This window comes from Streptomyces aquilus, assembly GCF_003955715.1.
GTDB lineage: Bacteria > Actinomycetota > Actinomycetes > Streptomycetales > Streptomycetaceae > Streptomyces > Streptomyces aquilus.
Genome location: NZ_CP034463.1, coordinates 4,731,972 through 4,844,033, shown reverse-complemented (window position 1 = coordinate 4,844,033; position 112,062 = coordinate 4,731,972). Strand labels below are relative to the sequence as shown.

102 protein-coding genes, 1 tRNA gene and 2 pseudogenes (2 of these 105 running past the window's edge) are annotated in these 112,062 nt (G+C 71.7%); 57 read left to right on the top strand and 48 right to left on the bottom strand.

Annotated features, from left to right (window positions below; genetic code table 11):
- The 3 genes from EJC51_RS22255 to EJC51_RS22245 all read right to left on the bottom strand — a co-directional run.
- On the bottom strand, positions 1–309 hold the 5' portion of the coding sequence (locus EJC51_RS22255; RefSeq protein WP_126272708.1) for an acetate--CoA ligase family protein. It extends 1,917 nt beyond the left edge of the window; only the first 309 of its 2,226 coding nucleotides appear in the window; the start codon lies at positions 307–309; the stop codon falls past the left edge of the window.
- Positions 310–465: 156 nt separating this feature from the next.
- Positions 466–1,947 (bottom strand): flavin monoamine oxidase family protein, encoded by a 1,482-nt coding sequence (locus tag EJC51_RS22250; RefSeq protein WP_126272707.1) that lies wholly within the window; start codon positions 1,945–1,947, stop codon positions 466–468.
- Positions 1,948–2,122: 175 nt separating this feature from the next.
- On the bottom strand, positions 2,123–3,334 hold the full coding sequence (locus EJC51_RS22245) for a flavin-containing monooxygenase (protein WP_126272706.1): 1,212 nt from the start codon (positions 3,332–3,334) through the stop codon (positions 2,123–2,125).
- A gap of 193 nt (positions 3,335–3,527) precedes the next feature.
- Here EJC51_RS22245 and EJC51_RS22240 point away from each other — a divergent pair, with 193 nt between their 5' ends.
- From EJC51_RS22240 to EJC51_RS22230, 3 genes are read left to right on the top strand one after another with little or no spacing between them, the layout of a single operon-like run.
- Positions 3,528–3,974, top strand: a complete 447-nt coding sequence (locus EJC51_RS22240; RefSeq protein WP_126272705.1) for a DoxX family membrane protein — start codon at positions 3,528–3,530, stop codon at positions 3,972–3,974.
- Positions 3,974–4,369, top strand: coding sequence for a Zn-ribbon domain-containing OB-fold protein (locus tag EJC51_RS22235; RefSeq protein WP_126272704.1), 396 nt, complete (start codon positions 3,974–3,976; stop codon positions 4,367–4,369). The genes EJC51_RS22240 and EJC51_RS22235 overlap by 1 nt, the downstream gene beginning before the upstream one ends.
- A gap of 43 nt (positions 4,370–4,412) precedes the next feature.
- Complete coding sequence (locus EJC51_RS22230) at positions 4,413–5,021, top strand: GNAT family N-acetyltransferase (RefSeq protein ID WP_126272703.1); 609 nt, start codon at positions 4,413–4,415, stop codon at positions 5,019–5,021.
- A gap of 28 nt (positions 5,022–5,049) precedes the next feature.
- Here the strand turns inward: EJC51_RS22230 and EJC51_RS22225 are convergent, their stop codons facing one another.
- Entirely contained in the window at positions 5,050–5,718 is a 669-nt protein-coding gene (locus tag EJC51_RS22225) for a pyridoxine/pyridoxamine 5'-phosphate oxidase (RefSeq protein ID WP_126272702.1), read from the bottom strand.
- Between the two features lie 84 nt (positions 5,719–5,802).
- On the opposite strand from EJC51_RS22225, the gene EJC51_RS22220 reads away from it, so the two are divergent.
- On the top strand, positions 5,803–7,119 hold the full coding sequence (locus EJC51_RS22220; protein WP_126272701.1) for a COG1361 family protein: 1,317 nt from the start codon (positions 5,803–5,805) through the stop codon (positions 7,117–7,119).
- Between the two features lie 4 nt (positions 7,120–7,123).
- Here EJC51_RS22220 and EJC51_RS22215 read toward each other — a convergent pair whose 3' ends face one another.
- The gene (locus tag EJC51_RS22215; RefSeq protein WP_126272700.1) at positions 7,124–8,290 is read right to left on the bottom strand and encodes a thiolase C-terminal domain-containing protein; all 1,167 of its coding nucleotides are present in this window, start codon (positions 8,288–8,290) and stop codon (positions 7,124–7,126) included.
- Positions 8,291–8,373: 83 nt separating this feature from the next.
- Between EJC51_RS22215 and EJC51_RS22210 the strand changes: the two genes are divergently transcribed.
- Together EJC51_RS22210 and EJC51_RS22205 are read left to right on the top strand one after the other, a co-directional pair.
- Entirely contained in the window at positions 8,374–9,549 is a 1,176-nt protein-coding gene (locus EJC51_RS22210) for an acyl-CoA dehydrogenase family protein (RefSeq protein WP_126277078.1), read from the top strand.
- Positions 9,546–10,013, top strand: coding sequence for a nitroreductase/quinone reductase family protein (locus EJC51_RS22205; protein WP_126272699.1), 468 nt, complete (start codon positions 9,546–9,548; stop codon positions 10,011–10,013). Before EJC51_RS22210 ends, EJC51_RS22205 begins: the two co-directional genes overlap by 4 nt.
- Here the strand turns inward: EJC51_RS22205 and EJC51_RS22200 are convergent, their stop codons facing one another.
- Positions 10,014–10,619, bottom strand: coding sequence for a LysE family translocator (locus tag EJC51_RS22200; RefSeq protein WP_126272698.1), 606 nt, complete (start codon positions 10,617–10,619; stop codon positions 10,014–10,016).
- 82 nt (positions 10,620–10,701) lie between these two features.
- On the opposite strand from EJC51_RS22200, the gene EJC51_RS22195 reads away from it, so the two are divergent.
- Positions 10,702–11,154, top strand: a complete 453-nt coding sequence (locus tag EJC51_RS22195; protein ID WP_126272697.1) for an Lrp/AsnC family transcriptional regulator — start codon at positions 10,702–10,704, stop codon at positions 11,152–11,154.
- A gap of 87 nt (positions 11,155–11,241) precedes the next feature.
- On the opposite strand, the gene EJC51_RS22190 is transcribed toward EJC51_RS22195, so the two are convergent.
- Positions 11,242–11,877, bottom strand: a complete 636-nt coding sequence (locus EJC51_RS22190) for a TetR family transcriptional regulator (RefSeq protein WP_079310070.1) — start codon at positions 11,875–11,877, stop codon at positions 11,242–11,244.
- Between the two features lie 135 nt (positions 11,878–12,012).
- On the opposite strand from EJC51_RS22190, the gene kbpA reads away from it, so the two are divergent.
- Entirely contained in the window at positions 12,013–12,741 is a 729-nt protein-coding gene (gene kbpA, locus EJC51_RS22185) for an AfsK-binding protein KbpA (protein ID WP_126272696.1), read from the top strand.
- Between the two features lie 169 nt (positions 12,742–12,910).
- A complete protein-coding gene (locus EJC51_RS22180) occupies positions 12,911–15,262 on the top strand; it encodes an outer membrane protein assembly factor BamB family protein (RefSeq protein ID WP_126272695.1) in 2,352 nt (783 codons plus the stop codon).
- A gap of 209 nt (positions 15,263–15,471) precedes the next feature.
- Here EJC51_RS22180 and EJC51_RS22175 read toward each other — a convergent pair whose 3' ends face one another.
- The 3 genes from EJC51_RS22175 to EJC51_RS22165 are packed head-to-tail and all read right to left on the bottom strand — an operon-like array spanning position 15,472 to position 17,815.
- Positions 15,472–16,242: an enoyl-CoA hydratase/isomerase family protein gene (locus EJC51_RS22175; protein ID WP_207924844.1), complete on the bottom strand. Its 771-nt coding sequence runs from the start codon at positions 16,240–16,242 to the stop codon at positions 15,472–15,474.
- Positions 16,239–16,658 carry a Zn-ribbon domain-containing OB-fold protein gene (locus EJC51_RS22170; protein ID WP_126272693.1) on the bottom strand — a complete coding sequence of 140 codons (420 nt, stop codon included), beginning with the start codon at positions 16,656–16,658 and terminating at the stop codon, positions 16,239–16,241. Before EJC51_RS22170 ends, EJC51_RS22175 begins: the two co-directional genes overlap by 4 nt.
- A gap of 2 nt (positions 16,659–16,660) precedes the next feature.
- Positions 16,661–17,815, bottom strand: a complete 1,155-nt coding sequence (locus tag EJC51_RS22165; RefSeq protein ID WP_126272692.1) for a lipid-transfer protein — start codon at positions 17,813–17,815, stop codon at positions 16,661–16,663.
- 95 nt (positions 17,816–17,910) lie between these two features.
- Between EJC51_RS22165 and EJC51_RS22160 the strand changes: the two genes are divergently transcribed.
- Positions 17,911–19,476, top strand: coding sequence for a FadD3 family acyl-CoA ligase (locus EJC51_RS22160; protein WP_244362785.1), 1,566 nt, complete (start codon positions 17,911–17,913; stop codon positions 19,474–19,476).
- Positions 19,477–19,565: 89 nt separating this feature from the next.
- Here the strand turns inward: EJC51_RS22160 and EJC51_RS22155 are convergent, their stop codons facing one another.
- On the bottom strand, positions 19,566–19,763 hold the full coding sequence (locus tag EJC51_RS22155) for a hypothetical protein (protein ID WP_126272691.1): 198 nt from the start codon (positions 19,761–19,763) through the stop codon (positions 19,566–19,568).
- 239 nt (positions 19,764–20,002) lie between these two features.
- Entirely contained in the window at positions 20,003–22,960 is a 2,958-nt protein-coding gene (gene afsR, locus EJC51_RS22150; protein WP_126272690.1) for an SARP-family global regulator AfsR, read from the bottom strand.
- A 207-nt stretch (positions 22,961–23,167) separates the two neighbouring features.
- Here afsR and EJC51_RS22145 point away from each other — a divergent pair, with 207 nt between their 5' ends.
- The 6 genes from EJC51_RS22145 (at position 23,168) to EJC51_RS22120 (ending at position 30,569) form a co-directional block, all read left to right on the top strand.
- The gene (locus EJC51_RS22145; RefSeq protein ID WP_126272689.1) at positions 23,168–24,409 is read left to right on the top strand and encodes an amidohydrolase family protein; all 1,242 of its coding nucleotides are present in this window, start codon (positions 23,168–23,170) and stop codon (positions 24,407–24,409) included.
- Positions 24,406–25,323 (top strand): LLM class F420-dependent oxidoreductase, encoded by a 918-nt coding sequence (locus tag EJC51_RS22140; protein ID WP_126272688.1) that lies wholly within the window; start codon positions 24,406–24,408, stop codon positions 25,321–25,323. The genes EJC51_RS22145 and EJC51_RS22140 overlap by 4 nt, the downstream gene beginning before the upstream one ends.
- An 11-nt stretch (positions 25,324–25,334) precedes the next feature.
- Complete coding sequence (locus EJC51_RS22135) at positions 25,335–26,105, top strand: SDR family NAD(P)-dependent oxidoreductase (RefSeq protein ID WP_126272687.1); 771 nt, start codon at positions 25,335–25,337, stop codon at positions 26,103–26,105.
- Positions 26,106–26,192: 87 nt separating this feature from the next.
- Positions 26,193–27,311 carry an LLM class flavin-dependent oxidoreductase gene (locus tag EJC51_RS22130; RefSeq protein WP_126272686.1) on the top strand — a complete coding sequence of 373 codons (1,119 nt, stop codon included), beginning with the start codon at positions 26,193–26,195 and terminating at the stop codon, positions 27,309–27,311.
- Between the two features lie 94 nt (positions 27,312–27,405).
- Positions 27,406–29,127, top strand: coding sequence for an N-acyl-D-amino-acid deacylase family protein (locus EJC51_RS22125; RefSeq protein WP_126272685.1), 1,722 nt, complete (start codon positions 27,406–27,408; stop codon positions 29,125–29,127).
- Positions 29,124–30,569: an aldehyde dehydrogenase family protein gene (locus tag EJC51_RS22120; protein ID WP_244362783.1), complete on the top strand. Its 1,446-nt coding sequence runs from the start codon at positions 29,124–29,126 to the stop codon at positions 30,567–30,569. Before EJC51_RS22125 ends, EJC51_RS22120 begins: the two co-directional genes overlap by 4 nt.
- A 13-nt stretch (positions 30,570–30,582) precedes the next feature.
- On the opposite strand, the gene EJC51_RS22115 is transcribed toward EJC51_RS22120, so the two are convergent.
- From EJC51_RS22115 to EJC51_RS22085, 7 genes are all read right to left on the bottom strand, one after another.
- Positions 30,583–32,193 (bottom strand): FAD-binding oxidoreductase, encoded by a 1,611-nt coding sequence (locus EJC51_RS22115; RefSeq protein ID WP_126272684.1) that lies wholly within the window; start codon positions 32,191–32,193, stop codon positions 30,583–30,585.
- 106 nt (positions 32,194–32,299) lie between these two features.
- On the bottom strand, positions 32,300–33,337 hold the full coding sequence (locus EJC51_RS22110) for an NAD-dependent epimerase/dehydratase family protein (protein WP_126272683.1): 1,038 nt from the start codon (positions 33,335–33,337) through the stop codon (positions 32,300–32,302).
- Positions 33,328–34,359 (bottom strand): ScbA/BarX family gamma-butyrolactone biosynthesis protein, encoded by a 1,032-nt coding sequence (locus EJC51_RS22105; protein WP_244362781.1) that lies wholly within the window; start codon positions 34,357–34,359, stop codon positions 33,328–33,330. The genes EJC51_RS22110 and EJC51_RS22105 overlap by 10 nt, the downstream gene beginning before the upstream one ends.
- A 48-nt stretch (positions 34,360–34,407) precedes the next feature.
- Entirely contained in the window at positions 34,408–36,045 is a 1,638-nt protein-coding gene (locus EJC51_RS22100) for an FAD-dependent monooxygenase (protein WP_126277074.1), read from the bottom strand.
- Between the two features lie 5 nt (positions 36,046–36,050).
- Positions 36,051–36,722, bottom strand: coding sequence for an HAD family hydrolase (locus EJC51_RS22095; RefSeq protein WP_126272682.1), 672 nt, complete (start codon positions 36,720–36,722; stop codon positions 36,051–36,053).
- Positions 36,719–37,078: a cupin domain-containing protein gene (locus EJC51_RS22090; protein WP_126272681.1), complete on the bottom strand. Its 360-nt coding sequence runs from the start codon at positions 37,076–37,078 to the stop codon at positions 36,719–36,721. Before EJC51_RS22090 ends, EJC51_RS22095 begins: the two co-directional genes overlap by 4 nt.
- Positions 37,079–37,103: 25 nt before the next feature.
- The gene (locus EJC51_RS22085; RefSeq protein ID WP_126272680.1) at positions 37,104–38,099 is read right to left on the bottom strand and encodes a phosphotriesterase family protein; all 996 of its coding nucleotides are present in this window, start codon (positions 38,097–38,099) and stop codon (positions 37,104–37,106) included.
- Between the two features lie 210 nt (positions 38,100–38,309).
- Here EJC51_RS22085 and EJC51_RS22080 point away from each other — a divergent pair, with 210 nt between their 5' ends.
- Positions 38,310–39,176 (top strand): SDR family NAD(P)-dependent oxidoreductase, encoded by an 867-nt coding sequence (locus EJC51_RS22080; RefSeq protein WP_166682890.1) that lies wholly within the window; start codon positions 38,310–38,312, stop codon positions 39,174–39,176.
- An 11-nt stretch (positions 39,177–39,187) separates the two neighbouring features.
- Here EJC51_RS22080 and EJC51_RS22075 read toward each other — a convergent pair whose 3' ends face one another.
- Positions 39,188–40,030 carry a helix-turn-helix transcriptional regulator gene (locus EJC51_RS22075; RefSeq protein WP_166682889.1) on the bottom strand — a complete coding sequence of 281 codons (843 nt, stop codon included), beginning with the start codon at positions 40,028–40,030 and terminating at the stop codon, positions 39,188–39,190.
- 131 nt (positions 40,031–40,161) lie between these two features.
- Here EJC51_RS22075 and EJC51_RS22070 point away from each other — a divergent pair, with 131 nt between their 5' ends.
- The 6 genes from EJC51_RS22070 (at position 40,162) to EJC51_RS22040 (ending at position 47,564) form a co-directional block, all read left to right on the top strand.
- Positions 40,162–41,385 (top strand): cytochrome P450, encoded by a 1,224-nt coding sequence (locus EJC51_RS22070; protein WP_126272677.1) that lies wholly within the window; start codon positions 40,162–40,164, stop codon positions 41,383–41,385.
- Between the two features lie 17 nt (positions 41,386–41,402).
- On the top strand, positions 41,403–42,617 hold the full coding sequence (locus EJC51_RS22065) for an MFS transporter (RefSeq protein ID WP_126272676.1): 1,215 nt from the start codon (positions 41,403–41,405) through the stop codon (positions 42,615–42,617).
- A 137-nt stretch (positions 42,618–42,754) separates the two neighbouring features.
- Complete coding sequence (locus tag EJC51_RS22060; protein ID WP_208870731.1) at positions 42,755–43,744, top strand: aldo/keto reductase; 990 nt, start codon at positions 42,755–42,757, stop codon at positions 43,742–43,744.
- Positions 43,745–43,784: 40 nt separating this feature from the next.
- Positions 43,785–44,678 carry an SDR family NAD(P)-dependent oxidoreductase gene (locus EJC51_RS22055; protein WP_126272675.1) on the top strand — a complete coding sequence of 298 codons (894 nt, stop codon included), beginning with the start codon at positions 43,785–43,787 and terminating at the stop codon, positions 44,676–44,678.
- Positions 44,679–45,012: 334 nt separating this feature from the next.
- The gene (locus tag EJC51_RS22045) at positions 45,013–47,265 is read left to right on the top strand and encodes an MMPL family transporter (protein ID WP_126272674.1); all 2,253 of its coding nucleotides are present in this window, start codon (positions 45,013–45,015) and stop codon (positions 47,263–47,265) included.
- Positions 47,262–47,564 carry a ferredoxin gene (locus tag EJC51_RS22040; RefSeq protein ID WP_126272673.1) on the top strand — a complete coding sequence of 101 codons (303 nt, stop codon included), beginning with the start codon at positions 47,262–47,264 and terminating at the stop codon, positions 47,562–47,564. The genes EJC51_RS22045 and EJC51_RS22040 overlap by 4 nt, the downstream gene beginning before the upstream one ends.
- 94 nt (positions 47,565–47,658) lie before the next feature.
- On the opposite strand, the gene EJC51_RS22035 is transcribed toward EJC51_RS22040, so the two are convergent.
- Both EJC51_RS22035 and EJC51_RS22030 read right to left on the bottom strand, forming a co-directional pair.
- Positions 47,659–48,297, bottom strand: coding sequence for an SDR family NAD(P)-dependent oxidoreductase (locus EJC51_RS22035; protein ID WP_126272672.1), 639 nt, complete (start codon positions 48,295–48,297; stop codon positions 47,659–47,661).
- Positions 48,298–48,402: 105 nt separating this feature from the next.
- A complete protein-coding gene (locus EJC51_RS22030; RefSeq protein ID WP_126272671.1) occupies positions 48,403–48,981 on the bottom strand; it encodes a TetR/AcrR family transcriptional regulator in 579 nt (192 codons plus the stop codon).
- A 92-nt stretch (positions 48,982–49,073) separates the two neighbouring features.
- On the opposite strand from EJC51_RS22030, the gene EJC51_RS22025 reads away from it, so the two are divergent.
- A complete protein-coding gene (locus tag EJC51_RS22025) occupies positions 49,074–49,520 on the top strand; it encodes an anthrone oxygenase family protein (protein WP_126272670.1) in 447 nt (148 codons plus the stop codon).
- Positions 49,521–49,577: 57 nt separating this feature from the next.
- Positions 49,578–49,997, top strand: coding sequence for a DUF4267 domain-containing protein (locus EJC51_RS22020; protein WP_126272669.1), 420 nt, complete (start codon positions 49,578–49,580; stop codon positions 49,995–49,997).
- A gap of 17 nt (positions 49,998–50,014) precedes the next feature.
- Here EJC51_RS22020 and EJC51_RS22015 read toward each other — a convergent pair whose 3' ends face one another.
- The gene (locus tag EJC51_RS22015; protein WP_126272668.1) at positions 50,015–50,407 is read right to left on the bottom strand and encodes a nitroreductase/quinone reductase family protein; all 393 of its coding nucleotides are present in this window, start codon (positions 50,405–50,407) and stop codon (positions 50,015–50,017) included.
- A 37-nt stretch (positions 50,408–50,444) separates the two neighbouring features.
- Between EJC51_RS22015 and EJC51_RS22010 the strand changes: the two genes are divergently transcribed.
- Complete coding sequence (locus EJC51_RS22010) at positions 50,445–51,272, top strand: endonuclease/exonuclease/phosphatase family protein (protein WP_208870831.1); 828 nt, start codon at positions 50,445–50,447, stop codon at positions 51,270–51,272.
- Between the two features lie 13 nt (positions 51,273–51,285).
- Here the strand turns inward: EJC51_RS22010 and EJC51_RS22005 are convergent, their stop codons facing one another.
- Positions 51,286–52,149, bottom strand: a complete 864-nt coding sequence (locus tag EJC51_RS22005; RefSeq protein ID WP_126272666.1) for a hypothetical protein — start codon at positions 52,147–52,149, stop codon at positions 51,286–51,288.
- Between the two features lie 44 nt (positions 52,150–52,193).
- Positions 52,194–53,696 (bottom strand): CehA/McbA family metallohydrolase, encoded by a 1,503-nt coding sequence (locus EJC51_RS22000; RefSeq protein ID WP_126272665.1) that lies wholly within the window; start codon positions 53,694–53,696, stop codon positions 52,194–52,196.
- A 132-nt stretch (positions 53,697–53,828) separates the two neighbouring features.
- Here EJC51_RS22000 and EJC51_RS21995 point away from each other — a divergent pair, with 132 nt between their 5' ends.
- The 4 genes from EJC51_RS21995 (at position 53,829) to EJC51_RS21980 (ending at position 58,663) form a co-directional block, all read left to right on the top strand.
- Positions 53,829–54,662 carry an LLM class F420-dependent oxidoreductase gene (locus tag EJC51_RS21995; RefSeq protein WP_126272664.1) on the top strand — a complete coding sequence of 278 codons (834 nt, stop codon included), beginning with the start codon at positions 53,829–53,831 and terminating at the stop codon, positions 54,660–54,662.
- 144 nt (positions 54,663–54,806) lie between these two features.
- Positions 54,807–57,389, top strand: coding sequence for a bifunctional FO biosynthesis protein CofGH (locus EJC51_RS21990; protein ID WP_126272663.1), 2,583 nt, complete (start codon positions 54,807–54,809; stop codon positions 57,387–57,389).
- A 115-nt stretch (positions 57,390–57,504) separates the two neighbouring features.
- Positions 57,505–58,068 carry a hypothetical protein gene (locus tag EJC51_RS21985; protein ID WP_126272662.1) on the top strand — a complete coding sequence of 188 codons (564 nt, stop codon included), beginning with the start codon at positions 57,505–57,507 and terminating at the stop codon, positions 58,066–58,068.
- A 58-nt stretch (positions 58,069–58,126) separates the two neighbouring features.
- On the top strand, positions 58,127–58,663 hold the full coding sequence (locus tag EJC51_RS21980; protein ID WP_126272661.1) for a DUF4760 domain-containing protein: 537 nt from the start codon (positions 58,127–58,129) through the stop codon (positions 58,661–58,663).
- Between the two features lies 1 nt (position 58,664).
- On the opposite strand, the gene EJC51_RS21975 is transcribed toward EJC51_RS21980, so the two are convergent.
- Complete coding sequence (locus EJC51_RS21975; RefSeq protein ID WP_126272660.1) at positions 58,665–59,165, bottom strand: DUF2165 domain-containing protein; 501 nt, start codon at positions 59,163–59,165, stop codon at positions 58,665–58,667.
- A 428-nt stretch (positions 59,166–59,593) separates the two neighbouring features.
- Positions 59,594–60,055, bottom strand: coding sequence for a prevent-host-death family protein (locus EJC51_RS21965; protein ID WP_126272659.1), 462 nt, complete (start codon positions 60,053–60,055; stop codon positions 59,594–59,596).
- Positions 60,056–60,162: 107 nt separating this feature from the next.
- Here EJC51_RS21965 and EJC51_RS21960 point away from each other — a divergent pair.
- A pseudogene (locus EJC51_RS21960) lies at positions 60,163–60,528 on the top strand (BREX system ATP-binding domain-containing protein); the annotation flags it as partial.
- Here EJC51_RS21960 and EJC51_RS21955 read toward each other — a convergent pair.
- Positions 60,515–61,112, bottom strand: a pseudogene (locus tag EJC51_RS21955) (helix-turn-helix domain-containing protein); the annotation flags it as partial. The pseudogenes EJC51_RS21960 and EJC51_RS21955 sit on opposite strands and share 14 nt — an antisense overlap.
- A gap of 148 nt (positions 61,113–61,260) precedes the next feature.
- Here EJC51_RS21955 and EJC51_RS21950 point away from each other — a divergent pair.
- The 3 genes from EJC51_RS21950 (at position 61,261) to EJC51_RS21940 (ending at position 63,711) form a co-directional block, all read left to right on the top strand.
- Positions 61,261–61,440 (top strand): ATP-binding protein, encoded by a 180-nt coding sequence (locus EJC51_RS21950; RefSeq protein ID WP_399582445.1) that lies wholly within the window; start codon positions 61,261–61,263, stop codon positions 61,438–61,440.
- Between the two features lie 226 nt (positions 61,441–61,666).
- Positions 61,667–62,455 (top strand): helix-turn-helix domain-containing protein, encoded by a 789-nt coding sequence (locus tag EJC51_RS21945; RefSeq protein WP_126272658.1) that lies wholly within the window; start codon positions 61,667–61,669, stop codon positions 62,453–62,455.
- Between the two features lie 140 nt (positions 62,456–62,595).
- Complete coding sequence (locus tag EJC51_RS21940; protein ID WP_126272657.1) at positions 62,596–63,711, top strand: ADP-ribosylglycohydrolase family protein; 1,116 nt, start codon at positions 62,596–62,598, stop codon at positions 63,709–63,711.
- A 128-nt stretch (positions 63,712–63,839) separates the two neighbouring features.
- On the opposite strand, the gene EJC51_RS21935 is transcribed toward EJC51_RS21940, so the two are convergent.
- Both EJC51_RS21935 and EJC51_RS21930 read right to left on the bottom strand, forming a co-directional pair.
- Positions 63,840–65,381 (bottom strand): sodium:solute symporter family protein, encoded by a 1,542-nt coding sequence (locus tag EJC51_RS21935; RefSeq protein ID WP_126272656.1) that lies wholly within the window; start codon positions 65,379–65,381, stop codon positions 63,840–63,842.
- A 127-nt stretch (positions 65,382–65,508) separates the two neighbouring features.
- Entirely contained in the window at positions 65,509–66,297 is a 789-nt protein-coding gene (locus EJC51_RS21930; protein WP_126272655.1) for an SDR family oxidoreductase, read from the bottom strand.
- A gap of 78 nt (positions 66,298–66,375) precedes the next feature.
- Between EJC51_RS21930 and EJC51_RS21925 the strand changes: the two genes are divergently transcribed.
- Positions 66,376–67,215: a hypothetical protein gene (locus EJC51_RS21925; RefSeq protein ID WP_126272654.1), complete on the top strand. Its 840-nt coding sequence runs from the start codon at positions 66,376–66,378 to the stop codon at positions 67,213–67,215.
- 129 nt (positions 67,216–67,344) lie between these two features.
- On the opposite strand, the gene EJC51_RS21920 is transcribed toward EJC51_RS21925, so the two are convergent.
- The 3 genes from EJC51_RS21920 to EJC51_RS21910 all read right to left on the bottom strand — a co-directional run bounded on the left by EJC51_RS21920 (position 67,345) and on the right by EJC51_RS21910 (position 69,738).
- Positions 67,345–67,536, bottom strand: a complete 192-nt coding sequence (locus EJC51_RS21920) for a DUF397 domain-containing protein (protein WP_059196003.1) — start codon at positions 67,534–67,536, stop codon at positions 67,345–67,347.
- A 241-nt stretch (positions 67,537–67,777) separates the two neighbouring features.
- A complete protein-coding gene (locus EJC51_RS21915) occupies positions 67,778–68,635 on the bottom strand; it encodes a helix-turn-helix domain-containing protein (RefSeq protein WP_079310908.1) in 858 nt (285 codons plus the stop codon).
- A gap of 344 nt (positions 68,636–68,979) precedes the next feature.
- Positions 68,980–69,738: a GOLPH3/VPS74 family protein gene (locus EJC51_RS21910; protein WP_059196005.1), complete on the bottom strand. Its 759-nt coding sequence runs from the start codon at positions 69,736–69,738 to the stop codon at positions 68,980–68,982.
- Between the two features lie 261 nt (positions 69,739–69,999).
- On the opposite strand from EJC51_RS21910, the gene EJC51_RS21905 reads away from it, so the two are divergent.
- Together EJC51_RS21905 and EJC51_RS21900 are read left to right on the top strand one after the other, a co-directional pair.
- On the top strand, positions 70,000–72,939 hold the full coding sequence (locus EJC51_RS21905) for a D-alanyl-D-alanine carboxypeptidase (RefSeq protein ID WP_126272653.1): 2,940 nt from the start codon (positions 70,000–70,002) through the stop codon (positions 72,937–72,939).
- A gap of 216 nt (positions 72,940–73,155) precedes the next feature.
- Positions 73,156–75,102 carry a DMT family transporter gene (locus tag EJC51_RS21900; RefSeq protein ID WP_126272652.1) on the top strand — a complete coding sequence of 649 codons (1,947 nt, stop codon included), beginning with the start codon at positions 73,156–73,158 and terminating at the stop codon, positions 75,100–75,102.
- Positions 75,103–75,128: 26 nt separating this feature from the next.
- On the opposite strand, the gene EJC51_RS21895 is transcribed toward EJC51_RS21900, so the two are convergent.
- From EJC51_RS21895 to EJC51_RS21885, 3 genes are all read right to left on the bottom strand, one after another.
- Positions 75,129–75,980 (bottom strand): MerR family transcriptional regulator, encoded by an 852-nt coding sequence (locus EJC51_RS21895; RefSeq protein ID WP_244362779.1) that lies wholly within the window; start codon positions 75,978–75,980, stop codon positions 75,129–75,131.
- A gap of 79 nt (positions 75,981–76,059) precedes the next feature.
- Positions 76,060–76,566: a glutathione peroxidase gene (locus tag EJC51_RS21890; RefSeq protein ID WP_126272650.1), complete on the bottom strand. Its 507-nt coding sequence runs from the start codon at positions 76,564–76,566 to the stop codon at positions 76,060–76,062.
- A 9-nt stretch (positions 76,567–76,575) separates the two neighbouring features.
- Positions 76,576–77,634, bottom strand: a complete 1,059-nt coding sequence (locus EJC51_RS21885; protein WP_126272649.1) for an ArsR/SmtB family transcription factor — start codon at positions 77,632–77,634, stop codon at positions 76,576–76,578.
- Positions 77,635–77,700: 66 nt separating this feature from the next.
- Here EJC51_RS21885 and EJC51_RS21880 point away from each other — a divergent pair, with 66 nt between their 5' ends.
- The gene (locus tag EJC51_RS21880) at positions 77,701–78,897 is read left to right on the top strand and encodes an MFS transporter (RefSeq protein ID WP_126272648.1); all 1,197 of its coding nucleotides are present in this window, start codon (positions 77,701–77,703) and stop codon (positions 78,895–78,897) included.
- On the opposite strand, the gene EJC51_RS49395 is transcribed toward EJC51_RS21880, so the two are convergent.
- The 3 genes from EJC51_RS49395 to EJC51_RS21865 all read right to left on the bottom strand — a co-directional run bounded on the left by EJC51_RS49395 (position 78,872) and on the right by EJC51_RS21865 (position 81,606).
- On the bottom strand, positions 78,872–79,063 hold the full coding sequence (locus EJC51_RS49395) for a hypothetical protein (protein WP_341870653.1): 192 nt from the start codon (positions 79,061–79,063) through the stop codon (positions 78,872–78,874). The genes EJC51_RS21880 and EJC51_RS49395 overlap by 26 nt on opposite strands.
- Before the next feature lie 159 nt (positions 79,064–79,222).
- Complete coding sequence (gene fxsT / locus EJC51_RS21870) at positions 79,223–81,193, bottom strand: FxSxx-COOH system tetratricopeptide repeat protein (protein ID WP_126272646.1); 1,971 nt, start codon at positions 81,191–81,193, stop codon at positions 79,223–79,225.
- Positions 81,190–81,606, bottom strand: coding sequence for a hypothetical protein (locus tag EJC51_RS21865; protein WP_126272645.1), 417 nt, complete (start codon positions 81,604–81,606; stop codon positions 81,190–81,192). Before EJC51_RS21865 ends, fxsT begins: the two co-directional genes overlap by 4 nt.
- A 247-nt stretch (positions 81,607–81,853) precedes the next feature.
- Here EJC51_RS21865 and EJC51_RS21860 point away from each other — a divergent pair, with 247 nt between their 5' ends.
- The 5 genes from EJC51_RS21860 (at position 81,854) to EJC51_RS21840 (ending at position 85,604) form a co-directional block, all read left to right on the top strand.
- On the top strand, positions 81,854–82,969 hold the full coding sequence (locus EJC51_RS21860; protein ID WP_126272644.1) for a GNAT family N-acetyltransferase: 1,116 nt from the start codon (positions 81,854–81,856) through the stop codon (positions 82,967–82,969).
- A 60-nt stretch (positions 82,970–83,029) separates the two neighbouring features.
- Positions 83,030–84,268: a DegT/DnrJ/EryC1/StrS family aminotransferase gene (locus tag EJC51_RS21855; RefSeq protein ID WP_126272643.1), complete on the top strand. Its 1,239-nt coding sequence runs from the start codon at positions 83,030–83,032 to the stop codon at positions 84,266–84,268.
- A gap of 103 nt (positions 84,269–84,371) precedes the next feature.
- Positions 84,372–84,740, top strand: a complete 369-nt coding sequence (locus EJC51_RS21850) for a hypothetical protein (protein WP_126272642.1) — start codon at positions 84,372–84,374, stop codon at positions 84,738–84,740.
- The gene (locus EJC51_RS21845; RefSeq protein ID WP_126272641.1) at positions 84,737–85,207 is read left to right on the top strand and encodes a hypothetical protein; all 471 of its coding nucleotides are present in this window, start codon (positions 84,737–84,739) and stop codon (positions 85,205–85,207) included. Before EJC51_RS21850 ends, EJC51_RS21845 begins: the two co-directional genes overlap by 4 nt.
- Positions 85,208–85,220: 13 nt before the next feature.
- Positions 85,221–85,604, top strand: coding sequence for a peptidase inhibitor family I36 protein (locus tag EJC51_RS21840; RefSeq protein WP_126272640.1), 384 nt, complete (start codon positions 85,221–85,223; stop codon positions 85,602–85,604).
- Between the two features lie 57 nt (positions 85,605–85,661).
- Here EJC51_RS21840 and EJC51_RS21835 read toward each other — a convergent pair whose 3' ends face one another.
- Positions 85,662–86,567: a polysaccharide deacetylase family protein gene (locus tag EJC51_RS21835; protein ID WP_244362777.1), complete on the bottom strand. Its 906-nt coding sequence runs from the start codon at positions 86,565–86,567 to the stop codon at positions 85,662–85,664.
- 64 nt (positions 86,568–86,631) lie between these two features.
- Complete coding sequence (locus EJC51_RS21830) at positions 86,632–87,327, bottom strand: glycoside hydrolase family 11 protein (protein WP_126272638.1); 696 nt, start codon at positions 87,325–87,327, stop codon at positions 86,632–86,634.
- Positions 87,328–87,937: 610 nt separating this feature from the next.
- Between EJC51_RS21830 and EJC51_RS21825 the strand changes: the two genes are divergently transcribed.
- The 4 genes from EJC51_RS21825 (at position 87,938) to EJC51_RS21810 (ending at position 92,018) form a co-directional block, all read left to right on the top strand.
- The gene (locus EJC51_RS21825) at positions 87,938–88,159 is read left to right on the top strand and encodes a hypothetical protein (protein ID WP_126272637.1); all 222 of its coding nucleotides are present in this window, start codon (positions 87,938–87,940) and stop codon (positions 88,157–88,159) included.
- Positions 88,156–89,103, top strand: coding sequence for a sigma-70 family RNA polymerase sigma factor (locus tag EJC51_RS21820; RefSeq protein ID WP_208870730.1), 948 nt, complete (start codon positions 88,156–88,158; stop codon positions 89,101–89,103). The genes EJC51_RS21825 and EJC51_RS21820 overlap by 4 nt, the downstream gene beginning before the upstream one ends.
- A 388-nt stretch (positions 89,104–89,491) precedes the next feature.
- Positions 89,492–90,454: a hypothetical protein gene (locus EJC51_RS21815; RefSeq protein WP_126272636.1), complete on the top strand. Its 963-nt coding sequence runs from the start codon at positions 89,492–89,494 to the stop codon at positions 90,452–90,454.
- Between the two features lie 469 nt (positions 90,455–90,923).
- The gene (locus EJC51_RS21810; RefSeq protein WP_126272635.1) at positions 90,924–92,018 is read left to right on the top strand and encodes a substrate-binding domain-containing protein; all 1,095 of its coding nucleotides are present in this window, start codon (positions 90,924–90,926) and stop codon (positions 92,016–92,018) included.
- Between the two features lie 65 nt (positions 92,019–92,083).
- Here EJC51_RS21810 and EJC51_RS21805 read toward each other — a convergent pair.
- The 3 genes from EJC51_RS21805 to EJC51_RS21795 all read right to left on the bottom strand — a co-directional run bounded on the left by EJC51_RS21805 (position 92,084) and on the right by EJC51_RS21795 (position 95,726).
- A tRNA-Arg gene (locus EJC51_RS21805) sits at positions 92,084–92,156 on the bottom strand.
- Between the two features lie 69 nt (positions 92,157–92,225).
- Positions 92,226–93,920, bottom strand: coding sequence for an IclR family transcriptional regulator domain-containing protein (locus tag EJC51_RS21800; protein WP_126272634.1), 1,695 nt, complete (start codon positions 93,918–93,920; stop codon positions 92,226–92,228).
- 519 nt (positions 93,921–94,439) lie between these two features.
- A complete protein-coding gene (locus tag EJC51_RS21795) occupies positions 94,440–95,726 on the bottom strand; it encodes a M6 family metalloprotease domain-containing protein (protein WP_126272633.1) in 1,287 nt (428 codons plus the stop codon).
- 289 nt (positions 95,727–96,015) lie between these two features.
- On the opposite strand from EJC51_RS21795, the gene EJC51_RS21790 reads away from it, so the two are divergent.
- The gene (locus tag EJC51_RS21790) at positions 96,016–96,657 is read left to right on the top strand and encodes a TetR/AcrR family transcriptional regulator (RefSeq protein ID WP_207924841.1); all 642 of its coding nucleotides are present in this window, start codon (positions 96,016–96,018) and stop codon (positions 96,655–96,657) included.
- Positions 96,658–96,799: 142 nt separating this feature from the next.
- Positions 96,800–98,341 carry an MFS transporter gene (locus EJC51_RS21785; protein ID WP_126272631.1) on the top strand — a complete coding sequence of 514 codons (1,542 nt, stop codon included), beginning with the start codon at positions 96,800–96,802 and terminating at the stop codon, positions 98,339–98,341.
- A gap of 94 nt (positions 98,342–98,435) precedes the next feature.
- Here the strand turns inward: EJC51_RS21785 and EJC51_RS21780 are convergent, their stop codons facing one another.
- Positions 98,436–98,927 (bottom strand): MarR family winged helix-turn-helix transcriptional regulator, encoded by a 492-nt coding sequence (locus tag EJC51_RS21780; RefSeq protein WP_126272630.1) that lies wholly within the window; start codon positions 98,925–98,927, stop codon positions 98,436–98,438.
- A gap of 181 nt (positions 98,928–99,108) precedes the next feature.
- Between EJC51_RS21780 and EJC51_RS21775 the strand changes: the two genes are divergently transcribed.
- From EJC51_RS21775 to EJC51_RS21765, 3 genes are all read left to right on the top strand, one after another.
- Positions 99,109–99,876: a dioxygenase family protein gene (locus EJC51_RS21775; RefSeq protein WP_126277072.1), complete on the top strand. Its 768-nt coding sequence runs from the start codon at positions 99,109–99,111 to the stop codon at positions 99,874–99,876.
- Between the two features lie 459 nt (positions 99,877–100,335).
- Entirely contained in the window at positions 100,336–101,334 is a 999-nt protein-coding gene (locus EJC51_RS21770) for a sigma-70 family RNA polymerase sigma factor (protein WP_126272629.1), read from the top strand.
- 562 nt (positions 101,335–101,896) lie between these two features.
- A complete protein-coding gene (locus EJC51_RS21765) occupies positions 101,897–102,493 on the top strand; it encodes a TetR/AcrR family transcriptional regulator (RefSeq protein ID WP_126277071.1) in 597 nt (198 codons plus the stop codon).
- A 40-nt stretch (positions 102,494–102,533) separates the two neighbouring features.
- On the opposite strand, the gene EJC51_RS21760 is transcribed toward EJC51_RS21765, so the two are convergent.
- The gene (locus EJC51_RS21760) at positions 102,534–103,499 is read right to left on the bottom strand and encodes a helix-turn-helix transcriptional regulator (protein ID WP_126272628.1); all 966 of its coding nucleotides are present in this window, start codon (positions 103,497–103,499) and stop codon (positions 102,534–102,536) included.
- A 62-nt stretch (positions 103,500–103,561) separates the two neighbouring features.
- On the opposite strand from EJC51_RS21760, the gene EJC51_RS21755 reads away from it, so the two are divergent.
- The 5 genes from EJC51_RS21755 (at position 103,562) to EJC51_RS21735 (ending at position 110,153) form a co-directional block, all read left to right on the top strand.
- Entirely contained in the window at positions 103,562–105,109 is a 1,548-nt protein-coding gene (locus tag EJC51_RS21755) for an MFS transporter (RefSeq protein ID WP_126272627.1), read from the top strand.
- Between the two features lie 240 nt (positions 105,110–105,349).
- Entirely contained in the window at positions 105,350–106,111 is a 762-nt protein-coding gene (locus EJC51_RS21750; protein WP_059196035.1) for a DeoR/GlpR family DNA-binding transcription regulator, read from the top strand.
- Positions 106,108–107,055, top strand: a complete 948-nt coding sequence (gene pfkB, locus EJC51_RS21745) for a 1-phosphofructokinase (RefSeq protein WP_126272626.1) — start codon at positions 106,108–106,110, stop codon at positions 107,053–107,055. The genes EJC51_RS21750 and pfkB overlap by 4 nt, the downstream gene beginning before the upstream one ends.
- A gap of 529 nt (positions 107,056–107,584) precedes the next feature.
- On the top strand, positions 107,585–109,723 hold the full coding sequence (locus tag EJC51_RS21740; RefSeq protein ID WP_126272625.1) for a PTS fructose transporter subunit IIABC: 2,139 nt from the start codon (positions 107,585–107,587) through the stop codon (positions 109,721–109,723).
- Positions 109,724–109,901: 178 nt separating this feature from the next.
- A complete protein-coding gene (locus tag EJC51_RS21735; protein WP_126272624.1) occupies positions 109,902–110,153 on the top strand; it encodes a hypothetical protein in 252 nt (83 codons plus the stop codon).
- A gap of 37 nt (positions 110,154–110,190) precedes the next feature.
- Here the strand turns inward: EJC51_RS21735 and EJC51_RS21730 are convergent, their stop codons facing one another.
- Positions 110,191–110,937 (bottom strand): DUF6227 family protein, encoded by a 747-nt coding sequence (locus EJC51_RS21730; RefSeq protein WP_097265285.1) that lies wholly within the window; start codon positions 110,935–110,937, stop codon positions 110,191–110,193.
- Between the two features lie 234 nt (positions 110,938–111,171).
- A protein-coding gene (locus EJC51_RS21725; protein WP_126272623.1) for a L,D-transpeptidase crosses the window boundary here: on the bottom strand, positions 111,172–112,062 show its 3' portion. 327 nt of this gene lie beyond the right edge of the window; only the last 891 of its 1,218 coding nucleotides appear in the window; its start codon lies off the right edge, out of view; the stop codon is at positions 111,172–111,174.

Below are 112,062 nucleotides of genomic sequence, written 5' to 3'. Positions count from 1 at the left end.
CACGGCCGGACGGCTGGGATGCACCGGGTGCAGCCGGGCCCCGACGCGCTCGGCCCAGCCGAGGAGCTGCCGGGTGACGCCGGTGTTGGGCCGGCCCTCGGCGTCCGAGGCGCCGATCACGGCGACGGACTCCGGCCGGAAGAAGCGGTCCAGATCGGGGACGTCGCCGTACAGCGGGCGGCCGCTGACGTCGAGGTCGTCGACGTCGGCGGGCCGGCCGTGGACGGCGGGCCCGGGCTGCTCGCCGCAGGCGACGACCCGGGCCCGGCGGGAGTCGGTGGTGAGGGTGCCGTGGGTTGATCCAAGCATCGGTCCGCCCGCTCCTGTGTGACAGCGATTAACTGACGCAGTGTCAGATTAAAGGAACTGACGCTGTGTCAGGAATGGCCGTGCACGCAAAGTTGGGCGAGGATCGCGCAGGCACAGGTGGGCGTGGGCCGCGCACGCACAGGTGGGCCTGGCCGGTCACAGGACGTCCAGCACCTCCTTCGCCACCCGCTCGCCCGACCGCACCGCGCCGTCCATGTAGCCCATCCAGTACGTGGACGTCTCCGTCCCGGCCCAGTGGATGCCGCCGACCGGCCGGCGCAGGGCGGGACCGTACTGGGTCAGCACGCCGGGCGCGGCGATGGAGACGGGGCCGCCTCGGGTGTAGGGCTCGTTGTTCCAGCGTTGCAGGACGAAGGCGGAAGGGGAGGCGGCTTTCTCGCCGAAGTACGTCGCGTAGTCCTTCAGCACGGCGGCCCTGACCTCGGCCTCGCTCGCCGCGTCGAACGCGCGGGCCTCGTCGGCCTCGATGAAGCCCATGAGCGCGCCGTAGGAGGCGTCGGGCGGGGAGTTGTCGAAGGTGGAGCTGACCACGCCGGAGTCGCTGACGACCTGGCCGTTGAGGCCGTCGGCGCGCCAGAAGGGGGTGTCGTAGATCGCGATGGCCTTGCCGACGGAGGCCATCGGCAGGCGCTGGGTGAGCTGGTCGCGGGCGGCGGGCAGGACCGGGTCGTAGGTGATGCGGGCGGCGATCGGCGGGGGGACGGCGACGACGACCCGGCGGGCGGTGACCGTGGTGCCGTCGGCCGTCACGACGTACTGGGAGCCGGACTTGGTGATCGAGCGCACCGGCGAGTTCAGCACGACCCGGTCGCCGAGGGTGGCGGCGAGCTTGATCGGGACCCGTTGGGAGCCGCCGACGAAGCGGAGCTCCTGGGCGCCGCCCGCCGTCTCGGTGAGGCGTTCCAGGGTGCCGGGGTTGGAGGCGTTGCCCGCGGCGGCGATGTAGAAGAGCACGAACAGGAAGGAGAGTTCACGGGGCTCGGCCGAGAAGATCGACGTACAGGCCACGTCGAAGAGGAACTTGGCCGAGGGGATCACGGCGTTGGCGCGCAGCCAGGTCTCGAAGGTCTGCCGGTCCCATTCGTCGGCCTTGGCCGCGGTCCAGGGGGCGTCGACCGGGATCTGTTTCGCCAGGTCGTCGAGGGTGGCCTGGACGATCGCGGCGTTGGCGAGGCCGGCCGCGTCGATCGGCGGGACCGAGCCGAGGAGGCCGTCGGTGGCGTACGGGGTTTTCCTGCCGTCCTTGTAGAGGAGGTTCTTGCCGGTGTCGTAGGTGGCGAAGGTGGCGACGCCGAGGGAGTCGGCGAGCGCCTTGATGCGGTCCTGGGTGGGGCCGATGAACTCGCCGCCGGCCTCGGTGACCCCGCCGCCTGCGAGGGGGAGGTTCAGCACCCGGCCGCCGACGCGGTCGCGGGCCTCCAGGACGACCACCGTCCGGCCGGCCGCCACCAGATCGCGGGCCGCGGTGAGTCCGGCCAGCCCGGCACCGACGACACACACGTCGGCGGTGCGGGTGACGGCGGCGGCCGTCCCGGCGGTGGCGGCGGTGAGGCCGACGGCACCGGCGCCGGCGGCACCGAGCAGGGAACGGCGGGAGAGCTGTCTTTCGGTTGCCACGTGCGTCCTCCGAGGAGAGGGGTGGGGTGGGGCCGGAAAGATGAGCAGTGCTCGCATTCTGGCCCCGCGCGGTGGCGTAAAACAGCTCTCCTTGCTGACCCGTGAGTCACCTAGGACACATGGGCAACAGCCGTCGTACTGAAGGAGGTTGAGATCCTCTACGTACGAGCCACGGCTACGTGCGCACGGCGTCCAGGCGGGTCGCCGAGCCCGTCCGGGCGATCGCCTTCGCGATCTTCTCCGCGTCGATCGCGAGTTCCCGGAACATGCCGCTGATCGGGTTGGTGTAGCCGGTGAAGTAGAGGCCGGGGGCGTTCGACGGGGTGCGGGCGCCGTGCACCAGCGGCCTGCCGCGGGCGTCGAGGACCTCCAGGTGGCCGACCAGGCCCTCCAGGGCGCGGACGTAGCCGGTCGCCGCGATCACCGCGTCCGGGGCGATGCGGTCGCCGTCGGCGAGGGCGACCTTGCCGTCCTCGAAGCCGTCGACGGCGGCGACGATCTCCACCTTGCCCGCCTTGACGGCGTCGATGAGGCCGACGTCCTGGACCGGGATGGAGCCCTCGTTGACGCGGCTGTAGAGGCCGGTGTCGGGGCGGGGCAGGCCGTGGGCGGACAGGTCGGGCACGCTCAGCTTGCCCATCGGGCCGGCGAGCCGGTCGACGAGCCCGACCGGCAGGCGCCGTACGAGGACGCCGGTGTACTGGGCGGCCCAGCCGGCCGTCGAGCGGCGGACGATGTGCGGGGTGGTGCGCACCGACAGGCGTACCCGGGAGGCGCCGCCCTCCACCAGGTCGACGGCGATCTCGGCGCCGGTGTTGCCGACACCGACGACGAGGACGTCACGGCCGGCGTAGGGCTCGGGGTTGCGGTACTCCGAGGCGTGCACCAGGTCGCCGGTGTAGCCGTCGCGGCCGGGCCAGTCGGGCAGGTGCGGGGTGTGGTTGTAGCCGGTGGCGACGACGACGGCGGCGCCGGTCAGTTCGCGGCCGCCGGTGGCGTGCAGCAGCCAGCCGGTGCCGTCGGCGGAGCGCTCGACCCGGGAGACCTCGACCCCGGTGACGATCTCCAGCTCGTGGTACTCGGCGTACTTCTCCAGATAGCGCACCACGTTGTCGCGGGACACCCAGCGCCCGAACTTGCGCGGCATCGCCAGGCCCGGCAGGCCGGACAGGCGGCGGGTGGTGTGCAGATGCAGACGGTCGTAGTGGCGCCGCCAGGAGGCGCCGACGCGGTCGGACTTCTCCAGGACGACGGCGCGCACGCCCTGGGCCCGCAGCGCGTACGCCGCGGCGAGTCCGCCCGGGCCGCCGCCGATGACGTAGACGGGGCGGGCTGCGGTGTTCGGCTCCGCGCCGGAGGGCGCGGAGGACGCTGTGGAGTCGGCCATGTGCGCGAGCGTAATCACGCACCGGGTTGATGGGTCTCGGTCAAGACCGGAATTGGTTGCGGATTGATCACGCCTGTAGGAGGAGTGGGTGGGGCTCGTGGCGTAGGGCGCGTGGTTGTGGCGGTCCCATGACCGCTTCTGCCGGAAACCGAAGGCTTCCGGCGACCTCGTATCTGACGTACCGTCAGATCCCATGGACACGATCTGGCTCACCGGTGCGGAATGGCTGGCCGTCCTGCGCATAGGTCTCGGGCTGTGGTGGCTGGAGAGCTGGCGGCACAAGGACAAGAAGACGTGGTTCGAGGGCGGCGGGATCACCTGGGCCGCGGACATCGCCGCCAAGCACCGGTGGACCCCGGTCCGCAGCGGCTTCGAGGTGGTCGTGCGGCCGCGCCCGAAGACGATGGCGTACGTCGTCGCCTACGCGGAACTGGCCCTCGGCCTCGGCCTGATCCTCGGCCTGCTGACTCCTATCGCCCTGGTCGGCGGACTGCTGCTCAACGCGCTCTACTTCACGCTCATGATCCACGACTGGGCCGAGCAGGGGCAGAACTCGATGATGGCGCTGATCTCCGTGGTCGGCCTGTTCGGGATGTCCTGGCAGACGTGGTCGCTGGACAGCGCGCTGGGCTGGTTCTGATGAGCGCGGCGCGACACGACGTCCCCGAGGCGGACGCCTTCACCCGCGCGTACTGGGACGCGGCGGCGGCCGGCACGCTCCTGATCCGCCACTGCCGCGCCTGCGACCGCCCGCACCACTACCCCCGCGAGTTCTGCCCGCACTGCTGGAGCGAGGACGTGGAGTGGCGGCCGGCGAGCGGCCGCGCCGAGCTCTACACCTGGTCCGTCGTCCATCGCAACGACCTGCCGCCGTTCGGCGAGCGCGTCCCGTACGTCGCCGCGGTCGTCCAACTGGCCGAGGGCCCGCGGATGATGACGGAAGTCGTGGACGCCCCGCCCGAGGCGCTGCGCGCGGGCATGGCACTCCAGGTCGGCTTCCGGGACGGGATCCCGGTGTTCCGGCCCGCGGAATGATCGACGGCCCCCACTCCCGGCGCCGCCGGTATTCAATGGCCCGATGGCCCATACAAGCGAACGGACCCCGAGTCACCAGCCCGCCCCCGAACTGCTCGGTCACGGGCTCCGGTTGAGCCCCTGGGACCCGGACTCCGCCGCCGACGCCGCGACCTGGCTGCGCGCCCGCGCCGACCCCGAGTTCCGCCGCTGGAACACCCCGCTGGTGCAGGTCACCGACCTCGACGAGGCCCACGCCTCGCTGCGCGCGGTGACGGAGCGCATGGCGGACGGCGAGAGCGTGTCCTTCCGGGTCGCGGACGCGGCGAGCGGTACGACCCTCGGGCACATCGGCGTCAACGCGATCGACCAGGTCATGAGCGTCGCCCGCGTCGGCTACTGGGTGCTGCCCGAGGCCCGCGGCCACCGCGTCGCCACCCGCGCCCTCGTGCTCGCCGCCCGCTGGGCCTTCACCGACCTCGGCCTGTACCGCCTCGAACTGGGCCACGCCCTCGGCCACGAGGCCTCGTGCCGGGTGGCCGAGCGATCCGGGTTCCGGTACGAGGGAACCCTGCGGGGGGCGATGTTCGAGTCGGGCACGCTGGACGCCTTCCGGGACGTCCACCTGCACGCCCGCCTGTCGACCGACCCGGAACCGGCGGGCCCACGATGACCTGGCACCTCGCCGAGGATCCCGCCCCTCAGGGCCAGAGCAGCTCCCGAGCCCAGCCGTCCTCCGTACGGCGGTAGTGGAGCCGTACGTGCTGCCGCCGGGCGTCCCCCTGGAAGAACTCCACCTCCTCGGGGACGAGCCGGTACAGCGTCCAGGACGCCACGGGCGCGTCCGGCTCCCGCTGCGCCCGCTCCCAGGCCGCCGCCGACGCCCGTGCCAGCTCCTCGACCGAGCCCAGCACCTCGCTCTGCCGGCCGGTCAGCGCGGCGGCGAGCGCGCCGGTCGACCGGGCGTGCAGGTCGGCCTGCCCCGCCGCGGAGGGCGCGGCGGTCACCGGCCCGCGCACCCGCACCTGCCGGCCCAGCACCGGCCAGTAGAAACCGAGGGCGGCGTACGGCCGTGCCGCCAGGTGTCCGCCCTTGCGGCTGTGGGAGTGGCTCGCGAAGGCCCAGCCGTCCGCGTCGGCGCCGTGCAGCATCACGGTCCGTACGTCCGGCAGACCGGCCGCGTCCGAGGTCGCGAGGGACATGGTGTGCGGCTCGGTCTGCCCGGCCGCGACCGCCTCGGCGAACCAGCCGGTGAACAGGGCCAGGGGCGCCGGGGGTGCGGTCGCCGGGTCGAAGGCGGGCAGCGTGGTGACCTCCGGGTCCCACACCCGCAACGACCTCAGTGACTCGTGAAGATCCGGGGTTTCCATGCCCCGATTCTCGCGTGCGCGGCGATGCGGGAGTGTTTCCTGGGGGCTTGAACCACAAGGGCGGGGGAGACGATGGTGAAACGCATGTCCGGTACGGCGCTCGGCGCCGCGTCCGTCCTCCTCGCGTCCCTCACCGCCTGCACCGTGACCGGGGAGACCGCGTCCCCCTCCCTCACCGCACCCGCGGTCTTCTACCTCCGCCCACCGGGCGACCGGACGGGCCCGCACGACAAGATGCCCTACTCCCTGGTGGCCGAGGACACCGGCGGCCCCGGTGCGCGCACGCTCACCGCGGACGTGCCGAAGGAGGCGCGGGGCACGGTGGTGATCCGCGGGTACGGGGGCTGCGAGGGCAGTGCGGCGCACGTCACCTGCGCGGTCGACGGCGACTACAGCAACTGGTCCGACGCGCCGCGCGCCAAGGTGGTGGCGGCGAAGGGGGCGAAGGCCGGCGACTCGGCCGTGGTGACGTACACCTACACGACGAAGGGCGGGAAGAAGCTCACGGCGCGGACCCGGTTCGTCGTCGGCGAGCCCGTCGTCGAGGCGGTGGCGCCGGAGTCGGTGGACGACGTCCGTCCTGGCTCCCGTCTTGGCGAGCCGCTCGTGGTCCGCAACACGGGCGAGGTGCCGGCGCATGGCCTGGGCGTGGAACTGAGCGTCAGCGGAACGGAGTTCGAGACCCGGTACGCCAACTGCCGCTACCCCGAACTCCAGAAGGGGACCGTCGCCGTCTGTGAGTTCCCGGACCTGACCCTGGACCCGGGCGAGACGGTCGCCCTCGCCCCCGCCCTGGGCATCCGCACCCCGCGGACGCAGATGTACAGCTCCTACGCCAGGCACGTCTGGGCCCTGGACATGGGCCCCGGCCATTACGCGACGGTCCACAAGGGCGGTGATCGCGGGGACGGTCCCGCGCTGGAGCCGCGGCCCACCGGCAAGCACACCGGCGACGCCTTCGTGGCGGGTGGCGGCGCCACGAACGTCGTCCTCGACACCTACGCCGACTACGAGGTCTCCGCCGTCCGCCTGAAGGGCGCGCCCGGCGACAAGAGGACCTTCACGCTCGAGGTCCGCAACAACGGCCCCGCCGACGTCGGCGCCCCGGTCCGGCTCGTCTTCGAACCGCCGCTCGGCACCTCGATGGTGAAACAGCCCATGACGGAGTACGACGACGGCGTGTACGAGCCGTACTGCGAGAGCAACGGCTTCACCCACACCTGTGACGTGAAGGCCCTCAAGCCGGGGGAGAGCCAGAGCCTGGAGTTCACGATGGCCCTCGGTGAGCCGGGCGAGGGCACCCTGACCCTGGAGAACAAGAAGCCGTTCAGCTCCTGGGACGTGGGCCGCCGTGATCCGGACGCGGGCAACGACACGGCCGTCATCAGGGTGTCGCGATGACGGTTCATGCCCGCCCCAGCACCACCGTCCCCGACGAGCAGAACCAGCCCCCGGTGCCGGACGCCACCGCCAGTTCGGGCAAGGTCCCGTCCTTCCGGAGCACTTGCCTCGCGCCCGCCTCGCCCCGTAGCTGCCGTACCGCCTCCACCAGCAGGAACAGGCCGCGCATGCCGGGGTGTTGGGCCGACAGCCCGCCCCCGTCCGTGTTCACGGGAAGCTCCCGCGCCTGGACGTACGCCCCGCCCTCGCCCTTCTTGCAGAAGCCGAGGTCCTCCAGGGTCACCAGGGTCATGTAGGTGAAGGCGTCGTAGATCTCCGCCAGTTCGATGTCGGCCGGTCGTACCCCCGCCCGTTCGAAGGCCAGGCGTCCGCTCACGGCCGCCGGGGAGACCGTGAAGTCCGGCCACTCGGACATCGTGGCGTGGGAGACGTGTTCGCCGGTGCCGAGGATCCGGACGGGGGCGGGGCGGCTGTCCTGGACGTACTCCTCCGCCGCCAGCAGGACCGCCGCCCCGCCGTCGGAGCGGATGCAGCAGTGCAGCTTGGTGAAGGGGTCCGCGATCATCGGGGCGGACAGGACGTCGTCCACCGTGAGGGGGTCGCGGTACATCGCCTCCGGGTTGCGGGCCGCGTTCTCCCGCGCCTGTACCGCCACCTCCGCCAACTGCTCCAGTGTCGTGCCGTGTTCGAGCATGTGGCGGCGGGCCGCCATCGCGTACTTGGCGATCAGCGTGTGGCCGTAGGGGACCTCGAACTGGAGCGGGCCCCGGGCGCCGAACGAGAGGTTGCCGGTGCGGCGGCCCGCCCTGATGTCCGCCCGTGCCGTCGAGCCGTACACCAGGAGGACGGCGTCGGCGTGGCCCGCCGCTATCGCGTCCGCCGCGTGCGCCGCCATGACCTCCCACGTCGAGCCGCCGACCGACGTGGAGTCGACCCAGGTGGGGCGCAGGCCCAGGTACTCGGCCACCTCCACCGGCGCCAGTACGCCCGTGCCCGCCGACGCGAACCCGTCCACCACGGACCGGTCGAGCCCCGAGTCCGCGAGCGCGCGCCGGGCCGCCTGGGCGTGCAGCGTGTACGGCGTCGCGTCGTCCGCCCGGCCGCAGTCGGCGAGGGCGGCACCGACCACGGCGACCTTCCGGCCGCCGGACCTCGTCAATGAGGCAGCCATGAATGACCTCTCCCTCGCTCTGTGCTTATCGACCCACCCCTCCTAATATGACGGACCGTCAGATCCGGAGGGAAGGGGTCGCCATGGACGCCGGCTTCACCGCCGAGCAGGACGAGATCCGCCGCACCCTGCGCGAACTGCTCCACAAGAGGTGCGGTCCCGAGGAACTGCGGGCCGCCGTCGACACCCCCGCCGGCCACGACCCGGCCCTGTGGACCGCCCTGGCCGAACAGCTCGGCCTGCCCGGACTGGCCCTCCCGGAGGCGTACGGCGGTGTCGGCTGCTCCGCCACCGAACTCGCCCTCGCGGCGGAGGAGACGGGACGGGTGCTGGCGCCCTCCCCGCTGCTCGCCACCGCCGTCCTCGTCGCCCCGCTGGTCCTGGCCCTCGGCACCGACGCCCAGCGCGCCCGCCTGCTGCCCCGGATCGCGTCCGGCGCTCTCACCGCCGCCCTCGCGGCCCCCGCCGCGGGCCTCGCCCTCACCGGCGACAACCGCGGGGACTGGGCGGGCGGCGGGCGTGCCGGGGGTGTACAGGCGCGGCGGGCGGGGGCGGGGTGGACGCTGTACGGGGAGGTCGGGCCGGTGCCGGACGGGCACAGCGCGCGGCTGCTGCTGGTCGCCGCGCACACCGGCGGGTTCGCCCGCTCCCGGACACTGCTCTTCCTGGTCGCCGGGGACGCCGACGGAGTCGTCCGCACCCGGCACACCGCTCTCGACGCGACCCGGCCGCTGGGGCACCTGCAACTGAGGGATGCCGAGGCCGAGTTGCTGGGCGGCGACGAGGGCACGGACGTCCCGGCCGCCCTCGCCCGCACCGGCGACGGCGCGGCCGCCGTGCTCGCCTGCGAGGCGGTCGGGGCCGCCGACCGGGTGCTGGAGCGGACCGTCGAGTACGTGAAGCAGCGCGAGCAGTTCGGGCGGGCGATCGGGTCCTTCCAGGCGGTCAAGCACCGGCTGGCCGACGTGTACGTCCAGGTGCAGGCGGCACGCTCGGCCGCGTACTACGCGGCGTGGGCCACCGCTCATGGCGAACGGGTCAGCGGGCTCGCCCTCGCACAGGGACTGGAGGCGCTCAGAAGCTCCGCCGGAGAGGCGGTCCAGCTGCACGGCGGCATCGGGTTCACCTGGGAGCACGACGTCCAGCTGTACTTCAAGCGGGCCGCCGGCGACGAACTGCTGTTCGGGCCGGTGCACCGGCTGCGGGCCCACGCGGCCGACGCGGCGTCCCTGTTCACGGTGACGGAGGTGCCGGTGTGATCGGCGAGAAGACGGTGCAGCGCATTTCGTCCACGCGGGGCTTCGCCAAGGTCGCCCCGCATGTCATCCCCGCCCTCGACCGGGCCGTGCACCGGCTGACCCGGGGCAAGGTCATCCTCAGCGCCCAGATGCTGCCGGGCGTCATCCTCACCTCGACGGGCGCCCGCAGCGGACAGGCCCGCCGCTCACCGCTCGCCTGCATGCCGGAGGCGGACGGCACCTGGATCCTCATCGGCTCCAACTTCGGCCGCCCCGGCCACCCCGCCTGGACCGCCAACCTCCTCGCCCACCCCGACGCCGAGATCAGCTGGAAGGGCACCGACATCCCCGTCACCGCCCACCTCCTGACGGGGGAGGAGCGGGCGGCCGTATGGAAGCGGCTGCTGGTCTTCTGGCCGCCGTACGCGACGTACCAGGCGCGGGTGGAGCGGGAGATCCGGGTGTTCAGGATCGAGCGGCGGTAGTCACAGGGCGTGCTGCGCCAGCAGGAGCGCGCCGATGCCCAGCATCGCCGCCCCGGAGGTGCGGGTGACCGCGCGGGCGGCTCGGGGGCGGGCGGTCAGCAGGGTGCGGGCCGCGCTGCCGACGGCGAGGTAGACGGCGGCGCAGCACGCCATGTGCAGGACACCGAGCACGGCCGTCTGCGCGGCCACCGGCGGATGGCCGCCCCGGGTGACGAGGAACTGGGGGAGCACCGAGAGGTAGAGCAGCAGGCCCTTGGGGTTGAGGCCGCTGATCGCCGCCCCGCGCAGGAACAGGGCCCCGCCCTCGTCGCCGCCCGCCTCCGGGACCGCCGGACGGCGCAGCACGCCCCAGCCCAGCCACACCAGGTAGGCGGCGCCCGCCACCGTCAGGGCGGTCAGCAGCGCGGGCGAGCGCGCGACCAGCACCGCGAGTCCGGCCACCGCGAGCGCGGTGTGCACCGCGTACCCGGCCACCAGCCCCGCCACCGCCCGCGCCACCGACCGCCCGCGCACGCCGGCCGCGATGACGTACGCCCAGTCGGCGCCCGGCACGCACACCAGCAGGAGGTCGAGGGCGAGGAAGGAGAAGAGCAGTCCGGTGTCCATGCGGGGGACATTAGGCGTGAATGACCCGAAAGTGTTGCCGAAGTTTGCCCGCGATCGCGAGTTCTGAGCAAATATCTTCTTCATGGACGACGTGGACAGAAAGATTCTTGCCGAGCTCCAGCAGGACGGGCGGCTGACCGTGACCGAGCTGGCCGCGCGGGTGCGCCTGAGCGTCTCGCCCTGCCATCGGCGGCTGCGCGAGCTGGAGCGGTCGGGGGCGATCAGCGGTTACCGGGCCGTGGTGGACCCGGGGGCCGTGGGGCTGACCTTCGAGGCGCTGGTCTTCGTCTCCATGCGGCAGGAGGACCGGGACACCGTCGCCGAGTTCGAGAAGGCGCTCGCCGGGATTCCCCATGTGATCGACGCCCAGCGGCTGTTCGGGGAGCCCGACTATCTGCTGCGGGTGGCCACCGCCGACCTCGCCGCCTTCCAGCGGCTCTACGACGAACGGCTGGCGACCCTGCCGGGTGTGCAGCGGCTGACCTCGACGCTGGTGATGAAGCACGTCGTACGGGACCGTCCGCTGCCCGCATAGCGAGGCAGGCGGTGGCCCGTCCGGGACGTGCCGGACGAACCACCGCCTGCCGGACAGGACTTGGGGCCTGGTAAAGGAACCGCGCTGCTACTTCGTGGGCTTCTTGCCGGTCACGCCCAGGTGCACCAACAGCGCCAGGTTCGGCTTCAGTTCGGCCTGTTTGACGCCCCAGGTCTGGAAGCCCTTCTGGTGCGAGGCGACCGCCGCGAGCATCGCGACCAGCGAACCGGCGACCGCCGCCGGGTTCACGTCCTTGTCGACCTTGCCCTTGGACTGCAACTCGGCCACCGAATCGGCCAGGGAGTTGTTCACCGAGTTCAGGATCTTCATGCGGAGCTTGTAGAACCGCTTGTCGCCCTCGGCGGCACCGAGATCGACGACCCTGAGGATGGCGTCGTTCTTGCGCCAGAACTCCAGGAACCCGTCGACGAGTTCCTGCGCGGTCGTCCAGCCGGCCTTGCCGACCCACGACCGGCCCTCCAGCAGAGCGGTCAACTGCCCGCCCTCGGTGGCCATTTGCTCGGCGATCTCCAGGACGGCGCCCTCGACGTCCGGGAAGTACTGGTAGAAGGTGGCGGGCGAAGTACCCGCCTTCCGGGCGACATCGATGACTTTGACGTCCCGGTAAGGGGAGGAGCTGAGCATCTCGCTGAGGCAGTCGAGCAGCTTCTGCCGGGTCGCCTGCCCACGCCGGCCGGCCACGCGGCCGTCGACGGTACGCACTTGTCCTGTCATGCCGTCAGCTTACCGAGGGGTGATCGGAGCGCGATTCGGCCGACTGCAAATGGGGTGCACGGGCTTCGCGAGACGGGTGTGCCTGGTCCTGCGGGGTGCGTGAGTCGCCGTTAGTTTGGCGGTATGGCCGAAAACAGGGCATACGGCGAGGGCGTCCCCTGCTGGGTGGACGCGCAGCTTCCCGACGTCGAGGCGGGCAAGCGGTTCTACGGTGAGCTCTTCGGGTGGAGCTTCGAGGAACAGCGGTACGGCGGGGCCGCCTGGGCCCTCCGGGACGGCGAGCCGGTCGCCGCGCTCATCCGCAAGACGGACGGGCGGATGCCCACCGTGTGGACGGTGTACTTCGCCACCCCCGACATCGAGGGCCTGGCCGACCGGATCTGGGCGGCCGGCGGCCAGGTCGTCACCGCCCCCATGCCGGTCGGCGACCTGGGCACCTCCGCCCTGGTCACCGACCCGGACGGCGCCGTCTTCGGCCTGTGGGAGCCGGACACCCACCCCGGCTTCGGCGCCCGGCACCAGGCCGGCGCCTTCGCCTGGGCCGAGCTGTACGCCCGCGACACGGAGGCCGCCAACACCTTCTACGGCGGGCTCTTCCACGACGCCCTGTTCGGTCCTGACGCCGTCCCCGACTTCGGCCGCGCCCCCGTCTCCGACGTCTTCCCGGCCGAGATGCCGCCGCACTTCCTCGTCCATTTCGGGGTCGAGGACTGCGAGGCCGCGCTCGGGGCGGTGCAGCGGCTCGGGGGGCGGGTGCAGGCGCCACCCTTCGAGACGTCCTACGGAAAGGTCGCCGTCGTCACCGACAATCAGGGGGCGTCGTTCGCCGTACTGGAGCGGGAACAGCCGTGATTCCGGGTGTTTTGGTGTGAGACATCCCGGTTTGCGGCCGGGTTCGCAACCTGCGCCTCGGCCAGGAAGAATCGGGGTGCGTGCCGCCATGGCGGTGCGGTGGTGAGACGCTGCACGGGGTCGCGTACATAAGGATGTGACGTGGCCCGTACGGGGAGGTGGCAGGCAAGTGGTGGATCAGCTGACGCAGCACGATCCGCGGCGGATCGGGCCGTTCGAGGTGCTGGGACGGCTGGGCGCCGGCGGCATGGGGCTGGTCTATCTCGCGCGCTCGGCGTCCGGCCGGCGCGTGGCGATCAAGACGGTCCGGACGGAGCTCGCCGAGGACCAGTTGTTCCGCGTCCGCTTCACGCGCGAGGTCGAGGCGGCCCGGGCCGTCTCCGGCTTCTACACGGCGGCCGTGGTCGACGCCGACCCGCGCGCCGCCGTGCCGTGGCTGGCCACCGCGTATGTTCCCGCGCCCTCCCTCGAGGAGATAGTGAACGAGTGCGGGCCGATGCCGGCCCAGGCGGTGCGCTGGCTCGCGGCGGGCGTCGCCGAGGCGCTCCAGTCGATCCACGGCGCCGGGCTGGTCCACCGTGACCTCAAGCCCTCCAATGTCCTCGTCGTCGAGGACGGCCCCCGGGTGATCGACTTCGGCATCGCCTCCGGTGTGTCCAACACGCGTCTGACGATGACGAACGTCGCCGTCGGCACCCCCGCCTACATGTCACCCGAGCAGGCCAAGGACTCGCGCTCCGTCACCGGCGCGAGCGACGTCTTCTCGCTCGGCTCGATGCTGGTCTTCGCCGCCACCGGCCACCCGCCCTTCCACGGTGCCAACCCGGTCGAGACGGTCTTCATGCTGCTGCGCGAGGGCCCGGACCTGGAAGGCCTCCCGGACGAGCTGCGCCCGCTCATCGAGGCCTGCATGCAGATGGAGGCCGCCGGCCGCCCCAACCCGGCCGACCTCCAGGCCCAGCTGGCCCCCCATCTCTTCGGCTCCGGCACCGACGACAGCGGTACGGCGTCGGCCTGGCTGCCCGAGCGGGCCGTGAGCCTGATCGAGGCCCGCCGCAACGGCCGCCCGGCCGTGAAGCCGGGCCAGGGCGGACGCAGCGGCGGCGGCCGGCCGGCCCCCGTGCCCCCGCCGCCCTCGCACGACCCGGTCGTCCCGGCCCGCGTCCCCGCCGGCGCCCCCGACACCGGCCCCGTCCGCCTCGCGGGCGCCCAGGTGCCCATCGGCCCGGGCCCGCGCGTCGCCGACGCCCGCGCCGCCGCCGTGAAGGCGCCGCCGCCCGAGGCGGGCCTGGTCGCCAGCTGGTCCAAGCCCCGCCCCGGCGTCAACGGAACGGACGGTGCCGTAGGCCCTGCCGTACCCGCCCCGCCTCCCCTGGCCCCCGAGACGGCCTCCGGCTGGCGCCCCTGGCGTTTCCGCATGTCCAACGACGTGTGGGGCACCCCGTCCGTCGCCGGTGACCTCGTCTACGTCACCTCCTTCGAGGTGCACGCCCTGGACGTGGCGACCGGCAGGCGCAGCTTCAAGACGCGGGACGTCGCCTGGTCGATGGCGGTCGCGGACGGCCGTATCCACGCCTCCGACGGCCCCACCCTGTTCGCCCTGGAGGCCCGCGAGGGCGGCGACCTGTGGCGGCTCCAGACGGACGCCTGGGTGTACGCGCTCAAGGCCGACCGGGGCACGGTCGTCACCGGCACCCGCGGCGGTGGCGTGCAGGCCTGGGAGGCCGCCAACGGCCGCAAACTCTGGGAGATCTCCGGCGCCCAGACCGACTTCGAGTCCCCCGAGGCGGGCCCGGCCCTCCACGAGGGCACGGTGTACGTCTGGCAGGACGCCCGGCTGCGCGCGCTCGACGCCCGCACCGGTGACGAGCGCTGGTCGTACCCGATCGGCGACGCGGCCTCCTGCGGCGGGGTGCCGGTCCGGGTCACGCAGGCGTCGGACGGCTATGTGTACGTCTCCGCCGGCACCCGCGTCCTCGCGCTGGACGTGGCGAGCGGCCGGGTGAAGTGGCACTTCGAGGCGCCGGCCGTGTTCCTGTGCCCGCCCACCTTCGTGCCGGGCCCCGCGGTCACCGGCGGCGGGGTCTACCTGGCCGACTACCTCGGCACGGTGTACGCCCTCGACGCCGCCGACGGCCGCGACCGCTGGCGCATCGCCACCGAGGCGCGGTCCTCCATCGAGCCGGTGCTGGTGGCCGCCGGGCACGTCCACGTGGGCAGCGGCAAGGGCCTGTACACGCTGGACGCGGTCACCGGTACGCCCAAGTGGCGCTTCCAGGCGGGCGGCGACATCGTGGGCGCCCCCGCGGTCGCCGAGGGCCGGATCCACTTCGGCTCCACCGACCACCTGCTGTACACCCTGAAGGCCGACGACGGCCGGCTGCGCTGGAAGCTGGCGACCGGCGGCGAGATCACCGGCGCCCCGGTCGTGAAGGACGGCGTCGTGTACGCGTGCAGCAAGGACCGCTGTGTGTACGCGCTGGACGCGGAGAAGGGCACCGGAACGGCCCGCACGGCCTGATCCGGCCCGCCGTCCCGGGACGGCCGTCGCACCGAGCGCTTGGAAGGGGTTCCGGACGGCGGCCGTCGACTCGGCGAGAGCGTGCGGGTCATGCTTTCCTCCCGGCTCTCACACCCGACGCTACGCCCGGGGCGGGAGGGGCGCCATGCGACAGCACCGTCTCCGGCTCGGGCGTGACCGCACCGGCGAGCCGGCCGAGGCGCAGGCCGTCAGCGCGTCCTGAACCCCGGCCGGCGGGCGGAGAACAGCTCGGCCTGCCGGTCGTCCGGCAGGTTGCCCAGCGAGATCAGATGCGGCGCCTGTGCGAACCCGGCGGCGAGCGCGGCCTCCCGCGCCGCCCACAGCGCCCGCACGGTGCCCTGCACCCCGGCGGCCGGCTGCGCGGCGATGACGGCGGCGGCTTCGGTCGCCCGGGCCAACGCCTCGCCCGGCGCGGTGAGTTCGGAGACCAGCCCGACCTCGTAGGCCCGCCGCGCGGACATCCGCTCCGCCGTCCCCATCAGCATCATCCGGGCGACCTCCCCGTACGGCATCCGCTGCGCCATGAGCACCGACTCGTAGGCGCTCACCATGCCGTAGGTGGTGTGCGGGTCGAAGAAGGTGGCGTCCGGATCGGCGACGACGAACTCGCTCTCGCCGAGCAGATAGAAGGCACCCCCGCAGGCCATGCCCCGCACCGCGGCGATGACGGGCTTCCACAGGTCGTTGGACTTGGGCCCCACGCGGAGGAGCGGATCGTCGGCCATGTAGGGGGAGTTGGGCTGCGGTACCTCGGTGTCCCGGTCGATTCCGGTGCAGAAGGCGCGCTCGCCGCTGCCGGTGAGGACGACGGCCCGCACGGAGTCGTCGAACCGCAACGCCCGCCAGGCGGCGACGAGTTGGTCCCGCAGCTCCAGGTCGATGGCGTTGAGGCGGTGCGGCCGGTCGAGGGTGACGACGGCGACGCCGGTGTCGTGGTCGGCGCTGACCCGAAGACTCATGGCCGCTCCGGCACCCACTGCGGCAGCCCGCTCGCCGGGTCGGCCACGAACCGCACCCGGGCGCCGATGCGGATGCGCTCGGCGGGCAGGGAATCGATCGGCGCCCCGGCCTCGGCGACGAGGTTCCCGACCAGCCGGATGTGCGGCGCCTCGACGAGCTCGACGACGATCACGTTGTACGGCGCCCGCTCGGCGTAGTCCGGCAGGAGCGGCGGGTGGGGGACGACGTACGACCAGACGCGGCCGTGCCCCGAGAGGGGCCGCCACTCGACGCCGAAGGACCGGCAGTGGGGACAGCAGGGCCGGGGCGGGAAGCGGAGCGCGCCGCAGTCGGCGCAGGCCTGGACACGTAGTTCGCCCTGGGCGGCGTACCGCCAGAAGGGGGCGCCTTCGGGGTCGATGACGGGGGAGAGCACGGTCAGCTCCTGTTCGTCAGCAGCAGCGCGGACGTGGGGACACCCTCACCGGCGGTGACCAGGCAGGTGGCGGCACCGGGCACCTGGGCGGTGCTGTTGCCTCTGAGCTGCTTCACCCCTTCGTTGATGAGGTTGAAGCCATGGACGTAGGCCTCGCTGAGCCCGCCGCCCCCGGTGTTGATCGGCAGCCGCCCGCCGCTCTCCAGCGCCCCCTGCTCGGTGAAGGCGGCGCCCTCCCCGCGTCCGCAGAACCCGTACCCCTCCAGGGAGAGCGGGATGAGGGCGGTGAAGGCGTCGTAGATCTGGGCGACGTCGACGTCCTCGGGCGTGAAGTCGGCGTGTTTCCACAGGTGTCGGGCGGTGGCCCAGGACGGCCCGGTGAGGGGGTCGTCGTTCCAGTAGTTGACCATGCCGTGGTGCTGGGCGGGCAGCCCCTGGGCGGCGGAGTGGACGTACACGGGCGGCCTGCGGCAGTCCCGCGCCCGCTCCCTGCTGACCACGACACACGCCAACGCCCCGTCCGTCTCCAGGCAGTTGTCGAAGAGGCAGAGGGGCTCGCTGATCCAGCGGGAGGTCATGTACATCTCGCGGGTGAGGGGGCGGTCGTACATGACGGCGGCCGGGTTCTGGTTGGCGCGGTTGCGGCAGGCGAGGGCGACGTTGAACAGATGGTCCCGGGTCGCGCCGTACTCGTGCAGGTACCGGCGGGTCAGCATGGCGATCTCGTCGACGGGCCGCAGCAGGCCGTAGGGCCGGGTCCACTGGGCGGGGGTGGGGAGTTGGGTGACGGTGTCGCGCCACGGCCGGGGCCCGCTGCCCCGCTTCCGCGACCGCCAGGCGACGCCGACGGACGCCTGCCCGGTGGCGATGGCGGCGGCGAGGTGCGCGACGGTGGCGCAGGAGCCGCCACCCCCGTACCCCACCCGGCTGAAGAAGGTGAGATCCCCGAACCCCACGGCCTTCGCGAGTTCCACCTCGTCCGTCTCCTCCATGGTGAAGGAGGCGAGGGCGTCGACCTCGCCGGGGTCGATCCCGGCGTCGTCGAGGGCGGCGATGACGGCACGGCAGGCGAGCGTCCGCTCGTTCTCGGGGAGTTGCTTGGCGAAGGCGGTCTGTCCTATTCCGACGATCGCGGTGGCGTCCTTGATCCCGGCCATGCGCGCACACCTCCACGCTGCTGAAGGGCTGCTGACAGGCCGTCAGGGTACAGCTAATCTGACGGGTAGTCAGCTCCGGGGTTGGGAGGCGTGCTGTGCGCGGTGATCTGGAGTGGGGCAGCGTTCCGGGACTCGTCCGGTCCGCGGTCGAGCGGTACCCGGAGGCCGAGGCGGTGGTGGAGGGCCGTACGCGGGTGACGTACGCCGAGTTGGGCGCGCGGGTGGAGCGCGCGGCGGCTGCCTGCATCGCGAACGGCGTCGAACCCGGTGACCGGGTGGCGATCTGGGCCCCGAACACCCTCGACTGGATCGTGGCGGCGCTCGGCGCGGTGTCCGCGGGGGCCGTTCTCGTCCCCCTCAACACCCGCTTCAAGGGCGCCGAGGCGGCGGACGTGCTGCGCCGCAGCGGGGCGCGGCTGCTGTTCGTGACGGGGACGTTCCTGGGGACGTCGTACGTGGCGTCGCTGCGGCGCGCGGTGGGGGAGGGGCTGCCGGCGCTGGAACAGGTGGTGGTGCTCGCGGACGACGCCCCGGCGGACTACCGGACGCTGAAGGACTTCCTGGCGAGCGGGGAGGGGGTGGGGACGGCGGAGGTGCGGCAGCGCGCGGCGGCGGTGGACGGCTCGTCTCCCTCGGACATCGTCTTCACCTCCGGTACGACGGGCCGTCCGAAGGGTGCGGTGATCACGCACGCGCAGACGCTGCGGGGGTACGAGATCTGGAGCGACCTGGCCGGTCTTCGCCAGGGCGACCGCTACCTCATCGTGAACCCCTTCTTCCACACCTTCGGCTACAAGGCGGGCGTGATCGCCTGCCTCATGCGGGGCGCGACGATGATCCCGCAGCCGGTGTTCAACGTGGACACGGTGCTGGCGAACCTCGCCTCGGAGGCGGTGTCGGTCCTGCCGGGCCCGCCGACGCTCCTCCAGTCCCTCCTGGACCACCCGGCGCGGATGTCGTACGACCTCTCGGCGCTGCGCCTGGTGGTGACGGGGGCCGCCGTCGTCCCCCTGACCCTGGTCGAACGGCTGCGGGACGAACTCGGCGTGTCGACGGTCCTGACGGCGTACGGCCTCTCGGAGGCGAGCGGCATCGTCACGATGTGCCGCCGCGGCGACGCCCTGCCGGTCATCGCCTCGACGTCCGGCCGGGCGATCCCGGGCACGGAGGTCCGCGTCGAGGCACCGGTGGGCGAACCCGGCGAGGTCCTGGTGCGCGGCTTCAACGTCATGCGGGGCTATTTCGAGGACGCGGCGGCGACGGCGGAGGTGCTGACCCCGGACGGCTGGCTGCGCACGGGCGACGTGGGCGTCCTGGACGCCTCCGGGAACCTGCGGATCACGGACCGCCTGAAGGACATGTTCATCGTCGGCGGCTTCAACGCCTACCCGGCGGAGATAGAGCAGCTGCTGTCCCTGCACCCGGACGTGACGGACGTGGCGGTGATCGGCGTACCGGACACCCGCCTGGGCGAGGTCGGGAAGGCCTACGTGGTGCGACGCGAGGGCGCGGTCCTGACGTCCGACGACCTGATCGCGTGGGCACGCCGGGAGATGGCGAACTACAAGGTGCCGCGGGCGGTGGAGTTCGTGCGGCAGCTGCCGCGGAACGCGAGCGGGAAGGTGGTGAAGGGGGAGCTGCGGCGGACCGCGGCCGGCTGACGGGGCCGCCCCCGGACATGCCTCGGCCGCGGCGGCTCCCCCTCCGCGCCGCCGCGGCCGATCCCCGTGCGGGAAAAGGTTCGTGTGGGTCAGGCCGGGTTGTCCGTGGCGTGCACGTTGTCCGTCGTGTCCTCGCCCGTGCCCTCGCTCAGCTTGAGCGGGTCGCTGGTGGCGTGCACGTTCTTGACGGTGACGGGCTCGGTGGTGGCGTGGACGTTGTCGGTCGTCGCGTCGCCGGTCGGCTCGCCCGTGGCGTGCACGTTGTCCGTGGTGGTCTCGTCGCTCATGTCGCTGGCTCCCCTGACAGTGTGGTGCGATGGATGGGCTGGATCCGCCCGGCAACTCCCCCGAGGGTTGCCGGGCGGATCAGCTGGGCCGGTTCACCCTAGAGGCCCGGCCCGTCGTCGCTCCGTCTGCCCCCCGACGCGACGGCTCGACACAGCAGAGCGTGCCGGGTGGCGATAAACGAATGATGAACGCGTGTTCTCGCCGGTCAGGGCGGGCCGGGTGGTCAGGACCGGTCGGCTCAGGCGACCGCGCTCGGGTGCAGCAGGCTCCGGACCTCGTCCGCCTCCGCGGACCCCAACGCGTCGAAGATCTCCAGGGCCTCCCGCCAGCACACCTGGGCCCGGCCGAGCTGCCCGATCCCGGCGAGGGCCCGGCCGAGCACCGTCAGGACGTTGCCGTGCCGCCAGTCGCCGCCGATGCCGCGCAGCAGGCTGAGCGCCGTCTCCGCGTGGGCCGCCGCCTGCGCGGGGCGCCGGGCCGCGAGGTCGAGCTCGGCGAGCCGGAACAGGGTCATGCCCTCCCACAGGCGCTGGCGGCTGTCGCGGAACACCCGCAGGGCCTGCTGGAGGCACTCGGTCGCCTCGGCGAGCCTGCCGCTCTGGGTGAGGGCGAGGCCCAGGGCGTACCGGCCGTTGGCGCCCTTGAAGGCGTGGTCCATGTCGTCGTACATCGCCGTGCCCTGCTGCGCGAGTTCGACCGCGCTCTCCGTCCGCCCGGTGGCCAGATGGATGCGGGAGAGGTTGCACAGGGCGCTGGCCTCGCCGGGGCGGTCGCCGAGGGCCCGGAAGCTCTCGATGGCATGGGTGAAGTACGCCATGCCCTCTTCGTTGCGGTTCTGGTAGAGGGCGATGACGCCGCCGATGTTCGCGGCCCAGCAGCCGGTGAGCGGGTCCTCGGCCTCGCGTGCCAGCTCGGCGGCGCGCTCCGCCTCCCGGGAGGCGAGGTCGAACCTGCTGTCCGAGTGCTGGTGGACGAAGGCGAGCGCCACCGAGGCGCGGGCCTCGGTCCGGGTGTCGCCGGATTCCTGGGCGACCTCCCGCAGCAGGGCCGCGACCGCCTCGTACTCCTTGGAGTTGGTCCCGGACTCGGCCAGGTCGACGGCGGCCCACAGGACGTCGACGGCCCGCCGCAGCGAACCGGCCTGCGCGGACTGCCGTATGCAGGCGAGCAGGGGCACCGCCTCCGCGTACAGCCAGTCCTGCGCCGTGTGCCGGTCCGAGAACACCAGCCCCGGATACGCCGCCTGCTCCAGGTGAGCCACCAGCCGGTCCCCGGGCCGCTCGATCAGGTACACCCCGCCGACCGTCGCCAGATAGAAGTCCAGCAACCGGGAGAGCGCCGCTCCCCGCTCCTCCGGCGGCCACTCGTCCCGTTCCGCGCACGCACGCGCGTAGAGGCGTACCAGGTCGTGGAAGCGGTAGCGGCCGGGGGCCGCTGATTCCAGGAGGGACGTGTCCACCAGGGACTCCAGGACGTCCTCGGTGTCCTCGATGTCCAGGTTCAGCATCGCCGCCGCCGCCGCGAGGGAGATGTCCGGGCCGTCCGCCAGGCCCAGGAGGCGGAACGCGCGGGCCTGGGCCGGTTCCAGTTGGCCGTAGCCGAGTTCGAAGGTGGCCTTGACCGCCAGGTCGCCGGCCTGGAGTTCGTCCAGGCGGCGGCGTTCGTCCGCGAGCTTCGCCGCCAGGACCGAGACCGTCCAGGTGCGCCGGGCGGCCAGGCGCGAGGCCGCGATGCGGATCGCCAGGGGGAGGAAGCCGCAGGCCGCCACCACGTCCAGGGCCGCCTCGCGCTCGGAGGCCACGCGTTCCTCGCCCACGATCCGCGTGAAGAGCTGGAGCGCCTCGTCGGGGGACATCACGTCCAGGTCCACCAGGTGCGCGCCGGCCAGGTCCACCATCCGGACCCGCGACGTCACCAGCGCCGCGCAGCCCTCCGTGCCGGGCAGCAGGGGGCGGACCTGCGCCGCGTCCCGCGCGTTGTCCAGCAGGACCAGCACCCGTCGGCCGTCCAGCACCGAGCGGTACAGCGCCGCCCGCTCCTCCAGCGAGTCCGGGATCGCCGAGTCCGCGGTGCCGAGCGCCCGCAGGAACGCGCCCAGGACCGTCTCCGGTTCGGCCGCCCGCTGCCCCGCGCCCTGGAGGTCGACGTACAACTGGCCGTCGGGGAAGGCCGAGCGGGCCTGGTGGGCGACATGGACGGCGAGGGTCGTCTTGCCCACGCCGCCGATGCCCGCCAGCGCCGACACCGCCATCACCCGGCCCTCGGAGGAGGCCAGGACCTCGCCCAGCTCGGCCACGAAGGACGCGCGGCCCGTGAAGTCCGGGACCGTCGCCGGGAGCTGGGCGGGACGGACCGGGGTCGCGGCGGGCTCCGAGCGCGGCGACGAGGGTTCCGCGAGGCCCGGGTCCGCTTGGAGGATGCGCTGCTGGAGCTCCTTCAGGCCCGGCCGCGGGTCGACGCCCAGCTCGTCCGCGAGCAGGCGCCGCGTGTCCGCGTACACGGCGAGGGCCTCGGCCTGGCGGCCGGAGCGGTACAGCGCCAGCATCAGCAGCTCGCGCAGGCGTTCCCGCAGCGGGTGGGCGGCCGTCAGGGCGGTGAGTTCCGAGACCGCCTCCGCGTGGCAGCCCTGCTCCAGGTCCATGTCGAGGCGGGATTCGAGGAGTTGGAGACGCCATTCCTCCAGGCGGACCCGTTGCGACGCCGCGTACGGGCCCGGCACCCCCGCCAGCACCTCGCCGTCCCACAGCGCCAGGGCGCGGGCGAGCACGTCACGGGCGTGGCACAGGTCGCCCGCGCTGCGTGCCTTCTCCGCCTCCGTCGCCCACTCCTGCGCCACCGTCACGTCCAGCGCACCCTCGCCGAGCGAACGGATCGCGTAGCCGCCCGCGTCGCTGACCAGCACGCCGGGGTCGAGGACCTTGCGCAGCCGGGAGGCGTACGTCCGGACCGCGGCGAGGGCCTGCGACGGGGGCTCCTCCCCCCACAGGGCGTCGATCAACTCCGCCGCGGTGGCCGTACGGCCCTCCCGCAGCAGCAGGGCCGCGAGCAGGGCCCGTTGCTGGGGCGAGCCCATCGCCAGGGTCTCCTCGCCGCGCCAGGCGCGCACCGGTCCGAGCACGCTGAAGCGCAGCGGCGGCCCGGGCTCCGCCGAGGAGCCTGGACGCCGCTGCTCAGGCACCCGCGGTAGACCGTCCATCGAGTCCCCCTAAACACTGTGAGCAACCCCGCCAGTTTGCCTTGTTCATGGCAGATGCGTCAGCCGTGGAGGGGGCGATCACAGACAGGCGCGCGGTAAATCACAAGCCCCTCACGCGTCCTCCGCACAATTCCGCGCACAAACCATCATGACCAGGCGCTGTCACCGTAGCTGACGGGTCGTCAGATCAGCGCTACCGTGGCCCCCATGGAGACCGCCACCGGAAACACCTTCCCGTTGATCATCTCCGTCGACGACCACACCGTTGAGCCCGCCGACGTCTGGCAGAACCGGCTTCCGAAGAAGTACCTGGACGTCGGTCCCCGCGTGGTCCGCGCCCCGCTGAAGGAAATGACCTTCCTGGGAGGCCGGTTCAAGCCGGTCATGGGCACCCCCGGCCGGACCGACGGCCCGGTCGGCGACTGGTGGGTGTACGAGGACCTGCACCGCCCGCTCACCCGCCTCGACACCGCCGTCGGCTACAGCAGGGACGAGATCAAGCTGGAGATCATCACGTACGAGCAGATGCGGCAGGGGTCGTACGACGTCCCGTCCCGCCTCGCCGACATGGACGTCAACCACGTCCAGTCCGCCCTCTGCTTCCCCACCTTCCCGCGCTTCTGCGGCCAGACCTTCACCGAGGCCGCGGACCACGAGCTGGGGCTGCTGTGCGTCCAGGCGTACAACGACTGGATGGTGGAGGAGTGGTGCGGGCCGGCTGCCCAGGGGCGGCTCATCCCCCTCACCCTCATCCCCCTCTGGGACGCCGAACTCGCCGCCGCCGAGGTCCGCCGCATGGCGGCGAAGGGCGTCCGCGCCGTCGCCTTCTCCGAGATACCCCCGCACCTCGGCCTGCCCTCCGTCCACACCGACGCCTGGGACCCCTTCCTCGCCGCGTGCGACGAGACCGGCACCGTCATCGCCATGCACATCGGCTCCTCCAGCCGGATGCCCTCCACCTCCGCCGACGCCCCGCCCGCCGTCGGCTCCACCATCACCTTCGCCAACTGCTGTTTCTCGATGGTCGACTGGCTGATGAGCGGCAAGTTCGAACGCTTCCCGGGCCTGAAGGTGATGTACGCGGAAGGGCAGATCGGCTGGATCCCCTACATCCTCGAACGCGCCGACGTCGTCTGGGAGGAGAACCGCGGCTGGGGCGGGGTCGCCGACAAGGTCCACCGGCCGCCCTCCGAACTCTTCGCCGAGCATGTCTACGGCTGCTTCTTCGACGACGCCTTCGGCCTCCGGAACCTCGACGCGATCGGCCTCGCCAACGTCCTCTACGAGACCGACTACCCCCACTCCGACTCCACCTGGCCGAAGTCGAGGGAGGTCGGCGAGGCCCAGATGGGCCACCTGGAGCCGGACGCGATCGAACGCATCGTCCGCGGCAACGCCATCGACCTGCTCGGGCTCACCCCCGACGGACTGTGGGACGGCCCCCGGTGATCGAGTACGGCATCCAGCTCCCGGTCCAGTCCCAGAGCACGATCTACACCGAGCCCTGGGAGGCCGGGGCGGGCCCGGAGGATCTCGTCGCCGTGGCCCGGGCCGCGGAGGGCGCCGGGTTCGCGTACGTCGCCGGTTGCGACCACGTCGCCATCCCGCGCCGGCTCGCCTCCGCGATGAGCACCGTCTGGTACGACCCCGTCGCCACCCTCGCCCACCTCGCCGCCGTGACCGAGCGGATCCGGCTGCTGAGCCATGTCGCCGTCGTCGGGCTGCGGCATCCGCTGCTCAGTGCCAAGCAGTACGCCACCCTCGATCACCTCAGCGGCGGGCGGCTGATTCTCGGGGTCGGGGCCGGGCACGTGGCGGAGGAGTTCGAGGTGCTGGGGCTGGACTTCCGGCAGCGGGGGGCGCTGCTCGACGAGTGCGTGGACGCGCTGCGGGCCGCGCTGGGACCCGAGGAGTTTCCCGAGCATCACGGCAAGTTCTACGACTTCCAGGGGCTGGGGCAGCGGCCACGGCCCGCCCAGCCGCGCGTTCCGCTCTGGGTCGGCGGGTCCTCGCCCGCCGCCGTCCGGCGGGCCGCGCTCAAGGGGGACGGCTGGCTGCCGCAGGGGGATCCGCGGGACCGGCTGCCCGCGCAGATCGCCGAACTGACGCGGATCCGCGAGGAGGCGGGCATCGAGACGCCGCTGACCGTCGGCGCCATCGTCGAGCCCCTCTACCTCGGACGGCCCGGGTGGGACGTCGGACGCCGTACCCTCACCGGCTCTCCGGAGGCGCTCGCCGAGTCCCTGCGGGCCTATCGCGCGATGGGCGTGCACCAGATCCAGGTGCGGTTCCGCAGCCGCGGCCGTACCGAACTCACCGACCAGATGGCGGCCTTCGGCAGCGAAGTGGCGCCCCACCTCTGAGGAGATGCCGGATGGGCAAGCTGGACGGACGCGTCGTCATCGTCACCGGCGCGGCACGCGGACAGGGCGAGCAGGAGGCGCGGCTGTTCCGGGAGGAGGGGGCGGAGGTCGTCCTCGCCGACGTCCTCGACGAACCGGGGGAGGCGCTCGCGCGGGACATCGGGGCGCGGTACGTCCATCTCGACGTCGGCGACGAGGAGCAGTGGCGGGACGCCGTGAGCGTCGTCAAGAACGCCTTCGGCCGCGTCGACGGCCTCGTCAACAACGCCGGCATCCTGCGCTTCAACTCCCTCGTCGACACGCCCCTCGACGAGTTCATGCAGGTCGTGAGGGTCAACCAGGTCGGCTGCTTCCTCGGCATCAAGACCGTCGCGCCGGTGATGGAGGACGGCGGCACCATCGTCAACACCGCCTCCTACACGGGCGTGACCGGCATGGCCGCCGTCGGCAGCTACGCCGCCAGCAAGCACGCCGTCCTCGGCCTCACCCGGGTCGCCGCCCTGGAACTCGCCGGCCGGGGCATCCGCGTCAACGCCCTGTGCCCCGGCGCCATCGACACCGCCATGTCCAACCCGGCCCAACTGGACCCCGGGGCCGACGTGGAGGGGATGAGCCGGGCCCTCGACCAGCTGTACCGCAAGCTCGTGCCGCTCGGGCGGATCGGCCGGCCGGAGGAGGTGGCGCGGCTCGCGCTGTTCCTGACCTGCGAGGACTCGTCGTACATCACCGGGCAGCCGTTCGTGATCGACGGCGGCTGGCTGGCAGGGGTCAGCATCGTCTGACTGGTCGTCAGGTATTGACCTTTCTGACGGTACGTCAGAAAGTCGTAGCACTCAGCAGACCCACCTGTCTTGGGATGGTGAACCGCCGTGGAATTCGGGCTCTTTGTACAGGGATACGTGGGCAAACGCGCCGAGACCGATCCGCTCGCCGAGCACAAGGCGCTGATGGAGGAGACCGAGTACGTCATCCAGGCGGACCAGTCCGGCTTCAAGTACGCCTGGGCCTCCGAGCACCACTTCCTGGAGGAGTACTCGCACCTCTCCGCGAACGATGTCTTCCTCGGGTATCTGGCGCACGCCACCGAGCGGATTCACCTCGGGTCGGGGATCTTCAACCCCCTCGCCCAGGTCAACCACCCCGTGAAGGTCGCCGAGAAGGTCGCCATGCTCGACCATCTCTCCGAGGGGCGCTTCGAGTTCGGGTCCGGCCGCGGGGCCGGCTCGCACGAGATCCTCGGGTTCATACCGGGGGTGACCGACATGAACTACACCAAGGAGATCTGGGAAGAGACCATCGCCGAGTTCCCCAAGATGTGGCTCCAGGACGAGTACGTCGGCTTCCAGGGCAAGCACTGGCAGCTGCCGCCGCGCAAGGTCCTGCCGAAGCCGTACGGGAAGTCGCACCCGGCGATGTGGTACGCGGCCGGGTCGCCGCCGTCGTACGCCATGGCCGCGAAGAAGGGGCTCGGGGTGCTGGGGTTCAGCATCCAGAAGGTGTCCGACATGGAGTGGGTCCTGGAGCAGTACAAGAACTCCGTCGTGAACGCCGAGCCGGTCGGGGACTTCGTCAACGACAACGTGATGGTGACGACGACCGCGATCTGTGCGCCCACGCATGACGAGGCGATCGAGATCGCGGTGAACGGCGGGCTGCACTATCTGCCCTCGCTGGTGTTCCGGTACCACGACACGTTTCCGCGGCCCGAGGGGTTCCCGGTGTGGCCCGAGACGCTGCCCGAGTACACCCCCGAGTTCGTGGAGCTGCTGATCGAGGAGGAGTTGCTGATCTGCGGGGATCCGGACGAGGTGCTCACGCAGTGCAAGCGGTGGGAGCAGGCCGGGGCGGACCAGTTGAGCTTCGGGTTGCCGGTGGGGGTGCCGAAGGAGGAGACGTTGCAGACGATTCGGCTGATCGGGGAGCACGTGATTCCGAAGATCGATACGGATCCTGTGCATCGGACGACGCGATTCCGAGGGGCTGTCTGAGGTTGTACGGCGGCTGCGGGTGTGTGGGGGCTGGTCGCGCAGTTCCCCGCGCCCCTGAAGGCCTTCCACCTGCCCGGAGTTGAAGGGGGCAACCATGCTTGATCACCTCATCAGAAGCGCGACCGTTGTCGACGGGACCGGCGCTCCCGCCCGTGTCGCCGACGTGGGTATCCGAGACGGGCGGGTCGCCGTCATCGGCCGGGTCGACGAGGCATCGCACACCAGCGAAGACGCATCCGGTCTCGTCCTCGCCCCCGGGTTCGTCGACCCCCACACCCACTACGACGCCCAGCTGTTCTGGGACCCGTACGCCACTCCCTCCCTCAACCACGGGGTGACGACGGTCGCCGCCGGCAACTGTGGGTTCACGCTGGCCCCGTTGAAGCCCGGGGACGCCGACTACACGCGGCGCATGATGTCCAAGGTCGAGGGCATGTCGCTGGTCGCGCTGGAGGAGGGAGCGCCCTGGAGCTGGCAGTCGTTCGGGGAGTATCTCGACGCGCTCGAAGGGCGGATCGCCGTCAACGCCGGGTTCATGGTCGGGCATTGTGCGCTGCGGCGGTATGTCATGGGGGCGGACGCCATTGGCGGGCAGCCCAGTGACGAGCAACTCGACGCCATGCTGCGACTGTTCCACGAGGCCATGGACGCCGGGGCGTGGGGGCTCTCCACCACCCAGTCGACCACCCACTCCGACGGGGACGGGAAGCCCGTCGCCTCCCGGCATGCCCTGCCCGCCGAACTCGTCGCGCTCTCCAAAGCGGTGGGGGAGCACGAAGGGACGCAGATCGAGGCCATCGTCGCCGGGTGTCTCGACCAGTTCAGCGACGCCGAGATCGAGCTGTTCGTGGAGATGAGCGCGGCGGCGGGGCGGCCGCTGAACTGGAACGTGCTCACCATCGACGCCACCGTCCCCGAACGCGTCCCGCGCCAGCTGTTCGCGAGCGAACAGGCACGCAAGGCCGGCGGCCGGATCGTCGCCCTCACCATGCCGATCCTGACGCCGATGAACATGTCCCTGGGCACCTTCTGCGCGCTCAACCTCATCCCCGGCTGGGGGCCGATCCTCGGCCTGCCCGTGCCCGAGCGGATCGAGAAACTCCGCGCCCCGGACGTACGGGCCGGGATGCTGGAGCGCGCCCAGTCCAAGGAGGCCGGTGTCTTCCGGCGGCTGGCGAACTTCGGGCGGTACGTCATCGGCGACACCTACAGCGAGGCGAACCGCGGGCTCAGCGGGCGGGTCGTGCGGGACATCGCCGAGGAGCGGGGGCAGGACCCCTTCCACTGCCTCGTCGAGATCTGCGCCGCCGACGAGCTCCGTACTGTCCTGTGGCCCATGCCCACCGACAACGACCCCGCCTCCTGGGCGCTGCGCGCCGAGACCTGGCAGCACGAGGACGTGCTGCTCGGCGGCTCGGACGCGGGGGCGCACCTGGACCGGATGTGCGGGGCGCCGTACACCACCCGGTTCCTCGGGGACTGTCTGCGCGGGCGGAAGCTCGCCACCCTGGAGCAGGCGGTGAAGATGCTGACCGACGACCCGGCGCGGCTGTTCGGGCTGCGCGAGCGGGGGCAGGTACGGGAGGGCTTCCATGCCGACCTGGTGCTCTTCGACCCGGAGCGGATCGGCGCGGGCACGGCCACCCTGGTGCACGACCTGCCGGGTGACAGCCCGCGGCTGGACTCCAAGGCACTCGGGGTACGGGCCGTGTGGGTCAACGGGGTCGAGGCGATCCGCGACGACACGGTGAGCGGGGCCGTGCCCGGGAAGGTGCTGCGCTCGGGGCGGGACACCCGGACGGTGAGCACCCGGTGAAGGAGCGGCTGTTCATCGGGGGCGAGTGGACCCAGCCGGACGGCGGACATTACGCCGTGGTCGATCCGGCCACCGAGGAGACCGTCGGGTGGGCGCCGGAGGCCTCGCGGGATCAGGTGCACGCGGCCTGCGCCGCGGCCCGCGAGGCCTTCGGGTCATGGTCGCGTACGGCGCCCGAGGAGCGGGCGGCGATCCTCGCCCGGGCTGCCGACGTGATCGCGGGCCGCTTCGTGCCGTACGCCGAACTCGCCCAGGCGGAGACCGGGGCGACGACCGGCACCGCGCGGGCGATGCAGGTCGGGGTCGGGGTCGCCCGGTTCCGGCGGTACGCGCGCGTGGAGAGCGCCGAGTGGGCGATCCCGCCGCAGATCAACGAGGCCGGGCCGATGGGGAAGGCCGGGGTGATGGGGGCGCTGGCGGTCCGCCAGCCCGTCGGGGTGGTCACCTGCATCACCTCGTACAACAACCCCTGGGCCAACCCGGCCGGCAAGATCGCCCCCGCCCTCGCGATGGGCAACACCGTCGTCGTGAAGCCCGCCCCGCAGGACCCCCTGTCCGTCTACCGGATGGCGGAGGCGCTGGAGGCGGCCGGGCTGCCGCGGGGCGTGCTCAGTGTGGTGTCGGGACGGTCGGTCGAGGTCGGTGAGGCCGCCGTCGACTCGCCCGACGTCGACATGGTCTCCTTCACCGGCTCCACCGCCGTCGGACAGCGCATCGCCGAGGTGTGCGGGCGCGGCATGAAACGGCAGCTGATGGAGCTGGGAGGGAAAGGCGCGGCGGTCGTCCTCGACGATGCCGACATCGGCTCGGCGGTGGCCGGGATCGGCACCACCTTCTCCTTCTACAGCGGGCAGATCTGCACCGCGCCCACGCGCGTGCTGGCCCAACGGGGCGTGTACGACCGGCTGGTGGACGGGCTCGCCGGCTACGCCGGGCGGCTGAAGGTCGGGAACCCGCGGGAGGCGGACACGGTCGTGGGGCCGGTGATCTCCGCCCCGCACCGGGAACGCGTCGAGTCGTACGTGGAGTTGGGCCGCAAGGAAGGCGCGACGGTCGTCGCGGGCGGCGAACGGCCGCCGTACGAGCGCGGCTTCTACGTCGCCCCGACCCTCCTCGCGGACTGCACCAACGCGATGCGGGTCGCCCGCGAGGAGATCTTCGGGCCGGTCGTGGCCGTCGTCCCCTTCGACGACGAGGAGGAGGGCATCGCCCTCGCCAACGACTCCGACTACGGCCTCATCGACTACGTCTGGTCCGGCGACGTCGCCCGCGCCTTCCGGGTGGCCCGGCGGCTGCGGGCGGGCGGGGTCGGCGTGAACACGGTCGGGCGGAACATGGAGGCGCCGTTCGGCGGGTTCAAGAAGAGCGGGGTGGGCCGGGACGTCGGGTCGTACGCGCTGCACGCCTACAGCGAGGTGCAGGCGATCGTCTGGCCGGGGTGAACCGTCCTCTGCCCTACGGCAGCCGTATCGACTGGGAGTGGCGGAAGAAGTCCGTCGGGTCCCAGCGGGCCTTGACCTGCTGGAGACGGGCGTAGTTCGCCCGCCAGTACAGGGTGTGCCAGGGCACGCCCGAGGTGTTCCAGGCGGGGTCCGAGAGGTCGGGGTCGGGGTCGTTGATGTAGCAGCCGCCGGTCAGGTCGTTCGGGACGGGGACGCCGCCCGTGTCCTGGAACGACTCCCGGTACAGGTCCCGGAGCCAGGCTAGGTGCTTGTCGTCCTCGCGCCGGTCGATCCAGAAGTTCTCGTACAGGGCGATCAGGGCCGCGTCCCGGTGCGGGACGGCCGTGGCGTCGGGGGCGGTGTCGTTCGTGCGGCCGCCGCCGCCGTTGAGGGAGATCACGGCGTTCGGGTTCGAGTAGTCCGTACGGGTCAAGTGGCGGTACATGACGGCCAGTTGGGCGTCGGTGAAACTCCCCTTCAGCCACGCCGTCTTCACCGCGCTGCGCAGCGTGTGGTCGTACAGCAGGACCGGGCTGCTGGTGCCGAGCAGCTTCGTCGAGGCCAGCCACGGGACGCGGCGGGACGGGAAGGAGGCGGTGAGGCCGGTGCCGGCCGTGAGGGCCGCGGCGTAGTCGGCGAGCAGCCGGTCGGCGTCCGGGTCCGTGCCGTCGACCTGGGTGAACAGGGCCGCGCCGCCCGTCGCGCCCTGGCGCATCAGCAGATAGCCGGAGAGGGAGATGAACGGGGAGGAGGTGGCGCCGTTGTCCACGTGCCAGGCGCAGAAGTTGCGGACCAGGCGGGCCATCGACGGGGCGTCCAGCCGGCTCCACGGGATCTCCGTCAGGCTGACCAGCACCTCGCGGGGCGGTGCGGGCAACTGGAGGCCGGGCGTGGTTCCGGTCGCGGCGGGGGAGCGGAACCAGTAGCGGGTGATGACGCCGAAGCTCCCGCCGCCGCCACCCGCGGTGGCCCACCACAGGTCGCGGTGCGGGTCCGAGGGCGCGCGCGAGGCGACGACCGTACGCACCCTCCCCGAGGCGTCGACCACCACCATCTCCACGGCCTCGATGTGATCCGCCACCAGCCCGAACCGCCGCGTCAGCGGCCCGAACCCACCGCCGCTCGCATGACCGCCGATCCCCACGGTCAGACACGCGCCGCCCGGGATCGTCACCCCCCATTCCTTGTACAACGCCTCGTAGATCTGCCCCAGTTGGGCCCCGGCGCCGATGGCGAAGGCGTTGCGGGCGGGGTCGTAGGCGATCCCGTTCAGCGCGGACGTGTCGATGATGACGTCGGTGTCGGGGTGGTGGACGAAGTCGGCGTAGCAGTGGCCGCCGCTGCGCACCGAGACGCGCTTCCTGGCCCGCACGGCCTCCGTCACCGCCTGCACCACCTGTTCCGTGGAGGCGACGAGGCGGATGGCTTCGGGCGTGGCCGCCCACCGCTTGTTCACGCCGGTGGCGAGCTCCGCGTACCGCGCGTCACCGGGGCCGACGGACACGGAGGGTGCGGCGGGCGCCGCGCTCGCGTCGGTCGGGCTGAGGACGCCCTCGGCGACGGCCAGGGCGGACACCCCGGTCATCAGGGCCCGTCTGCTGATCTCGCTGCTGGGTCTGGGCATGGCAGGGTCGCTCTCCTCGCAGGGTGGAAGACAGGCCGGGGCCCGGACGGTCGGGGGACGTGACCGCCCGGGCCCCGGGGTTTGTGGTGGGGGGCGTAAGTCCGGTTCAGGGGACCGTGGCGCGGTGGGCGCGGTACCAGTCGGCCTGGTCTCGCAGGGTGCGTTCCAACGGGCGGAACTCCACGCCGAGTTCGCGTTCGGCGCGGGCGGAGGTCACCCGGCGGCGGTCTCCCTCCAGCAGGGCCCGCACGCCCTCCCGGGTGGCGGTCGGTGCGGCGCCTCGCAGCCGGCCGCCGGTCTCCAGCAGGGCGGCCATGAGCAGCGCCAGCCGGGCCGGCACCTCGCGCGGGGGCGTGACCCCGAGGGCCCTTGCCGCGATCCGGCAGACCTCGGGGAGCGGGACCCAGTCGCCGGCCACGATGTAGCGGCGGGCGTGCTCCCCCTTGGCGGCGGCCCGGACACAGGCGTCCGCCACGTCACGGGCGTCCACCACGTGGTTGCCCGCCCGGGGGACACCGCCGAGCCGTCCCTCGGCCACCGAGGCGAACAGCCGCCCGGCGGAGGTCGGCCCGGCGTCGCCCGGCCCCCACATCCAGCCCGGGAGCACGATCGGCACCCGTACCCCGCGCTCGGCGCCGAAGGCGCGGACCGCCTCCTCCGAGCGCAGCTTGCTCGCGTAGTAGCCGTTGGCGCGGGTGCCGCGCCCCTCCGGGGTGTCCTCGTCCGAGGGCCGGCCGTCGGGGCGGGTGCCGAGCGTGCCGATGGAGCTGGTGTGCACCACGACCGGCACGCCGGCCGCGGCGGCCGCGTCGAGCAGTCCGGTGACGGCGTCGACGTTCGTGGCCGTCAGCAGCGCCGGGTCGTGCCCTCCCGGCGCGTAGTACTCCCGGAAGTACGCGGCCGTGTGGATCACCGCGGTGTGCCCCGGGAGGGCCGGGGCGAGGGCGCCCGGTTCGCGTACGTCCCCCTGGAGGACGGTGAGTTGATCGTGCCCGGGGAGCAGGGCGCGGGCCCGCTGCGGGTCCCGGACCACGGCCGTCACCGCGCTGCCGCCGTCGAGCAGCTGCCGTACGACATGGCCCCCGAGCAGACCGGTGGCACCGGTGACGAGCACCCGCTGCAACGGCGGACCGGTCACGTCCATTGCACCACTTCCAGCCGGATCGTCGTCGTCACCGCCCCTTCCTGCCGGACGTCGATCACCACGGGCACGGCGAGCGTGCGCAGGTCGTCCTGGCGGCGGAATCCCTGCACGGTGGCCCGCAGTTCGGTCACCTGGTCCAGTTCCGCGTAGTCGGTGAACTCGGTCTCGATGGCGGAGATGGTCAGCGTCTGCGGGGACAGCCCGTGCAGCTGGGCGACGGCGGCGATCGCGAGCTGGCGGGCCGCCTCCATCTGGAGATGGCCGGGGACGTGGTCGAGCGGGTGGTCGAACATGTGCGGGTGGCTGGCGTCGAGGACCAGCTGTGCCGACACCCGGGCCTCGCTCGCCACCACCGGGGCGGTGATCACGACGTTGCGGGCCTCGCTGCGGCCCACGGCGGACGGTGCCGCCGGGGTGAAGCGCGGCAGGGCCAGGTCCGTCGCGGCCGTGCGGCGCTTCGCCCGCAGGGTGCGGTAGGCGCGCTGGGACACGATCAGCAGGGCGCCGTTGCCGGCCATCGCCACATGGCCGTCCAGGGCGACGTTGCCGCTGAAGGTGAACCCCTGGACGCGGCCGGCCTTGTTGCGCCGGGGATGGACGGTCATCGTGACGAGGACGTGCGCGGGCGTCGCCCCGATCCGCAGCTGGGTCAGGCCCACCGTACGGAGGTTGAGGCTGCGGAAGATGAACGCGGAGCCCAGTTCCACGTCCAGGTGCTCGTGGGCCACCAGGACGCCTGCCTGCCGGACCACCTCGATGAGCAGGGTGTAGTCGTACATCGGCGCGTTCTCGCCGATGAGGTGGCCGCGGGGCAGCTGGGCGGCGACGAGGAAGGTCTCCTCGCCGATCGCCGCGGAGTCGGTGACGAAGACCTCGGCGACGGAGGTGCGGTGCACCAGCGTGCGGGAGACGGTCGCGTCGTAGCGCAGCCGGGCGGCGGCCTCGGCGACGGGGTCCGGCACGGCGTCGGCGGTTTCCTCGGTGGTCTCGAGGTCGGTGGGCTGAGTCTCGGGCATGGTCATGATCGGCTGGGGGTCCTTTCCGACCTGGAGTGGGTGTCGGTCCACGGATCAGGCCGCCTCGGCGGCGCCGGCCCGCTGCGAGGGCAGCCGGTCGAGCAGTTCGAGGACGCCCGGGATGCCGGCCCGGGCCCCGACCGTTCCGTCGGGGCGTACGTAGGCGAGCCAGGGCGTGCCGTCCTCCTTGCCGAACCCGGGGCCGGACACGCGTGCGGTGTCGCAGCGGGCATAGGCGGCGCCGCCGGCGCGCCCGGCCCCGGAGCTGTCGCCCGCAGGCCTGACCCAGAGCACGTCCGTGATGTCGTCCACACCACGCCCCCGCAGCGCGGCCACGGCCCGGACGGCCATGTCGCCGGCGGCCTGGTCCCCGTACGCGAGAACCGTGTGCCGTCCGGCCGTCAGGTACTGGTGGAGCGAGTCGGCCTTCGTGCCGTTCAGCGGGATCAGCGCGGTGTCCGGGACGCGGCGTCCCAGTTTCACGCCGCGGGGCACGGCCGCGGCGCCCGGCAGGTCGGCGACCGCGGGGCTCGCCGAGTGGTCGAGGTCGAGCTGGGCGAGCTGCGGCAGCATCTGCTTCTCCAGCAGGCCCCGCCGGGAGAAGGACTGCATGGTGGCGTCCCGCATGGCCCGGGCCATGGGGTTGCGCAGCAGCCACATCCGGGTCTGCTGGTCGGCGTTGCGCACCGCCTGCACGGAGGCCGGACGGCGCTCCGGCTCATAGCTGTCGAGCAGCTCGGGAGCGGCGCCGCGCAGCACGGAGGCGAGCTTCCAGCCGATGTCGTAGCCGTCCTGGACACCGGTGTTGAGGCCCTGGCCGCCCGCGGGGCTGTGCGCGTGGGCGGCGTCCCCGGCGATGAAGACCGGGCCCGCGCGGAACGCGGGGGCGACCTTGGCGTGCACCTGGAACCGGTTGGACCACCAGGTCTCGCGCAGCCGCAGCCCGCCGGGACCGCGCTCGTCCAGCAGGGCTTGCAGCTCCTCGTCGGACGGCGGCCGGGTGTTCCCGTCGGCCGCGATGTCGAAGAAGACCCGGTGCCCGCCGTCCGGCAGGGGGACGAGCACCAGCACGCCCTCGGGGGTGATGTGGTACTGCGCCTCGTCCTCGGGCGCGGGCCCCTCCAGCCTGCCGTCGCCCAGCAGGAACACCCGGTCGTAGGTGTGCCCCTCGAAGGGGATGGAGACGGCGTCCCGGACCCGGCTGTGGGTGCCGTCCGCGCCGATCACATAGCGGTACGTGCCCCGCTCCACCCGGCCCTGCACGGTCCGCAGCGCCACCGTGACCTTGTCGCCGGCGACGGTGAGGCCCACGGCCTCCGTCTCCCACTCGACCTCGCCGCCCAGCGCGTGCAGCCGCTCGTACAGGGCGGCCTCGGTGACGGGCTGCGGGGCGCACAGCGGATGGCGGAAGGCGGTGCCGTCGAGGCCGCCGAACCGCATGCCGCCGACCTGCTTCTTCCGCGACCAGTAGGTGGCGCGGGCGAGCGGCAGCGCCGCCTCGACGATGGGCCCGACGGCACCGACGCGGCTCAGGCACTCCAGCGCACCGCTCCACAGCACCAGCGCCTTGGGCGCCCCGCCCGGCCCGTCGCGCCGGTCGACGATCCGACACGGCACGCCGAGCCCCAGCAGGGTGCAGGCGGCGGTCAGACCGGTGGGGCCCGCTCCGACGATCAGGATGTCCTCGGTCATGGCGGTCATGGTGAAGTCCCTTCGGAGTCCGGTGCGTTGCCTTCCAGGTGGGTGAGCACCTCGCGTACGGCGGTGTCTGTGTCCGTGAACAGCACGGAAGGGATGCCGAGTGCGCGGGCGGCGGCGCAGTTCTCCTCGGTGTCGTCGACGAACAGGCACTGGTGCGGTGCGACGTCGAGCCGCTCCAGCAGAATCCGGTAGATCTTGGGGTCCGGCTTGCGCACGCCCTCCTTGTGCGAGTCGACGACGACCTCGAAGAGCTCGTTGACGGGGAGCTGGGCGCGCCAGCGCGGCTCCCACTCGCGGACGTTGTTGGTGAGCAGCGCGAGCCGCTTGCCGTTCGCGCGCAGTTCGCGCAGGAAGTCGACGAAGGGCTGGTTGGGGCGCCGGCCGCGGAACCACAGCTCCCCGAACTCGTGGTCGTCCAGGATCTTCTCGGACCCGGGCGGCAGTTCGGCGAGGATGCGGTCGGCCATCTGGCGTTCGCTGATCGCGCCGATCTCCAGCGCGGCCATGGGGGTTTCGCCGTGCCTCTCGGTGGCGGCGAGGAACGCCTCGGCGAGGGCGGTGGTGTCGAGGCCGGCCAGGGCGGCGAACTCGCAGAAGGTCTCGGCCAGCGGGTTGGTGAGCACGCCGCCGTAGTCGACGACGACTACCTCGACGCATTCGCCGCTCATGACGCCTCCGGTTCCGGCGTGCTCGCCGGGCCGCTCTCCCACTGCAACCCGACCATGATCAGTTCGGTGTCGCCGATGTTGTGCATCTGGTGGCACAGGGGTTCGTCCGCCGGGTTGAACAGGACGACGCCGTCCGGGAGTTCACCCTCGCGCAGGACCTCGCCCTCGGGGCCGAGGGAGCGGACCTTGGCGCCGCTGAGCACCACGGTCGCCCAGGGCTTGCGGTGGGTGTGCAGGGGGCGGGTGCCGCCCGGCGGGACCTGCTCGACCCAGGCCTTCACCCAGGGGGTGTCCAGGCACAGGGGTGCGCCGAGTTCTTCCCAGGGGCCTTGCGCGGTGACGGGACTGTGGGTCACGACATGCCTCCTTGCAAGGTCGGTGTCAGTAGGGGGCGTTGGCGGCGAAGAAGCGGCGCGGATTGTCGACGAGCATGGTGCGCAGGTCCTCGTCGCTCACCCCGGCCTTGCGCAGCGCGGGCAGCACGTCGTCGTGGATGTGCGTGTACTCCCAGGAGGGGGCGACGAGTTCGCGCTGGTCGGTGGTGAGGTAGTCCAGGAAGCACGGGCAGTCGTGGGACAGGACGAGCTGTGTGGCGTAGCCCAGGCGGACCAGTTGGGCGACGGTGTCCACGCGCTGCTCCAGCGGGGCGATGAACTCCATGCCGAAGCGGTCCATGCCGAGGAACGAGCCGGCGTCGAGCAGTTCGCGCAGATAGCCGAGGTCGTCGCTGTCGCCGGAGTGCCCGATGACGACCCGGCTGAGGTCGACGCCCTCCTCGCGGAACACCTTCTGCTGCAACAGGCCGTTGCGCACCAGGGCGTTGCTGTGGGTCTGGATCGGCGCCCCGGTCTCGCGGTGGGCCTGGGCGGTGGCGCGCAGGACGCGTTCCACGCCCTCCGGTAACTGCTCGGTCTCGGTGGCGCACTTGAGGACGGCCGCCTTGACGCCGGTGTCGCCGATGCCCTCGGTGATGTCGCGCACGAACAGCTCGACCATCGGGTCCGGGCCCTCGAAGACCCGGCCGGGGCCGCGGAAGGCGAAGTACATGGGCTCGTCGTTGTAGGTGTAGACGCCGGTCGCCACGACGATGTTGAGCGCCACGCGCTCGGCCACCTTCTTGATGCGGGGCAGGTAGCGGCCCTGGCCGAGGACGGTGAGGTCGACGATGGTGTCGACCCCGCGCTCGGCGGCCGCGTTCAGCTTCGCGACGGCGCTGTCGATCTGCTCCTGCTCATTCCAGAGCTGAGGATTGTTCTCCTGTATTTCGGTACTGAGAACAAAGACGTGCTCATGCATCAATGTGACGCCGAGCCGGTCCAGCGGAATGCCGCCTTTAGCGGTCTCGACTATGACGGGTTCAATGGAATTTGCTGCCATTATCGCCTCCCCTGGGCGTGGCTTTCACTCCTGCAGCAACAATCCACACCCGGTGGTGGCGTTGTCAACGAATACTTGGCCGGATGGTGGTGCCATTGGCACTAGTGGTTTCAGTAATCTTGTCCGACGGCCGCGCGAGGGGGAGTGTGAGGATCGGAGAAAACCCATTGTGCGAATGCGCGTGAGGATTCGGCCGTGAAGGAGCAGGACGTGACCAGCACCGAACGGGTCGCTCTGGTGACCGGCAGCACGAGCGGTCTCGGGGAGGCGACCGCACGACTCCTGGCGGAGGAGGGCTGGCACGTGGTGGTGCACGGCCGTGATCCGCGCAAGGTGGCCAAGGCCCTCGCCGGGGTACGGTCGGCGGGCCGGGGCCAGGGGAGTTCCCTCGTCGCCGATCTGTCGCGGCGCGACGGGGTGCACGCGCTGGCCGACGAGGTGCTGGCCACGTACGGCCGGCTGGACGCCCTGATCAACAACGCCGGTGTGGCCACGCCCAACCGCAGCGCCCGCACCCGCCGGGTCACGGCGGACGGGCTGCAACTGGAGTGGCAGGTCAACTTCCTCGCGCCGTTCGCCCTGACCCTGCGCCTGTCGGGCCTGCTCGCCCGCTCCGCGCCCGCCCTGGTCGTCAACGTCAGCTCGGTCGCCCAGGGGTGGGGGCAACTGCGCTGGGACGATCTCCAGATGGCGGGGCGCTGGGACCGTATGGCCGCGTACGCGCAGTCCAAGCTGGCGCTGACCGCCTTCACCAACGAGTACGCGCAGCGCCTGCGGGCCGACGGGGTGCGGGCCAACAGTCTCCATCCGGGCATGTGCGCCACGAAGATGGTGCGCAGTACGTTCGTGCTGGCCCCGCATCGGACGGGGTACGGCGCCCGGAACATCGTGCGGCTGGTCACCGATCCGCGGCTGGAGAACGCCAGCGGCGTCTACTTCCACGAGCGGCGGCGCATCGAACCGAACCCGTTCGCGCAGGACGTGGTGGGCCGGCGGCGGTTGTGGGAGGTGGCCCTCGACCAGTCGGGCGTCATCGGCCGACCGGACGAGGTCCCCGCGGAACTGCTGACCGCGTGACGGCCGGAGTGTCAGTCGACGAGCGTGCTCAGCCGGCGTGCCGTCTCCGAGCCCGGGGTCGCGAAGTGGGAGACGATGCTGAGCCCGCGGCCGCCCTCCACCGAGAGCTTGACGTAGTTGAGCTCCAGCTCTCCCACGACCGGGTGCCGGAAACGGCGGACGGAGGGGGCGAACGCCTGGACGTCGTGCGAGGTCCACCACTCGCTGAACAACTCGCTGGACTTCTGAAGGCTGCTGACCACCTCGATGAAGCGCGGGCTGCCCAGTTCGTGCGCCGACTCGGCCCGCAGCAGCCCCACCAGCCAGCGCGCCTCGCGCTCCCAGTCGGGCAGCAGGTCGCGGGCCTCGGGGGCGTTGAACATGAGCCACAGCGCGTTGCGTTCGTGGACCGGCAGATGCTCGAACCCGCCCATGAGCGCCGCCTCCGCGCGGTTCCACGCGACCACGTCGAAGCACCGGGTGATCACATACGCGGGGTTCGGGTCGAGCAGGTCGAGGAAGGTCTGCATCTCGGGTCCGGCGACCTGCTCGTCGCCGGCGGCCGCGGTGTCCGGCGGCACCTCGCCGGCGAGCCGGAACAGATGGCTGCGCTCCACGGCGTCCAGCGTCAGGGCCCGCGCGATCCCGCCGAGGACCTGGCGCGAGACGTTGATGTCCCGCCCCTGCTCCAGCCACGTGTACCAGGTGAGGCTCACGCCCGAGAGCTGGGCGACCTCCTCCCTGCGCAGCCCCTGAATTCGGCGGCGGCTGACCTCGTTTCCGGAATTAATCAGTCCGCTCTTTTTCGGGTCCGCTTTCCTGCGCCGGGACCTCAGGAAGTCCCCGAGTTCCCTCCGGCTCTGTTCGTCCTTCAAATTTCCCATTAAAGCCCCCGTGGGATCGGATTCGTGGTGCGGAAACCACTAGCAGTGACTCTACTCTCCCTCATCCCGGAATCGTGCTCAATCATGAAGGGAAGTCAGTGAGTACACAGAAAGGACACCTCATGGAAATGGACGCGGACGAGCTGCTCGCCCAGCTCTTCCTCACGCCCGAGGGCCTGCGCGAACCCTATGCGCTGTATGAGCGGGTCAGGGATCTGACCCCAGTACATCGCACCGCGCTCGGCCACTGGGTGGTCACGGGTTACGACGACGTGAACACTTTCCTCCGCAGCCAGCACGCGCTCAAGGACCCGTACCGGGTCTTCGCGCCCTGGGTCGGCAAGGACGAGTGGCAGGAGCACGCCGCCCTGCGCCGGCTGCCGAACATCATGCTGTGGGCCAACCCGCCGGACCACACCCGGCTGCGCAAGCTGGCCGGCTTCGCCTTCACCAACCGGGCCGTGCAGGCCATGCGCCCGCAGATCACCGCCATGGTCGAGGGCCTCGCCGACAAGCTCGAACGCGACGGCGTCATCGACTACATGAAGGACTTCGCCTTCCCGCTCCCGGCGATGGCCACCGGCCGCATGCTCGGCATCCCCGACGCCGACCTGCCCTCGCTCCAGGAGCCCATGCGGGCCTTCCAGGACATCTACGAACTGGGCCTGACCCCCGACGACCTGGCCGCCTGCGACAAGGGCGCGCAGTTCACCGACGACTACTTCAGCGAGCTCGTCGAGGAGCGCCGCAAGAACCCCGGCGACGACCTGCTGTCCGCCCTGATCGCCGCCAAGGACGGCGCCGACCAGCTCAGCCAGGGCGAACTCATCGGCATGTGCAACCTGTTGTTCGGCGCCGGCTTCGAGACCACCACCAACCTCCTCGGCAACGGCATGCTCGCCCTGCTGCGCCACCCCGAGCAGATGGACCGGCTGCGCGCCCAGCCCGAGCTGATACCGAACGCGGTGGAGGAGATGCTCCGCTACGACAGCCCGACCCAGCTCGGCAACCGGGTCACCGACTCGCCCGTCGAGATCGCCGGCACCGTGATCCCCGAGGGCTCCTCCGTGGTCGCCCTGGTCGGCGCCGCCCACCGCGACCCCCGCCGCTTCCCCGACCCCGACCGCTTCGACGTGGGCCGCGGTGACGCCCCGGTGCTGTCGTTCAGCTCCGGCATCCACTACTGCCTGGGCGCCTCCCTCGCCCGCATGGAGGCCCAGATCGCGTTCTCCACCCTGCTGCGCCGCTTCCCCGGACTGCACTGCCCGGGCGGCGCGGACGCGGTCGTCTTCCGGCCCCGGCTGACCCTGCGCGGTGTGGAGTCCCTGCCGCTCGCGACCGGTTGACGGCACGGACGCCTCCCATGGCCTCGTCCGTACGCCCCGACTCGCCCCGGCGGCACGCCGCCGCCCCCGCCCCCCGCGCCCCGGTCCGGCTGCTCGCCCTCGCCAGCGGCCTCACCGTCGGCAACCTCTACCTCGCCCTGCCGCTCCTGGACACCATCGCCGCCGACCTCGACCGCTCGCATCTCGCCGCGAGCCTGCTGGTGGTGGCGACGCAGGCCGCGTACGCGCTCGGCCTGGTCCTCGTCGTCCCGCTCGGCGACCTCCTCGACCGGCGCCGGCTCATCCTCACGCTCCTCACCGCGGAGACGGCCGCGCTGCTGCTCGCCGCCACCGCACCGGGCATCGGCGTCCTGTACGCGGCGGCCGCCCTGATCGGCCTCGCCTCGGTCGCGGTGATGGTGATGGTCCCGTTCGCCGCGTCCCTGGCCCCCGAGGACCAGCGCGGCCGGGTGGTCGCCGCCGTGATGAGCGGGGTCCTCGTCGGCTCGCTGCTGATCCGCTTCCTGTCCGGCGTCGTCGGCGACCGCACCGGCTGGCGGCCCGTGTACTACGGTGCCGCGACCTGCGCCGGCCTCCTGGTGCTGGTCCTGCGCGGCCGGCTGCCCCGGGCCGGCGCGGCCCCGCCCACGGCCACCGGCCTCGGCTACGGGGCGCTGCTGCGCTCCCTCCCCGGCCTGGTCGCCGCCCACCGCACGCTGCGCCGCCGCACCCTGTACGGCGCCCTGTGCTTCGCCGCGTTCACCGCGTTCTGGACCCCGCTGCCGTTCCTGCTCGCCGGACCCGAGTACGGGTACGGCGCCGGCGCGGTGGGGCTGCTCAGCCTCGTCGGCATCGGCGGGGTCGTCGCCGCGGGGCTGGCCGGCCGGGCCACCGACCGCGGCCGCGGCACGCCTCTCACCGGAATCCTGCTCGCCGGGGTGTGCCTGTCCTTTCTCCCGGCCGCCCTCGGGAAAACGTCCTTGGTATTTCTCGTCCTTGCCACATTCACTCTGGACTTCGCTGTCCAGGGCGCGCACATCGCCAATCAGGGCGCGATCTACCAGGTTCCCCCGGAAATTCGTGGCCGAGTCACGTCGGTCTATATGACCGGATATTTTCTGGGCGGCGCCGTGGGCGCCTCGGGAGCCGCTCTCGCCTATTCCGCTTCGGGCTGGACCGCGGTGTGCGTACTGGGTGCCGCACTGTCCGGTGCAGCCGCTCTGACCTGGCTCTTTCATCTGGTCAGGCGCTGACGGGCCAGCTGGTGGCGGTACTGCTATTAGTTTTTCCACCCTTGTGCCCGCACGTTCTCGCTCATACGCTGAAAAGCCGGGGCCCATGTGCTGAAAAGCCGGGAATTCGGCTTCTTCCGAGACGACTGGAGTAGCAAATGGATGTGCCGCGTCGCGAACTCGCGAAGGGCCTCGAAGTGTCCGCACTCGGGCTCGGCTGCATGGGAATGGCCGAATTCTACGGCGACCGGAACGACCCGGAATCCGTCGCCACGATCCACCGCGCCGTGGAACTCGGCGTCGACTTCATCGACACCGCCGACATGTACGGCGACGGCGTGTCCGAGCAGATCGTCGGCAAGGCGCTGCGCGGCGCCGGCGGCCTGCGGGACAAGGTCGTCCTGGCCACCAAGGGCGGCATGATCCGCACCCCGACCGGCGTGGAGCTCGACGGCTCACCGGCCCACCTGCACAAGGCGATCGACGCGAGCCTGGCCCGCCTCGGCACGGACCACGTCGACCTCTACTACCTGCACCGCATCGACCCGCGCGTGCCCGTCGAGGAGTCGGTGGGCGCGCTGTCGGAGATCGTGCGGTCCGGCAAGGCGCGCTTCATCGGCCTCTCGGAGGCCGGCGCCGAGACCGTCCGCCGGGCCCACGCGGTCCACCCCGTCTCCGTCCTCCAGACCGAGTACTCGCTGGCCAGCCGTGGCGTGGAGGACAAGATCCTGCCCACCTGCCGGGAGCTCGGCATCGGCTTCGTCGCCTGGGGCCCGCTCAGCCGGGGGCTGCTCGGCGGCCAGATCCTCACCGACGAGGACCTGGCCACCGACGACCTGCGCCGCTTCCTGCCGCGCTTCGAGCCGGACAACCTCGCGGTCAACGGCGCGATCGTCGCCCGGCTCGGCGAGATCGCCCTGGAGAAGGGGTGCAGCACCGCCCAGCTGGCCCTGGCCTGGCTGCTCGCCCAGGGCGTCGTCCCCATCCCCGGCAGCCAGACCCGCCGCGACTTCGAGGAGAACACCGCGGCCCTGCACGTCGACCTCACCCCGGCCGACCTCGCCCGCATCGAGACGGTCGCGCCGCCCGGCGCGTTCGCGGGGGAGCGGTTCCCGGCCGGCCTGATGCACCTGGTGGAGGACGAGTGAACGACCCCACCGCCACCCCCTCACGAACCCGGAGGCACTCATGAGCCCCACCTCGTCCGCCCCCGTCGCCCTCGTCACCGGCGCCGCCGGTGGTCTCGGCAGCGCGACGATCAAGAAGCTCTCGGACGCCGGCTGGCAGGTGATCGCCGCCGTACGCACCCCCGAGGCGCTGAGCGCACTGCCCCTCGGTCTCGGCTCGGTCACCCCCGTCGTCCTCGACGTCACCGACCCCGACTCGATCCACGCGGCCGCGACCACCGTGGCCCCCGTCCTCGCCGACCACGGCCTCGACGCGCTGGTCAACAACGCCGGCGTCATCGTGCAGGGCCCCGTGGAACTCGTACCGCCGCACGCGCTGCGCCGCCAGTTCGAGATCAACGTGCTCGGCCAGATCGCCGTCACCCAGGCGTTCCTGCCCGCACTGCGCCGGGCGGGCGGCCGCGTGGTCAACGTCGGCGCGGTCACCGCGCGGACCGCCGTGCCGTTCTTCGGCCCGGTCGCCGCGTCGAAGGCGGCCCTCGCCTCCCTCAACGACACCCTCCGCCTGGAGCTGAAGTTCCTCGGCGTGGACGTCGTCCTCGTCGAACCCGGCGCGCTGGAGACGGAGATCTTCAACAAGGCGGACAAGGCCGCCGCCGACGACGGCTGGGCCGGCGAGACCGAGGCCCGGCAGCGCTATGTGAAGGCCCTCGGCGACGCCCAGGCGGCCGCGGCGAAGCAGAAGGCCACGCCGGTGGAGAAGGCGGCCGGGACGCTGACGAAGGCGATCACCACCCGCCGCCCGGCGACCCGCTACCTCATCGGCCAGGACGCCCGCGCCCTGTCGTTCCTGCGCATCCTGCCGGACCGCTTCCGCGACGGACTGCTCCTGCGCACCCTCGGGCTGAGCCGCGCGAGCTACCCGAAGCCCGCGGAGTCCGCCCACGCCCGCTGACCGGCCGCACGGGCGCCGCATCACCCGCGGGCCTGCGTGCCGCCCTGGGGCGGGGCCCGACGGGAGGGAGGAGGACCGGGCGTGCTGGTGGCTCCGGTCGGGCCGCTCGCGCCCGTGGCACCGGCGGCTCCCGTGGCGTCGACCGCGCCTGTGGCGTCGACCGCGCCTATGGCCCCGATCGCCTCCAGCCCCCCGCACCCGTCGGCGTGGACGACGGACGCCCACCCGGGTTCAGCCCGAACCCCCGCCGCACCACCCCCGTCGGCGCCGAGCCCCCGCGCCCCGCTGATCACCCCCGCACCACACCGCGTCACCACCGGAGGGACCCACCACCATGTTCGAGCGTCTGGCCAGGCTGACCACGGCGCGGCCACGTCTCATCCTGTTCCTGGCGCTGCTCTTCGCCGCGGGCGCCGTCGTCCTCGGCGGCGGGGTGGCCGACCGGCTCCAGGGCGGCGGCACCACCGATCCGGCCGCCGAGTCCTCGCAGGCCGCCCGTCTCCTCGACCGGGAGTTCGCCGCGGGCCGCCCCAATCTGGCGCTCCTCGTGAAGGCGGACGCCGGCGTCGACGACCCGGCGGTGACCGCGGAGGCCAAGCGGCTGACCGAACGGCTGGCCGCCGAGCACGACGTCCAGGGCGTCACCTCGTACTGGCAGGCCAAGTCACCCGCGCTGCGCAGCGAGAACGGCCGCTACGGCCTCGTCGTCGCCCGCGTCACCGGCACCGAGACCGAGGCCGACGACACCCTCAAGGCCCTCGCCCCGCACTACCGCGGCAGCCACGGCCCGGTCGACGTCTCCATCGGCGGCGCCGCCCAGATCCGCGCCGAGGTGCAGGACACCAGCCGGGAGGACCTGGCCCGCGCCGAGGTCATCGCGCTGCCGCTGACCCTGCTCATCCTGGTCCTGGTGTTCCGCAGTGCCGTCGCCGCCCTGCTGCCCGTGATCATCGGCCTGATCGCCATCGTGGGCACCAACGCGAGCCTGCGCGTGATCACCGGCTTCACCGACGTGTCCGTCTTCGCGCTCAACCTGACCACCGCGCTGGGCCTCGGACTCGCCGTGGACTACGGCCTGTTCATCGTCCGCCGCTACCGCGAGGAACTGCACGGCGGCGCCCCGCCCCAGGCCGCCGTACGCACCACGCTCGGCACCGCCGGCCGCACGGTCGCCTTCTCCGCGCTCACCGTCGCCGTGGCGCTCTCGGCGATGCTCCTGTTCCCCATGTACTACCTGCGCTCCTTCGCCTACGCCGGCATCTCTGTGGTCCTCATCGCCGCCGCGGCGGCGCTCGTCGTCCTGCCCGCCCTGCTGCTGGTCCTGGGCCGGCGGATCGACGCGCTCGACCTGACCCGGATCTTCCGGCGCCGTACGGCCGAGGGCACCGCACCGGACGCCTCGGGCCGCCGCTGGCGGCGGATCGGGGAGGCCGTGGTGAAGCGCCCGGTCGTCTTCGCCGTCACCGCGGTCGCGTTCCTCGTCGCGCTCGGCGCCCCCTTCCTCGGCGTGACCTTCGGCAACATCGACGACCGCCAACTGCCCAAGGACGCCGAGGCGCACCAGGTCCACCAGGTGATCCGCGACGGCTTCACGTCCCGCCCCACCGGCGAACTCGACGTGGTGGCACAGGGGGTGGACGGCAGGAGTCGTGCCACGGACATCGCCTCGTACGCGACGACGCTGTCCCGCCTCGACGGGGTCGTACGGGTCAACTCCTCGGCCGGCACGTACGCCGAGGGCCGCCTGGTGCAGCAGCCGGGCCCGGCGAACGCCCGCTACACCACGACCGGCGCCTCCTACCTGGCCGTCGAGCCGTCCCTGGAGGACGTCTCCCCGGAGAGCCAGGACCTGGTCCGCGCCATCCGTGACGTGCCGTCCCCGTTCCCGGTCCTGGTGGGCGGCGGTGCGGCCGAACTCGTCGACACCCAGGACACGTTGGCCGACCGGCTGCCGTACGCGCTGCTCGCGATGGTCGGCGTCACGATGATCCTGCTGTTCCTGATGACGGGCAGCGTGGTGGTCCCGCTGAAGGCGGTGGTCCTCAACGTCCTCAGCCTGTCCGCCACGTTCGGCGCCCTGGTCTGGGTCTTCCAGGACGGCCATCTCAGCGGCCTGCTCGGCGACTTCACGGTCACCGGCTTCATCCCGGCCACCCTGCCCGTGCTGATGTTCTGCGTCGCCTTCGGACTCTCCATGGACTACGAGGTGTTCGTCCTGTCCCGCATCAAGGAGGAGTACGACCGCACCGGCGACACCACCCGCGCCATCGTCTTCGGCCTCCAGCGCAGCGGCGGCGTCGTCACCGCGGCCGCCGCCGTCCTGTCGGTCGTCCTGGTGGCCATCGGCACGTCCCAGATCACCAACATGAAGATGCTCGGCCTGGGACTGGCGCTGGCCGTCCTGATGGACGCGATCGTGGTCCGCGGTGTCCTGGTGCCGTCGGTGATGCAGCTGCTGGGCCGCGCCAACTGGTGGGCGCCCGGCCCGCTGCGGCGCCTGCACGGCCGGTTCGGCATCAGCGAGGGCGGCCCGTCCGAGACCGTGGTGACCGTACCGAGCCCGTCGAAGGCGGGGGAGCGGGTATGACAACGGAACAGACGGAACAGACGGAACAGACGGAACAGACGGAACAGACGGAACAGACAGGCCAGACGGAACAGACGGAGCACTGGACCATCGAGATCGACTCCGCGGTCTGCGTCGGCTCGGGCCTGTGCGCGGGCAGTGCCGCACGGGCCTTCACCCTCGACACCGCCGGCCGCGCGACGGCACCGGAGTCCCCCGTCCCGGCCGGTTCCGACCTCCTCGAAGCCGCCGAGAACTGCCCCGCGGCGGCCATCACGCTCCGCACGGCGGAGGAGGGCAAGGAGATCTTCGCGCCCTGAACCCCCACAGCGACGCGAACCTCCTGCCCGACCCCGATGCCCGGACCGCCCCTGGTCCGGGCATCGGCCATGCCGGCGGCCCGGCACGAGGTGGCTAGACGAGGACCTCGCGCTCCCACTCCGCCCGCGGCTGCGCGTGCAACCGCCAGTACTGCTCGGCGATCTCGTCGGGATCCCAGGCGGTCCCGGGTGCGACCGGGCCGCTCACCGTGACGGTGGCGACGTGCACGCCGGACGGCCCGTACCGCCGGTCCAGCAGATCGACGAGCGAGCGTACGCCAGCTTTCCCCAGCGACAGGCTGACGTACTCCGGCTTCGGCTCGGGCATCCCGCCGGTGACGACGAAGGTGCCCCGGCCGCGCTCGGCCATGCCCGGCGCGGTGTGCGCGGCGGCGGTGAGGGCACCGAGGACGTTGACGGCGTAGGTGTCGAGGTGGGCGCGCAGCGGGAGTTCACCGACGGTGTCGGGGCGGATGACGGCCGCGTTGTAGACGACGACGTCCGGGGCGCCGAGTTCGGCGGCGGCGGTGTCGAGGGCGGCGCGGAGGGCGACCTCGTCGCTGCTGTCGGCGACGAGCGGCAGGGCCCGGACGCCCTCCAGGCTCTCGGCCACGCCGGTCACCGTCTCCTTGCTCCGGGCGACCAGCGCGAGATCGAACCCTTCCCGCGCGAACCGCCGGGCCACCGCGAGCCCGATTCCCGGCCCCGCCCCGATGACCACCGCTGACGTCATGAAAGCCCCCTTGTCCCGATGCCGACCTGACCTCTGCGAAGGTCAACTCGGGCCGGGGGAGGGCTTGTTCCCGGGGATGACTGCCGGGGACGGTGTCGAACCGGGTCAGAGCACGGCGAGCCGGTCGACCAGCAGCTCGACTCTCCGCTCGGTGTCCTCCGGCGGCAGCCGCCGTGTGCGGGTCAGGGTCGCGATGCCGTGCAGGGACGCCCAGAACAGCTCGGTGAACAGCCCCGGTTCGACGCCGTCCCCGGCGACCTCGGCGAGGGTCTCCAGCAGTGCGGCGAAGGCGTCCTTCAGCGGCTCCGGGGTGTCGTCCTGCGCGTAGGGCAGACCGCCGTCGAGCTGGAACAGGGCGTCGTAGACCGCCGGGTTGCGCTCGGCGAAGTCGAGGTAGCCGCGGGCGAGGGCGGTGACCCGGGCCCGCGGCCCGTCCGCGGCGGCGGTCGCGGCCCGCATCGCGACGGCCAGTTCGGTGGCGCCCTGGAGGGCGACGGCGCCGATGATCTCCCGTTTGCCGCGGAAGTGGCTGTAGAGGACGGGCTGGCTGTATTCGATGCGCTCGGCGAGCCGACGGGTGGTGACCGCGTCCCAGCCCTGCTGCTCGGCGAGTTCGCGGGCTGTCGCCACGATGAGGCGCTCACGCTCCGCCCGTTCGCGCTGCTTGCGTTCCTGTACCGACATGATTCGATCCTAGCACCGCTAGACAATCGAGCGGCAGTAGGTCTAGCGTTGCCTCAACAGCTAGCAACGCTAGATTTCAGTAGGGGGTCATCATGCTCAGCACACTCGAGGTCGTCACGGTCGTGGTCGTCGGCGTCATGGTGGGGGTGGAGTTCGCCGTCGCCTTCGTCATGAACCCGATCCTCAACGCCCTCCCCGAGGAGAGCGGCCAGCTCGGTCACGCCCACGGGGGCCGGATGCTCGGCGCGGTGATGCCGGTCTGGTACATCGGCTCGCTGGCCCTGGTGGCGGTCTGGGCCGTCGCCGGCCGCGATCACGACGGCACCGGCCTCGTCATCACCGCCGGCGCACTGCTGCTCCTCAGCGTGATCATGTCGATCCTGCTGCTGGTCCCGATCAACAACCGCAACAAGACATGGACCCCGGAGAACCGCCCCGCCGACTGGAAGCAGCAGCTGAACCGCTGGCTGCGCTGGCACTACGTCCGCGTCGCGGTCATCGTCGCCGCCTTCGCCCTGCTGGCCGCGTCTCTCGTCTGAACAGGGACGACAAGGACGACAAGGCCAACGAGAACAGCAAAGGCAAGGAGAAGCACCATGTCACTGAAGAAGATCAACACCGTCGTGGCCGCCGCCTTCATCCTCTTCATCCTCTGGTTCGGGACGGGGTTCATCCTGGACCCGGAGACGTCGGTGCAGGGCTTCGGCCTGCCGCACCCGGCGTCCGGCGACGGCGGGGGTTTCCTGATCGTGAAGGGAATCCGGGACGTCGTCCTGGCCCTGGTCCTGGCCGTCCTGCTGCTGACGGGCCACCGCCGGGCGCTGGGCTGGGCGCTGCTGGTGGAGTCCCTCGCCGCGTACGGCGACATGACCACCGTGCTGGCCCACCACGGCTCCGTGGCCACCGCGCTCGGCGTCCACTGCCTGACCGCGACCCTCATGGCGGCCAACGGCCTGCTGATCCTGTGGGAGACCCGAAAGGCTCCGGTCGCACCGCCCGCCCTGCGGACCGCCTGACGCCACCGGTGCGCGGGTCAGTCGGTCAGATCCACCCGCACGGTCAACAAGCCCGCCCCCATGGCCCGTACCCCCACACTGTTCACCCGGGGCAGGCCGCGCAGCCGCGCGATCGGGTCGTCGTCGGGCAGCAGATGGGCGACGCCGTGGTGCCAGCGCCCGCGCAGCCGGACCCGCACCCGGGGGTCGGCCTTGATGTTCCGGACGTACTGCGACCGTTCCCCGAACTCCGACACCAGCCAGAACGAGTCCCCGACCCGCCGCCCGCCGAGCGGGGTGCGGCGGGGCAGGCCGGAGGTGCGGCCGGTGGTCTCCAGGAGGGTCTGGGTCGGCAGCCGGCGCATGACGGCGTTGAACGGGCGCTGGAAGGCGGTGACGATCGGATACTTGCGTTCGTTGTGGCGGGGCATGGTTACCAAGTCTCGTGGAGGGGCTGGTGAGGTGTCCGTGCGGGTGGTGACGTGGAACCTGTGGTGGCGGTTCGGTCCGTGGGCCGAGCGTCAGAAGGCGATTCTCGCCGTACTGAGTGAACTACGGCCGGACGTCGTCGGCTTGCAGGAGGTCTGGGCCGACCGCCGCACCGGCGAGAACCTCGCGGAATGGCTGGCCGCCGAGCTGGACCTGCACTGCGCCTGGGCCCCGTCCCCCGCCCCCGAACGCTGGCGGCGCCGCATAGCCGACGACTCGGTGGACATCGGCAACGCGGTCCTGAGCCGCTGGCCGGTGACGGACCGGGCGACCCTGCGCCTCCCGGCGCCACCGGACCTGGACGACGGCAGACAGGCCCTGTACGCCCGCGTCGAACCGCCGGGCGGCGCCCCGATCCCCTTCTTCACCACCCATCTCACCTCCCCCCTCCACGCGTCGGCGGTCCGCGTCCAACAGGTCAGGGCCCTGGCCGAGTTCGTAGCCGAGCGCAGAGCCGGCACCCCCTTCCCGCCCGTCGTCACCGGCGACTTCAACGCCTGGCCCGACTCCGACGAGATCCGCGTCCTCGCCGGCATCCGCACGGCCCCGGCCGTCCCCGGCCAGGTGTTCTTCGACGCGTGGGAGTACGCCGTCCAGGGCACCGCCGGGTCGACCTGGACCCCGGAGAACCCGTACGTCCATCCGGGCCTCGGCCCGGGCGGCCGTATCGACTACATCCACGTGGGAGGCCCGGCGGGCCCGGACGGCGAGGGCACGGTGCGAGGGGTACGGCGGGCCGGGCACGGGCCGGTGGACGGGGTGTGGCCGTCGGACCACGCGGCGGTCGTCGCCGACCTCCACGGCTGAGCCGGCGCCCAGGTCATTGCGTGAAGAGCGACGCCGGATGCCGAGGGTCGGCGCCGCAGACGTACAGCCCCGCGTGCCCGCCCCGCCCGACCGTCATCCCGGTCGGCTCACGCGCCGCCCGCCCCGCCTCGCTCCTCGGGTCCAACCCCCGCTCCTGCAAGGGCCGGAAGCGGTCCTCCGCCGCCATGTCGTACTCGTACGTGTCGAGTTGGAGGAACAGCTCCAGCGGCGCCCGGCACTCCCCGCACTCCATCGACCCCGGCAGATCCGTCACACCCCAGCGCATGCTGCCGCCGAGTTTGCAGCCGGGGATCGTCGAGACGTCGTCGTCCAGCCCGTGTTCCGCCAGCCAGGCCTCGTGGCGGTCCGCGAGACCGGGCGGGAGCTCCTCGTGCCAGGGGTACTCCGTGAGCCGCTCGGGGTGCAGTACGCACGCCCGCGGGACCATGTCCTCGTCCTCGCCGGGGTCCGGCTGGTCGCCGAGCGGATCGGTCACGTCGTCCGCCCGGCGCCAGAAGAGCCGGCACGCCTGCCCCCACCCCTCCGGATGCGGCTGGTCGTGCCAGTCCGTGCACCACAGCAGCTGCACCAGATCGGTACGGTCCGGGAACCGGATCTCCGGGAAGTCCGCCGCCGTCAGCTGGGCCACCGCCACCAGCGGATACGGGCCCGACGGCCGCCCGTTGACGTCCCGGTGCCCGGCGCACACCGGCCAGGGTTCGGCCGCCGGCCACCACAGCGGCCCGCCGAGGTGACTGTCCCGCGCTCCCGGGACGCCCCGGCGCGGGTGCAGCCGTACCGTCGTGCGGGCGTACGGCGCCAACTCCGGGACGTCACGGGCGGGATCGTGGGAGGCGGGGCCGGTGGTGAGGATCATGCCGCGACCCTAGTAGCGCTTCGGTAGGTCCGGCCCCGCCCTCCTCACCGCCCCAGGAAGATCGGGTTCGTCAACGCCGCCAACGCCCCCGGCAGCGGGCCCGCCGCCGTCTCGTGCCGCAACTCCGCCCGCACGTAAGCCGCGTAGGCCGGAGTGGTCCGCCACTCCAGCACCCCCGACCCCGCCACCGGCAACGGCGCGCTCGTGAACAGCACCCCCTGGTCGGTGACGAACCGGACGGTGCAGCGCGGCGCTCCCGTCACCTCCAGCCGTACGGTCACCGGGGTGTCCGCCGCCGCCCTCAACCGGCCGCCGATTCCGGCGTGTTCGCCCTTGGCGCCGACCGCGGTGAAGTCCAGGGTGACCTTCGCGGACTCGGCGATGTACGACCGCCCCGCCCGGATGCCCTCCTGGATCGCCTCCCGGGTCAGGTCGTCGGCCAGGACCACCGTCTGCGGTGAGCCCACCACGTCCGGGTCCCGGTGGGCGTCACTGTTCCCCATCGCCGGAATCCAGTCCCGCCCCTCCCGCGCGGACGCGACCAGCGTGCTGTCCCAGTCGGCCAGCGCCACCTCGTCGTCGGGCGTGTAGGGGCCGTTCCAGACCTCCACCGCGTCCGCCTCGCCGAAGCCGAACCGCCATCCGCACCCCACGCAGGTCGCGTGCGGATGGGCCGGGACGACCAGACCCCCGGCCTGGCGGATGCGGCGGGCGAACCGGCCGAAGCGGTTGTCGCGGGCCCGGTAACGCCAGTCCACGAAGGTGCCGGGGTCGGTGCCGAGCGCGACGACGTGGCCGTTCCTCGTCGTGACCTCCTCGCCCAGCATCACCAGCAGGTCGTCCCCGGCCACGTCCGCCCAATGGGCGTGCGCCGCATGGGTGTTGTGCTCGGAGGTGTTGATGAAGTCCAGCCCCGCGGCCCGCGCCAGCGCGCCGATCTCGGCGGGGGTGCGGCGCCCGTCCGAGTACCAGGAGTGCAGATGGCAGTCACCGCGGTACCAGGCCCGCCCGCGCCCCTTGGCCCGCCCGGGCGGATAGACCGGCTCGACCGCCTCGCCCGGCTCGCCGTACGTCAGCGTGATCGTGATCTCGTACGACAGCCCCTGCGGTGCCACCGTGTACGGGCCGAGCGCGATCGACCAGGTGCCTTCGCGCACCGGCCCCGGGACGTACCCCGGCGTCGCGTCGTCGGCCCGGATGAAGAACTCGGTCCGAGCCCCTCCCGACCAGCCCCGGAAACCCTTGCCGCCCAGCTCGGTGCCCCGCTCGTCGAAGATGCCGATGTCGAGGGCGTTGCCGGGGGTGCCCGCCGGGACGGCCGGGCGGTCGTAGGTGTAGGCGACCTTGATCTCCCGTACGCCGGACGGGACTTCGACCGGCACGTACACGAAATCGGGGGACCCGGTGGGCAGCGTGCCCCGGATCGTCCTCGTCTCCGTCTCGCCGTCCGCCGCAGCAGCGAAGGTCACGCTTCCCAACGTAAGCGCGGCGGCGGCTCCCGTCACGACGAGTGTGCGTCTTCCGATGTGGCGCTCGTCCTCACACATGCGTCCCACTGTCGGGGACGACAGTGAACTCCCGTGGAAGAAAAGGGAATCAGAGGCAGCCGTCATGCGGCGTGAGGCGATGCCGACCAGTCGGTATGGACATATCGCCCTCGGCGCGGTACAGATGCGGCTATGCGTATCTCCGTCACGATCTTCCTCACCGACGAGACCATCACCCCGACCCGGCTCGCCCGTGAGCTGGAGGAGCGGGGGTTCGCGGGCCTGTACCTGCCCGAGCACACCCACATCCCCGCCGAGCGGACCACTCCGTACCCGGCGGGCGGCGACCTGCCCCCCGAGTACGGCCGCACCCTCGACCCCTTCGTCGCCCTCGGCCAGGCGGCGGCGGTCACCGAGACGCTCGGCCTCGGCACCGGCATCACCCTGGTCGCCCAGCATGACCCCATCGGCCTCGCGAAGCAGATCGCGACCCTCGACCACCTCTCCGGCGGCCGCTTCACGCTCGGTCTCGGCTTCGGCTGGAACGTGGAGGAGGCCGCCGACCACGGCGTCGAGTGGCGCACCCGACGCGAACTGGTCCGGGACCGGATGGCACTGATGCGGGCCCTGTGGTCCGAGGAACCGACCGCCTACAAGGGCGAGTTCGGCAGCGTGCGCGCCAGTCACGCCCACCCCAAGCCGGTGCGCGGCCACCTCGGTCCCTGCACGCTCATCGGCGGCGCCGCAGGGCCGAAGCTCTTCGCCCACATCTGCGAGTACGCGGACGGCTGGATGCCGATCGGGGGGCGAGGGCTGACGGAGACGCTGCCGGTACTGAGGGCGGCATGGGCGGAGGCGGGGCGCGAGGAGGCCGGGTTGCAGGTGGTGCCGTACGCGGTCTTCCCGTCTCCCGGCAAGCTCGCGCATTACGCGGAGCTGGGCATCGAGGAGGTGGTGGTGCAGTTGCCGCCGGCGGGGGAGGCGGAGGTGCTGGGGGTCTTGGACGGATATGCCGAGTACTTGTAATCGAGCGAGGGTCGACGTCCCAGGGGCGCGGGGCTGTGTCGATGTGCGGCTCCGCCGCGTGGGCGCGCCCAGCCCCCACGCACCCGCACCCGACAACGCACCACACCGAACCACCCCTGATCACCCCGAACGTATGCTCAAGAGATGACGACTTCCGCCACCGGAACCGGCCCCACCGAAAACTCCCTGCGCCGCGCCCTCAAACGCGCCCGCACCGGCGTGGCCCTCGACGTCACCGAAGCCGCGGTCCTCCTCCAGGCCCGCGGCGAGGCCCTGGACGACCTCACCGCGACCGCGGCCCGCATCCGTGACGCGGGCCTCGCGCAGGCAGGCCGGCCCGGCGTCATCACGTACTCCAAGAGCGTCTTCATCCCCCTGACCCGGCTGTGCCGGGACAAGTGCCACTACTGCACCTTCGTGACCGTCCCCGGCAAGCTCCGCCGCGCCGGCCACGGCATGTTCATGTCCCCGGACGAGGTCCTGGACATCGCCCGCAAGGGCGCGGCCCTCGGCTGCAAGGAAGCCCTCATCACCCTCGGCGACAAGCCCGAGGACCGCTGGCCGGAGGCGCGCGAGTGGCTCGACGCGCACGGCTACGACGACACGATCGCGTACGTCCGCGCGATATCGATCCGCATCCTGGAGGAGACGGGCCTGCTGCCCCACCTCAACCCCGGGGTGATGTCCTGGACGGACTTCCAGCGCCTCAAGCCGGTCGCGCCCAGCATGGGCATGATGCTGGAGACGACCGCCACCCGCCTCTGGTCGGAGCCCGGCGGCCCCCACTACGGCTCCCCGGACAAGGAGCCCGCCGTACGCCTGCGCGTACTGGAGGACGCGGGCCGGTCCTCCGTCCCCTTCACGTCCGGCATCCTCATCGGGATCGGTGAGACGTACGAGGAGCGGGCCGAGTCCCTCTTCGCCCTGCGCAGGATCGCCCGCGCCTACCACGGCGTCCAGGAACTGATCATCCAGAACTTCCGCGCCAAGCCGGACACCGCGATGCGCGGCATGCCGGACGCGGAGCTGGACGAGCTGGTCGCGGCCGTGGCGGTGGCCCGGATCGTCATGGGCCCGGCCGGGAACATCCAGGCCCCGCCGAACCTGGTGGACAGCGAGTACGAGCGGCTCATCGCGGCCGGCATCGACGACTGGGGCGGGGTCAGCCCGCTCACCATCGACCACGTCAACCCCGAGCGCCCCTGGCCGCAGATCGAGGAGCTGGCGGCGAAGTCCGCGGCGGCCGGCTTCGAGCTCCGCGAACGCCTCTGCGTGTACCCGGAGTTCGTCCAGCGCGGCGAACCCTGGCTGGACCCGCGGCTGCTGCCGCACGTACGCGCACTGGCGGACGGGGAGACCGGCCTCGCGCGCGAGGACGCGGTGGTCGAGGGCCACCCGTGGCAGGAGCCGGAGGAGGTCTTCGTCCCGTCCGGCCGCACCGACCTGCACACCACCATCGACACCGAGGGCCGTACGACCGACCGCCGGGACGACTTCGACGTCGTCTACGGCGACTGGGGCGCCCTGCGGGAGGCGGCGGCGCCGGGGATGGTCCCGGAGCGCATCGACACCGACGTACGCCAGGCGCTGGCCACGGCGGCTGACGACCCCACCAAGCTCACGGACGCCGAGGCCCTCGCCCTGCTGCACGCGGACGGCCCGGCCCTGGACGCTCTCACCCGTATCGCGGACGACGTCCGCAAGGCGGCGGTCGGCGACGACGTGACGTACATCGTCACGCGGAACATCAACTTCACCAACGTCTGCTACACCGGCTGCCGCTTCTGCGCCTTCGCCCAGCGCCGCACGGACGCCGACGCCTACACCCTCTCCCTGGACCAGGTCGCCGACCGCGCCCAGCAGGCGTGGGACGTGGGCGCGGTCGAGGTCTGCATGCAGGGTGGCATCCACCCGGACCTGCCCGGCACGGCGTACTTCGACATCGCGAAGGCGGTGAAGGAACGCGTCCCCGGCATGCATGTGCACGCCTTCTCGCCCATGGAGGTCGTGAACGGCGCGACCCGCACCGGCCTGTCCATCCGCGAGTGGCTGACGGCGGCGAAGGAGGCGGGCCTGGACTCCATCCCCGGCACGGCCGCCGAGATCCTCGACGACGAGGTCCGCTGGGTCCTCACCAAGGGCAAGCTGCCGACGGCCACCTGGATCGAGGTGATCACGACGGCCCACGAGGTGGGCATCCCGTCGACCTCGACCATGATGTACGGCCATGTCGACCAGCCCCGCCACTGGCTGGGCCACCTGCGCACCCTGGCCCGCATCCAGCAGCAGACCGGGGGCATCACCGAGTTCGTGACGCTGCCGTTCATCCACACCAACGCCCCGGTCTACCTGGCCGGCATCGCCCGCCCCGGCCCGACGATGCGCGACAACCGGGCGGTGACGGCGATGGCCCGTCTCCTCCTGCACCCGCACATCCCCAACATCCAGACCAGCTGGGTGAAGCTGGGCACGGAGGGCGCGGCGGAGATGTTGAAGTCGGGCGCCAACGACCTCGGCGGCACGCTCATGGAGGAGACCATCTCGCGCATGGCCGGCTCTTCCTACGGCTCCTACAAGTCGGTGCGGGACCTGATCGCGGTGGCGGAGGCGGCGGGCCGCCCGGCGAAGCCCCGCACCACGCTGTACGGCGAGGTCCCGGAGGAACGGCAGAAGGCGGCGGCGGCCTCCGACGGGCACCTGCCGGAGCTGCTGCCGGTGCTGGACTGAGACTGCTGGAATGAGGCTGCCGGACTGAGACTGCTGGAATGAGGCTGCTGGACTGGGACGAAGAGGGCGGGCGCACGGCAGTACGATGATCCGACCCTGTCGGTGAGCTGAGGAGATACGTGCCGTGCCTGCCTCGAAGGTCTGGGTGACCGGTCTGACGGTGGGAGCGATAGCCGTGGTCGCCGCTCTCGCCGTACAGGCGGACAAGGGCGCCAAGCCCGAGGCCACGAGCGTCCGCCCGACCGCGACGGCGTCCGCGTCCCCCTCGGCCGGGGCGAAGAAGCCGGCGGCGACCGCCGTGCCCGACGACTCGGGCACCGGCCGCCGCATCGTCTACTCGCTCGGCGAGAAGCGGGTGTGGCTGGTCGACGCGAGCGACGCGGCCCGCCGCACCTTCGCCGTCTGGCCCGGGACGGTCGCCCCCGACCCGGGGAACTACACGGTCGGGACGCGCTCCGGGGACCCGATCACCGGCTCCGACGGCGTCAAGATCGAGCACGTCGTCTACTTCGCGGCGAAGTCCGGCAAGAACATCGCCTTCTCCAACGCCGTCGACGGCTCCTCCCCGCCCCCGCCCGCCGCGGGCATTCAGACCGGCGGCATCCGCATGAAGAAGGCGGACGGATCGGCACTGTGGACGTTCGGCGAGACGGGCACGACGGTCGTGGTGGTCAACTAGTCTCCTCGGTAGTGCAGTTGGTACTGCGCTTGGGTGCCGGTCTCCGTACGGTGACCGGATGGACAGCTCTGTCGTCTTCAACATCGTGACCACGGCCATCGCGGTCGTCGCCGTGGTGACCTCCGTCGTGTTCAGCGCCCGGCAGACCCGCACCGCGAAGCACGCCAACCACATATCCGTGATGATCGACCTGCTCGCGGAGTTCCGGTCGGTGGAGTTCCACGGGCACCACGACTACGTCACGCTGCGGCTGGGGGCCGAGAACGACCCGGCGGCCGGGGTGCGCGGGTTGCCCGACGAGGCCAGGACCTCTTTCTACAGCGTCGTGTACTACTACCAGTCCTTCGCCAACCTGGCGGTCTTCGGACTGCTCGACGAAACCCTGCTGGTCACGGTCCTGCGCACCCGGATTCTCTCGGTGTGGGAGGCGATCCGGCCGTTCGTGGCCCGCGAGCGGGAGCTACGCGGGCCGGGCGGCGGAAACTATCTGTCGAGCTTCGAGGAACTGGCGAGGCTGGCTGCACAACTGCCGCCGGACCACGTCCGCGAGCGGATCGCCGAGATCCGGCGCAGACGCGAGCGCGGACTGACCTGACTCAGGCGTCCCGCGCCCCGGCGGGCAGCTGCACGACGATCAGCACGACCCCGCTCAGCACGAACACCCGCAGCGCGGCGTCCAGCCCGTTCCAGTCCTCCGACTGCCACATCGAGAACCACTCCCCGCCGATCGCCATGAACCCGGCGCCGAAGAGGAGCAGGACCATGAGCAGGCCGTAGGTGGCGAACCGGCGCCCGCGGAGATCATCCCGCCGGGCGTAGAGCCAGGTGCCGTAGACCAGCACCAGCGCGGCCACCGTCTCCCAGACGATGATCGCGACGTACGCGGCGTCCTGAAGTCCCTTGCTGGTGACGGCCCGCCACATCAGGTCGTCGTCCTTGAAGGTCGTGTCCATCGCGAGGACATGCCGCACGAACTGCTGATTCGTCCCGAAGTCCGTGATGTTCCCGAAGGCCACGAGGGCCATGTAGAGAGCGACGGTGGCGGTGAGGAGGGTTGCGGTGAGGTGGAGTGCGGTGCGTGGGGGTGTGGTGGCCATGGCGATCATCCTTCCCGCCCTGGGCGGCGAGGACCGCATGCCATTGAGCCAGAATCCGGCCACGGGATTGCTTGCAGCGCTACTCGGTGTCCTTGGGGTGGCGAGAGGACGCGTACACCAGATGAACGGTGTGGCGCGCTTCGTCGACGAGGTAACGTACACGGCCTCCCGCTGTCACCTCGTACTCCCACTGCGGGTATTCGCGACCGCCGAGGTTGCCTGTTGACAGACGCCCCCGCAGGCGGTGCTGGCGGTCGGGATCCGCGCGGGACAGAGATCGCTCCGCAGCGCCTCGAAGCAGCGCCGCGTGTTCCCAGGAGCCTCCGCTCCCAGTTCACCCCACCCCTTCGCCGCTTCGTTCGTCGCGAATCGCAAGCGCCACTCCCCGTCGACCGGCGGTGGGGCGACATCGTCGCCTCGCTTGGGGCTCACGGGGCGGTCACCTCGCCGTGGTCCTCGTCGGGGAGCCGGCGGGTGAGCTGTGCGGTGAGCTCGGGATCGGCGAGGACCCGTGCTGTGGCGCGCCATTCGACGACGACGCGGTGGAGGTTGGTGTGGACGTCCAGGAGGGCCGCGTCGAACGTGGCGTCGATGAGCTCCGCCACGAACTCCTTCAGTTCCTCTGCCGAAAGGTGACGTACCCATGGAAAGACCGAGGGGAGTGCGCGCAGTATCGCCTGCTCGCCGGCGTCGCTACGCACGAGGGCGGCGAGGAGCCGGGCGGTGATGTCAGCCGTCTCCTCGCGCTGCTGGTCGTGGCGCGCGGTGGTCAGGTAGAGGTCCTCGCCGTCCCGGCGTGTGATGTGTACGCGCTGAGCCCGGTCGAGTGTCTCGGCGACACGCTTCGAGTTCTTCGAGAGCTCGGAGAAGGCGACCGTGGGAGTGGACATGATCCGAAGGTACTTCGGAATGTATTCCGAAGTCAATCGTGAGGTGCTGACGCGGCACCCGAGCCTCTGCCAGACTTCCCCGCGGACCGGTTACGGGGGTGACGTGGATGGGGGCGACGCGGCCGTCGATGCAGGACCTGATCAAGCAGCGCAGGCGGGCCGTCGGGCGGAGTGACGAGCGGGCCGCCTTCCGTACGAATCTCGACCTTGTGCCGGAAGACGAGCGGCATCGCTTCCTGTTCCATGTGCACGGGAACGCGGGTGTCGGAAAGACCTTCTTGGCTCGCGAACTTGAGCAGCTGGCCCGGGAGAAAGGCGCCCTGACCGCATACATCGACGAGGGTGTCGGCAGCGTGCCGGAAGCCATGGCGGCGATCAGCCGTGAATTCGCTGGACAGGGCCGGAAGTTCAAGGAGCTCGATCGACTCCTCGCTGCTCATCGGGAGCGACGGCACGAGGCCGAGATGCTGGCATCACCTGAACCCTGACGTGCCTCAACGTGCCGATCTCAAACAGGTGTTCGAGCTGGCGTCGCAGGACCATTCTGCCTCCGATGGGCCGCCTTAACGTCACCTCTTCCTGGACGAAGGTGAGCAGCGGCGCGGGCAGCCGCTCGAAGATCCGCTGGCGTGCCATACGTGCGGAGACCTGGTGCTCGATCTCGTCCTCGGAGTAAGCGGGCTGCCTGATCGTGAACAACGCCCGTGTGTACTCGGGTGTTTGGAGCAGGCCGTGCATGTTGTGGTTGCCGTAGGCCCCGAGCTCGACGGCCTCGTCCTCCAGCTTCGCAAGATCCCGCACCTTCTTCGGGTAACGGGCCTCCTCCACGTCCTTCTTCATCGCGGAGATCCTGCCGCCCGCGCCAAGCACCTCATCGGCCCTGTCGAGAGAAATCCGGCTTGGAGCTCCGCCGCCCCCGCTCCACCGACGAGACCATCTCCCCGCCGTACCCGATCGCTTCGCCGAGTTCGGGCTGCGTCAGCCCGGCGGCCTCCCGCCACATCTTGATCTGCCGCCCGACCGCCTTGAGTACCGCGGCTGCCTCCTCATCCTCCATACCACTCCTCCCCCTGAGTACGAGCCGTACGGCTACGCCCCGCACCCGGACAGTTCCACTCCGTACCGAAGTCGCTGGCCGCGTCGCCGGGCGGGACTTCCGGCTGAGACTGAAGCTGTACGCCGATGCCGGCACCCTTCGCATCGAGGTGACCGACGCCCGGGGCGACCGCGTCCCGCAGCTCCACGACCCGGTGGCGGGTGACGCGGAATCTGGCCGGGGGCTGCGCATCGTCGAGGCGTACGCGGAGCGTTGGGGCGTGGAGGAGGCGCCGGCGGGCGGGAAGACGGTGTGGGCCGAGGTGGTACCGGATCGTGGGGGCACGTGACTCGGTGGGGCGCGACGCAAAAGACCAAAGAACCGGGGCAAGAATCAAACCCGCCCCCACCACCCCCGTCGATCACCCGCGGGAGTGAACATCCCCAACTCGGCTGGCGCGGCGCGGGAGTTGTGGTGCAGCGTCTGCCTCACACAACCGCACACATGCATCGGCCCCCGCCGGGACGGCAATCCCAGTGCGAGGGCCTGATCACCGAGAAGAGAGCGTCTTCCCGATGACTTCCCAGCAGCCTAGCGCGCCCGCGCGCGCCAAGTCCGGCGCTTTCACCCGTGGTGTCGAGCACGTCAACGAACCCCACACCGACAACTTCGTCGTGGTCGGGAACCACCTGGCCCAGCACCCCGAGCTGTCCCTGATGGCCATCGGCCTGGCGGTTCACATCCAGTCGCTTCCCGCTGGTGCGCCCGTGGGCATCAAGGCGCTGGCGGCGAAGTTCCCCGAGGGCGAGATCAGGATCGCCGCGGCACTGCGGGAGCTGGAAGAGCACGGGTACCTGGCACGACCCAAGGAGCGTCTTCAATCGGGCCGATGCGTGACCCGGACGGTGTCGTACAACAAGCCGAGGACGGCGGTGCTCCACGCAGCGGCAGAGCCGGAGCCGGAGCCGCAACCCTCGAAGCCCCTGCAGTCCCCGCAGCCCCCGGCCGCCTCCCGCCTCCTCGCCGAGCTGCGCACGTACGACTCCCGCCTCCTCCTCACTGAACGGGACGTGCGACGCCTGACCCCGGCGGTCGACACCTGGCTGGAACGCGGAGTCCCGGTCACCGCCGTACAGCGAACCCTGACGAGCGACCTCCCCACCACCCCGATCAAGCACCCGGCGGCTCTCCTGGCCCACCGCCTCAGGGAGCTGCTGCCTCCACCGCTCCCCGCCCCTGGACCTGTCCCGGCCCCAGCCTGCCGCCCGGACCCCCTGCAGGACTGCGACGGCTGCGACCGCGTCTTCCGGTCACCGGAACCGGGACGGTGCCGGGACTGCCGTACGGCGACGACCGCGGCGTAGTGAACAACCGACCACCCAAGCCCAATAACGACCACTCCGGGCACACCCCACATACTGTTCCGCCCCATGAACTGACCGTTCCCGGTCGATTACAGTGCTGAGCTGTCGTGCGTCCGGGCGGTGCCGTTGAGGAGGGCTTGGTGGGTGTGACAGCCGGGGCCGTCTGGGGGCGGGCCGAACAGCAGGACTTCCGCAGCCGGGTGCGCGGCACGCTGCTCGGGGCCGCCGTCGGGGACGCGCTCGGGGCGCCCGTCGACCGGCTCGACCTCGCCGCCATCCAGGAGACCCACGGCGCCGAAGGCGTCGTCGACCTCGCGCCCGCGTACGGGCGGCGCGGTGCCGTCTCGCACCTCACCCAGCTCACCCTCTTCTCCGTCGACGGGCTCATACGCGCCCAGGTCCGCCGCGACACCGGCGCCTGGCATCCGCCGACCGACCTGCACCGCGCCTACCTGCGGTGGGCCGCCACCCAACGGGACTGGGGACCCGACGAGCGGCGCAAGGACGACGGCTGGCTGGCGAGGGAGGAGTGGCTCTACGCCCGGCGTGATCCCACCCGCGCGCTGCTCATCGGGCTCGGCGACGACACCATGGGCACCCTCGACGCCCCCAAGAGCCCCGGCGAGGCCGGGCCCGAGGCGGCCGCCCGCTCCGCGCCCTTCGGACTGCTCGTCGGCTGGGAGCCGCAGCTCGTCGTGCAGCTCGCCGTGGAGTGCGCGGCACAGACCCACGGGCATCCCGTCGCCTACCTCGCGGCGGGCGCGTACGCCGCGATCGTGCACGGGCTCGCCCGCGGCGAGAGTCTGGACGCCGCGGTCCAGCAGACCCTCGCCCTCGTCGCCGTCCGGCCCGGACACCAGCCGGTGGCAGATGCGTTGCAGCACGCACTGGGTGCCGTACGGCAGGGGATGCCGACCCCTGCGCGGGTCGGGGAGCTCATCGGGGCCGGCACTGCCGAGGGGCTGCTGGCCGCCGCCGTCTACTGCGCCCTGGTGAGTGAGGACGTACGGCACGGCCTCTGCCTCGCCGTCAACCACGACGGCCCCTCCGCCGCGGCCGGCGCCCTCACCGGCGGCCTGCTGGGCGCCCTGAACGGCGAAACGGCCCTCCCGCCGGCCTGGCTGGCCGAGCTGGAGGGCCGTCCCACGTTGCTGGAACTCGCCGACGACTTCGCGATGGAGATGACCCAGGGCCCGGCCCTGCACGGCCCGGCGGGGGCGTCGCCGGGCTGGCTGGCGCGCTATCCGCGGGGCTGAGCGCAGTCGGGTTCGTCGTGGGTCGGGGCCGCGCCCCCTGTCATACGCCGGGGACTGCAACGCCCTAAGGGGCGCGGGGAACTGCGCGACCAGTCCCCACGGACCCGCACCCGCCGGCGGCCCCCGGGTCACGCCTCCGTAGGCACCGGCTCAGCCCGCGCGGCGACCCCGTCCCCATCGGTGTTGATCTTCTCGATGATCGCCAGCCGTTCCGGAGTGTCCTCCGGCTTGAGGAAGCCGATCAGGATGTAGAGCACCAGGGAGACCGCCAGCGGCACCGACACCTGGTACTGGAGCGGGACTCCGCCGTCCACGTTCCAGTTGATCGGGTAGTTGACCAGCCAGAAGGCCAGCAGCCCCATCGACCAGCTGGTGAGCGCCGCCGTCGGGCCCGAGCGGCGGAACGGGCGGAGCAGGCCCAGCATCATCGGGATGGCCATCGGGCCCATCAGACCGGCGACCCACTTGATGACGACGGTGATGATGTCCTTGAAGGTGGGGGAGTTGACCTGCGTCGCCGCCGCCATGGAGAGGCCGAGGAAGACGACCGTCGTGATCCGGGCCACCCGCAGGCCCTGACCCTCGCTCCACGCCCGCGCCCGCCGCCACACCACCGGCGCGCAGTCCCGCGTGAACACCGCCGCGATCGCGTTGGCGTCGGAGGAGCACATCGCCATGGTGTGGGAGAAGAAGCCGACGATGACGAGGCCCAACAGGCCGTGGGGGAGGAGCTGTTCGGTCATCAGGCCGTACGCGTCCGAACCGTCCGGCTTCTGCGACGTCACCAGCAGCGGCGACAGCCACATCGGGATGAACAGGACCACCGGCCAGACCAGCCACAGCGCCGCCGACAGCCGCGCCGACCGCTCCGCCTCGTACGCGCTGCCCGTGGCCATGTACCGCTGGGCCTGGTTGAGCATGCCGCCGTTGTACTCGAAGAGCTTGATGAAGAGGAAGGCAAGGAGGAAGACCGTGCCGTACGGGCCGACCAGCGGCTCTCCGTGGCCCTTCAGCTGCGGCTCGTCCCAGGCGCCCCAGAAGCCGATGCCCTTGTCGTTCAGCTCCAGGACCACCGCGATCAGCATGGCCACACCGGCCAGCAACTGGATGACGAACTGGCCGAGTTCGGTCAGCGCGTCCGCCCACAGGCCGCCGATCGTGCAGTAGACGGCGGTGATACAGCCGGTGATGAGGATGCCCTGGTTGAGGGAGATGCCCGTGAAGACCGACAACAGGGTGGCGATCGCGGCCCACTTCGCGCCCACGTCCACGATCTTCAGCAGCATGCCGGACCAGGCCAGCGCCTGCTGGGTTTTGAGGTCGTAGCGGTTCTTCAGGTATTCGAGGGGGGAGGCCACGTGGAGGCGGGAGCGCAGGCGGTTGATGCGCGGCGCGAAGAGCTTGGAGCCGATCGCGATGCCGAGGGCGATGGGGAAGGACCAGGTGACGAAGGAGGTGACGCCGTAGGTGTACGCGATGCCCGCGTACCCGGTGAACATCACCGCGCTGTAGCCCGACATGTGGTGCGAGATGCCGGAGAGCCACCAGGGCATCTTGCCGCCGGCCGTGAAGAAGTCGCTGACGTTGTCCACGCGCTTGTGCGACCACACGCCGATCGCCACCATCACGCCGAAGTAGCCGATGAGCACGGCCCAGTCGAGACCGTTCATGTGCGCCCTCCCAGGGTTCGACCCGGCGCTCATCGTGGGCGCTCCCGCGTGAACACGACAAGCGGGCGTAAGGTCAAAGGGAGGTAAATTCATTCGGCATATTGGTCCTCGTTCACCTACATGAACGTCATCGCATCAGCTCCCCGGCGTTGACCAGCAACGACTGTCCCGTGATGGATCGCGCCCGGTCCGACGCCAGGAACACCGCCGCGTCCGCCACATCCCCGTCCGTGGCGAGATCGGGCAACGCCATCCGCTCGGTGAGCCGCTTGAGCACCTCGGGCTCCCCGACCCCCTCGGTGTGCGCGGTGAACTGGACGTACGCCTGCACCGGCGGCCCCCACATCCAGCCCGGCAGCACCGTGTTCACGCGGATGCGGTACGGCCCGAGCTCCCGCGCCAGCGAGTACATCGCGCTCGTCAGCGCCCCCTTCGACGCCGCGTACGCCGCCTGCCGCACCTGTGAGGGCGCCGCGACCGAGGACTGCGTCCCGATGAACACCACCGAGCCCCCGCACCGCTTCAGCGCCGGCAGGCAGACCCGCGTCATCCGTAGCGACCCCAGCAGGTTCACGTCGATCACCGACTGCCAGGTGGTGAAGTCCGCGTCCTCCAGGCCGCCGAAGTAGCTGTCCCAGGCGGCCACATGGACCACCGCGTCGATCCGCCCGAACCGTTCCCCGGCCAACTCCGCGAGCGCCGCGCACTGTTGCTCGTCGGTGATGTCGGTGGCGCGATACGCGGTGTGCGCCCCGTCCGGATCGATCTCGGCGGCCGACTTCGCCAGGTTCGCCTCCGTACGCGCCCCGAGCACGGCGTTCCCGCCGTCCCGTACGACCGCGGCGGCGACCTGATGTCCGAGCCCGGCCCCGACGCCCGACACCACGACGGTCTTCCCTGAGAGCAGTGATGACATCGATGACCCTCCCGGCGGCTCTGGCGCATTATCTGACGGGGCGTCAGAGTAAGGGCGACCGCAGGAAAGGGGAACCGCATGAGCGACGACACCCGCAGCGAGACGTACGCCGAACTGGCCGCCGTAGGACCGTACGGAGTCCGCCCCGGCCACGCCCTGATCACCATGGTCGAACCGCACCCGGGCCACGAGTACGCCTACAACCGCTGGTACGAGGACGACCACTACTACGCCGGCGCGATGGCGATGCCCTGGATGTACGCCGGGCGGCGCTGGGTCGCCACCCGGGACCTCCAACTCCTGCGCTACCCGGAGAAGTCGGCGGTCGCCCAGCCGGTCACCGCCGGGTGCTACATCTCGACGTACTGGATCACGGACGGCCGCTACGCCGACCACATGAAGTGGACCGTCGGCATCAACAAGCGCCTGAACCGGGACGCTCGGGTCTATCAGGACCGGACGCATGTCTTCACCGCGTTCCAGGACCACGAGGCGACGGTCTACCGGGACGGGGCGGCCGGCCCGCGCGACTTCCACGCCCTCGACCACCCCTACGCGGGCCTGGTGGTGGAGGTCATCGACGCCGAATCGCCCGAGCGGCGGGCGGAGTTGCTGGAGTGGCTGCGCTCCCGGCAGCTGCCGAAGCGGATCGCGGGCTCACCGGCCGCGATGGTGACCGTGTTCCGCCCGACGCCGCTGCCCGGCGACCGCATGACGTACGTGAAGCAGGTCGAGGGCGTCGACACCCGGCTGACCCTGCTGTGGTTCCTGGAGGCGGACCCGCGGGACTGCTGGGAGGCGCACTTCACGGGCCTGGACGGGCCGGTGGCGGAGGCGGGCCTGGGGCGGGTGGAGCTGGTCGCGCCGTTCATACCGACGGTGCCGGGAACGGACACGTACGTCGACCGACTGCGGTGACCCTGAATCCGGGCCCGTGTCCGGGCACAAGCCGAGCCCCCTCGGCAAGGACGGCGAGCTGGACGAGAGGGCTCTTGGACGGTGCTTGTGAAGTTGTGTTGGAACCGATCACTCGATCGCTCGACCTGCTTACGCCTTGACCGAGCCGACGAAGGCGGTCCACGCGTCCGCGGGGAAGGCCAGGGTGGGGCCGTCCGTGACCTTCGAGTCCCGGACGGCCATCGCCGCGAGGACCGGGGACTTGATCTCGACGCACGCGCCATTGCCCTGGGAGTAGGAGGACTTGACCCACTCGTCCGTGACGCCCTGCTTGATTGCCATGTTCGCTCCGATTAGCCAGTTGCTGAGTTGCTGTCACCGTGGTGTGCGTTTGTCTCCGTCTGCACGACACGGTTTGCGCCAACGTTGTTGCCTCGATGGCGTGATCGACGCTACTCGCCAACATCGGAGTACGGGGAAGGTATTCACCCGCCCGGGTGGCATATTCCAGTGGGGTCTTCCATCACGGCCCGACTTAGGTGTACCTTTCGGCGCCCGCCTTACAGAGTGGCCCGTTGTGCGGTCAGCGGGCGTACTCTTTGGCCACCTTCGAGATGAAGTCCCGGCTTTGGTCCGCGTTGAGGGCCTGTGCCCGCAAATGCTCGTACATCACGCTGTACTTCTGCACGTCCTGCGCCTTCTCCAGGTACAGGTCGCTGGTGACGCCCTCGATGTAGACCACGCTGGAGTCGGCCGCGTCCGGGAACTCCAGGATCGCGTACTGCCCGCTGACCCCGGGATGCGCGCCCATCGTGAACGGGATCAACTGCACGGTCACGTGCGGCAGCTGGGACATCTCGATCAGATGCTCCAGCTGCTCGATCATCACCTGCTTGTTCCCGACCTCGCGGCGCAGGGTCGCCTCGTCGAGAACCGCCCACAGACGCAGCGGGTTGTCGGCGGCAGAGATACGTTCCTGTCGGCGCAGGCGCACCTGGACGCGCTTGTCGATATCGGTCGGCGTCGCCTCGGGAAGCGCCCCGGAGATGAGGGACTCGGCGTAGGTACGGGTCTGCAACAGGCCGGGGACGACCTGCGGGTCGTACACCCGCAGACTCGCGGCATCCGTCTCCAACCCGATGTAGACGGAGTACGGGATGTCCCCGAAGGAATGCCACCACCCTTGCTGGCGGCTGTCCTTGGCCATTTGCATGAGGGAGTCGACGATCCGGTGGTCCTCGACCTCGTACACCCCGCACAGGTCGCGGACGTCGCGCTGGCTGATGCTGCGCCGCCCGTTCTCCAGGCGGCTGATCTTCGACTGCGACACCAGCAGCCGTTCGGCGACCTCTTCGGCGGTCATGCCCTTGAGCTCGCGGAGCCGGCGCAGTTCCTGGCCCAGCCGGCGCCGCCTGACGGTGGGATTGACATTGGTCGCCACGAGAACGTGCACCTCCGGCTGCGTGCCTTCGAAAATTGCCACTTTGCGTATCTGCTGTTGAGCAGACTGCCACCAAGGTGCTTTCTACCGCTGGGAAACCGTGGATATGCGCTGCACAGGCGCCGGTTCGCGGTGAACGGCGGTGACACGCGCGCCGTTGTGAGGGTGTGGACGAGGGTGTGGGCACAGAAAAAGCGCGCGGGACGGCGGGACCGTGGTGTCGTCCGGACACACGGTTCCGCCGCCCCGCGCGGACCAGCGGCTCCCGATTCCGGGTATGGGGCTGCGCCGGCAGTGCGTGTGGTGCGACTCGGTTCCTGCGGTGGTGTCGTGGGAACTGCGGCTCAGTGGGCCACGACACGCGCCATGGAACCGCGGCGCGGTTGCACCGGAACACCGCGAGCGGGTTCCGCTGCGGCCCTGCCACCGGGTGCGGCCTGACGGCCGGTCGCCGGAGCGGGGCTACGGCGTGGCTGTGCCGCCACACCGTTCTGGACGTCCATCACCGCGTGCGCGACGAGACCGCCCATGGGGTCGTGCCTGATCAGATCCCGCAGCCTGGACCGCGAGGACCTGCCCTCGTTGCCTGGATACAGATGCTTGCCGAGGCCGACCGCGTGGGCCAGGGCGGCCAGCGCCGCGGTCCGCGGGTCCGGCGGAACGCCGGTGCGGATCGCCGAGTCCAACCGGGCCTTGATCTCCCGGCTGATGGCGTTGTCCGTCGCCTGATAGCGAGTCGTCGGCAACACCCCGCACATCTGACCGGCGACGGCATGCACCATGCCGCACCGCTCGAGATGCGAGAGGTAGGTCTGGCGCAGCCCCAGGCGAGGCCCGCCAATCCAGTTCACTGCCCGCACGGGAGCGCCACGCCTTCGCAGCAACTCCAACGCGCAGTCCAGCGTCGGATCTCCAGTCGGCCGTGGTACGACCACGGCGATACGATCCCCGTCTGGGGCTATCCGTCCGGCCAGCGCCAGCTCTACTAGCTGTGCTCCGGCCAGACCGAGGTCGAGCGACTGCGGCTGTGCGGTGGTACCCGTGGTCGGGTCCAACGCCAGCAGCAGAAGCTCCTCCGGAAGTGTTCTGCGGCTCCTGCCCATCCATGCCTCCCCGCGTGGATGTACGACAGGGTGACCCCTCTCACATTGGTCTGTCGAGGGTGCGTGACCTGTTTGTAGTGGAACCAGTAGGTATGTCGTTCTCGTCTACCGCAGGAGCCAAGCCCTCACACAGGACACTGGTACACGGTTCGGACAGTGCGGTGGACCGGTGACCGGGGCAGGCGATCGGATAGAAACGCACGGTCCACGGTCCACGGTTCACGGGTCCAGGTTCACGGGTTCACGGTTTAGGAGGCATCGGTGGCGGGCGAGTCCCCCGACAGGTCGAAGCAGCGCGAGTCGTCGGCAGAACCGACGTCGGGGAGCGCGGGTCCGGTTCCCGAGGCCAGGACCGAGGTCCGCGATCCGCGGCTCGCGGTGGCCCGGGAAGCCGATGGTGCGGGTGCGGACTCCGGCGGCGGCGCCGGTGGCGTGGACACGGCGACACGCGTGTTCTCGGTACGGGACGTGGCGAAGGCCAGGGAGTCCGCGGCGAGGGCGGAGGCCGCCACCGACGCAACCTCCGCGGCGGACACCCCCGAGGACGCCTCGGACGCCACGCCCAAGGACGCCGGCTCGGGCGACGGCTCGGGCGGGGGCGGCGACGCGCGGCTGCGGGCCGCGGTGGCCGCATGGGTCCGCTCGGGAGACGGAACGCCGGAGAAGGCCGGCGATGTGGGCGAGGCTGGGGCTGACGGCGGTGCCAGGGCCGAGTGCGACGGCGAGACTGGGGCTGAGGCTGACGGCGGGGCCCAGGCGGAGACCGACGCCGAGGTCGAGGCCGGGGCTGACGGCGTGGCCAAGGCCGGGACCGAAGCCGCGGGCGCGGGCGAGGCGGGGGCTGACGCCGCTGCCGGGACCAAGGCCGTCGCCGAGACGGATGCCGACAGCGCGGCGGACGCCGAGGACGTGGCCGCGGAGGCGGACGGCAGCCGCAGGGCGGCCGAGGGGCCCGAGGGTGCCTCCACGGTCGCCGAGGAGCCTGAGACGGCCCCCGAGGAGCCCGAGACGGCCGCTGGGGAGCCTGAGACGGCCGCTGAGGCGGCCGAAGCCGCGACTGGCGACGCCGAGCGGGACACCGGCGAGCCCGAGCCGACGGCGTCCAAGGACCCAGCGGTGTCCAAGGACCCAGCGGTGTCCAAGGACCCGGAGACGCCGGAGGAGCCCGAGGACGCCCCCCACCTGAGCGACGAGCCCGCAGAGCCCGAGGACACCCCGCAGCCCAGCGACGAACCCCGCGACGCGGAGCGCACCGCGGCGCCTGCCGACGAGCCCCGCGATGCCCGTGACACTGCGGAGCCTGCCGACGAGCCCCGCGACGCCCGTGGCGCCGCCGAGCCTGCTGACGCGCCGCGTGATGGGCGTGGCGCCGCCGCATCCGCCGACAGTCCCGAGGCCGCCGAGCCCGCCGACAAGCCCGCCCCCGCCGCGCCGAAGGCCGACCCGCGCGCCGCGACCGGCACGGCAGCCGCCGCCTCCACCCCGGCGACCGGCACAGCCGGAACGGCCACCGCCCCCGCGGACGACGCGCCTCGGGCTGCCCGTGGCGGGAGCGCCCCCGACGGGCCGTCCGCCTCCGGTATCGCAGGCCGCAACGCCACCCCCGCGGACGACGCACCTCAGGCTGCCCGCAGCGGGAGCGCCCCCGGCGCCGGTGGCCGCAACGCCACCCCCACCGACGCGCCTCAAGCCGCCCGCGGCCAGAAGGCCCCGCAAGGGCCACCCGCACCCGGTGACGAAAGCCGCACGGGTGGGAAGAGCGGCGGAGCCGAGGTGTCGGTTGATCAGCCCACCACCATGCTCAAGCTGCCCCGCCCCGCCGTCGACCGCGCCACCAGCAAGTTCGTCGCGCTCAAGCCCGACGTCACCACCGCCGTCCCCCAGGTCGGCCCCGAGCGCACCACCCAGCAGCCGCTTCCGCCGAAGCCGCCGCTGGACCTCCTGGCCGAGCTCACCAACACGCCCCCGCCCCCGGAGACCCCCCTCCGCACCACCGTCCGCCGCGTGAAGATCTGGACGCCCCTCGTCCTCCTCCTCGCGGTCGTCTTTGCGGTCGTACAGTCCGTACGCCCGCTGCCCACCCCCACCCTCCAGCTCACCGCCGAGGAGACGTACTCCTTCGACGGCGGCAAGGCCGACGTCCCGTGGCCGGCCCAGGGGCAGGCCGCGCTGGAGGTGCAGGGCATCGGTTCCTTCGGTTCCTCCGGGGAGCAGAAGCCCGTGCCGATCGCGAGTGTCGCCAAGGTCATGACGGCGTACCTCATCCTGCGTGACCACCCCCTGAAGGGTGACGCCAAGGGTCCGATGATCAAGGTCGACCAGGCCGCCGAGGACCAGGCGTCCGCGGAGGGCGAGTCGACCGTGAAGGTGAAGGCCGGTGACGAGATCTCCGAGCGCGAGGCGCTCCAGGGCATCCTGATCGCGTCCGCGAACAACGTCGCCCGCCTGGTCGCCCGCTGGGACGCCGGCTCCGAGAAGGCGTTCGTAGCGAAGATGAACGCCGCCGCCAAGGACCTCGGCATGACGAACACGACGTACACCGATCCCTCGGGCCTGCACGACACGACCGTCTCCACGGCCGTGGACCAGGTGAAGCTCGCCAAGACGGCGATGAAGGAACCCGCCTTCCGCGCTGTCGCGTCGATGATGGAGTACTACGACTACAAGGGCGCCCGGCAGCCCAACTGGAACCAGCTGGTCGGCAAGAACGGCGTGATCGGCATCAAGACCGGCACCACCACCTCCGCCCGCGGCAACCTGGTCTTCGCGGCGACGAAGGAGATCGGCGGCGAGACCCGCACCATCTTCGGCGCGGTCCTGCGCCAGCCCGAGGGCGGCTACGACAACACGATTCTCCAGGGCGCCCTGTCCGCGGGCGACAAGCTGATCCAGGCCGCGCAGGACAGCCTGAAGTCGGCGACGATCCTGAAGAAGGGCGACGTCGTCGGGTACGTCGACGACGGCCTCGGCGGCAAGACGCCCGTCGTCGCCACCAAGGACGTCAAGGCCGTCGGCTGGTCGGGCCTCACCGTGAAGCTGACGTTCGCCGCCGACGACGTACCGCACACCGCGAAGGCCGGCACCAAGGTCGGCTCGCTCACGGTGGGTGACGCCTCGACGGGTGCCGTCTCGGTGCCGGTCGCCCTCCAGAAGGACCTGGTCGAACCGGGCTTCACGGACAAGCTGACCCGCCTCGGCTGATCGAAGGCCGATCGAAGGCCGAGCGAGGGCCGAGCGAGGGCCGAGGAACCGCCCCGCGTCCCGCCGCCGACGCCCCCGCCCGGGGGCCCGGCGGCGGGCTGCGTGCTAGCGTCACGAATCGGGGCAGGTCGCCGGTCGCGCACAACGCGACCGTGAACGAGGCCGGAACATCACACGGCCGGGAAAAGAAGACGGGACACGGGGAGTTGCCTTCAGGTGGCCACTGCGGAGCCGACACGCGCAGACGACGCCGATCCGGGCTCGGACATGAGCCCGCGAATACGCGTGCCCGCACCGCGCACAGAGAGCGCCAAGAGCAGAGACAGCGCCAAGAGCACCGAGGGCGCCAAGAACACCGAGAGTACCGAGAGTGCCGTGAGCAGCACCGACACCCCGGTCGCCGCCACCCCTGAGGCGTCCCCGGTGCCCTCCCGCTTCCTCACCGCCTTCCTCGCTCTGCGTGAGCGGATCCTGCGGCACCCCGTGCTCTCCTTCACCGCCCTGTCCGGCGGGCTCCACATCATGTGGTTCTTCGTGTTCGCCAACAGCGGCGGCGACCTCGCCGCCCAGGACGCCTGGGCGGAGTTCGTCGGCCGGCACCCGGACTCGGCGTACAACCTCGCCTGGTACGGCGGCATGCACCCGGTGTCGTACAGCGTCGTCTCGCCGTATCTGATGTCCGTCCTCGGTGTCCGTACGACGATGATGATTGCCGGCACCGTCTCGGCCGGGCTGCTCACGCTGATCCTGCTGCGCAGCCGGTCCGTGAAGAACCCGCTGTGGGCCTCGCTCGCCGGTGTCGTCGCCTTCTTCTGCAACGCCGTCTCCGGGCGCGTGACCTTCGGTCTCGGCACGATGTTCGCGCTCGGCGCGGTCGCGGTCGTGTTCTGCTGGCCGTACCGCTGGCGCTTCAAGCGGTGGGCGAAGGCGCTGTGCGCCGCCCCGCTGGCCGCGCTCGCCACGATGGCCTCGCCGGTCGCGGGTCTGTTCGTGGGGCTGGTCGCGGTCGCGCTGTTCCTCCAGAAGCGGCGGCCCGGCGCCTGGGCGCTGGGCATCGCGCCGACCGTGGTGGTCGCGGTGTCGGCGTGGCTGTTCCCGTTCTCCGGCACCCAGCCGATGATCTTCGGTTCGGTGATCCTGCCGTTCCTGTACGGCGCCATCGTCTACTTCGTGGTCCCCAAGGGGTGGAAGACGGTCCGGCTGACGGCCGCGGTGTACGCGCTCGCCGTCGTCCTGGTCTGGCTGATCAGCTCGCAGATCGGGTCGAACATCTCCCGGCTGCCGATGCTGTTCGCCGGGACGGTGCTGGTGGCGGCGCTGCCGTTCACGGTGCCGCGCAGCCGCAAGTGGTACGCGATCGTGGTGGCCATCGCCGGATTCGGCGGCTGGGTCGGCTTCAAGTCCGTCGACGACGTCCTCAACACCACCCCGGCCGCCTCCTGGGCCCGCGAGCTGGCCCCGCTCGTCAACGAGCTCCAGGAGGTCGGCGCGGAGAAGGGCCGCGTCGAGGTCGTGCCGGCCCGCTCCCACCGGGAGGCGTCCGCGCTCGCCCCGTACGTCAACCTCGCCCGCGGCTGGAACCGCCAGGCCGACATGGAGCGCAACCCGCTCTTCTACGACGACACCCTGAACTCCGCGAACTACCACGAGTGGGTCAAGCGCTGGGCCGTGCACTTCGTGGTCGTCTCCAAGGACGAGCCGGACGGGGACGGGGCGAAGCGGGAGCGGGACCTCGTCCAGCGGGGGATGCCGTATCTGAAGCAGGTCTGGGGCGACGCCAACTGGCAGCTGTTCCAGGTGACCGACCCGACGCCGCTCGCCGAGCCCGACGCGGTCGTGGACCGCGCCGAGCAGGGCGAGATGACCCTCCAGGTGAAGAAGGCCGGCCGGATCCTCATCCGCATCCCGTACTCGCCGTGGCTGAGCATCGTCGACGCCGACGGCAAGAGCCTCAAGCCGCCGCAGGAGACGGAGGCGTCCAAGGACCGGGCCGACGGGGAGCCGAAGACGTACGACAACGTCAACGGCTGCCTGCTGGAGACCGAGGAGGACGCCCAGGGCGACAAGTGGACGGAGCTGATCGCGCCGAGGGCGGGGACGTACCGGCTGGCGGCGCCCTATCAGCTGCCGCGCGGGACGCCCTGCCCCGACGAGCTGAAGTAGGGCTGCCTGCCCGTCTTCCCACCTGCCTACTTGACCGGGAACGCGACGTCGCAGACGGGGTCCTCGGGCCCCGCCGCGTCCCAGTCCGCGAAGTAGATCTCCCGGCAGGGCCCCGCCTGTTCCAGGCCCTGCCCGGCGATCCACTCCTCCACGGCCTCGAAGGCCGCCATCAGCTGGGGATGGGCCACCTGCGCCTTGGTGACCCGGGTGTACGCGAACCGCTGCGCCGGCTCGACCCGGACCTCCGTCCCCCGCACCCGGCCCTGTGCCACCGCCCACGCCCGCGCGGCGGCCTCGTCGGCGACCGGCACGCAGGACTCGGCGGGCCCGTCGCTCTCCATGGACACCTCGGAGTGGTAGCGGACGAACGGGGCCGCGGTCACGCCCCCGCACTCCCGCGCGCCCTCCTCCAGCCGGCCCAGTGAGGCGCCGATCCAGGCCGGCAGCTCGTCGGCCAGCACATGCCGTGTCTCGGTGATCACCACCTGCTCCGGCAGCTCCACCGTCTCCACCACGAACTTCCCGTACATCTCGGAGTTCCTCCCCGACAGTCGTCCACGGAGGTACTCGGCGAGCGTCCGCTGCCCGGCGAGCCGGGTCTCGACCTCGGCCCAGTAGGCGGCCAGCACGTCCGCGCCCGCGACCCCGCCCGCCTCGACCACCTCGGCGATCCGCGCGAGCGGCATGTCGAGCTGCCGCAGCAGCGCCACCAGCCGGGCGCGTTCCACCTGGCCGGCCCGGTAGTAGCGGTAGCCGCTCACCTCGTCGACATGCGCCGGGGTCAGCAGTCCGAGCCGGTCGTAGAGCCGCAGGGCCTTGGCCGACAGGCGGGCCCGCGCGGCGAACGCGCCGATGGTGAGCAGGGTGTCGTCAGTCACCGGACCATCCTCGTCCTCCGTCACCGGACGGGTCTTTCCGCCCGGTGACGGGAGGCTCTTCCCTGCCCCAGGGGCAAGGTCAACGGGCCAGCTGGGCCTCCACGGCGGCCACGAGCTCCGCCGACTCCGGCTCGGTCTGCGGGGAGAAGCGGGCGACGACCGTGCCGTCGCGGCCGATGAGGAACTTCTCGAAGTTCCAGCGGATGTCGCCGGTGTGCCCGTCGGCGTCGGCGAAGTCGACCAGCCGCTCGTAGAGCGCGTGCCGGCCCTCGCCGTTCACCTCGACCTTCTCGGTCAGCGGGAAGGTCACGCCGTACGTCGCCGAGCAGAACTCCGCGATCTCCTCGGCGCTGCCGGGCTCCTGGCCCATGAACTGGTTGCAGGGCACGCCGAGGACGGTGAAGCCCTGGTCGGCGTAGCTCTTCTGGAGGTTCTCCAGGCCCGTGTACTGCGGGGTCAGCCCGCACTTGGAGGCCACGTTCACGATCAGCACGGCCTGGCCGGCGTACTGGGAGAGGTCGGCGGCGCCGCCCTGGAGGGTGCCGATCTCGACGGAGAGGGGGGAGTTGCTGTCAGCAGTCGTCATAAGCGGATGCTAACTCCGGTAAGTGTCGGGCCGACGTGAGCCCCCGGTGCGGGAGGCCTCCGTCCGGGACGCCTCGCTCCGGGACGCCTCGCTCCGGGACGCCTCGCTCCGAGACGCCTCCACGAGCACGGTCCCGGCCGCCGTCCGCTCGTACAGCACCGACCGTCCCGCCCGCCGCCGCTCCACCAGCCCGGCGTCCAGCAGCACCCGCAGATGGCGGCCGACGGAGCCGAGGGCGCGGCCGGTCACCGCGACCAGCTGGGTCGTGCTCATCGGCGTTTCGAGCAGCACCAGCAGCCCGGCCCGCGCGGCCCCGACGAGCGCCCCGAGCCCGCCCGGGACGGGCCGGTGCCGGTGGTCCTCGGCGAGCACCCCGAGACACGGGTAGACGACGGCGTACCGCTCCCGCCCCTCCCACGACACCCAGCCGTTGCCCGTCGTCACCGGGATGAAGGACAGCTCGGCGCCGGACGCGATCTCCCGCGGCGGATACTCGTGCAGGTTGACCTGGAACCGGCTCTCCCCGAGCCAGCGCGTCCACGGTTTCAGCGAGTCCAGCACGGCCGCCCAGCCGCCCTGGCTCACCTGCGCGGTCCGCGCGACCACGTCGGCCTCCAGGACACGCCGCCGACGGTCCCAGTACGGCCGTACGGTCTCCTCCCAGACGTGGGTGAGGAGCGCGGTCGCCCGCTCGGGCAGGTCGTCCCGCTCCAGCAGCTCGGGGAGGGGGCCGGCGAGGGAGACGCGCAGGTTGGCGCGGGCGGAGTCGGGGGCGGCCTCACGGACCCGTTCCACCGTCTCCTCGAAGGTCTCCCCGCTGATCGGGGTCGGGCAGATGAAGTCGGCGATCCAGGACCGCAGCGCGGCGTCCACGAGGGCGTCGGCCACCGGGTCGGCGGCGAGGAACGCGCGATAGCCCGGCAGATGCGCCCGCAGCCAGGCCTCCTCACCGGGATGGGCGGCGGTCCCGCGGCGCAGCAGCCACAGACTCGCGAAGGTCTCGGCGAACGGCGAGACCACGAACCGGCTGCGGGCGAGGGTGTCCGTGTCGATCTGCCATAAGCCCATGCCCACGACCTTTCGTGTGTCGGCGAAACAATAAACACGACGCCGACCGGTCCGCAGACTCCGATCATGCGCAGCTACCGAACCCTGTTCCGCACCCCGGAGTTCACCCCCTTCTTCCTCTCCTACCTCGCCTTCAACGCGGCCCTGACGATCGGCGGACTGTCGCTCGCCACGCTGGTCTACCGGGCCACCGCGTCGCCGCTGCTGTCGGCGCTGAGCATGTTCGGGCCGCAGCTCGCGCAGGTGCTGGGCGCGACCTTTCTGCTCTCGGGTGCCGACCGACTGCGCCCCCGGTCGACGCTGGCCGCGATGGGCCTCGTCTTCGCGGCCCTCACGGCGGTGCTGGCGCTGCCCGGGCTGCCGGTCTGGGCGGTCTTCCCGGTGGTCCTCGCGCAGGGGCTGACCGCCTCGCTGGGCGGCGGGGTGACCGGGGGCCTGCTGAACGAGATCCTCCCCAAGGACGGCTTCGTGCTGGGCCGTTCGGTGTTCAACATGGCCTCCGGGCTGATGCAGGTCCTCGGCTTCGCGGCGGGCGGCGCGCTTCTGACGCTCCTGTCGCCGCGCACCTGCCTGCTCCTCGCGGCGGCGCTGTACGCCGTCGAGGCCATGGGCTACCGCCTGGGCCTGACCGACCGCCCGGCCCGCGCCAAGGGCCGTCTCTCGGTCCGGGCGACCTGGCGCACCAACGCCCTTCTGTGGTCCTCGCGCCCCCGCCGCCTCACCTACCTGGGCCTGTGGATCCCCAACGGCCTGGTCGTCGGCTGCGACTCCCTCTACGTCTCCTACGCCCCCGACGCGGCCGGCGTGCTGTTCGCGTCCGGAGCGCTGGGCATGTTCGCCGGTGACGTCGTCGTCGGCCGTTTCGTCCGTCCCGCCCTGCGCCCCCGGCTGGCCACCCCGCTGCTCCTGCTGCTGGCGACGCCGTACCTGGTCTTCGCGCTGCGGCCGGAGGTGCCCGTGGCCGCGCTGGCCGTCTGCCTCTCCAACGTCGGGTTCGCCGCGAGCCTGGTCCAGCAGGAGCGGCTGATGTCCCTCACCCCCGACGACATGGCGGGCCACGCCCTCGGACTGCGCTCCGCCGGGATGCTCACCATGCAGGGCGTGGCCGCGGCGCTGGCCGGTTCGCTGGCCCAGGTGACGTCTCCGGCGGCGGCGATGTCGATGACGGCGGGGGCGTCGGTGCTGGTGACGTTGGCGCTGGCGGTGGCGGGTCTTCGCACGCCGGCCACCGAGGCGGCTACGGCGCCGGGGCTGGCTCGCTGAACACTTCCGGCACCTTGTTGTTGTCGAGGACGACGCGGGAGAGGAGCGCGACGAGGCGGTCGCGCTCGGCGGGGGTGAGGCCGACGGGCAGCGCGTCGATACGCCGGCAGGTCTCCTCGTAGAACTCCGCGGCGAGTTCGGCGCCTTGCTCGGTGAGTTCGGTCATGCCCTGAGGGTGGGGCATGAGGCCGCAGAGGAGCTGGCCCTGTTGGGGGGTGATGTGGAAGGCGCGGCTGGAGTCGGCGTAGACGGCGTCGATGAGGAACGCGGAGCGGACTAGGGCGGGGATTATGCCCAGGGGGGTGGTGGGGGGATGGGCATTTGGTCAGCCTAGCTGGGCGGCTTGGCGGACCCAGACGAGGTTGCTGCGCGCGGCTTGGGTTTTGGGGTGCGTGTCTCCCAAGGACTGTTCGCATTGCGTCAGGACGGCTTCCAGGAGGGGGACGGCCCGTTCCAGATCTCCGACTTCGACGTAGGCGAGGGCGAGGTCGTTGCGGCTGACGATGGTGGAGAAGTGGGCGCTGCCGAGGGTCTGCTCACATTGGGCGAGGGTGGTTTCCAGGAGGGGCATGGCCCGCTCCAGGTCACCGGTTTTGACATATCCCTCGGCGAGGCTCTGGCGGCAGACAAGCGTGCCGAGGTGAGTGTCTCCGAAGGTCTGCACATATTGGGCGAGGGTGGCTTCCAGGACGGAGACAGCCTGTTCCAGGTTCCCGACATCGAGGTAGGTGGCCGCGAGGTTGTAGCGGACAGTGAGGGTGTTGGGGTGGCTGTCGCCGAGTTCCTCCTCCATCTGGGCGAGGGTGACTTCCAGGAGGCGGACGGCCTGTTCCGTGTCGCCGCTGTCGGCGCAAGCGTTGGCGAGGTTGTTGCGGTTGACCCGTGTGATGAGGTCGGCGTCGCCGTAGTCCCGTTCATTCTGGGCGAGTACCAGCCGACGGAGGGTGACGGTCTGGGCGTCCCGTTGGTGGCGGAACAGATACTGGGCGGCAGCGTAGTAGGCGTTGGCCATCTGCTCACTCGGGGCGCCATGGGCCTGGGCGTTCTCGGCGAGCGCCTCGATGTGGGGGAGGATCAACCCCCACTGGTCGGCGTACACGTCGTCCTCCTCGACGGGCGGCACGCCCTGCTGCAGGACGAGTTCGGCATCCAGCCGCCCCACCGACCGCCCCCGCAACACCGCCTGCACCAGCCGATGCACGCCAACGAACGCGCGCCCGCTGAACCCCACCATGTTGTACGAGTGCAACACCCCCAACGCCCGGTTCAACGCCACCACGTCCGGCGCCAGCGGCTCCAACAACCCCCGCGGAATGTCATCCGGCGCCATCCACGCCATCGCCTCCAACAACCGCACCGCCAACGGATCGCGCGCCGAGATCGCCCCCAGCGTCTGGTCCCAGATCCGCGCGATCGTCCGCTCCGGGTCGATCCCCTCGCTCACCTCGTCCAGCACGAGCCCCAGCGACCGCCGGTAGTCGTCCAACCCGGTCCCGGTCTCGTAGACGTACGCCCCCGCCTGTTCCAGAGCCAGCGGCAGACACCCCAGCACCCGCGCCAGCTCCGTCGCCGCAGCCCACTCCTCCCGCGTCGGCGCCCGCCCGGGGAACGCCAGCCGGGTCAGCAGGTCGACGGCCTCGTCCAACGGCAGCAGTCCCAGGGCCATCGACGGCGCCACCGCGTGCCAGCCCGTGGCCTTGCGGCTGGTCGCCAGGTGGTGGCCCCGGTGCAGGGTCCCCAAGTACGGCCGCAACACCCCCGGATCCTCGACGTTGTCGAAGACCAGCAGCCACCCCGCATGCTCCTGGAGCCACAGCAACGCCCACGCGGCCCGTTCGTCCGGCCCCGCCGCCCCCGCCCACTGCGGACACAACGCCATGGCCAGCCCGCCCAGCCCCGTGACGATCGACTCGGCCGTCTCCGCGGTGATCCACCACACCAGCGTGTACGCGTCCCGGTACCGCGCCGCGTACTGCAAGGCCAGCGTGGACTTGCCCACCCCGCCCAGCCCGTGGATCGCTCGCACCGCGCTCTGTTGCGTCACCGCAGCGGTGCCACCGCCGGTCAACAACGCCCGCAGCTCCGCGAGTTCGTCCTCCCGGCCCACGAACACCCCGGACGCCGACCCCGGCAGGAACCCCGCCCCCGTCGGCGCCTCGACCGTCCGCGCCCAGTGCACTGCGGCCGCCGGCAGCACGACGACCCGCGCGTTGTCCCCGCTGACCGCCACGCCGATCGACTCACCGGCCGCGATGGCCCGTTCCCCGGAGGCTCCCGGGACGTGCTCCGCGCTCATGGCCGTACGGGACCGTGCCCGTCACCGGTGATCGCGACACCGATGTTGCCCCCGGCGGCGATCGACCGCTCGCCGGACGCGACGACCACCGAAGCCGTGCGGTGAGGCAGCAGCGCCGCCAACTCCGATTCCAACCCCGGATCTTTGCTCAACGCCCGGCGGATCAACTGTCGCAGCGCCCCCAGCGCGTCCTCGTTCCCGGGCTCGGCGACCGCGTCCGCCACGGCCTCCGCCAGCGCTTCACGCCCCCGCTCGTCGCCCCGCCGGTGCGTGGCCCGCAGCATCCGCCGCCCCACCTCCGCCGGGCCGCTCACGACCGGCACGCCCTCGCTGTCCAGCACCCGCTCCCCGTGCGCCCCGAGAGACGCCCGCAGATAGGGCGTCATGCCGTCCACGAACCCGGTGTCCACCATCCCCGGCCCCCTCTTCCCTCCGTACGTGACCTATCTCGCCAGTAATACAGGCGGGGGCGCACCGCCGTACGGGAAGAGCCCAATCCGCACGGTTCCGTTACGACAGGCACCCTTGACAGCGTGCGTACTGTTTCGCGACGTTTGAGCCCCACCGCACAATGGGCACGGGAGCCGACGGGCACATGGCGGAGGAAGTGGCGGGACGCGGCCGGCGCGTCATGGGGGGAACTGGGGGGAGCGATCGCCCATGCGATCCACGAGCAACTCCATGAGGAACCAGATCACGATCCACAGACCGGAGGAGCTCAGCGGCACGCTCCGCGCTGCCTGGCACCGGGTGATGGACGAGTCACCCGACTTCGGGAACCCCTTCCTGGCCCCGGAGTTCGCGGTCGGGGTGGGCCGGTACCGGGGCGGGGCCCGGGTCGCGGTGCTGCACGACGGTGCGGAGGCGGTCGGCTTCTTCCCTTACGAGCGGGGGGCGTTCGGGGTCGGGCGGGCCATCGGCCTCGGGCTTTCGGACTGCCAGGCCCTCGTCCACCGCTCCGGAGTCACCTGGGACACCGGCGAGTTGCTGAAGGCCTGCGGGCTGTCCGTGTTCGAGTTCGATCACCTCGTCGACGAGCAGAAGCCTTTCGGCCGTTATGTCACGGGGACGTTCGCCTCGCCGGTCGTCGATCTGAAGGCCGCCGAGGGCAGTTACCCGGAGTGGCTGCGTGCCACCTACCCGGGCCTGGCCAAGACGGTCCTGAAGAAGGAGCGCCGGCTCGCCCGCGACCACGGCGAGCTGCGGTTCGTCTTCGACGAGCGGGACCCGGAGGTGCTGCGGCAGCTGATGCGCTGGAAGTCCGCCCAGTACCGGCGCACGGGCCGCATGGACCGGTTCGCCCGCCCCTGGATCGTCGACCTCACCGAGCACCTCTTCCGCGTCCGCGAGGACCACTTCACCGGTGTGCTGTCCGTCGTCTACGCCGGTGACCGCCCGGTCGCCGCCCACTTCGGCCCGACCTCGCGCACCGTCTTCGCCGCCTGGTTCACGGCGTACGACCCCGAACTGCGCTACTACTCCCCGGGCCTGCTCATGCATCTGCGGATGGCCGAGGCCGCCGGGCGCGAAGGGGTGCGGGTGCTGGATCTGGGGCGCGGCGACAAGGAGTACAAGGACTGGCTCAAGACCCGTGAACTGCGGGTCGGCGAGGGCTTCGCGGTCCGCCCGCACCCGGTGGCAGCCGCCCACCGCATGTGGCGCCGACCGGTCCGCGGCCTGCGCAACACGGTCAACGCCCACCCCTGGCTCCGCGATCCGGCCGACCGCCTGCTGAAGACGATCGGCGGCCTGCGCACCTCCGCACCGGCGAAGTAGCCCACGAAGCCCCCTGCGCGGATCTGAAGTCCCCTTCACGGATCTACAGACGAGGTGACGATGCCGTACGGATCGCGGCTCGCCGCGACGATGACGCGGCGGCTCGGCCGGGAGTGCGTCTACACGCCCTCGGCCCGGCTGGCCCTGTACCTGGCCCTGCGGCGCTGGTGCCGCCCCGGCGGCCGGGTCCTGATGTCCCCGGTGAACGACGACGTGATCCTGTTCGTCGTCCTCGCCGCCGGCCTGCGCCCCGTGACCGCCCCGGTCTCCCCCTGGGACGGCAACATCGACCCGGCGGCCGTACCGGAGTCCACCTGGCGCTCCCTGGACGCCGTCCTGACCACGAACCTCTACGGCATCCCCGACCGGCTCGCGGAACTCCGCGGCCGCTGCGACCAGTTGGGCATCCCGCTGATCGAGGACGCGGCCCACGCCATCGGCACGCACGTCGCCGGGCAGCCCGTCGGCACCTTCGGCGAGGCCGCCGCCTTCAGCCTCTCGAAGCACGTGGCGGCGATGGCGGGCGGCTTCCTGGCGGTCAAGGACGCCCGTACCAGGCGGGAGTTGGAGACCCTGCGCGACGACCTCCTCACCCCGGCCCGGCTCCGCGCCGACCTGGCGGTCACCCTGCGCCCCCTGGCCCGTTCGACGGTCAAGGCCCTGCATCTCGTCCGCCCCACCTGGCGGGCCATGCAACGCCTCGGCCTGCTCGAACGCGACGCCGGCTCCTACCGGATGCCCCTGCACGCGCCCCGGCTGTCCCTGGCCGCGCACGAGGCGCCGAGCCTGCCGCCGTACGACCCCTGGATACGTGTCGACCTGAACGACTACCGCGTCCGCCACGGGGCCTTCGTACGGGCCCAGTTGAATCTCCGCCTCAACCGTCTGGACACCGACCTCGCCCACCGCAGGGCGGGCGTCACGCTGCTCGCGGGCACCCCCTGGGCCTCCCCGGCGGTGCGCGACCGTGCCGGGGGCGAGGGGCCGCTGCCGCTCTTCCGGGTGCCGCTGCTGGTGGACGACCGGGACGCCCTCGTGGAGCGGCTGGTCGGACACGGCGTGGTCTGCGGCTATCTCTACGACCCGCCGCTCGACGACTACGCGGGCGCCGAGTTCGTGGACCCGGCCCCGGACCCGGAGCCCGCCCGCTGGTTCGCCTCCCATGTGCTGCCGGTGGACCCGCTGCTGGCCCGCCGGGTCACCAAAGCGCTGACGAAGGAGCGGACCCGGACGGCCGAACCGGGGGCGGCGCTGAGGGCACGGTCGACGGCGCGCGACCGTCGTATCCGACCTGTATGACTACTCACCGTCATGGGTGACGTCGGCAGGCTGCGCGCTTGTCCAGGTCAGCACGGGGAAGGCAGCGTGAGCATCCTCCAGCCGCCGTCCCCAGAGGTCCCCCTTGCGACGCTCCGTCACCCTTGCCCTCGCCCTGTCCGCCGCGCTCACGGCGCTCGTCCCCACTCCGTCCGCCTCCGCCGCCGTCCTGCCGGGCCATGTGTGCTTCTGGCCGCAGCCGGGGGAGATGGGCGGCGGCTGGTGCTACGACGCGGGCCGCGGCGGATACGCCGAACTCGACGCCACCGTCCGCAGAAACGCGAAGTCCTTCAGCTCCCAGGTCGACCGGACCACGTACGTCCTGCACTTCCCCCGCTCGGGCGGCTGTCTGCAACGCACGGTCTACGGCGGTGACTACTCGGAGAACTGGGAGTGGGCCGACAAGGCCGACGCGATCGACGCCGTCCCGCACTCCGACTGCCAGCCGGGGTGAGCCGCCGTACCCGGCGCGCACTCGCCGCGCTGTGTCTGGCCGCGTGGGTGACCGGTTGCGGCGGGCCGCGTGAACCGGCGGTGTCGCTCAGCCCCGACGACACCCTCAAGGCGGCCCAGGTCCTGCTCACCGACCGCTGCCTGACCCGGCAGGGCCTCACCCCGCCCCGTCCCGGCGGACCGCCCGCCTCCACCGCCGTGGACCACGCCCTGTTCGGCACCGGCCGCGCCGAGCTCACGCTCGAACTGCCCAGCGGCCATGTCGTCGGCCAGCACACCGACGGCTGTCTCGCCGCCGCCGAGCGCCGCCTCTACGGCGACCAGCGGCGCTGGTTCCGCGCCGTCACGCTCGTGAACAACCTCAAGTCCCGGGCGCCGCGCGAGGAGCGCGCCGCCTACCGGGAGCTGCGCGCCCACGGCCTCACCGAGGCACGGGCGTTGCTCAGCGCGTCGTACAACCACCACTAGAAAGGCACTACTTGTGAAGCAGTACGTCTCCCTGCTCGTCGCCGCCCTGCTCGCCACCGGCACCGGGCTGGCGACCGCCTCGCCCGCGGCGGCGGCCGAGTGTCCGAGCGGCAACTTCTGCGCCTGGACGGACGCGAACTTCGGCGGCCAGCGGATGAACGCGTCGGGTGACGACGAGTGGTGGGAGAGCTGGATCGCCGACAGCGACTCGTCGTGGGCCAACCACGGCATCACCGGCCCCGGTATCAAGGACCACGTCAAGGTCTACGAGTCCGCCATCCAGTTCCCGTCCACGGGCGGGGACGTGACCATCTGCCTGTCGCCGGGCCAGGAGGTCGGCTACAACGGCGTCGCCAACGACCGCGGCGACGCCCATGTGTGGGCGATGGGCTGCTAGCCGATCGCTGTCGGGAAGGCGCGGCGACCGTCGGCGGGGGCGCCGCGCCTTCGTGCGTCAGGCCGTACAGGTGACCGTCGGCCAGGTGGTGTTGCCGTTGTGCTGGATGGTGACGCCCCAGTTGTTGCCGCTGCCGTTCGGTTTCGCCGTCAGCACCTGGGGGCTGGGGTAACTGGCGGCGATGTTCCAGGTGGAGAGGATCTTCGCGGGCGAGGGCACGGTCATCGTCACGGTCCAGTTGCTCGACCCGGACACCGCGACGTTGAGGTTGTACCGGTCGCTCCACGAGGACCCGGCGGACAGGGTGGCGGTGCACGAGGTGCTGCCGCCGCCGCCCGGGGCCACGGCCCGGCCCGTGGTCGGCGAGATCATCCCGGCGCACAGTCCGCGCGCCGCCAGCCCCTGCGCTATCCGCGGGATCGCGGCGAGCGTGTTGGCGGGCCAGTCGTGCAGGAGGATGACCTGGCCGTCGGTGAGCCGTCCGGCGGCCGCGACGATGGCGTCCGTACTGGCGCCGTTCCAGTCCTGCGAGTCCACGTTCCACAGGATCTCGGTCAGCCCGTACTTGGCCTCGACCGCCTTCACGGTCGCGTTGGTCTCGCCGTACGGCGGCCGGAACAGCTTCGGTGTGCCACCGCCGGCCGCGGCGATCGCCGACTGCGTGCGGGAGATCTCCGAGTCGATCTGGGCCTGGGACAGCGAGGTCAGATGGGGGTGGGTGTAGCTGTGGTTGGCGACCCACATGCCGGCGCTGACCTGGGCCTTCACGAGCGACGGGTTGGCGGCGGCGTTCTGGCCCACGTTGAACATGGTGGCCCGCAGCCCGTTCTGGGTGAGGGCGTTCAGCAGGGCCGAGGTGTTGCCGGACGGCCCGTCGTCGAAGGTGAGGCCGACGTATCCGGTGCAGGCGGCGGCGTGCGCCGGGGCGGCGGCCTGGACGGTGAGGGTGCTCGCTGCTGCCATGGCGAGGACGGCCAATCTGCTGAACAGGGAACGGACGGAACGGGAAGCCCTGCGGCCCATCCCGTCACCCGCTCACGGTGATGTTGGAGCTGCCGCTGCTCTGATAGCCCTCCGTCGCCATGATCATGTAGTACTTGAAGCTGCCGAGCGGCATCCCGACGCGCGACCAGGCGTCGAAGTGGTTGCCGGTGGTGATGGTGCCGCCGGTCCGCCGCGACTGGCGCACGCTCCAGTACTGGTTGAAGGTCTTGTTGCCTTCGACGGACGGGGCGTTGTAGCGGGTGGTCTGGTAGATGTCGTACGTGTCGCCGTCGCTGGTGACCGTGCCCTTGTACGCGCCGGTGGGCCGGTAGGTGCCCCAGTTGTCGACGATGTAGTACTCGACGAGCGGGTTCGAGGTCCAGCCGTAGAGCGCGAGGTAGGCGTTGCCGGACGGGTTGAAGCTGCCCGAGTACGTCACGTTCCGGCGGGAGCCGTTGCCCCAGCCCTTGCCGGCGACGAAGTTGCCGGTGTTGCGCCATGAAGTGCTGTAGTTCCCGCCGGAGTTCAGGGTCATCGAGACGGTGCCCTGGGCGTCGGTCCAGAAGGAGTAGTAGAAGCCGTTGTCGTACCCGGTCTGGTTCGTGGTGACGACGGTGGCGGCGTGCGCGGTGCCGACGGCGCCGGGCAGCGCGAGCGCGGCGCCGGTGCCGAGCAGCAGCGCGCAGACGTTGCGGCGGGTGGGGGCGGAGTTGTCGCTGGGTGCGGGTGCGTCGTTCATGGACGTGTTCCTCCTCGTCCTCACAGAGGGCGGTGGGGGGGCCGGAGGGGGGGAGCCCCGTCAACGCATGCAGTGTTGGTCTGTCCCCGACAAGTGTCAACGGTTTCGGCAGGGTTGGCGAAACAATCGCAGGTGGCTGAAGTGCGACGGGGTGAAACAAACGGCTGCTACGCGTGATCATCTTTCGATCGAAGGCGTCGAATGTTTCGAGGAATTACCGGACGGGGGCGCGCCACGCGGCCCCCTCTTGGGTGTCGCTTCAGCACAGGGGGCCGCGCGGTTCTCCCTCACGGGGAGGTGCGGCGTCGCATGGCGCCTCGGGCTCCCATCATGGGCGGGCGCGCGCGGGGCGTCGTACGGATGCGGTGTTCGTCCCTCATGGGGCTGAATCTGCCCCGTACCGGCTGCGGTTGAGGGTGGCGGAGGGTAGCGCGGCCCGGCGGGGGCTCCGGCATTGTTCCGTAATCCCATGATCACGTGGCGCGACGACCGGCCGGGGCGCCATGCTGGCGCTCCCTCCTGACAGCGCTTCAGCACCGTTGTGAGGAAGGGCTGTTGACCTGCGGGCGCACGCTCCCGTGCACGCGCTCCCTCACGGAAACCTGATGCGATGTCGAGCAAGAAGGTGGTGACCGTCGCCGTGCTCGTGACGGTCCTCACGTGGAGCACGGTGATGACCGTGCTGGGACAGGTCGCGGCCGTGGCCGCCCTGCTCCCGTCTCTGGGCCTGCTCGTGCAGCAGATCGTCCAGGCCCTGACGGCCCCCGACGGGCCGCGTACGTCCGACGGACCGCGCCCCACGGGCGCGGAGGGGGAGGACGTACGCCGATGATCTGGACCCCGGATGCCGAACACCCCCCTCCGGACGCCCCGGACGGCGCTACCCGGCGGGGCCGCAGGCCCGCACCGATAGCGGAGACCGCGAGCCCCTCCCACCGGGCCTGGCTGGAGCCGGTCCGCAACGTCCTGTTCGCCAGCGGTCTGACCCTCAGCGACCTCGTCGAGCGCTCCGGCTACTCCAAGACCCGCATCAGCGAACTGCTGCGCGGCAACGGCTACTACCCCGCCTGGGAGATCACCTTCAGCGTCATCCGCGCCCTCGGCCTGCCCGCGCAGCCCATGCGGCGGCTGTGGACCGCGGCCGCGCGGGAGGCCCGCAAGGAACAGGGCTGGATAGAGCACTGCATCGAGCAGGTCGCCGTCGGTGAGCCCGAACGGCCGCCCCTCGCCCACCAGGCCTTCGTCGAGGACGTCTGCGGCCCCTACACGGACTACGCGCGCGCCTTCCTGCTCACCGACCGCCGTGCCCGCTGGGTCGTTGCAGAAACGTTCGACGTGCTCTGGCTGTGCTGGTCCGAGGCCGGCGTCAGCGAGGACCTGCGCCGGTACGCGTGGCGGCTGCTGCGCTCCCGGGTCATGGCCCGCGTCGACCGGCACCGCGACGGGCACCCCGACCTGCGCGCGGCCGTCTTCTCCACCCTGGAGGTCCAGGCCGGCGCGCCCGGCCACCTCGTCGTCCTCACCGAACTGGTGGACCTGTTCGACGCCATCGCCGCCCTGCCGTACGACCAGCGGGACGTCGCCGTCCTGCGCCACCTGTGCGGCATGCCCCTCGACGCCATCGCCCCGGTCGTCGGGCTGACCCCGGCCATGACCCACGCCATCGACCACCACGCCCGCGCGGCGCTCGAAGGGGAGGTGGGGCGGGGGGAGCAGGGGCACGTACCGGCGCCTCTCGGCACGCATGCTCGCCGGATCGGTCATGGGTCGGCGTAGGTGTGCTGCGGGGGCCTTCGGCGGGGAGGTTGGTTGGTTGTGGGTGGCGGGCGATGTTGGTTGCACGCAGCGGGCGTGGCCGGTCGCGGGTGGCGGACGTGCCGGTCGTGGGTGGGGGGCGATGCCGGTCGTGGGTGGGGGGCGATGCCGGTCGCACGCGGCGGGCGTGGCCGGTCGCATGCGCCGGACGATGCCGATCGGCGCGTGGCCACCGAAGGACGCCGGAACGCACCCCTGCTCCCCCCTGCTCCCCCCGGCCCCTACGGACTCGACCCGCCCCAACCGGACCCAACCCAAACCGCCCCAACCCGGCCTGCCCCAAGACGATCCGCACCAACCCAAACCGCCCTACTCCTCCGCTCGCACCCCGGGAGTGAAACCGCCAGCCATGACCTCCGTCGACCAGCTCCTCGCCCGAGCCCGCCTGTGCCGCGACCCCGCCGTGCCCGACGACACCGTCGCCCACGAGGACTACGCGGACCGCGCCTACGCCGACCTCGCCGCCGACCCCACCGCCCGGCTCGCCGACGAGCCGACGGCCGACGAGGGCGCCGCCCGCCATCTGCGCACCCTGTGCGAGGCGGTCGTGACCCTCGTCGACGTCACCACGCTGGAGTTCCTCACCGACCAGCTGCCTGAGCCCTCCGGGGCCTGGCTGCTGGGCTGCGTGCTGAACCTCGCCGGCGTCGAGGAGTCGCGCTTCTGGTGGCAGTACGCGGGGGGCGCCGGCCACACCGCCGCCTCCTACTGCCTGTCCCTGCACCACCTGGCCCGCGGCGAGTCCCACGCCGCCGCCTTCTGGTACGACCAGACAGGCCTCGACGACACGGCCGACTCCGAGTCGTTCACGGTCACCGGAGTCGGCCCGGCCCTGAACACCTTCCGCTTCGACGCCAGCGTCCCCACGGTCCTGCGCGTCCTCAGCCGCCTCCTCCCGGAGGGCCGGCGCCGCCGCACCCCCCGGGCGGCCACCATCACCGACTACGTCGCCCGGGCCGTCACCCACGGCTACGCCAGGCACCCCACGGTCGAGATCCCGGTCCCGGAGCCGTACTTCGCCGACCGGGTGACCCTCATCCTGGCCACCACCGGAGCCCCGCCGGGGGCGCCGGGCCCCACGGACATGACGGCCACGGCCGCGGGGACGTCGAGGTCGAAGGCGAGGGACCGAGGGACATTGCACCCGCCCCTCCCGACCGCCCCGCCCCTCCCGACCGCCCCGCCCCTCCCGACCACCTCGCCCCTCCCAACCACCTCGCCCCTCCCAACCCTCCCGGCCCTCCCCACCCGCCTCCCTCACCAGCTCCCCGCTTTCGCACCTTTCTGTAACCGTTCCAGTTCGCACCGTTGACACCATGCACACCTCCCCTTACCGTCACGCCAACATTCCGCACATCTGTCGAGATTTCGAACGCTCGAAAGGCGCGTGCCCTGTGCATTGCCGGGATCAGCCCGTAGGTGACCTGAACGCCGTGGCACCGCCAGACGTACGGGTGGGTGCACACCCGCCGGCGCCGGGAGCACGGGAGCTGACGAGCCCCGCACGCCCCGCCGCGGCGCGGAACTGATCGGCGGCCCGCGGAGCGCCGAGGCACCAGAGCACCGACCCGGACGACGTCCCGGCGGACCGGCCTGCCCGAACCTCCGGGCGTGCCCGGCCAGTTGTGCACCACCGTGGAATCCGCGCACCAGAACCCCGACGACCTCGGCGGCGGTGCGCGGCTCGGCGAGGGCTCGGCCCAGGCGCCCGCACCACACCCCCCTCGACACCTGATACGCCGTCATCCCCTCAACGACGAGAAGGACAAGGACCCATCACCGTGTTGGATCGAAGAGCCCTGCTGGCCGGAGTAGCCTCCCTGGCCCTCACCTTGTCCGCCTGCGGCCTCGAGAGCGACGCCTCCGAGGCCGGCTCAGGAAGCGATGCCGAGGGCGCCACCGTCGGCGTCGCGATGCCGACCCGGGCCTCCGACCGCTGGCTCACCGACGGCAAGAGCGTCGTCAGCAACCTGAAGACCAAGGGGTACAAGGCCAAGCTGGTCTACGGCGACGACGACCCGAAGGCCCAGGTCGCCCAGATCGAGAAGCTGATCGAGCAGGGTGTCTCCGCGCTGATCATCGCGGCCATCGACAACAGGTCCCTGAACGGCGTGCTGAAGAAGGCCGCCGACGCGAAGATCCCGGTGATCGCCTACGACCGCCTGATCCTCGGCACCAAGAACGTCGACTACTACGTCTCGTTCGACAACGAGATGGTCGGCCGGATGCAGGCCCACTACATCATCGAGAAGCTCGGTCTGGAGGACGGCAAGAAGGGCCCCTTCACCATCGAGCTGTTCGCCGGGTCTCCCGACGACAACAACACCAAGTACTTCTTCGCCGGTTCGATGGCGCTCCTGCAGCCGTTCCTGGACGACAAGCAGCTGGTGGTCCCCTCCGGCCAGACCGAGCTGGACAAGATAACCACCCTGCGCTGGGACGGCCCCACCGCTGAGAAGCGTATGAGCGGGATCCTCGCCAAGTACGGCACCCAGCAGCTCGACGCGGTCCTCTCCCCGTACGACGGCATCTCGCGCGGCGTCCTGGCCGCGCTGCACTCGAACGGCTACGGCACCGCCGCGAGGCCCCTCCCGATCGTCACCGGGCAGGACGCCGAACTGGAGTCCGTGAAGTCGATCATCGCGGGCCAGCAGGCGCAGACCGTCTACAAGGACGTCCGCCGGCTCGCCGACGCCGCCGTGACCGTGGTCGACGACATCCTCAACGACCGGATCCCGTGGGTGGACAACTCCGTCGGCTACAAGAACGGCGTCAAGGCCGTCCCCGCCGTCCTCCTCCAGCCGACGAGCGTCGACAAGACCAACTACGACGTCCTCATCAAGGACGACTACTTCACCGAGGACGAGCTGAAGTAACGCCACGAGACCCACGTAAGACGCCGAAGAGCGCCCACGGAAACCATGGGCGCTCTTCCCGCACGTGCCCCCGGCAGGATTCGAACCTGCGACACCCGCTTTAGGAGAGCGGTGCTCTATCCCCTGAGCTACGAAGGCGAGGATGCGACGGGGATCTCGGTGAGATCCGCGACCAGCCTAGCGGATAAGCGATGGGGGAGGGGAAGGTCAGGCGGTGGGGACGCGGGTGAAGCGGTCCGCCGTGTGGAAGTCCTGCTCGATCGCCGTCGCGGTGGCCCGGAGTTCCGGCAGCAGGTCGCTCACGCACTCCGCGGGGGTGCGGCGGGTGGTGTGCATGGCGGTGTTCAGCGCCGCGACCACCCGGCCCCGGTGGTCGCGGACCGGCACCGCGATCGAGCGCAGGCCCGCCTCCAGTTCCTCGTCGACCAGGGCGTACCCCTGGGCGTGGACCTCGGTCAGGAGCCGGTCGAGGGCCGCGGGGTCGGTGAGGGTGCGCGGGGTCAGCGGGCGCAGTTCGCCCAGGGAGCGGCGGCCGCGCGGGAGGTCGGCCAGCAGGACCCGGCCCATGGAGGTCGCGTAGGCGGGGAGCCGGGTGCCGACGGTGAGGTTCACGCTCATCACACGGTTGGTGGCGACGCGGGCCGTGTACTGGATCTCGTCGCCGGCCGGGGTGAGCACCGCCAGGGACGCCGACTCGTGGATGCGGGAGGTGAGGTCCGCCAGGTGCGGGGTCGCGATCTCGGCCAGTGAGGTCCGGGCGAGCGCCGGGAAGCCCAGGGACAGCACCCGGGGGGTGAGGGTGAAGGTGCGGTGCGCGGTCGCGGTGACGAGACCCAGGTGCTCGTAGGTGATCAGGGCGCGGCGGGCCGTGGCCCGCGCCAGCCCGGTCGCCTTCGCGACGTCCGTCAGGGTCAGGGCGGCCCGGCCCTCACCGAACGCCGTCAGCACGGTCAGACCACGTGCCAGGGACTCCACGAACCCGCGGCCGAGCTCCTGCTTGGAGGCCCCGGTCCAGATCGCCAGGCCCGACGGGCCGGTCCCCGGCTCCGGCGCGGGCGGCATCTGGCGCAGCTCCCGTTCCATGTCCGCCACCGCCACCCGCAGCCGCGGCAGCAGCGTCTCGCGTAGACCGGCCGCGGTGTGCCGGCTGGTGTGGCTGACCACGCTCGCCGCGCACGCGATCCGTCCGGTGTGCGGGTCGCGCACCGGCACCGCGACCGCCACCAGGCCCGGTTCGATCAGCTGGTCGTCCAACGCCCAGTCGTCGGCGGCCGCTTGTGCGGCCCGACGCTCGAACTCCGCGTCCGGCCAGGGGTGTTCGCGGGGCGGTACGGCGGGAAAGCCATGGTCCTGGGGGTCCGCCGCCCGGCGTTCCCGCCACGCCAGCCGGTCGGCGTCCGTCCACTCCGTCGCGAACAGGGCGCCGGGCGCGGTGCGTTCGGCGGGGAGCAGGTCGCCGATGCGGAAGCTGAGGGACATCGCGCGGCGCCGGGTGGCCTGGTGGATGAAGCGGATGCCGTCGCGGTCGGCGACCGCCAGGGACACCGACTCGTCGAGCTCGTCGGCCAGTTCGTCGGCGCGCGCGTCCAGCAGCGCGGGCAGCCGCAGGGCGGCCAGGTAGGCGTTGCCCAGTTCCATCAGCCGGGGGGTGAGGACCACGTCCCGGCCATCGAGGCGGACGTACCCCATGCGGGCGAGGGTGGCGGTGATGCGGTCGACCGTGGAGCGCGCGAGGCCGGTCGCCCGCTCCAGCGCGCTCGGGCTCAGCGTCCCGCCCGCCTCGGTCAGCTCCCGCAGCACGGCGACGCCACGGATCAACGGCGCGACCGCCTCCGCCGGCACGACGGCAGGGTCCCTCACATCCACGGCGTCATCCATGGTCGGGGTCGTCTTCGCGGGCATCGGCTCTCCGGTACGGCAGTCACGGGAGCCCTACGGTAATCCGGCGAACGCCGTCCGACCCGTACTACGCCCGCGCCCCAAGCCCCAGCACCCCCTGCCCGCCGACCTCCACCCCACCCTCCCGCCCGCCGACCTCCACCCCATCCTCCCGCCCGCCGAAGACCACCCCGACCGCTCGCCCCCGGCGAAGCTCGCCGGTCCGGGCCTCTGCCTCGGCCGCCGCTCCGGCGGCTCGCGCCCGGAGAAATCGAGCCCGGGCTGTTCGCGCCAGGCGAGGACTGCCGGCCCGGGTGTCAGCGCCGGCCGCCACCTCGACCGTTCGCGCCCTGCGAAGCCTGCCGCCCCGAGCCCCAGCCCCTGCCGCCACCCCGGCGGCTCGCGCCCGGAGAGACGACCGAGGCCACTCGCGCCCGGCGAAGACCGCCCCGGCCTATCCCGCCCGGCGAAGACCGCCCCGGCCTATCCCGCCCGGCGGAGATCACCCCGCCCCTTCCCGCCCGGCGAAGACCGCCCCGCGCCTCACCCCCGCGTGACCCGCACCCGGTAGTCCCCCGACAGGTCCACCCCCGTCACCTCGATCCGGATGTGTCGCTTCCGGTCGTGGAAGGTCTGGCCCGGGGCGAAGGGGGCGTCCGAGAGTTCCGCGTGGACGTTGGGGCTGCGGGTGCAGCCGCCGCTGTCGCGGTGGGAGTCGTACACCGTGACCGGGCCCATTCCGGTGTCGACGTCCGCGTTCACCTTGTAGATCAGCGCACCCGGCCGGCACACCGCCTCGTCGTTGCCCTCGCGGGTGCGCAGTTCCACGGCGTAGCCGGTGCGGCCGCTGACCGGGACGAAGAGCAGCTTGGAGCCGCCGGCGCGGGCCATCGGGGTGAGCGTGTACTCGGTCGTCCCCGGGGTCGTCACACAGGTGACCTGCGAGGCGTCCAGCCAGCCCAGCTTCCACTTGTGCCAGCCGAGGAGGTCGTTGTTGGCGCCCCAGTCCTCGCTCATGATGTCCCAGTGCCCGACCGCGCCCCCGCCGTCCGCCGTGTAGAGGTCGGGCAGGCCGAAGACATGGCCGTTCTCGTGCGGCAGGACCCGGTAGCCGGTCTGCGCGAAGGAGCCGGAGCCGTCGTCCTGCCGGGAGTAGACGAAGGACGCGTTGGCGACCGGGACGCCGTCGGCGACCGGCGCGTCCGGGTTGCCGGCGAAGGTCACCGACAGGACCGTGTCGAGGGCGGACGGGCCCGCGTTCGGGGTGACCAGCACGTTCAGGAAGTCGTACGACCGGAAGTCCACCTTCGGGTCGGCCGCGGCCACGATGTCCTGGACCAGGTCCCGGTAGCCGGGGTCGAAGGGCGCGCCGCGCTCTATGCCGTACGCCGCGAACGGCTTCGGCATCCGCAGCCAGGTCGGGATCGGTGTCTCGGGGCGGTAGTCGAGGCGGCCGTAGGAGCTGGTGCGGAACCATTCCTGGGTCTGCGGGAAGAATTCGCGGAAGCGGTCGAGGGCGGGGCCGCGGCCCGGGGCGTCGGAGAAGTCGATCATCAGGGTGAGAGCGCGGACGGTGCCGGTGGAGCGGGAGTAGCCGCCGGTGGTGGGGACGCCCTCGGACATCTGGATCGCGGCGCCGCCGCGGATCAGACAGGGGCCGTGGGCGGAGGTGCGGGCCAGGGCGACCGGTCCGGCGCCTGCGGGGGCGGGGGCCGCCGTGCGGTGGCTCGTGCCGGCCGAGGTGCTGACCACGAGGGTCAGCGCGGTCACGGACACGAGGGTGGCGACGCGGCGCGGGCGTATCCGACGGCTGGTCTGCGTCTGCTGCATGCACGGCCCTCTCCGTCCACGGCAGCCGTCTGACCACGGACTGCACCCTTTCGATCACCCTGGGTCGAGGGGTGCGCGGGCGCGCGCTGGAGGGGCCGAACGTGGGTTTCTCGGAGGAGTGGATGTGACTCAGGTCACATCAAATCTTCTCCTCAACCCGAAATAACCGGGGAGCGTCTCCCCGTTTAGAAGTGTGTTCGCGCGAAACGGGGAGTGCTTCCCCGGATCGCAAGAGTCAGCAAGGTTCAGAAGAGTCAGCCGAAGCAAACCCCACTCCGAGGAGTACGCCGTGACCGCGACCACTGTGCAGAAGAAGGTGACCCGGCCCCGCGCCGACGCCCTGCGCAACCGGGAGCGGATCGTCACCGCCGCCCGGGAGATGTTCACCGAGTTCGGCCCCGATGTGCCGCTCGACGAGATCGCCCGCCGCGCCGGTGTCGGCAACGCCACGGTGTACCGGAACTTCCCCGACCGTGACGCGCTCGTCCGCGAGGTCGTCTGCTCCGTCATGGACCGGACGTCCGAGGCGGCCGAAGTCGCGCTCGCCGCGACCGGGGACGCCTTCGAGGCGTTGGAGCGCTTCGTGCACGCGTCCGCGGACGAGCGGATCGCCGCTCTGTGCCCGATGGTGCAGAGCGCCTTCGACCAGCACCACCCCGACCTGGTGGCGTCACGGGAACGGATCGAGCAACTCGTCGAGGAGCTCATGGACCGGGCCAGGACGGCGGGTCAGCTCCGTGCCGACGTGAGTGTCGGTGACGTGTTGGTCGCGGTGTCCCAGCTGTCCCGGCCCCCGGCCGGCACCGGCTGCGGCGTCGCCGACCGTTTCGTGCACCGCACGCTCCAGCTGTTCCTCGACGGATTGCGGGCCCCGGCCCGCTCCATCCTGCCGGGCACGGCCCTGACCATGGAGGATCTCCGCCGAGCCTGACCGATCAGTGCTGACCGATTAGTTCAGGGCGCCACCGCAGTCCACCTCCACATCGCAACGACTCATCCCGGCCGTCACCGATGACCGGCCGTCCCCTCACCACTCCTTTGTTCCGTCACGAAGTCCCGAAGTGGGTACCCTCATGTCCGAAACAGCCTCCAAGGCTCCCGGCGCACCGGCCACGTCCGGTGACGCCAACCGCTGGAAGGCGCTCGTCTTCATCGCGCTCGCCCAGCTGATGGTCGTCCTCGACGCCACCATCGTGAACATCGCCCTGCCGTCCGCCCAGGTGGACCTCGGCATCTCCGACGGCAACCGGCAGTGGGTCGTCACGGCCTACGCCCTCGCCTTCGGCGGTCTCCTCCTGTTCGGCGGCCGCATCGCCGACCTGTGGGGCCGCAAGAACGCCTTCGTCGTCGGCCTGATCGGCTTCGCCGGCGCCTCCGCGCTCGGTGGCGCGGCCACCAACGAGGCCATGATGTTCGGCGCCCGCGCCCTCCAGGGTGTCTTCGGCGCGCTGCTCGCGCCCGCCGCGCTCTCCCTGCTCGCCGTGATGTTCACGGACGCCAAGGAGCGCGCCAAGGCGTTCGGCATCTACGGTGCCATCGCCGGTGGTGGCGGTGCCGTGGGCTTCATCCTCGGCGGTGTGCTGACCGAGTACATGGACTGGCGCTGGACGTTCTTCGTCAACATCCCGTTCGCCATCGTCGCCGCGCTCGGCGCGTACTTCGTCATCCGTGAGCCCGAGGGCGGCCGCAACCGCAACCCGCTCGACATCCCCGGCGTCCTGCTCTCCACCCTGGGTCTGGTCGCGCTGGTCTACGGCTTCACCCGCGCCGAGTCCAACGGCTGGGGCGACTCCGTGACCGTGGGCATGTTCGTCGCCTCCGCGGTCCTGCTGATCGCCTTCGTCGTCACCGAGGCGAAGGTCAAGGCCCCGCTGCTGCCGCTGCGCGTGGTGACCGACCGCAACCGCGGCGGCATCTACCTCTCGCTCGGTATCGCGATCATCGCGATGTTCGGCACGTTCCTGTTCCTGACCTACTACCTCCAGGTCGTGAAGGGCTTCTCGCCGATCAAGACCGGGTTCGCGTTCATGCCGATGATCGTCGGCATGATGGTCGGCTCGACCCAGATCGGCACCCGCCTGATGACCCGGCTGCCGGCCCGCCTGCTGATGGGCCCCGGCTTCCTGGTCGCGGCGATCGGCATGCTGCTGATGACGCAGCTGGAGATCGGCTCGTCGTACGCCTCGACGATCCTGCCCGCGATGCTGCTGCTCGGTCTCGGCATGGGTACGGCGTTCATGCCGGCCATGTCCCTGGCCACGCTCGGCGTCGAGCCCCGGGACGCCGGTGTCGCCTCCGCGATGGTCAACACCTCGCAGCAGGTGGGCGGCGCGATCGGTACGGCCCTGCTGAACACGATCGCCGCGTCCGCGACGACCGCGTACGTCAAGGACCACATCGGCTCCGCGACCTCCAAGTCGCAGCAGCAGCTGGTCGCCCTTGAGGGGCAGGTGCACGGCTACACCAACGCGATCTGGTTCGCCGTCGGCATGCTGGTCCTCGCCGCGGTCATCGTGGTGACCCTGGTCAACGCCGGCCGCCCGGACACGGGTGCCGTGGCCGGTTCCGCGGAGGGCGCCGAGGACGAGGTGCCGGTCCCGGTCGTCGCCCACTGACGACGACGACCGTCCGGTCGTACCCCTTCGTGCTCGTCGTACGTACGGGGATGGGGACGCTCCGCACGTACGACCTCTGAGGACCTGTCCTGGCTCAGCGGAGCCAGGGCAGGTCCGCACCCGCTTCGTTGGGCTGAAGTCCCTCGGCGACGATCTCCATGATCTCGCCGAGGGACTTCTGCTGTTCCGGGGTGAGCCGCTCGAACAGCGCCTGGCGTACGGCGCCCACGTGGCCGGGGGCGGTGCGGCGCAGCACCGCGTGCCCGTCGTCGGTGAGGATCGCGAACTGGCCGCGCTTGTCGGAGGGGCAGTCCTCGCGGCGGACCCAGCCGTTCTTCTCCAGGCGGGCGATGGCGTGCGACAGCCGGGAGCGGGTGATCTTCGCCTTCATCGCCAGCTCGGTCATCCGCAGCCGGCGCTGCGGCGCCTCGGCGAGGCCGACGAGCAGCCCGTAGTAGACGTGCGGCATGCCCGCGTCGCGCTGCAACTGGCGGTCGAGGTGGTCTTCGAGAAGGGTGGTGGCGTGCAGGTAGGAGCGCCAGACGCGCTGTTCCTCGGCGGTGAGCCAGACGGGTTCTTCGGCCATGTCTTCCACTGTACGAGACGGCTCCTTGAAAGTTAAACAAGTTGGAGGTATGTTCACAGGGTCGGAAGTTTTAGACTTCAAGTAACACTCGAAAAACTGTGTTCATATAACACCTTTCGGAGGGAGCAGCGCCATGTCGGCCGCAACCCAGGACGCGACTCAGCAGGCGACCAGGGAGCGTATGCCCGCGCTCTACCTCAGCCACGGCGCTCCGCCCCTCGCCGACGACCCGATCTGGCCCGGCGAACTCGCCGCCTGGTCCGCGGACCTCCCGCGCCCCAAGGCGATCCTCATGGTCTCCGCCCACTGGGAAGAGGCCCCGCTCGCCCTCGGCGCGGTCGAGACGATCCCCCTCGTCTACGACTTCTGGGGCTTCCCCGAGCACTACTACCAGGTGCGGTACGCCGCCCCCGGCGCGCCCGCGCTCGCCGAGTCCGTCCGCAAGCTGCTGCGCGCCCCCGGCACCCCCGTCCAGGACATCCCCGACCGTGGCCTCGACCACGGCGCCTACGTCCCGCTCGTCGAGATGTTCCCCGAGGCCGACATCCCGGTCCTGCAGATCTCCATGCCGACCCTCGACCCCGTCAAGCTCATGGAGATCGGCCGCAAGCTCGCCCCGCTGCGCGACGAAGGCGTCCTGATCGTCGGCTCCGGCTTCTTCACCCACAACCTCGCCGCGCTCCGCCACACCGGCGGGGGAGTGCCGACCTGGTCCTCCGAGTTCGACGACTGGGGCCGGCGGGCCCTGGAGGCGCGCGACTGGGACGGCCTGCTCGACTTCCTCCACAAGGCCCCGGCCGGCCGCTACGCCCACCCGCGCACCGAGCACTTCGCGCCCCTCTTCGTGACCATGGGCGCCGCCGAGGTCTCCGGCGAGCTGGACGCGCAGAAGTCGGTGATCGACGGGTTCTGGATGGGGATGGCGAAGCGGTCGGTGCAGTTCGGCTGAGGCGCCCGCCGCGGGTAAGGGCTGGATGTGGTGTCGCTGTGAATTCCCTGGGAGTCCGCTGACCTGGCAACCATCAAGGGGTGCCGGCCGTCTTCTGGGGCAGAGGACGGCCGGGGACGGCGGTCTTCGCGGGGGAGTGCGAGCGCGGCCGGGTGTGACGGGCGTCTCGCCGACGCGGAGGTGGGAGGGGTTCATGAGAAGCCCGGGATCGGTCTCGACTCACGGCCTGACCTGCACCTCTGCCGGGCCGCTCGGCACCGCCGCGGACCGTGTGGCCGCGCAGGATACTGCATGATCAGAAAAATAGGGGGACGGGTTGGGAATTCTGTCCTGATTCCAGTCGTTGTTTCCTTCGGAAGCAGGGCACCCGAGGAGAGTCCGGACCGGACACTGTCGGACCGCATCGGGACCAGGCCTCCAAGGACCACCCGCCAGCCCACATCGCAAGGGAGCACACGCATGGCAACCCGTGCCGTCGCCCGTCGTCAGTCCGCCTCCGGCGAGGCCGTCGACAAGGCACGCAGCGTTCGCGCCCACGCCGGCGAGATCGCCGACCGCGACCTGGTCGGCATGTATCTCGACGAGATCGCGCGCACGCCGCTGCTCGACGCCGCCAAGGAAGTCGAGCTGTCCCAGATGATCGAAGCGGGTGTGTTCGCGCGGCAGGTCCTCGACGGGTACGAGGAGTCCAAGGCGGACGCCACCCGTGAGGAGCTCGAGGCGCTGGTCGCCGAGGCCGAGCGGGCCAAGGACGTCTTCATCCGGTCCAACCTCCGCCTGGTGGTCGCGGTGGCCCGCCGCTACCCGCGCAGCGGCCTCCCCCTGCTCGACCTGATCCAGGAGGGCAACGCGGGCCTGGTGCGCGCGGTGGAGAAGTTCGACTACCGCAAGGGCTTCAAGTTCTCGACGTACGCGACCTGGTGGATCCGGCAGGCCATCACCCGCTCGATAGCCGACCAGTCGCGCACGATCCGGCTCCCCGTCCACCTCGTCGAGGAACTCGGCCGCATCCGCCGCGTCCAGCGCGAGTTCAACCGGGAGAACGGCCGCGACCCGGAGCCCGCCGAGATCGCGCAGGAACTGGGCTCCACGGCCGAGCGCGTGACGGACGTCCTGGACTGGGCCCGCGACCCGGTCTCGCTGAACATGTCGGTGGACGACGACGGCGACACCCAGTTCGGCGACCTGCTGGAGGACACCTCCGCGGTGTCGCCCGAGCAGTCCGTCCTGACGCTGCTGCGCAGCGAGGAACTGGACGGCCTGATCGGCCGCCTCGACCAGCGCACGGCCTCCATCATCAAGATGCGGTACGGCATCGAGGACGGCCGGGAGCGCACGCTCACCGAGGTCGGCAAGGAGCACGGCCTGACGCGCGAGCGCATCCGTCAGATCGAGAAGCACGCCCTGCTGGAACTGAAGAAGCTGGCCCGGGACACCGGGTTCGACGCGGCCGCGTAAGGCCCGCCACGGCGCGGGTGTGCCCGCGTGCGCCGGGTGTCTCAAGGCGGCGCAAACATGGCGGAGTTGGGTCGCTTCAACGGGCAGGACGCTGGGAACAACCTTTCAGGGTCCATGAGTTCGAAGAGAAGCCGACAGGCCGACGAGCCGACTGCGTGACCGACCTCGCGTTCGAGGTCGCGTTTGAGGTCGAGTTCAGTTCGGTGAGATGAGATCGGGTTCCGGGCTATGGCCCGGGGCCCCGAGAGCCAAGTCCCGACGCACTCCCCCCGGCGCCGGGACTCTCCCGAGAGCCGGACTCCGGCGCCCTCCCCCCGGGTGCCGGGGTCCGGCTCTGCCCTTGTTCGACGCGCGGGACACGGCAGGGCATGCTGGACGGCGGGTCACCCCGTACCTGAACCCCGGGGTGGCCCGCCGGATGGCAGATTGTGTCACATGGGCATAGCCTGCCGATGTGAGCAGCCCCACCCCAGCACCGCGTTCCACCTCCCGTTCCACCTCCCGTGCCGCCTCCTCTTCCGCTCCGGCCTCGCTGACCGAGCGACGAAAAGCCGAGACGCGGATGGACATCGCCAGGGCGGCGGCGGGGCTCTTCGCCAGCCGCGGGCTGCGCGCCACACGCGCCGAGGACATCGCCCAGGCCGCGGGCATCGCGCCGCGCACCTTCTACCGGTACTTCGCGACCAAGGAGGAGGCCGTCGCCCCGCTCTACGCGGCAGGCGCCCAGCGCTGGGCGGAAGCGGTACGGGAGGCACCGGCGCAACTGTCCGTGCCGGAGGCCCTGGAACACGCGGTGCGGCACACGCTGACACCGGGCGTCGGCGTCTCCGCCGCGTCCTGGGAATGGGTCCGCACGCTGATCCGCCTCGCGGACTCCAGCCCGGCGCTGGGGAAGGTGTGGGCGGAGGTGTGCCGGGATTCTGAGCGGGTGTTGGGGGAGGTGCTGGCGGAGCGGGGGTCTGGCGGTGCCGACAACGTTGCCGCTCCTGTCGCCACCGTCGAGCTGCGCTTCGCCGCGGCGGTCGCGAGCGCGGCGGTGCGGACGGCGGTGGAGGCATGGGTGGCGGACGACAGGCGGGCGAGCGGCCCGGGTGGTCCGGCGGAGTTGGCGTTGCGGAATCTGGGGGCGTTGGAGGGGTTTCCCTGGGCGGGGGAGTAGCAACGGGCGGGGCCTTGGCCTCAGCCCGGCGTCGTACACCTCACCCACCCGCAGCCCGGACCAGCCGATCCCCCAACCCCCGTACACACTCCACCAGTTCCCCCGGTGCCTCCACCGTGAAGTCGACCCCCGTCATCGCCAGCCGAACCGCCAGCCACTCCACCGCGTCCCCCGACTCCCCCCGCAGTCGACAGCGCCCCTCACCCACCGCCTCCGGCACCCCCACCCACCTCGGTACCCGCGCCGCGACCACCTCCGCCGGAGCGGCGAACGTGACGGCGAACTCGTACGTCTCCTGCCGCCGGTACATCGACTGCCGCAGGTACTCCGCCGCACTCCCCGTGGGCAACTCCCGCGGAGCGAACCGCGCCCCCGTGGCGAACGGCTCGCTCACCCGGTCGACCCGGAACGTACGCCAGTCGTCGCGATCGAGGTCGTACGCCACGAGGTACCACCGCCGCCCGGTGGAGACCAGCCGATACGGCTCCACGACCCGCCGCGACCCGGTCCCGTCCTTCGTGCGGTAGGCGAACCGCAGCCGCTCGTGTCCCGCGACGGTCGACGCCATGACCGTCAGCGTCTCGGGCGCGATGCTCGCTCCGTCCCCGCTGGTCAGCGCGGTCGTCGCGGTCTGGAGCGTGGAGACCCGGTGCCGCAGCCGGGACGGCAGCACCTGCTCCAGCTTGGCCAGCGCCCGCACGGACGCCTCGTCGACCCCCTCGACCGCGTGCCCGGCGCCCGCCCGCAGCCCGACCGCGATGGCGACCGCCTCCTCGTCGTCGAGGACGAGCGGCGGCATCGCCTTGCCCGCGACGAGCCGGTAGCCGCCGTCGGACCCCTTGCTCGCCTGCACGGGATAGCCCAGCTCCCGCAGCCGGTCGATGTCCCGCCGCACGGTACGGCGGGACACCCCGAGCCGGTCGGCGAGCTCGCCGCCGGGCCATTCCCGCGGGGTCTGGAGGAGGGAGAGGAGCTGGAGGAGCCGGGCCGGAGTATCCGTCGTCATGAGTTCGAGGATGCCGTACATCTAGGACACGATCTGACCTAATGGGGTCGTAGCTTGAGTACATGACCTCCACCGAAACCGTGGTTTCCACGCCTACACCTGCGTCTTTGCCCGGGTCCTCGCCCGCGTCCTCGCCTGTGCCGGCGGCCGCGTCGGCGCCCGACCGGCGTCGCTGGTTCGCCCTCGCGATCGTGATGACCGCGGCCTTCATGGACCTCGTCGACGTCACGATCGTCAACATCGCCATCCCGTCCATCCGGGCCGAGGCGGGCGCGAGCGTCAGCCAGATCCAGTGGATAACGGCCGGCTACGCCCTCGCCTTCGCCGCGGGCCTGATCACCGGCGGACGCCTCGGCGACATCCACGGCCGCAAGCGGCTGTTCCTCATCGGCATCGGTGGCTTCACCCTCGCCTCCGCGCTGTGCGGCCTCGCCGCGAACCCGGAGATGCTGGTCGCCTCCCGGTTCCTTCAGGGCGGCATGGCGGCGCTGATGGTGCCGCAGGTGCTGTCGATCGTGCACGCGACGTTCCCGGCGGAGGAGCGCGGCAAGGTCTTCGGCCTGTTCGGCGCGATCGTCGGCCTGGGCGCGGTGTCCGGTCCGCTGCTGGGCGCGCTGCTGACGGAGTGGAACCTCTTCGGCCTGGAATGGCGCCCGATCTTCCTCATCAACCTCCCGGTCGGCATCGCGGGCCTGATCCTCGGCAGCCGCTACATCACCGAGTCCAAGGCCCCGCGCGCCCTGAAGCTCGACCTGGTCGGCGTCGCCCTGGTGACCCTGGGCCTGCTCATGCTGCTCTACCCGCTGACCCGCGGCCGTGAGCTGGGCTGGCCGCTGTGGGGGTACGTGTCGATGGCCGGCGCGTTCGTCGTCCTCGCCGCGCTCGTGACGTACGAGAAGCGCAAGACCGCCCGCGACGGCTCCCCGCTCATCGAACTCTCCCTGTTCCGCGTGAAGAGCTTCGCCGCGGGCGTCGCCGTCCAGACCGTCTTCGGTATCGGTCTCGGCATCTTCTTCCTGGTGTGGACGATGTACATGCAGGTCGGACTGGGCTGGCGGCCGCTCAAGGCGGGCCTGACCGGGGTGCCGTTCTCGATCGCCGTGTCCACGGCGGCGGGCCTGTCGGTGCAGAAGCTGGTCCCGCGCGTGGGAGGCCGCACGGTCCTCCAGTCCGGCGCGCTGACCATGGTCGCGGGCGTCCTGCTCTACCTCTGGGAGGCCGGCCGGTACGGCACCGCCATCGCCCCCTGGCAGATGGCCCTCCCGCTGGTCGTGATGGGCCTCGGCATGGGCCTGATCTTCGCCCCGCTGACGGACATGGTGCTGTCGGGCGTACCGCGCGAGCACGCGGGCTCGGCGTCCGGCCTCATCAACACCGTGCAGCAGATGGGCAACGCGCTCGGGCTCGGCCTGGTCTCGGTCGTCTTCTTCAACGAGATCCCGGACGTGCTGCGCCGCGAGCAGGTGGGCCCGGTCTTCGTGGACGCCTTCCAGCACGCGCTGGGCTGGGTCGCGGCGATCATGGCCCTGATCTTCCTGCTGATGTTCGCGCTGCCGAAGCGGGGGGCGCAGCATCTGGAGGGGGCTGGGGAGGAGCCGGAGCTGGTCTGACCCGAGAAGCCTGGGGAAGTGGAGAAAGGCCCGGCGCCCTGTGGGCGCCGGGCCTTCCGCCTGTCTTTACCTGGCCGGAAGTCCGTTCATGCCCGAATCAGGCCCGAACCTGTTTACTTTCCGGAAATCCGGGCGTAGCCTCCCAGCGAAACCACAAGTTCGGGCACTGGCCGGAAGCGGCCGGAAGCGGCCGGACATCAAGCCGGACACGGCCGGACATCGAGTCGGAGGCGAGCGGACATGTACGCACCGGAGCGGCAGCAGGAGATCCTCCGGCTCGCGCGTGACGGCGGGCGAGTGGACGTGGTGTCGCTGGCCGAGGAGTTCCAGGTCACCGCGGAGACGATCCGCCGGGACCTCAAGGCCCTCGACCGCGCCGGCCTGCTGCGCCGGGTGCACGGCGGTGCCATCCCGGCCGGGCGCCTCGACTTCGAGCCGGACCTCGCCGAGCGCGAGACGACGGCGGCCGACGAGAAGGACCACATCGCCAAGGCGGCCGTCGCCGAACTGCCGACCGAGGGCACCCTGATCCTCGACGCCGGCACCACGGTCGCCCGCCTGGCCGGCGCCATCCCGCTGGAGGCGGCGCTCACCGTCGTCACGCACAGCCTGCCGATCGCGGCCCGCCTCGCGGACCACCCCGGCATCCAGCTCCACCTCGTCGGAGGCCGCGTACGGCATCGCACGCGCGCCGCCGTCGACGCCTGGGCCCTCCGGGCGTACGGCGAGATCCGGGCCGATGTCCTCTTCGTGGCGGCCAACGGCTTCTCCGCCGACCATGGCCTCACCACCCCCGACCTCGCCGAGGCCGCGGTGAAGCGCGCGGCGATCGCCGCCGCCCGCCGGGTCGTGCTGCTCGCCGACTCCTCCAAGCACGGCCAGGAGCACTTCGCCCGCTTCGGCGACCTGAGCGACGTGGACCTGCTGATCACCGACAGCGGGCTGAGCCCCGAAGACGCCACCGCCATCGAGCGCGGCGGCACGGAAGTAGTGCGCGCATGATCCTCACCGTCACCCCGAACCCGTCCCTGGACCGCACCTACGAGGTTCCCGCACTGGAGCGCGGCGAGGTCATCCGCGCCACCGGCGAGCGCATGGACCCCGGCGGCAAGGGCGTGAACGTCTCGCGCGCCGTGGCGGCCGCCGGACGGCGCACGGTCGCGGTCCTGCCCCTGGGTGGTGCGCCGGGGGCGCTCGTGGCGGATCTGCTCGACGCGCAGGGCATCGAGGTCGCGCCGGTCCCGGTCGCGGGCGCCACCCGCTCCAACATCGCGCTGGCCGAGTCCGACGGCGTACTGACGAAGATCAACGCGCCGGGTCCCGAGCTGTCGGCGCAGGAGCAGGAGCTGCTCCTGGAGACGGTGCGGGCGCAGTCGCCGGACGCGGACTGGATCGCGTGCTGCGGGAGCCTGCCGCGGGGGCTCGCGCCGTCGTGGTACGCCGATGTGGTCGCGCGGGCGCACGCCGGGGGCGCGCGCATCGCGCTGGACACCTCGGGGCGTGCGCTCCTGGAGGCGCTGCGCGAACGCCCCGACGTGGTGAAGCCGAACGCCGAGGAGCTCGCGGAAGCCGTCGGGCGCCCCCTGTCCACGGTGGGCGACGCCGTGAAGGCGGCCGAGGAGTTGCGCGAGATGGGCGCACGCGCCGTGCTCGCGAGCCTGGGCGCCGACGGGCAACTCCTCGTGGACGGCTCGGGCACCTGGTTCGCTAGCGCCCGCGTGGACGTCGTCCGCAGCAACGTGGGCGCCGGTGACTCCTCCCTCGCCGGTTTCCTCATCGCCGGCGGCAGCGGCCCGGAGGCCCTCGCCTCGGCGGTCGCCCACGGCGCCGCCGCCGTACAACTCCCCGGCAGCGTCATGCCGACCCCGTCCGACCTGGACCCGGCCGCGGTGACGGTCACGGCGGAGGTCCCGGCGGACCGCGTACTGAAGGAGCCGGTGACATGACGAACCGCTTGGCGCGTACGGCGGTGAGGGCGCCGGAGGCATACGGCTCTGCTTCTGCGGTGGTGACGGCGCCGGAGGCTCACGGCTCTGCTTCTGCGGTGGTGAGGGGGCCGCAGGCATACGGCTCTCCATCTGCGGTGGTGAGGGCGCCGGAAGCCCACGGCTCTCCTTCCACGGCGGTGACGGCACCCGAGGCGCACGGTTCCTTCTCTGCCTCTACGGCGCCGAGGGCGCCCGACCCGGATCGCTCGGCGTCGTCCACGCCCCCGGCACTCCCCAGTGGACCGGCCATGAAGCGGCGAGGCTCCCCGTTACTCGCCGCGGCCTGCGGGAGGCAGGGCCACCTGAGTCGCCCTGTCTCCCGGTGGGGGCGAGGTTTCCCCGGCCCCGCCCCCACCACCCCCGAGTTCGCCCCCGAACTCACCGCTGAGTTCACCTCCGAACTCACCCCCATGACCCCCCACTGCACCCCCGTCCCCGCCCCCGCCCACTCCACTCCCCGGGCGATACGCGTGCGAAGGAGCCCGCGATGAGCGACATGATCACCGCGGACCTGGTCGATCTCGACCTGTCCGCCGACACCAAGGAAGCGGCGGCGCGTGCCCTCGCCGAGCGCATGGTGGCCCTGGGCCGGGTGACCGACCTGGACGGCTTCCTCGCCGACGTGGCCGCCCGCGAGGCCCAGATGCCGACCGGCCTCGACGGCGGCATCGGCATCCCGCACTGCCGCAGCGCGCACGTCACCGAGCCGACGCTCGCCTTCGGGCGCAGCGCCGCCGGGATCGACTTCGGCGCGGCGGACGGCCCCGCCGACCTGATCTTCCTCATCGCCGCGCCGGCCGGCGCCGACGACGCCCACCTGACGATCCTGTCGTCACTGGCGCGGCAGCTGATGAACACGGAGTTCACCGACGCACTGCGCGCGGCGGGCGACGCGGCCACTGCGGCGGCGCTCATTCGCGGGGACGCGCCGGCGGCGGACGCCTCCGACGCGCCCGGCGCATCGGCGAGCGCCCCCGCGGGCGCCTCTTCGAACTCCGTGGCGGTGTCGGCGGCGGCCTCCGCCGACACCGCCACGGGAACCGCGGCCCCGGCGCCGGACGGCGCGACCGCTCCGGCGCCGGGCGCCACGGACGCGAGCGGGGCGGACGCCGCCGACGCGCGCCCCTTCCGTATCGTCGCCGTCACCTCCTGCCCGACCGGCATCGCCCACACCTACATGGCGGCCGAGTCCCTGGAGAACGCGGGCCGCGAGGCGGGCGTCGAACTCGTCGTCGAGACCCAGGGCTCGGCCGGCTTCACCCGGCTCGACCCGGCCGTCATCGAGGCGGCGGACGGCGTGATCTTCGCCCACGACGTCCCCGTACGCGACAAGGACCGCTTCGCCGGCAAGCCCACCGTCGACGTCGGCGTGAAGGCGGGCATCAACCGCCCCGCCGAGCTCATCACCGAGGTGCGCGGCAAGGCGGCGCGCGGTGAGGTCACGGGCACCCCCGGGACCGGCTCCACGCCGGTCGAGCGCGCGGGCGACGCCGGTGACAGCTACGGCACCAAGCTGCGCAAGTGGCTGATGACGGGCGTGAGCTACATGGTCCCGTTCGTCGCGGCCGGCGGTCTGCTGATCGCCCTCGGCTTCGCGATCGGCGGCTACCAGATCAACGAGGCCAAGCCGGTCATGGACCACTTCGACTGGGGCCAGGTCGACAGCTGGGGTGCCCTCCTCTTCCAGATCGGCGGCGTCGCCTTCGGCTTCCTGATCCCCGTCCTCGCCGGCTACATCGCCTACGGCATGGCCGACCGTCCCGGCCTCGTGCCCGGCTTCGTCGGCGGCATGATCTCCGTCAACATCGCCGCCGGCTTCCTCGGCGGCCTGGTCGCCGGTCTGCTGGCCGGTGGCGTCGTCCTTGCCATCCAGAAGATCAAGATCCCACCGGTGCTGCGCGGCATCATGCCGGTGGTGGTGATCCCGCTGATCTCGTCGATCGTCGTCGGCTTCCTGATGTTCATCGTGATCGGCAAGCCGATCGCCAACGCGCAGGAGGCCATGACCGACTGGCTCAACGGCCTCTCCGGCACCAACGCCATCCTCCTCGGCATCCTCCTCGGCCTGATGATGTGCTTCGACCTGGGCGGCCCGGTCAACAAGGTCGCCTACGCCTTCGCCACCGCCGGCATCGCCGTACAGGACCCGAGCGACTCGGCGATGAAGGTCATGGCCGCCGTGATGGCCGCCGGCATGGTGCCCCCGCTGGGCATGGCCCTCGCCACCACCGTCCGCAAGAAGCTGTTCACCGAGACCGAGCGCGAGAACGGCAAGGCGGCCTGGGTCCTCGGCGCCTCCTTCATCTCCGAGGGCGCCATCCCGTTCGCCGCGGCCGACCCGCTGCGCGTCATCCCCGCCTCCATGGCGGGCGGCGCGGTCACCGGCGCGCTGACCATGGCCTTCGGCTCCACTCTGCGCGCCCCGCACGGCGGCATCTGGGTCACCTTCCTCATCGGCAAGCCGTTCCTGTACCTGCTGGCCATCGCGGTCGGTACGGCCGTCACGGCGGGCCTGGTGATCCTCCTCAAGGGCCTGCGCAAGACGGCCCCGGGAGGCGCTGCCACCGCCTCCGACGACCCCGCGTCCGCCCCGGCGGCCGAGCAGAAGCAGCCGGTGGCGGCGTAACAGAGGCACCGGCGCCGACGGCGGTCGGCCGCAACCCTGGCGGGACGGGGCTGCGGCCGACCGCAGCCGTTCGCGCCCCGCGCATGTCCCTTTCGGCCGCTGTGAGTTGTTCACGGCACCTGCGAGATACGTCACGGTCCGGGACCAAAGTCCCGGACCGTGGTGTCTACTGGGGCGCATGCCTGAGCACGTCTCGATCTACCAGCTGACGGGCATGGCCGTCCTCGCCCTGGCGACCGTCGTCTGGGCGATCGGCCTGACCCGCGTCCTGCGCCGCGGCCGCGCGGCCGCCCTGTGGGGGCCCGCCCACGCCCTCCAGGGCCTTCCGTACCAGCGGCAGGCCGGCCCCGACCTGGAGGCCGTCCAGCTGACCCCGGCGGAACGGGACGCCTTCGCAGGGCTGGTACGACAGCTCAGCGACGGCCGCTGACGCCCGAGCGCTCACCCGCTCGCCGCGTCGGCGTGCGTCACGAGACGCGCGCTGCCCGCCGCTCCATCGCGTCCCGGGCGGCGTCCTCGGAGACGTACACCTCGCACATGTGCCGCCCGTCGGGCGTGGCCGTGTGCTCGACCTCCCACAGGGAGACCTCCTCGCCGTCGCGCAGCAGGAACGCGTGCTCGTAGAGCGAGAAGCACAGCCCGATACGCCCGGCGCGGCACGGCCGCCCGAACGCCTGCGTGATCTGGTGCGCGAACGCGTTCGCCAGCAGCGCCGCCGTCTCCGCGCCCGGCCGGTCCGGGTTCTCGGCGCGGCGCAGGAGCCGGCGCGCGTGGTCCGCGGAGTCGTCGGGCACGTACGCGTGCCGGGGCGCGGGGATCGGCGACAGCTGCACCGTCACCGGGAGCTCGAAGTCGGGGGTGTCCGCGGGCAACGGCAGCCGGGCCGTGGCCGCGCGCAGCTCCTCCTCGTCGACGTACACCTCGTGCTGCGGCTCGCTGCCCGGCGCGGTGTTGTGGACGAGCTCCCACAGCGTGAGCGCGGAACCGTCGGCGAGCAGCCAGGCGTGGCGGTACGTCTCGCGGTGCAGCCCCGCGCTGTGGTGCGCGGAGTGCAGTGAGCTGTCGTGCGCCAGCGCGCAGTCGAGGCGCTGTATCACCTCGTCGGGCAGCTCGAAGGAGTTCAGCGCGCGGCCGAGGAGTCGCGCGAGGTGCTCCTCCGGAGACTCGGGCGACTCGCGTGGCTCGTACGCTGCCGTCTCGTACGGAACGCTCAAGGTTTCTCCCGGCGTTGCTGCATGTCACCTTGTGGGTGCATACCGTAGCCCCTCGGTCGGACATCATGTCCGGGAACCGAGAAAACGTGCGCACAGAAAACGCCCGGGCCGTGTGAGAAGTTCCCACGCGGCCCGAAGATCCGTCAAAAACAGCCGGTCAGACGGCACTTGGCGTGCAGCGGCGGCCGGACGGCGCACGGACGCCCGAGGGGCGCCAGGGTGCCCCGCAGGCGCTCACACGGCGCTTCCCGTGGTCCACTCGCTCCACGACAGGTTCCAGCCGTTGAGTCCGTTGTCCGGCGCCACCGACTTGTCGGGGGAGTTCTTGACGATCACGACGTCCCCGAGGATGGAGTTGTCGTAGAACCACTTGGCGTTCGTCGCCCCCGAGCCGCCCTGCACGTCCTGCAACCCCACGCACCCGTGGCTGGTGCCGGTCCGGCCGAAGGGCGGATTGGACTTCTTGTACCAGTAGTTGCCGTGGATGAAGGTCCCCGACTGCGTCAGACGCATGGCGTGCGGCACGTCCGGGATGTCGTAGGCGTTCTTGAGCCCGACCGTCCGGCTGTCCATCCGCAGCTTCGGGAACTTCTCGGAGATCACCATCTGCCCGTTGTAGGTGGTGAACTCCGGGCTGCCCGCCGAGATGGGCACTGACTTGAAGGTCTTGCCGTCGCGCATGACCGTCATGGTCTGCGTGTTCACGTCGACCGTGGAGACCTGCGACCGCCCGATCGTGAAGCTGACGGTCTTCTTCTGCACCCCGACGACGCCGTTCGCGCCCTTCACGCCGTCCAGGTCGATCTTCATCGTGACCTTGGAGCCGGCCTTCCAGTACTCCTGCGGCCGGAAGTCGAGCCGCTGCGACCCGAACCAGTGCCCGACCACCTGCTGCCCGCTGCTGGAGGAGACCGTGATGTGCGACTGCACGGCCTTCTTGTCACTGATCGCCCTGTCGAAACTGAACGACACCGGCATCCCGACCCCCACCGTCGTACCACCGTCCGGCGTGTACGTCCCGATGAAGCTGTTCGCCTTGCTGACCGTGGTGAACGTCGAGTCCGCGGAGGTGGCGCGACCGTCGGCGTCCTTCGCGGTCGCCGATATCTCGTACTTCGTGCCCCG

What these genes read in the sequence shown, in the direction of transcription:
- EJC51_RS22095 (WP_126272682.1), bottom strand. Translation starts at nt 36,722, where the DNA reads ATGAGCGGCGAATGCGTCGAGGTAGTCGTCGTCGACTACGGCGGCGTG.
- EJC51_RS21750 (WP_059196035.1), top strand. Translation starts at nt 105,350, where the DNA reads ATGTACGCACCGGAGCGGCAGCAGGAGATCCTCCGGCTCGCGCGTGAC.
- EJC51_RS21965 (WP_126272659.1), bottom strand. Translation starts at nt 60,055, where the DNA reads ATGTCCACTCCCACGGTCGCCTTCTCCGAGCTCTCGAAGAACTCGAAG.
- EJC51_RS22040 (WP_126272673.1), top strand. Translation starts at nt 47,262, where the DNA reads ATGACAACGGAACAGACGGAACAGACGGAACAGACGGAACAGACGGAA.
- EJC51_RS22105 (WP_244362781.1), bottom strand. Translation starts at nt 34,359, where the DNA reads ATGACCATGCCCGAGACTCAGCCCACCGACCTCGAGACCACCGAGGAA.
- EJC51_RS22165 (WP_126272692.1), bottom strand. Translation starts at nt 17,815, where the DNA reads ATGGCCGGGATCAAGGACGCCACCGCGATCGTCGGAATAGGACAGACC.
- EJC51_RS21945 (WP_126272658.1), top strand. Translation starts at nt 61,667, where the DNA reads ATGACTTCCCAGCAGCCTAGCGCGCCCGCGCGCGCCAAGTCCGGCGCT.
- EJC51_RS22055 (WP_126272675.1), top strand. Translation starts at nt 43,785, where the DNA reads ATGAGCCCCACCTCGTCCGCCCCCGTCGCCCTCGTCACCGGCGCCGCC.
- EJC51_RS22240 (WP_126272705.1), top strand. Translation starts at nt 3,528, where the DNA reads ATGGACACGATCTGGCTCACCGGTGCGGAATGGCTGGCCGTCCTGCGC.
- EJC51_RS22005 (WP_126272666.1), bottom strand. Translation starts at nt 52,149, where the DNA reads ATGATCCTCACCACCGGCCCCGCCTCCCACGATCCCGCCCGTGACGTC.
- EJC51_RS22065 (WP_126272676.1), top strand. Translation starts at nt 41,403, where the DNA reads ATGGCCTCGTCCGTACGCCCCGACTCGCCCCGGCGGCACGCCGCCGCC.
- EJC51_RS22200 (WP_126272698.1), bottom strand. Translation starts at nt 10,619, where the DNA reads ATGGACACCGGACTGCTCTTCTCCTTCCTCGCCCTCGACCTCCTGCTG.
- afsR (WP_126272690.1), bottom strand. Translation starts at nt 22,960, where the DNA reads ATGGACGGTCTACCGCGGGTGCCTGAGCAGCGGCGTCCAGGCTCCTCG.
- EJC51_RS21785 (WP_126272631.1), top strand. Translation starts at nt 96,800, where the DNA reads ATGTCCGAAACAGCCTCCAAGGCTCCCGGCGCACCGGCCACGTCCGGT.
- kbpA (WP_126272696.1), top strand. Translation starts at nt 12,013, where the DNA reads ATGGCCGAAAACAGGGCATACGGCGAGGGCGTCCCCTGCTGGGTGGAC.
- EJC51_RS22000 (WP_126272665.1), bottom strand. Translation starts at nt 53,696, where the DNA reads ATGTGTGAGGACGAGCGCCACATCGGAAGACGCACACTCGTCGTGACG.
- EJC51_RS22015 (WP_126272668.1), bottom strand. Translation starts at nt 50,407, where the DNA reads ATGCCCCGCCACAACGAACGCAAGTATCCGATCGTCACCGCCTTCCAG.
- EJC51_RS21770 (WP_126272629.1), top strand. Translation starts at nt 100,336, where the DNA reads ATGGCAACCCGTGCCGTCGCCCGTCGTCAGTCCGCCTCCGGCGAGGCC.
- EJC51_RS21885 (WP_126272649.1), bottom strand. Translation starts at nt 77,634, where the DNA reads ATGGGCTTATGGCAGATCGACACGGACACCCTCGCCCGCAGCCGGTTC.
- EJC51_RS22100 (WP_126277074.1), bottom strand. Translation starts at nt 36,045, where the DNA reads ATGACCGAGGACATCCTGATCGTCGGAGCGGGCCCCACCGGTCTGACC.
- EJC51_RS21765 (WP_126277071.1), top strand. Translation starts at nt 101,897, where the DNA reads ATGGACATCGCCAGGGCGGCGGCGGGGCTCTTCGCCAGCCGCGGGCTG.
- EJC51_RS22070 (WP_126272677.1), top strand. Translation starts at nt 40,162, where the DNA reads ATGGAAATGGACGCGGACGAGCTGCTCGCCCAGCTCTTCCTCACGCCC.
- EJC51_RS21910 (WP_059196005.1), bottom strand. Translation starts at nt 69,738, where the DNA reads ATGGGCAGGAGCCGCAGAACACTTCCGGAGGAGCTTCTGCTGCTGGCG.
- fxsT (WP_126272646.1), bottom strand. Translation starts at nt 81,193, where the DNA reads ATGAGCGCGGAGCACGTCCCGGGAGCCTCCGGGGAACGGGCCATCGCG.
- EJC51_RS21835 (WP_244362777.1), bottom strand. Translation starts at nt 86,567, where the DNA reads ATGGCAGCAGCGAGCACCCTCACCGTCCAGGCCGCCGCCCCGGCGCAC.
- EJC51_RS21740 (WP_126272625.1), top strand. Translation starts at nt 107,585, where the DNA reads ATGAGCGACATGATCACCGCGGACCTGGTCGATCTCGACCTGTCCGCC.
- EJC51_RS22060 (WP_208870731.1), top strand. Translation starts at nt 42,755, where the DNA reads ATGGATGTGCCGCGTCGCGAACTCGCGAAGGGCCTCGAAGTGTCCGCA.
- EJC51_RS22210 (WP_126277078.1), top strand. Translation starts at nt 8,374, where the DNA reads ATGGACGCCGGCTTCACCGCCGAGCAGGACGAGATCCGCCGCACCCTG.
- EJC51_RS22145 (WP_126272689.1), top strand. Translation starts at nt 23,168, where the DNA reads ATGGAGACCGCCACCGGAAACACCTTCCCGTTGATCATCTCCGTCGAC.
- EJC51_RS21735 (WP_126272624.1), top strand. Translation starts at nt 109,902, where the DNA reads ATGCCTGAGCACGTCTCGATCTACCAGCTGACGGGCATGGCCGTCCTC.
- EJC51_RS21820 (WP_208870730.1), top strand. Translation starts at nt 88,156, where the DNA reads ATGATCTGGACCCCGGATGCCGAACACCCCCCTCCGGACGCCCCGGAC.
- EJC51_RS21980 (WP_126272661.1), top strand. Translation starts at nt 58,127, where the DNA reads ATGGACAGCTCTGTCGTCTTCAACATCGTGACCACGGCCATCGCGGTC.
- EJC51_RS21755 (WP_126272627.1), top strand. Translation starts at nt 103,562, where the DNA reads ATGACCTCCACCGAAACCGTGGTTTCCACGCCTACACCTGCGTCTTTG.
- EJC51_RS21780 (WP_126272630.1), bottom strand. Translation starts at nt 98,927, where the DNA reads ATGGCCGAAGAACCCGTCTGGCTCACCGCCGAGGAACAGCGCGTCTGG.
- EJC51_RS22220 (WP_126272701.1), top strand. Translation starts at nt 5,803, where the DNA reads ATGTCCGGTACGGCGCTCGGCGCCGCGTCCGTCCTCCTCGCGTCCCTC.
- EJC51_RS22085 (WP_126272680.1), bottom strand. Translation starts at nt 38,099, where the DNA reads ATGGCAGCAAATTCCATTGAACCCGTCATAGTCGAGACCGCTAAAGGC.
- EJC51_RS21815 (WP_126272636.1), top strand. Translation starts at nt 89,492, where the DNA reads ATGACCTCCGTCGACCAGCTCCTCGCCCGAGCCCGCCTGTGCCGCGAC.
- EJC51_RS22175 (WP_207924844.1), bottom strand. Translation starts at nt 16,242, where the DNA reads ATGAGTCTTCGGGTCAGCGCCGACCACGACACCGGCGTCGCCGTCGTC.
- EJC51_RS21975 (WP_126272660.1), bottom strand. Translation starts at nt 59,165, where the DNA reads ATGGCCACCACACCCCCACGCACCGCACTCCACCTCACCGCAACCCTC.
- EJC51_RS22230 (WP_126272703.1), top strand. Translation starts at nt 4,413, where the DNA reads ATGGCCCATACAAGCGAACGGACCCCGAGTCACCAGCCCGCCCCCGAA.
- EJC51_RS21825 (WP_126272637.1), top strand. Translation starts at nt 87,938, where the DNA reads ATGTCGAGCAAGAAGGTGGTGACCGTCGCCGTGCTCGTGACGGTCCTC.
- EJC51_RS21995 (WP_126272664.1), top strand. Translation starts at nt 53,829, where the DNA reads ATGCGTATCTCCGTCACGATCTTCCTCACCGACGAGACCATCACCCCG.
- EJC51_RS21925 (WP_126272654.1), top strand. Translation starts at nt 66,376, where the DNA reads ATGAGCGACGACACCCGCAGCGAGACGTACGCCGAACTGGCCGCCGTA.
- EJC51_RS22245 (WP_126272706.1), bottom strand. Translation starts at nt 3,334, where the DNA reads ATGGCCGACTCCACAGCGTCCTCCGCGCCCTCCGGCGCGGAGCCGAAC.
- EJC51_RS21865 (WP_126272645.1), bottom strand. Translation starts at nt 81,606, where the DNA reads ATGGTGGACACCGGGTTCGTGGACGGCATGACGCCCTATCTGCGGGCG.
- EJC51_RS22110 (WP_126272683.1), bottom strand. Translation starts at nt 33,337, where the DNA reads ATGGACGTGACCGGTCCGCCGTTGCAGCGGGTGCTCGTCACCGGTGCC.
- EJC51_RS49395 (WP_341870653.1), bottom strand. Translation starts at nt 79,063, where the DNA reads ATGACCGAACTCACCGAGCAAGGCGCCGAACTCGCCGCGGAGTTCTAC.
- EJC51_RS21990 (WP_126272663.1), top strand. Translation starts at nt 54,807, where the DNA reads ATGACGACTTCCGCCACCGGAACCGGCCCCACCGAAAACTCCCTGCGC.
- EJC51_RS21830 (WP_126272638.1), bottom strand. Translation starts at nt 87,327, where the DNA reads ATGAACGACGCACCCGCACCCAGCGACAACTCCGCCCCCACCCGCCGC.
- EJC51_RS21935 (WP_126272656.1), bottom strand. Translation starts at nt 65,381, where the DNA reads ATGAACGGTCTCGACTGGGCCGTGCTCATCGGCTACTTCGGCGTGATG.
- EJC51_RS22135 (WP_126272687.1), top strand. Translation starts at nt 25,335, where the DNA reads ATGGGCAAGCTGGACGGACGCGTCGTCATCGTCACCGGCGCGGCACGC.
- EJC51_RS21800 (WP_126272634.1), bottom strand. Translation starts at nt 93,920, where the DNA reads ATGCCCGCGAAGACGACCCCGACCATGGATGACGCCGTGGATGTGAGG.
- EJC51_RS21760 (WP_126272628.1), bottom strand. Translation starts at nt 103,499, where the DNA reads ATGACGACGGATACTCCGGCCCGGCTCCTCCAGCTCCTCTCCCTCCTC.
- EJC51_RS22025 (WP_126272670.1), top strand. Translation starts at nt 49,074, where the DNA reads ATGCTCAGCACACTCGAGGTCGTCACGGTCGTGGTCGTCGGCGTCATG.
- EJC51_RS21920 (WP_059196003.1), bottom strand. Translation starts at nt 67,536, where the DNA reads ATGGCAATCAAGCAGGGCGTCACGGACGAGTGGGTCAAGTCCTCCTAC.
- EJC51_RS22020 (WP_126272669.1), top strand. Translation starts at nt 49,578, where the DNA reads ATGTCACTGAAGAAGATCAACACCGTCGTGGCCGCCGCCTTCATCCTC.
- EJC51_RS22030 (WP_126272671.1), bottom strand. Translation starts at nt 48,981, where the DNA reads ATGTCGGTACAGGAACGCAAGCAGCGCGAACGGGCGGAGCGTGAGCGC.
- EJC51_RS21795 (WP_126272633.1), bottom strand. Translation starts at nt 95,726, where the DNA reads ATGCAGCAGACGCAGACCAGCCGTCGGATACGCCCGCGCCGCGTCGCC.
- EJC51_RS22195 (WP_126272697.1), top strand. Translation starts at nt 10,702, where the DNA reads ATGGACGACGTGGACAGAAAGATTCTTGCCGAGCTCCAGCAGGACGGG.
- EJC51_RS21890 (WP_126272650.1), bottom strand. Translation starts at nt 76,566, where the DNA reads ATGACGACTGCTGACAGCAACTCCCCCCTCTCCGTCGAGATCGGCACC.
- EJC51_RS22045 (WP_126272674.1), top strand. Translation starts at nt 45,013, where the DNA reads ATGTTCGAGCGTCTGGCCAGGCTGACCACGGCGCGGCCACGTCTCATC.
- EJC51_RS21860 (WP_126272644.1), top strand. Translation starts at nt 81,854, where the DNA reads ATGCGATCCACGAGCAACTCCATGAGGAACCAGATCACGATCCACAGA.
- EJC51_RS22035 (WP_126272672.1), bottom strand. Translation starts at nt 48,297, where the DNA reads ATGACGTCAGCGGTGGTCATCGGGGCGGGGCCGGGAATCGGGCTCGCG.
- EJC51_RS22125 (WP_126272685.1), top strand. Translation starts at nt 27,406, where the DNA reads ATGCTTGATCACCTCATCAGAAGCGCGACCGTTGTCGACGGGACCGGC.
- pfkB (WP_126272626.1), top strand. Translation starts at nt 106,108, where the DNA reads ATGATCCTCACCGTCACCCCGAACCCGTCCCTGGACCGCACCTACGAG.
- EJC51_RS21855 (WP_126272643.1), top strand. Translation starts at nt 83,030, where the DNA reads ATGCCGTACGGATCGCGGCTCGCCGCGACGATGACGCGGCGGCTCGGC.
- EJC51_RS22225 (WP_126272702.1), bottom strand. Translation starts at nt 5,718, where the DNA reads ATGGAAACCCCGGATCTTCACGAGTCACTGAGGTCGTTGCGGGTGTGG.
- EJC51_RS21880 (WP_126272648.1), top strand. Translation starts at nt 77,701, where the DNA reads ATGCGCAGCTACCGAACCCTGTTCCGCACCCCGGAGTTCACCCCCTTC.
- EJC51_RS22155 (WP_126272691.1), bottom strand. Translation starts at nt 19,763, where the DNA reads ATGAGCGACGAGACCACCACGGACAACGTGCACGCCACGGGCGAGCCG.
- EJC51_RS22115 (WP_126272684.1), bottom strand. Translation starts at nt 32,193, where the DNA reads ATGCCCAGACCCAGCAGCGAGATCAGCAGACGGGCCCTGATGACCGGG.
- EJC51_RS21930 (WP_126272655.1), bottom strand. Translation starts at nt 66,297, where the DNA reads ATGTCATCACTGCTCTCAGGGAAGACCGTCGTGGTGTCGGGCGTCGGG.
- EJC51_RS21775 (WP_126277072.1), top strand. Translation starts at nt 99,109, where the DNA reads ATGCCCGCGCTCTACCTCAGCCACGGCGCTCCGCCCCTCGCCGACGAC.
- EJC51_RS22215 (WP_126272700.1), bottom strand. Translation starts at nt 8,290, where the DNA reads ATGGCTGCCTCATTGACGAGGTCCGGCGGCCGGAAGGTCGCCGTGGTC.
- EJC51_RS22235 (WP_126272704.1), top strand. Translation starts at nt 3,974, where the DNA reads ATGAGCGCGGCGCGACACGACGTCCCCGAGGCGGACGCCTTCACCCGC.